We start from the raw sequence: 109,180 nt of genomic DNA on the forward strand, positions 1-109,180 counted from the left end.
TGCCGACCTCGACGTCGCCCACTAGATCTGCGAGTAGGCTGGGGTCATGAACGCGTACGTTGCCCTGCTGTCCGCCACGGCCTTCGTGACCGCGGACGTGCCCATCACCCGCGACAACGTCAAGCCCGGCTGGGTCGCGCTGGGCATCGTGTTCGCCATGGGCGTCGCGCTGGTCTTCCTGATGCGCTCGTTCGCCAAGCACGCCCGTTCGGCTCGCCAGCCGTGGGAGGGCGAGGACTCCTAGCGGCAGCGGGAGCCGAGCGGCCCTAGAGTCGCGGCATGGAGACCAACCCCGAACGTCCCGAGCCCGAGGTCGAGGAGGCGTTCGACCGGCTGGTCGACGAAGGCGTCGAGCGCCTCGAACGCCCGCTTCCGGCACTGATCTCCACCGGCCTGCTCGGCGGCATCGACGTCGGATTCGGCGTGCTGGCCTATTTCGTGGTCAAGGAGGCGACCGGCAGCACCGTGCTGGCCGGCATCGCGTTCTCGATCGGCTTCGTCGGGCTGCTGCTGGCGCACAGCGAGCTGTTCACCGAGAACTTCCTCGTGCCGGTGACCGCGGTCATCGCCCGCAGCGGCACGGTCTCGGCGCTGGTGCGGCTGTGGGTCGTCAGTCTCGCGAGCAACCTCGTCGGCGGTCTGCTGATCATGTGGATCATGCTGACGGCGCGTCCCGACCTGAAACCCACCGTGGTCGAGGTGGGCACCCACTACGCCGAGCTGGGTGCCACGCCGCGCAGCTTCGCGCTGGCCGTGCTGGCCGGCGCCGTGATCACGCTCATGACCCGCATGCAGCACGCCACCGACAACCTCGGCGTGCAGATCGTGCCGGCCATCTTGTTCGGCTCGCTGCTGGCCGGAGCCGAGCTGTTCCACTGCGTGCTCGACGCGCTGTTCATGATGGGCGCGATGATCGGTGGCGCCGACGTCGGACTGGGTGCGTTCGCCGGCGCGGTCGGGTGGGCCCTGCTCGGCAACATGGTCGGTGGCATCGGTCTGGTGACCGGCATCCGGCTGCTCCGCGTGCCGAAGAAGGTCGAGGAGTCCCGCGAGTCGCCGGCTACCTGACCTGGCGCGGACGCAGGACGAAGGCGGTCACCGCCGCGATCGCGGCCACGCCGAACAGGCCGGCGGCCACCAGCACGTCGGTGGTCGTCGAGAAGTCGGCGGACACCGAGCCGTCGTCCTTGTGGGTGGCGCTGACGATGCTGCCGGCTCCGACGACGGCGAAGTTGAGGGCGAAGGAGACGCCGAGGCTCCAACCGAGAACCTCACGCCACCGGCGCTTGAACACGTTGGCCGAGATCGCCGCACCCACCAGTCCGACCCCGACGGCGATGACGGCGATGCCGACCAGGAAGGCGACGTGCTCCGCGACGCCGACGGTGTCGCGGAAGCCGTACGCGAACAGGAACACGACGAAGTAGCCGACGAAGCCGACGCCGATCGCGAGGGCCGCGATCAACGTGGCGGCCTGCGCCATCGCGCGACGGACGGGGTTCATGGCGGTCAGCCTAGGCTGACCGCGTGACCAACCGCCTCGCCTCGGCCACCAGTCCGTACCTGCTGCAGCACGCGGACAACCCGGTCGACTGGTGGGAGTGGGGCCCGGAGGCGCTGGCGCTGGCGCAGGAGCTGGACCGGCCGATCCTGCTGAGCGTCGGGTACGCGGCGTGCCACTGGTGCCACGTGATGGCGCACGAGTCGTTCGAGGACCCGGCCACGGCGGCGTACATGAACGACCACTTCGTCAACATCAAGGTCGACCGCGAGGAGCGTCCCGACGTCGACGCCGTCTACATGTCGGCGACCACCGCCATGACCGGCCAGGGCGGGTGGCCGATGACGTGCGTGCTCACGCCGGCCGGCGAGCCGTTCTTCGCCGGCACCTACTTTCCGCCCGAGCCGCGCCAGGGTCAGCCTGCCTTCACGCAGGTGCTGCAGGCGCTGGTCGACGCGTGGACCACCAAGCGCGGCGACGTCGAGAAGGTCGGCCGAGAGGTTCTGCAGCACCTCGGTGAGTCGATCGACGTCGGGGGAGCGCCGCTGACACCGGCCGACCTCGACGCCGCTGCGGCCACGCTCGCGTCGACGTATGACCACGACGCCGGCGGTTTCGGCACGAGTCCCAAGTTCCCGCCGTCCATGGTGCTGGAGTTCCTGCTGCGGCAGGCAGATCGCACCGGTGGCTCGCTCGACCTCGTGGCGGGCACCTGCGAGGCGATGGCCCGCGGCGGCATGTACGACCAGCTGTCCGGCGGCTTCGCGCGCTACTCGGTCGACCGGTTCTGGCGGGTGCCGCACTTCGAGAAGATGCTCTACGACAACGCGCAGCTGCTGCGCGTGTACCTGCACTGGTGGCGTCAGAGCGGGTCCGCGCTGGCCGAGCGCGTCGCCCGCGAGACCGGCCGCTTCCTGCTCGACGAGCTGCGCACGCCCGAGGGCGGCTTCGCCTCGGCGCTCGACGCCGACAGCCCCGACCCCTCCGGCGCGGTGCACGAGGGGGCGTACTACGCCTGGAACCCCCACCAGCTCATGCAGGTGCTCGGCGTCGCGGACGGCGCCTGGGCCACGCAGCTGCTGGGCGTCACCGGGCCGGGCACCTTCGAGCGCGGGTTCTCCACCCTGCAGCTGCGCGAGGACCCCGACGACGCCGAGCGGTGGGCCGACGTCCGGTCACGACTGCTGGCGTCGCGGGCCGCACGCGCGCGGCCCGCCCGCGACGACAAGGTCGTGGCGTCGTGGAACGGGCTGGCGATCACGGCGCTCGCCGAGGCCGGCGTGCTGCTCGACGAACCCGACTTCCTGGCGGCGGCCGTCGAGGCTGCCGAGCTGCTGGTCCGAGTTCACGCCACCGACGGCCCGGGTTTCGCGCGCACGTCGCGTGACGGTGTGGCCGGGGCGAACTCCGCGGTGCTGGAGGACCACGGAGCGGTGGCCGAAGCCTTCGTCGCCGTGCTCGGCGTCACCGGCGACGCGGTCTGGCTGGACCGCGCTCGGGTGCTGCTGGATCGCGCGCTCGAGCAGTTCGCCGCGCCCGACGGTCGGTTCTTCGACACCGCCGCCGACGCCGAAGCCCTCATCGTGCGGCCTCGCGACGAGTCCGACAACGCCTACCCGTCCGGCACCTCCGCCGTCGTGCACGCCCTGATCGGGTTCGCCGCCGTCACCGGCGAGCACCGTTACCGCGAGGCGGCCGAGCAGGCCGTCCAGGCAGCGGCGACGCTCGCCACGGGTGTGCCACGGTTCGCCGGGTGGACCCTGGCGGCTGCCGAGGCGCTGGTCGCCGGCCCGCTGCAGGTGGCGGTGGTGGGCGACCGCGAGGACCGCCACGACCTGCACCGGGCCGCCCTCGGGCTCACGTCACCCGGCGCGGTGGTGGTCGCCGGCGACGTGGGACTGGACGTCCCGTTGTTCGCCGACCGCACACTGGTAGACGATCACGCCGCGGCCTACGTGTGCGAGGGCTTCGTGTGCCGTCTTCCCGTGACCGATCCGTCGAAGGTCAGCGCTGCTGGTAGGCCAGCAGGCTGACGCCGACGTAGTGCACGATGAACGCCGCGATGGTGAAGGCGTGGAAGACCTCGTGGAAGCCGAAGTACTTGGGTGACGGGTTGGGCCACTTGAAGCCGTAGACGAGGGCGCCCACCGTGTACAGCGCGCCGCCGACGATCAGCAGCACCAGCACGGCCGTGGACGCGTTCTCGGCGAACTCGGGGAAGTACAGCACCGCGGCCCAGCCGAGCAGCAGGTACAGCGGCACGTACAGCCACCGCGGGGCGCCGATCCAGAACATCTTGAACAGCACGCCGGCGATGGCGCCGCCCCACACCAGCGACAGCATGATGATGGCGTGCTCGGTGCTCAGCAGCAGGACGGTGAACGGCGTGTAGGAGCCGGCGATCAGCAAGAAGATGTTGGCGTGGTCGAAGCGTTTCCAGAACGCGCGCATGCGGATCGACCACGAACCCGTGTGGTACGTGGCCGACACGCCGAACAGCAGCATCGAGCTGCACCATGAACACCGCCACGGCGAACCGCACCTTGACGTCGTTGGCGATCACCATCATCACGAGGAACGCGAAGAACGCCAGGGGGAGCGTGGCCGCGTGCAGCCAGCCGCGCAGCTTGGGCTTGATCTCGTCGACGGTGCCGCGCACCCGCGCGCCGACCTCGTCGACGAGGGTGTCGGTACCGGGGTCGGCCATGCGTTTACATTAGCCCCATGGCAGTCAGCGACGTCCTGTACGGCGCGTACGAGCGCAGACTCGCTCGATCCCTCGACGCCGACCGTCTTCCGCGACACGTTGGCGCGATCGTCGACGGCAACCGCCGCTGGGCCAAGGACGCGCGGCGCGACCTGGAGTCCGGCTACCAGGCCGGGGCCGCGAAGGTCGACGAGTTCCTCGAGTGGTGCCACGAGCTCGGTGTCGGCACGGTCACCTTCTGGGTGCTCTCGACCGACAACCTGCAGCGCGATGCCGCCGAGGTCGCCAGCATCATGGCGGCGGTCGAGGACATGGTCGACCGGCTCGCCGCGGACGGACGCTGGCAGGTAAACCTGCTGGGCAGTCTCGACCTGCTGCCGGCCGATGGCGCGGGCCGACTGAAGGCCGCGGCCGACCGATCGGTCGAGCACGGCGCGGAGATGAAGGTCAACATCTGCGTCGGCTACGGCGGACGCCAGGAGCTCACCGACGCGATGCGGTCGCTGCTGCTGGAGCAGGCAGCCAGGGGACGCAGCCTCGAGGACGTCGCGGCCACGCTGGAGGTCGACGACATCGCCGAGCACCTCTACACCAAGGGCCAGCCCGATCCCGACCTGGTGATCCGCACGTCCGGCGAGCAGCGGCTCTCCGGCTTCCTGCTGTGGCAGAGCGTGCACTCGGAGTTCTACTTCTGCGACGCCCTGTGGCCCGCGTTCCGCCGCGTCGACCTGCTGCGTGCCATGCGCTCCTACGCCGCCCGCGACCGCCGGTTTGGGACCTGAGCGGCGCTCAGAGCCGCCCGGACGCGAGGCGCTGGTGAGGTCGGGGGCTTGGGCGAGCGCGCACGCGTGGCCCGCCTCGGTCGCTCGTTCCTCGCTCCCTCACGGTCGGCCGCTGGCGGCCTCCCTGGCGAGCGGCGCTCAGAGCCGCCCGGACGCGAGGCGCTGGTGAGGTCGGGGGCTGGGGCGAGCGCGCATGCGTGGCCCGCCTCGGCCTCCCTGGCGAGCGGGCGGTCCTACAACTTCGCGGGGCAGCCGCCGTCGGCGCCGCTGGCTCCGCCGGTCATGGGTCCGGTGTCGTAGGTGGCCCAGGCGCCCGACTCGTTCTCGATGCACAGGCGGAACTCGGTGGCGTTCGCGTCGTACAGATATCCGCCGATGCTGTTGCCCGGGGCCAGCGTGATGCCGGCAGCCTTCAGCGACGTCTGGGCCTCGGCGAGCGTCTGCGGGTACGGGGAGCCGCGGTAGAAGCTCTCCAGGCGGGGCGCCACCTCGTTGACCTCGCTGCGGACGATGCCGAGCGTGTCCCCGGCATCGCCGTCCGTGGTCTCGGCTGCTGTCGGTGCAGCCGTCGGGGCAGCCGCGGTCGGGGGAATGCTCGGGGCGTCGACGATCTGGCTCTCGCCGCTGGAGCACGCGGACAGGCAGACGGCAGCCACGGCAGCGACGACGGCGAAGCGCTTCATGGCCGCCAGCCTAGGGTCGCTCGCGCGATCGCACCCGGTGAGCCGCACGGACGCGTTGAGGGTCCACAGAGTTCATCTGGGCGTCACACGGGCTCGGGCGTGTCGCCGACGATCGGCGACGGGTCAGGCATACGTTTCAAGAGTGCTGATGCCGCCCCCTGACATCACCCGCCGGGTCCACTTCATCGAGTAGATGCGACCGGCGCAGGGAGCGCGTGCGGTTCGCTGAGGAGGCAGCTGTGGCTGCTCAGAAGCGCACGAGCCCCGAAGGCACCACTGTTCGTCGGACGTACGTCCTCGACACCAGCGTGCTGCTGGCCGACCCGAACGCGGTGCTGAGGTTCCACGAGCACGAGGTCGTCATCCCGGTGGTGGTCATCACCGAGCTGGAGGGCAAGCGCCACGATCCCGAGCTCGGCTACTTCGCTCGCAGCGCCCTGCGCTTCCTCGACGACCTGCGGGTCGTGCACGGCACCCTCGACGTCCCCCTGCCGATCGGTGACGAGGGCGGCACGGTCCGGGTCGAGCTCAACCACACCGATCCGTCCTCGCTGCCGTCCGGCTTCCGGCTGGGCGACAACGACACGCGCATCCTGTCGGTGGCCCGCAACCTCGCCAACGAGGGCCACGACGTCACGATCGTGTCCAAGGACCTGCCCATGCGGGTCAAGGCGTCGGCCGTCGGACTCGTGGCGCAGGAGTACCGGGCCGAGCTGGCGCAGGAGTCCGGCTGGACCGGCATGCACGAGCTGGAGATCGACAGCGCCGACCTCGACACCCTCTACGAGACCGGGACGCTCGACCTGCTGGAGCTGGACGTCCCGGGTGTGGGCGACCTGCCGTGCCACACCGGACTGGTGCTGGTGTCCGACAAGGGCAGCGGACTCGGCCGGGTCACGGCCGACAAGCAGATCCAGCTGATCCGCGGTGACCGCGAGGCCTTCGGCATCCATGGCCGCTCGGCCGAGCAGCGCGTCGCGCTCGACCTGCTGCTCGATCCCGACATCGGCATCGTCTCGCTCGGCGGTCGTGCCGGCACCGGCAAGTCCGCCATGGCGCTGTGCGCGGGCCTCGAGGCCACCATGGAGCGCGGTCAGCACAAGAAGGTGGTCATCTTCCGACCGCTGTACGCCGTCGGCGGGCAGGAGCTCGGCTACCTGCCGGGCAGCGAGTCCGAGAAGATGGGCCCGTGGGGCCAGGCGGTCTTCGACACGCTCGGCGCGGTGGCCTCGCCTGCGGTGGTGGAGGAGATCCTCGATCGCGGCATGCTCGAGGTGCTGCCGTTGACCCACATCCGCGGCCGCTCGCTGCACGACTCGTTCGTGATCGTCGACGAGGCGCAGTCCCTGGAGCGCAACGTCCTGCTGACGGTGCTGTCGCGCATCGGCGCGAACTCCAAGGTGGTGCTCACCCACGACGTCGCCCAGCGCGACAACCTGCGGGTCGGCCGCCACGACGGTGTGGTCGCCGTGGTGGAGAAGCTCAAGGGCCACCCGTTGTTCGCCCACGTCACCCTCACCCGGTCGGAGCGCTCCCCGGTCGCGGCGCTGGTCACCGAGATGTTGGAGGACGTCACGCTCTGACCGGCTGGCCATCGACGCGATGGCCGCCGGACGTGGCATGGTTTCCCCGTGGCGTTGATGGGCGGAGGGGGCGTGCGTGGCGCGCTGGCGTCTGCCCTGCTGCTCGCCGTGGCGGCGTGCGGTGCCGACGAGGCCCCCTCGGGCACGGTGGTCGACTGGTACACGGTGCCCGGCCGTGACGACCAAGGGGTCCTCGCCGACGCGTGTGCCGCCGCGAGCGGCGGCGCCTACACGGTGCGGCTGCACCTGTTGCCCGCCGGAGTCGACGACCGGCACACCGAGCTGGTCCGACGACTGTCCGGTGCCAACGACACCGTCGACGTCGTGAGCCTCGACACCGCGTTCGTCGCCGAGATGGCCGGAGCCGGATTCCTCGCGCCGTTGTCGTCGGCCCAGCGCCAGGCGTGGGGCACGGGTGTCGTGCCGGGGGCGCTGGAGGCCTCGTCGGTGGACGGCGTGCTGGTGGCTGCACCGTGGTGGTTCGATCCGCAGCTGCTGTGGTTCCGAGGCGTGACGGCCGAGCGCGCCGGACTCGACGTGACCAAGCCCATCGCGTGGGAGGACCTGATCGCCGGCGCCGACCGCCTCCGCGTCCCGGTGCAGATCGAGGACGCCGACGGCGCGGGCACCTCGGAGTGGGTGGCCGCGCTCGTCGCGGCGGGCGGCGGCACGCTCGTGAGCGGCGACGGTGACAGCACCTCGGTCGATCTCGACTCCGCGGCGGGACGTGGTGCCGCGTCGATCGTGGAGTTCTATCGCGAGTCCCAGGTCGGGCCCGGACCGAGCGCGGATGCGGTCGACCGGTTCGCCGGCGACGGCGGCGGATTCCTGCTGGCGCCCAGCTCGGCGATCTCGGCCGACTCGATGCAGCAGGTCGCCGGCGAGCTCGGGGTCGCGGCCTATCCCACGATCACCGGCCCCACGACGACGTCCGGGGTCGCTGCTCCCGCCCCCGCGCCCGGCGCCGGGATCTCGCTGGCGATCGCGCGCGACGCCGCCGATGCCTCCGCGGCGGCCGATCTCGTCACCTGCCTGCTCTCCCCGACGCAGCAGCGCAGGCTCGTGGTCGACACGGGTCATGGCGCCGCCCGCGCGGCCACGTACGACGACGCGACGCTGGCCGAGGCCTCGTCCACCGCGACCGCCGTGCAGCAGGCGCTGACGACGGCTCGCCCCGTGCCGTCCACGGCGTACTGGACCGCGATCCGTCGCGCGATCGACGCCACGTGGTCGCCGATCGCCGACGTCACGGCCGACCGCACCCCGCAGGAGTCGCAGCGGGCGGCCACGGCAGCGATCGACGGTGAGCTGCCGTGAAGCGCCCCGCGGTCAATCGTGCGACGCTCGCGGCGTGGAGCTGGGTCGTGCCGGCGTTGCTGGTGCTCGTCCTGGTCACCCTCGTCCCGATCGGTCGGGCGGTCTGGACCTCCCTGCACCGGTCCGGTCTCACCACGGGAAGCACGTCGGTCGGCTTCGAGGCCTACGCCAGCGTGGTGACCAGCCGCCAGTGGTGGTTGGCGGTCGCCACCACGCTCGTGGTCGTCGCGGCGGTGGTGCTGGTGCAGCTGCTGCTCGGTGTCGTCCTCGGTTCCGCTCTCGGCCGCTGGACCCAGGTCTGGCCGGTGGCGAGGGTCGTCGTGCTGCTGCCGCTGGCGGCTCTGTCCGTGGTCTCGGTGGTGGTGTGGCGTGACGCCGCGACCACCGGCTTCGTCGCACAGTGGTTCGGCAGAGCCGACAGCGCGACTGGCTCCCTGGCCGCCGTCAGCGTCGCGGAGGTGTGGCGCGGCACCGGACTGGTCGTGGTCGTGGTCGCCGTCGCCCTGTCGAGGGTGTCGCCGTCGTTGCTGGCCGCCGCCACGGCCGACGGCGCCTCGGCGCTGCAGCGCTGGCGTCGGGTGGTCCTGCCGTCGATCGGTCCGGCACTGGCCGCGATCACCGTCTTCCGGGTGCTCGACACGTTCCGGGTGCTCGACGGCCCGCTGCTGGTCGATCGCGACGACACCTCGCTGCAGCCGGTCAACGTGCTGCTGTGGAACACCCAGTTCACCGACTTCGAGCTGGGGCTGGGCGCCGCGATGTCGATCGTCCTGCTGCTCGTCGGTGTCGTCCTCACGATGCTGCTGGTGCCGCTCCTGCGGGTCCGGAGGTGGGCCCTGTGACGTCCCTCGTCGACACGCGCATCCCGTCGATCCGGTCCCGGCTCACGGCGTCGGCGTTCACCTTCCTGCTCGGCTTCGGCGCTGCCAACTACGGCGTCTTCAGCGTGCCGCGACCCGACGTGTGGTTCTGGGTCGGCGCCTCGGCGGTGCTGATGGCCACGGGGGTGTTCGGCGTCCTCGCGGCCGACTCGCGGCGATCGTTCTCGATCTGGGCCATCCTCGGTACCGAGCTGTTCGCCGTGTTCACCATCGTTCCGCTGCTGTGGCTGGTCAGCGTCGCCACCACGCCCCCTGACACGACCCGCTCCTCGTTGCTGCCGGCCGGTGTCTCGTGGTCGGCCTTCACCGACGCGTGGCGCTCCGACGAGCTGGTGGGAGCCGCCGGCACCACGGCGCTGGTGGCCGGGCTGGCCACCGTGATCGCGATGGCGCTGGCGGTCCCGGCGGCGATCGGACTGGTGCGGCACGTGGGGCGCGGACGCCGAGTCGTCTACGGCGCCTTCGTGGTCGCACTCGTGCTGCCCACGCTCGTGCTCGCCGCCCCCGCATCGGCCCAGCTCCTGACCTGGAACCTGTCGCAGTCGCGTCTGGCGATGGTCGTGCCGACACTCGCGGTGTCGCTGCCGCTGGCGGTCTGGCTCGGCGTGCGGCTGGTGCGGCGGGCGCCGTGGACGCTGCACACGGCGATGCGGGCCGACGGGGCCACCCGGCGACAGCGCGTGCGGCGCTTCGTCCTGCCCTACCTCGGCCTCGATGTGCTGCTGGTCACCGTCATCGTCTTCTACTGGACCGCCGGTGACGTCGCCCTCGGGCTCGGCATGGCCCCGACCGACGCCACCCGACCGCTGCCGGCCACGGTGCTGGTGCTCACCGGGCAGGGTCAGGTCTCCAGTCCCGTGGTGGCCGCCGTCGGCATCTGGTGGATCCTGCCGGCGGTGCTGGTGCTGCTGGTGTTCTCGCGACGTATCGTCGCCCTGATGGAGAGGCCCTGACATGGCGTCGATCGAACTGCGGGACGTCACGGTGCGTCGTGGTGGGCGAGCGCTGCTCGAGAACGTCAACCTCACGGTCCCCGACGGGTCGACCCTCGCAGTGGTGGGACCGCACGGTGCCGGCAAGTCGCTGCTGCTGGCCGTGCTGGTGGGCCTGCACGAACCGACCGAGGGTGACGTCCTCGTCGACGACGAGGTCGTGACCGCGGAGTCGCCACGCGCCCGCGACCTGTCCATGGTGTTCGACGACTTCGCCCTGCACCCGCGCCTCGACGTCTACGACAACCTCGCGTTCTCCTCCACGCTGCGCCGTGGTTACGACAAGGCAGGCCTGGCCGAGCGGCTCGAGGAGGTCGCGGAGTTCCTGGCCCTCGACCGCGTGCTGGACGAGCAGCCCGAGGACCTCGACCCCGCCCTGCGGCAGCGGGTCGCCACGGGCCGCGCGCTGGTGCGTGAGGCCCGGGCGTACCTGCTCGACGAGCCGTTCTCCGCCCAGTCCGATCGCATGCGCCCCCACGTGCGGTCGGTGGTGCTGCAGTTCCAGACCGACCGCCGTCGCACCACCGTGCTCACCACCTCGAACGTCGACGAAGCACTGTCGTCGGCCGACCGGGTCGCCGTGCTGCACCAGGGCTTCGTGCACCAGGTCGGCACCCCGCGCGAGCTGTACGAGAGGCCCGCGGACATGTTCGTCGCCGGCTACCTCGGCGCGCCGCCGATGAACCTGATCCCGGGGTTCCCGGGCGACTCGGGCATCGAGACGCCGGTCGGGACGTTCGCCGTGGACGGCGCGCTGCGCCAGCGGCTGTCAGGGCGTGACGTCGTGGTGGTGGGCGTGCGTCCGGAGCACCTGTTCGAGTCCGCGGACGTCCCGGACGGTGGATTCGGTCTCACGGCGACGGTCGACGACGTGGAGTGGCGCGGTCGAAGCCAGTTCGCGTACCTCGGCTACGACATCGACCCGGGCGTCGAGGAGGTGCTCAGCGAGGTCGAGGACCTGGTCGAGTTCGACCTGTTCCAGAGCTTCGTCGCCGCCGAGCTGTCTCCGGTGAACTCGATCGTCGCGGGTCGGCCGTTGTCGGTGGCCGCGCGCCACGAGCACGTGCACGTGTTCGACCCGGTCAGCGGCGAGAACCTCACCTGACCCGTGCGGACTCTCCTCACCGTCCTCATCAGCGCCCTGGCCGCGATCGGCTACGGCGCGGTCGCGCTCGTGCAGTTCGCCACGTTCGTCCCGGTGTCCTACGACAACGGCATCTTCCAGCAGGCGGTCAAGAGCTATGCGCGCCCGGGTGCACCGATCGTCGACATCAAGGGGCCGGGCGGCTACAACATCCTCGGCGACCACTTCTCGCCGATCGACGCGCTGATCGCCCCGGTCTACCGGGTGTTCCCGTCAGCGGAGACGATCCTGCTGGCCCAGGTGGTGCTGATCGCCGTGTCCGTCGCGGTCATCGCCCACCTGGCCATGCGCGTGCTGGGCACGGGGTGGGGCGCCGCGGTCGGCGTCATGTACGCCGTGTCGTTCGGTCTGCAGTCGGCCGTGGCGGCGAACTTCCACGAGGTCGCCTTCGCGGCTCCGCTGCTGGCGCTTGCCGGTGCGGCGTACGTGGATCGTCGGTGGCGGGCCGTCGTCGGCTGGTCGCTTCCGCTGCTGCTGGTCAAGGAGGACCTCGGGCTCACCGTGGCGGCCGTCGGTGTGGTGCTGTCCATGGAGGGACAACGACGGGTCGGGCGAGCGGTCGCGATCGGCGGTCTGGTCGCCACCGCGCTCACGGTGCTGGTCATCATCCCGGCCTTCGCCACCGACGGCTACGCCTACGCGTCGACGCTCGGCGGCGACCGCGGGATCATCCGCACCTTCACCGACCAGCCCGGACTCAAGGTCGGCACCGCGGTGCTCACCGTGGCGATCACGGGCTTCGCGGCGATGTTCTCGCCGTGGGCGCTGCTGGTGCTGCCGACGCTGGCGTGGCGGTTCGCCGGCGACAACGCGGCGTACTGGGGCACCGACTACCACTACTCGCTGGTGCTGATGCCGATCGTGTTCGTCGCGGCGATCGACGGGATCCGGCGCCACCGGCCCCTGATCTGGTTGGTCCCGGTCGGAGCGGTGGTCAGCGCGTTCACCCTCATCGGTTCGCCGCTGGCGGGCCTGCTCCAGCCCGCCACGTACGAGGCGGCGCCACGGGTCGCGACGGCTCGCGAGATCGTCGCCACGATCCCCGACGGCGACTCGGTGGAGTCCGACATCGGCCTGATCACGCACCTGGTCACTGATCACCAGGTCTACTGGCTCGGCTCCACGCGGGCCGGCCAGACACCGCCGGACTGGATCGCCTTCGACGTCGCCGGCGGCTTCGGCTCACCGGCCGACGTGCGTGCGTACGCGTTCGACAAGTACGGCGAGGTCTACGAGCCGGTTCTCGATCGCGACGGCTACGTGCTGGTGCGCAAGCCCGCCACGACCGGCTGACCGCTCAGGTGTCGCCGCCGGACTCCACGTACTCGTCGGGATCGCGGTCGGTCGCCTCGATGCCGGTGGCGTGCTGCGCCTCGTACACCAGGAACTTCACGGCGATGTCGTGCCGGGTCTGCAGGTCGGAGTGCTGGCGCACGTCGGCGAGGTCCTCGCGCTCCTCCTCGGCCATGTGATCGCTGTTGGCCAGGCGAGCATCGATGACCGCGGTCCACCATGCGTCGGTGCCCACCTCGGCCTCGTCGGCCCTACGGACCGCGTCGCGGATGTCGTTGTGGTCGCCGATGGCGTCCTCGGTCTCGTCAGCGGCGCTGTCGGCACCGCCCGCGCCGCGGCCGACCTTGAGCACCTCGGGGTAGAAGAATCGCTCCTCGGCCTCGGCGTGCACCTCGAGCAGGATCGCGAGCTGCTTCCACACGGCGGCCAGGGCGTCGGTGTCGTCGCGGTCGATCTCGTCGAGGACGGCGAACAGCCGCCTCTGCTGGTGGTGCTGGAACAAGATGACGTCGGTGATGTCCATCAGGCGGTCCTCCTCACGGGTGGGTCATGCTCATGACGTCGAGGGCGCTGTCGAGGTCGGCCTCGGAGATGTCACCGCGCTCCACGTAGCCCTCGTCGATGACGACCTGTCGGATGGTCTTGCGCTCCTTGACCGAGATCTTGGCGACCTTGGCGGCGTTCTCGTACCCGATGTGGCGGTTGAGCGGCGTGACCACCGACGGGCTGGACTCGGCCAGCTCGAGGCAGCGCTCGGTGTTGGCGGTGATGCCGTCGATGCACCGGTCGGCCAGGACGGTCGACGCATTGGCCAGCAGGCGCATCGACTCCAGGATGTTGCGGCCGATGACCGGCAGCATCACGTTGAGCTCGAAGACACCCGACGCACCTGCGGTGGCGATGGTCGCGTCGTTGCCGATGACCTGGGCGGCCACCATGAGCGTGGCCTCGGGCAGCACCGGGTTGACCTTGCCGGGCATGATGCTCGAGCCGGGCTGCAGGTCGGGCAGGTTGATCTCGCCGAGTCCCGTGCGGGGTCCGGAGCCCATCCAGCGCAGGTCGTTGCAGATCTTGGTGAGGCTGACCGCGATGGTGCGCAGCTGGCCACTCATCTCGACCAGCCCGTCGCGGGCGCTCTGCGCCTCGAAGTGGTCGACCGCCTCGGTGATCGGCAGACCGGTGCCCTCGGCGAGCAGCTCGATGACGCGCTGCGGGAAGCCGATGGGGGTGTTGATGCCGGTGCCGACGGCGGTGCCACCGAGTGGGACCTCGGCGGTGCGGGGGAGCGAGGCCTCGACGCGCTCGATGCCGCGGCGGATCTGGGCCGCGTAGCCGCCGAACTCCTGGCCGAGGGTCACCGGCGTGGCGTCCATCAGGTGGGTGCGGCCGGACTTCACCACGGTCTCGAACTCGGCCGACTTGGCCTCGAGGGACGTCGCCAGGTGGTCGAGGGCCGGGACCAGCTCGTTCATCGCCGAGGCGGTGGCGGCCACGTGGATCGAGGTCGGGAACACGTCGTTGGACGACTGGCTGGCGTTGACGTGGTCGTTGGGGTGCACGTCCTTGCCGAGGGACTTCGAGGCCAGCGTGGCGAGCACCTCGTTGGTGTTCATGTTGCTCGACGTTCCGGACCCGGTCTGGAACACGTCGATGGGGAACTGGTCGTCGTGGTTGCCGGCGGCGACCTCGGCCGCGGCCGCGACGATGGCGTCGGCGACGTCCTGGTCGAGGATGCCGAGCTCGGCGTTGGCGCGGGCGCAGGCCGACTTGATCTGCGCGAGCGCGCGGATCTGGGCGGACTCGATCGGGGTGCCGGAGATCGGGAAGTTCTCGACGGCGCGCTGCGTCTGGGCTCGCCAGAGGGCGGCGGCGGGCACCTTGACCTCGCCCATGGTGTCGTGCTCGATGCGGTACTCGGTGGTGTTGTCGGTCATGTGGCGACTGTATCGACGCTCTGGGGACCGGTGCCCGTGAGGACCCAGTAGTGCTCGTCGCGCGTCTGCAGGCGCACCGGCACGCGGCGGACCGACACCTGCTCGAAGGCGGTGCCGAGGGCGTCGCGCAGGGGCGCTGAGTCCGCCATCGACCAGACCGCCAGGTGACCGTGGGGGCGCAGCCGCGCGGCGCAGTCGGCGACGAAGCTCGACTGGTACAGGTCGGCGTTGTGCTCGTGCACCAGGAAGTCCGGCCCGTTGTCGACGTCGAGGCAGATCGCGTCGAGCGAGGCGAGCGGCTGGGTGCGCAGCACGTCGCGGACGTCGCCCACGACGACCTCGGCGCGCGGGTCGTCCAGCAGGTCTCTGCCCGGAATCGTGCCGTCGCACATCCACTGGAGGATCTCGGGGTGCAGCTCGGCCACCACCACGCGGCTGACGCGGTCGTGCGCGAGCAGCTCGCGCAGGGTGAAGCCGAGCCCGAGGCCGCCGACCAGCACCTCGGCCGCACCGAGGTCGGTGACGTGCCGCGCCAGCAGGCGTTCTGAGCTGGTCTCGCGATCGTCCATGACGAACACGCCGTTGACCCGCAGCTCGAGCGCCCCGTCGTCGCGGCGCCGCAGGTGCACCTCCGACATGGGGGCAGTCTAGGTGGGGTAGATCGCGACCTCGGAGGCCTTCACCACGAAGTGCACCGGCGTCCCGGGGGCGAGGTCCAGTGCGGCCACGGCGGTCGCGGTGACGTCGGCGTTGAGTCCGCCGGCCCGCACCCGCACCTGGGACCCGCGAGGCTCCAGCTGCTCGACCGTGGTGGCGAACGCGTTGCGGGGGCTGCCCTGTGGTGCGTCGAGGAACACCGCGACGGCGCTCGGGTCGAACACCGCGACGGCCGGCGCACCCTCGGCGATCAGGTCGTCGGCGACCCCGACGACCTGGGTCCCGTCGGCCGCCCGCACGGCCCCGTCGACGTGGGTGCCGCGCACCAGGTTGAGACCGGCCAGCTGCGCACCGAAGGCACTCCGCGGTCGCGCGAAGACCTCCCGCGTCGGCCCGGCCTCGACCACCCGCCCGGCCTCGACCACCACGACACGGTCGGCGAGCAGCAGCGCGTCGAGCGGGTCGTGGGTGACGATCACGGCGGTGCGGTCGGCCAGGACGCGCCGCAGCATCTGCCGCATCGCCGGCACCACTGTCACGTCGAGCGCCGCCATGGGCTCGTCGAGCATCAGCAGGCGCGGTCCGGCGGCCAGGGCACGTGCGACCGCGACTCGCTGGGCCTGGCCACCGGACAGCTGCGCAGGTCGGCGGTCGGCCAGGTCGTCGGCGTCGACCTCGGCCAACCATCGGCGGGCCGTCGCGCGCGCCGATGCCCGTGACGATCCGGTGCTCCGAGGCCCGAACGCCACGTTGTCGAGCGCCGTCAGGTGGGGAAACAGCAGCGGTTCCTGGGCGAGCAGGGCGGTGCGGCGCCGGTGCGGCGGCAACCAGTGGTCCGCGTCGAAGAGGGTCTCGTCATCGAGGGTCACGGCGCCGGCGTCAGGACGCAGCGTGCCGGCGATGGCAGCGAGCAGCGACGACTTGCCCGCGCCGTTGGGGCCGATGATCGCGACGGTCTCGCCGGCGGCCACCTCGAGGGTCAGGTCGAGGTCGCGGTCGGCGAACCGGGCGCTGGCGGTCAGGCTCATGGGCGTCGCACCAGTCCGATGACGAGCACGGCCACCACGACGAGCACCAGGGAGAGGGCGACGGCCGCATCGGGGTCGGTCTCGCGCTGCAGGTAGATCTCCAGCGGCAGCGTGCGGGTGGTGCCCTGCAGGCTGCCGGCGAACGTGATGGTCGCTCCGAACTCGCCGAGGGCGCGGGCGAACGACAAGATCGCGCCGGACAGCAGCCCGGGGAGCACCAGCGGCAGGGTCACCCGGCGCAGCACGGTGGTCGGGTTCGCTCCGAGCGTCGCAGCCACCACCTCGTACCGTTCGCCTGCGGTGCGCAGGCTGCCCTCGAGGCTCACGACCAGGAAGGGGAGGGCCACGAAGGTCTGAGCGATGACGACGGCGGTGGTCGAGAAGGCGATCTGCAGGCCGAGCACCTGCAGGGTCTCGCCCAGCAGGCCGCGACGACCGAACGTGTAGAGCAGGGCGATGCCGCCGACGACCGGCGGCAGCACGAGCGGCAGCAGCACCAGTGCCCGCAGCACGCCCTGGCCGCGAAAGCTCGTGCGCGCGAGCACGATGGCCATCGGCACACCGAGCAGGACGCAGAGCAGGGTCGACGCGGCAGACGTGCGCAGGCTCAGCAGCAGCGCCGCGCGCGACGACTCCGACGAGATCAGGCCGATGAAGTTGGCCCAGTCGACACGGGCGGCGATCGCCACCAGCGGCAGCAGCACGAACAGGGCGCCCACCGCCGCCGGCAGGTAGATCCAGCGGGGCAGCTGGCTCGTCACGGGGCCCCGAACCCGGCAGCGCGCAGCACCTTCTGGCCGGCGGCGCCGGTGACGAAGTCGATGAACTCCTGCGCCAGCCGGCGGTCGGTCAGCGGAGCGATCGGATAGGTGTTGACGACCCGAGCAGCTTCGGGAAACTCGATCCCGTTGACCTTGGAACCGGCGCTGGTCACGTCGGTCACGTAGACCAGCCCGGCGTCCGCCTCGCCGGTGATGACCTTGTTCAGGACGTCGGTCACCGACTGCTCCTCGCTGACCGGTGTGATGTCGATGCCGGCGGCCTTCTCGACGCCGACGGAGGCGTTGCCGCAGGGCACCTCGGGCGCGCAGAGCACGACCTTGACCTTCGGGTCGGCGAGATCGCCCAGCGACGTGATGCCGGCCGGGTTGTCCGGGGGCGTGACGATCTCGAGGACGTTCGTGGCGAAGTCGCGTGGTCCCGCGGTCGTGAGGTCGTCGGTCAGCTTGGTCATGTTCTGGGTGTCGGCGGAGGCGAACACGTCGGCCGGCGCACCCTGCTGGACCTGCGCCACGAGGTTGGACGATCCGTCGAAGTTGAAGCGGACCGTGACGCCGGGATTCGCGGCCTCGAACTGCTGGCCGATCTCGGTGAAGGTGTCCTTGAGCGATGCTGCGGCGTAGACGGTGAGGGTCTGCTGGGACCCGGGCTGGCTGCCGCAGGCCGCGACGAGCAGCAGCGCGAGGGCGACGGCGAGGCGCTTCACGAGGCCGCCTCGACGATCACGTTGGTGGACTTGATGACGGCTGCCGCGATCGACCCGGGCTCCAGTCCGAGCTCGTCGACGGCCTCGCTGCTCATCAGCGAGACCACGCGAAACGGGCCGCACTGCAGCTCGACCTGCGCCATCACCGTGTCGGCCGTGACCTTGGTGACCAGCCCGACGAACCGGTTGCGCGCCGAGCTGTGGCCGGGCGCGTCGGGGCTGTCGGCCTGGGCCTTGGCGAACTCGGCGAGCTCGCGCCCCTCGATGGCCATCCGGCCGCCGGGATCAGCGCTGGCGCTCAGGGCCCCCGCGCCGATCCAGCGCCGCACCGTGTCGTCGCTGACCCCCAGGAATCGGGCAGCATCAGAGATCCGTACCTGCGTCATGCAGAGAACACTAGAGCATCATCTGCGGAACTTCTGCGTGAATGGGCCCTCAGGTGCGGTAGCCAACGCCCTCGGTGCGGGCTCGCTCCATGTCGTCGGCCAGCGCTGGGTGCTCGTAGGGGCCGGGGGTGCGCAGGTGGTCGATGACGCTCTGCACCGACCGTGCGTCCTTGTCCTGGCTCATCTTGACCTTGAGCGTGAACCGGTCGACCGGGATGCGCAGGCCGACGGTGCCGCGGGCCACGGTGGCGCCGTACTCCTGGTCGAGCCACATCGGGTCGTCGACGTGGGTCTCGAAGTGCTCGACGAGCCGGGTCAGCACGCGCAGGTTCTCGTCCGCGTCCAGCACCTGCGGCACGCCGTGCAGGTGGGCTGCGGTGAAGTTCCAGGTGGGCGCCTGGCTGGACCCGGGCGCGTACCAGCTGGGGGAGACGTAGCCGTGATGCCCTTGGAGCACGACCAGCACCTCGCCGCCACCGCCGAAGCCGTGCAGCTTCTCGTCGGGGCGGCCCACGTGGGTGAGCAGGGCGAAGGGGTGGTCCGCGTCGAGCAGGACCGGGTAGTGGGAGGCGACCAGGTCGCCGTCGTGGTGGCTGATGATGGTGGCCCAGGGGTGCTCGGCCACCAGTCGGCGCACGAGGTCGGTGTCGTCGCTGGCGTGCCGGGGGTTGTGCCTCATGGGCTGGTGACGGCCCGGTCGATGGTCTCGGCGATGGCCTCGACGAACGTCGGGTACAGCTGCACCGGGATGTCGTGTCCCATGCCGGCGATCTCGAGCAGCTCGGCTCCGGGGACGGCCTCGGCGGTGGCGCGGCCGCCGGACTTGTTGACCAGCGGGTCCTCGAGTCCGTGGATCACGGTGGTGGGAACGTCGAGCCCGCGGAGGTCGTCGGTGCGATCGGGCTGGGTGAGCACCGCCAGCATGTGGCGGCCGACGCCGCTGGCGATCCAGCCGCGGTCGTAGGTCTCGGTGGCGCGTGCGACGGCGCGGTCGCGCTCGGTGGGGAAGGCGGGAGAGCCGATGGTGCGCATGGTCCTGAGCGTGCGGGCGATGTAGGCGTCGCGGGTGTGGCCGGCCGAGCCGAGCATGGCCGGGATGACCTTGGGGTTGAGCAGTCCGACGGTCCGCTTGCCGGTGGTGGACATGATCGACGTCATCGACAGCACCCGGTCCGGCTCGTCGATGGCGAGGGTCTGGGCGATCATGCCGCCCATCGAGACGCCGACGACGTGGAACATCGGCACTCCGAGATCGTCGAGCAGGCCGATGGCGTCGCCGGCCAGGTCGCCGATGGAGTAGGGCGCGTCGGATCCGATTCCGGCGAACGCGCGGAGGATGTCGAGCTTGCCGACGCGGTGCTGGCGCAGCTTGGTGGATCGTCCGGTGTCGCGGTTGTCGTAGCGGATCACGTGCAGGCCACGGGCGGCGAGCAACTCGCAGAAGTCGGTGGTCCACCACCCCATCGGGCCGCCGAGGCCCATGACGAGCAGGACGGTCGGGTCCTTGGGGTCACCGAAGGTCTCGTAGCAGATGTCGATCCCGGAGGGCAGGGACGCGAACTTCTCACCGGACTCGGGCATGCGGAGGATTCTATCGGCGCAGCGGGTGGTGCGCCGTCACGGACGCCAGCGGTGGTTGCGGCGCCAGACGGTGGTGCCGGGTGCGCGGAACTCCATGACCCCGTCGTCGCCTGCGCGGACGTTCCAGCCCTGGTGGTGGACGGTGCGGTGGTGGTGCGAGCAGAGAAGCACTCCGTCGGCCACGTCCGTGCGACCCCCGCCGGCCCACGGCTGTCGCCAGTGGTGGGCCTCGCACCATTGCGGCGGTCGGTCGCAGCCGGGGAAGGCGCATCCGTGGTCGCGGATGCCCATGGCGACCTTCTGGGCCCTGGTGAAGAGGCGCCGCTGGCGCCCGAGGTCGAGCGGGACGGAGGCGCCGCCCATGACGGCGGGGAGGATGTCGGCGCGGCAGGCGGTGAGGCGGGCTTCGTCGGCCGACATCCGGGTGCCGGTGGACAGTGTGCCGGCGGTGGCTGCTCCGGTGAGCGTGTCGTGATCGAGGTGGACGACCATCACGGGTGCGGCGTCGGTGATGTTCTCGGCCGTGAGGTGGCCGCACAGCTCGGCGAAGGCGCGGCCCATGCGATCCGGCGCGGTGCCGTGGTGCGTGCGGTGATCGGACAGGTGCTCGCGGCGCGGTGCGGCGACGGCCTCGACGGCAGCACGGAGCATGTCGGCCTGTGCCTCGGGAACGGTGAAGCGGCCCGAGTGGGTGCCGTCGCGGTTGTCCCACAGGGAGAACTCGGACCGAGCCCACGCGCGCTGCTCGCGGTCGCGCAGCTGCTCGCTCTCGTGGGCATCGACCTCCGGCTTGGGCTGGAAGGTGTCGGTGACCCGGAGCGCGCGGCGCTCGAGGTCCTTGGCGGTGAGCCTCTGCGCGTCGTCGACGAGGGTGCGTTGGCACTGCTCGCGCTGGGCCGGTGTGGTGTCGGGTGGGAGCGTCGAGGTGGCCTTGGCGATGGTCTGCGCCTGTCGCTCGCTGAGGCGGCCGTCGGCCTGGGCCCGGGCGACGACGCCGGCCTCGGCCAGATTCCTTCCGGCGCGCGCCATGCGGTCGCCCGCGGCGCGATCGCCGCCGAAGGAGGCAGCCAGCAGGGCGCCGGTGGACGACGCCCCGGACCGCTGCGCGAGCCCGGACTCGTCGAGCGCCCGCACCACCGCAGCCTGGTGGGCGGCGACGCGGGAGGCGACTCGCATGAGTCGCTCGGCGATTTGCTGCAGCTCGGTCTCCTCGAGCCCGTCCCACCCGTCGATGGACATGCCGGCCAGCGCGCTCTCGAGCCCCTGCACCCCGCGCAGCAGCGGGTGCGGAAAGGCGATGGCAGCGGCCGTCATGATCCCCCGATCACGTTCGAACTGATGTTCTAACGATATATCGGGTGGCGTGTCAATGCAAGAGATATGGAAGGTTTTTCTCTGATGTTGCAGCTCAAAATACAAGTCGCAGCGCAGGTGCCCCAACGTTACAGTCCGCTTCGGACAACGCCTCCAAAAGCTTCGACAGCGCGCATGAAGCAGGCCCTCGATTGCCGGTCTTGGGGTTCGGCGCAGGCAAGGCCCACGCGGCCGATGTATGCGAGCCTCAGTTGGTGATGGTGTGTGATGGTGCGATTCACTGAGATAAGGCACGAAAAATGTCACACAACGCGAGTAGAGTGAAATTGTGGATTTGAAAATGTTTGTGAACGACACAACTGGCCATCTCACAGAGATCACCGGCAACGACCCCGTTCGCGGACCGTGGAGCCACATGGCTTTCGTGCCGTTCCCGCTCCCCGAAGAATCTCCTGACTTGTCACCGGGGACCTATCGCGAAATCGCGAACGCGCGGGCGGCCCTGGCCGCTTTGGACAGCACCGCTCGTCAGTTGCCCAACCCTCAGCTCTTGCGACAGCCCGCTCTGCGGCGCGAGGCTCAGAGCACCTCGGCGCTTGAGGGAACGTACGAACCGCTGGATGCGGTCTTAGTCGCCGACGAGGACGACCCGGGCAACATCAACCTGCGCGAGATTCTCAACTACGTGCGCATCGCTGACCAAGCCTTCGCGGCGGTTGGGGAAGGAAGACCTCTCACGGCCACCATGATGTGTGAACTGCAGGGACGCCTCGTGGCGGGAACTCCATCGGACACCGATGGCGCCGGCGATGTGCGAGGCAAGCAAGTGGTCATCGGGCGTCGCGATGATGCGCTTCCCGAGTCATTTCCCGTCGAAGCTTCTCCGCTTCGTACCGAGCCCGCCAGGCGCCATGCTCCGAGCCGACCTCGGGACACTCCTCGATTGGATGGCTGCAGATCGCGCCGACCGTATTGACCCGGTGGTAGCAGCTGCGATGTCGCACTATCAGTTCGAAACCTTGCACCCATTCGAGGACGGAAATGGCCGTCTGGGGCGGCTTCTTGTGGTGGCTTTCCTCTACTCGGTCGGGACCATTAGCGAACCCACCTTGACGGTCTCTCCCTGGTTCGAGGCGCGCCGATTTGAGTACTACGACAAGTTGCTCGGTGTGAGCGCCGTCGGTGACTGGGACGGTTGGGTCGAGTTCTTCGCCCGAGGACTCAAGGAATCGGCGATCCTCACTCATCGTCAGATGCTCGCACTCGTTGCTGTTCAAGAGAGCCTAAAAGAGGTGGTGAGGGCCTCGCGGTTGCGGGCTGACACGGCGCTCATGCTGGTCGATCACGCGGTCGCCAACCCGTCATTCACGGTCAGAGGAGTGGAACGCGCCCTGTCGATCTCCTACGGACGTGCAAACACGTTGGTCGACCAGTTGGTGGACCTGGGTGTGCTAGTTCAGCGGCCCGGCAGTGCATACGGGCGCCGGTTCTACGCGCCGCAGGTCTTGCACGCCATCACCAGCACGTCAGGCTCGTGATGGGCAACATCCGGACAGGGTCTCTCAGTGTTCGTAGTCGACGCTGGAGTAGGCCTGCAGCTTGGCGAGCTGGTGCTCGCTGGTGATCTTGCGGATGGTGCCGGAGCGCGAGCGCATGACGATCGACTCGGTGGTGGCGGTGCCGCTGCGGTAGCGGACGCCCTGCATGAGCTCGCCGTCGGTGATGCCGGTGGCGACGAAGAAGCAGTCGTCGGCGGCCACGAGGTCGTCGGTGCCCAGGACTCGGTCGAGGTCGTGGCCCGCGTCGATGGCCCGCTGCTTCTCGTCGTCGTCGACGGGCCACAACCGACCCTGGATGACGCCGCCGATGGCCTTGATGGCGCACGCGGTGATGATGCCCTCGGGCGTGCCGCCCACGCCCACCAGCAGGTCCACGCCGGTGTCGGGGCGGGCTGCCGTGATGCCGCCGGCGACGTCACCGTCGATGATGAACTTGATGCGGGCGCCGGCCGCGCGGATCTCCTCGACCATCTGGTCGTGACGGGGGCGGTCGAGCACGCAGACCGTGATGTCACTGTTGGTGCGGCCCTTGGCCTTGGCGACGCGGGCGATGTTCTCGGCGATCGGCAGGCGGATGTCGACGGCGTCGGCTGCCTCCGGGCCGGCGATCAGCTTCTCCATGTAGAAGACCGCCGACGGGTCGTACATGGAGCCGCGGGGCGCCACCGCCATGACCGAGACCGCGTTGGGCAGGCTCTTGGCGGTCAGGGTGGTGCCGTCGATGGGGTCGACGGCGACGTCGCACTCCGGCCCGGTGCCGTCGCCCACCTGCTCGCCGTTGAACAGCATGGGCGCCTCGTCCTTCTCGCCCTCGCCGATCACGACGACACCGTTCATCTGCACGGTGTTGATGAGGGTGCGCATGGCGTTGACGGCCACGCCGTCGGCGCCGTTCTTGTCGCCGCGTCCGACCCACCGCCCGGCGGCCATGGCCCCGGCCTCGGTCACGCGCACCAGGTCGAGGGCGAGGTTGCGGTCGGGCGCCTGTGCTGCGGGCTGGAGGTGGTCCACGGGCGCCACTGTACCGACGACGTACGCTGGCGCCGTGGCCTCCACCCGTGGAAATCCCGACATCGGGGACATCTTGCGTTCGATGCTGGTGATCGGCGTGATCATCCTGGCGCTGTTCGGATTCGGCAAGATCTTCACGTCGACGCCCGAGCAGACCGTGTCGACGGTCGACTACCAACTGGTGCTCAAGCAGGCCCAGGCCGCCACCAACCTGAACTTGTTGGCCCCCGACACGTTGCCGCCCGGCTGGCGCGCCACGTCGGCGCGCTTCGAGCCCGGTGTGAACCGCGCCGGAGGCACCTGGCACCTCGGCGTGCTGACCGCGGACGACGACTACGTGGGCGTCGAGCAGACCCCGGTCTCCGTCGACCAGGCCGTCGAGAAGTGGGCGGCAGGCAGCGAGGACGCGGGCTCGGCCCAGGTGGCCGGCACGGTCTGGTCGGTGCGCACCGGCCCCGGCGACCGGATCGCGTACGTGCAGCGCGAAGGCGATCGCACGACGCTGGTCAACGGCACCGTGTCGCAGGCGCAGCTGGAGCGGTTCATCTCGTCGTTGTCGTGAGGTGACGGTCGTGGCTCGGGCGAGCCGGTCGGGTGTGGTCGCCTCGCTTCGCTCACGTCCCTCGCTGGCGCTCCGGACTGGCGACCGGGCGGGGTGACCGGCTAGTCCTCGTCGGGGGCGGCCTTCTCGAGGCGGGCGCGGGCGCCGTCGAGCCAGCGCTGGCAGACGGCGGCCAGCTCCTCGCCGCGCTCCCAGAGCTTGAGCGACTCCTCGAGCGTCGTGCCGCCGGTCTCGAGCTTCTGCACGACGGCGATCAGCTCGTCGCGGGCCTGCTCGTAGGACAGCTGGTCGTCAGTCATGGGCGAGATCCTCGATCGAGAGCGTGCGGACGGAGAGAGAGCCGTCGACGATGCGGACGGTCAGCTGGTCGTCGGGGGAGACCTGGTCGGTGCGGGTGACGACGGTGCCGTCCGGCAGCTGGGCCACGGCGTAGCCGCGCTCCAGCGTGGCCAACGGGGACAGTCCGCGCACACGGGCGAGGTGATGGCCGACCTCGTCGGCCGCACGGTCCAGCCGGTTGAGCACCGAACGGCGCGACCGGTCGCGCTGATCGGCCAGCACCGCCGTGGCCGTGTCGATCATCGACGTCGGCGTCGCCAGCACCGGGCGGGACCGGATCGACGCCAGTGCATGCGCCTCGTGCTCGATGCGACCGGCCACCGCGAGGAACGCCCGTTCGCGCATGGCGGCCAGCCCGGCCAGCTCCTCGGCGACCGCCGGCACCAGGTGCTTGGCCGCGTCCGTGGGCGTGGACGCCCGCAGGTCAGCCACGAGATCGAGGATCGGGACGTCAGGCTCGTGGCCGATGGCGCTGACCACGGGCGTCCGCGCCGCGGACACCGCGCGGATCAGACCCTCGTCGGAGAACGGGAGCAGGTTCTCCATGGAACCGCCGCCGCGGGTGATGACGATGACGTCGACGGTGGGGTCGGCGTCCAGGAAGCGCAGGGCGTCGATGACGTCGCGCGCCGAGCTCTCGCCCTGCATCAGGGCGTGCCGCACCACGAACCGCACGTCGGGCCAGCGTCGGCGGGTGTTCTCCAGGACGTCGCGCTCGGCGGCCGAGTCCTTGCCGGTGATCAGCCCGATGCCGTGAGGCAGCAGCGGCAACGGCTTCTTGTGGTGTGACGCGAACAGGCCCTCGGCCGCCAACAGCTGACGGCGCCGCTCCAGCTGGGCCAGCAGCTCACCCTCGCCCTGCAGGCGGATCTCGCGCAGCTCCAGCGTCAGCGAGCCGCGGGGAGCGTAGAAGGCCGGCCGCGCCTGCACCACCACGCGCGCCCCCTCGACCACCGGTGCGGGCGCGGCGTCGAGGATGCTCACGTGGCAGGTGGCGTCGATGGAGATCGAGGCCCGCAGGTCGCGCAGGGTCAGGAAGCACACGCCCTGACGGCGGGTCAGCTGTGCCACCTCGGCCTCGACCCACACCGCTCCGAGCCGATCGATCCAGCTGCCGAGCAGCGTGGAGATCTGGCGCAGGGGGGCGGGGGAGTCCGCCGACGTCTGCAGGGCCATGGGCTCACCCTAGAGGCCGTTACGATGGCGGCATGGCTTCTGAGGTCTCGTTGGGCATGCCCGCCGTCGGTGGCAGTGTGCTGCTGGCCGACCCCCGCGGCTACTGCGCCGGGGTCGACCGCGCCGTCATCACCGTGGAGAAGGCGCTCGACCTGTACGGCGCCCCCGTCTACGTGCGCAAGCAGATCGTGCACAACAAGCACGTCGTGCAGAACCTGGCTGCCCGCGGAGCGGTGTTCGTCGAGGAGCTCGACGAGGTGCCCGAGGGCGCCACGGTCGTCTTCAGCGCCCACGGTGTCTCGCCGATGGTGCACGCGGAGGCGGCCGAGCGCAGCCTCAAGACCATCGACGCCACGTGCCCGCTGGTCACGAAGGTGCACCACGAGGCCAAGCGCTTCGCCCGCGAGGGCAAGCACATCCTGCTGATCGGCCACGCCGGTCACGAGGAGGTCGAGGGCACGGCGGGCGAGGCCCCCGAGAGCATCACGCTGGTCGAGCACCCCGACGACGTCGAGCACCTGGAGTTCCCCGCCGATGCCCGGCTGTCGTGGTTGTCGCAGACCACGCTGAGCGTCGACGAGACCATGGAGACGGTGCGCCGCCTGCGCGAGAAGTTCCCGCAGCTGGAGGATCCGCCCAGCGACGACATCTGCTACGCCACCCAGAATCGCCAGGTCGCGGTCAAGGAGATCGCCAAGGACGCCGACCTGGTGATCGTGGTCGGCTCGGCCAACTCGTCGAACTCCGTGCGCCTCGTCGAGGTCGCGCTGGAGGCCGGTGCCAAGGCGTCGTACCGCATCGACGACATCTCCGAGATCGACGAGGCCTGGCTCGACGGCGTCGAGACGGTCGGCGTCACGTCCGGCGCCTCGGTGCCCGACGACCTCGTGCAGGACGTGCTGGGCTACCTCAGCGAGCACGGCCACCCCGACGCCGATGCCGTGCGCACGGCCGACGAGAGCCTGATCTTCGCGCTGCCGCCCGAGCTGCGCCGCGACATGAAGGCGGCCGGTCAGCCCACCTGACCGTCTCAGGCCATGAGGGCCGGTCGTCAGGCCATCAGGGCGAGGAAGGCCACGGACATCCCGGCGGCCATCAGCACGCCCACCGAGTCGTCCGCCACGGCCAGGGACTGCAGGGGCCGTCCCCGGCGCGACTCGCGGCCTATCGTCACGGCGTAGGCGATCGCCGCCGCGGCGAACACCAGGCCGCTGATCCAGCTCAGCGTCAGGCCCCACGACGTGGACCCGCGCATCGCCATGCCCGGCATGCTCATGTCGCTGCCGCTCATGGACCCACCGCTCATGGACCCACCGCTCATGGCGATCGCCATCCAGACCATCGCCAGCATCATCACGGCGTGGTAGCCGAGCGCGATCCGGCCACGGTGGTGGTGCGTGAGTCCGGTCGGAGGTTCGGAGCGGGTGGCGAGCGCGAGGTACCAGACGGTGGCGGCCCCGAAGACCGCGATCTGGGGTGCGACCGGCACGTCGAGGTACCAGGCCCACGGCATCGCCGCCATCGCCGCGCACATGAGCACGTGGGCTCCCGATCCCACTCGGTCTCGAGATCCGGGGCCGCCGACCAACCGCACGAGGTGGTAGGCGCCGCACGCGACGAAGGCGACCGTGAGGGCGATGGCCAGGGGGCCATCTGAGTGATCCATCGACACCGGGGGTGTTCCTTCCGCGCGGCGGGTTAGGCTGACGTTCTACATCGTGTCGCACACTCTACAAGATGTAGAAGATCAACGGTGCAGATGTCGGCACGGAACGCCGGGACGGAGGATCGTGGAGTCATCGCCGCTCTCGTGGTCACGCGTGATCACCTCGTGGCACCCGTCGTGGTGGTGGATCGCCGCCGGTGTCCTCGCGCTGGTCGTCTACGCGGTGGCGTGGCGCCGAGCCCGGGGGCGCGACGCTACGTCGGTGCCGCGCCGCTGGCTGGTCAGCTGGGTCGCGGCGGTGCTGGTGCTGTGGGTGGTCGTGCAGTCCGGCATCGATCGCTACGCGACGGCGCTGCTGTGGATGCACATGATCCAGCACCTCGCGCTGATCATGGTGGTGCCTGCGCTGCTGGTGCTGGGCCGTCCCCTGGCAGTCCTGACCGCGGCCGTGCCGGGCTTCACCTGGCACCGCTCGCGCGCGGCGTCCGTGGTGCTGCATCCGCTGGTGGGGTTCGTGGTCTACACCGTCGTCATCTTCTCGACCCACCTCACGTCGTTCCTGGACGTCTCCACCACCGATCCGGCCGTCCACGTGGCCGAGCAGACGTTGTACGTCGTGGCCGGCACGTGGATGTTCTGGCCGCTGCTCGGCGACGACCTCCCGCGCGCGCCCCACCTGCTGGTCCGGCTGGCGGTGCTGTTCATCGCGATGATGCCCGACGCGGTGGTCGGCATCGTCCTGCTGCAGAGCGAGACGGTCCTGGCGCCGGCCGTCGGAGAGCACCGCGTGGGCTGGGGGCCTGCGCCGCTCGCCGACCAGCAGGCTGCCGGCGGCATCATGTGGGTCTTCGGCGACTCGATCATGGTGCTGTTCGCCCTGCTGGTGGTCATCGCGCTGATCCGCGCCCGCGACGGTGAGGGCGCCGGGGCGGGTGCCTTCCTGGAGGGCGTGCGGCGGTCGACCTTCGAGGACACCATGCGACGCCACGGTGTCGACACGTCCGCCACCGCGCAGATGGACGACGACGACGCCGCGCTGGCCGCGTACAACGCGATGCTGCAACGGCTGCAGGAACGACCGTGACCGTCGAGCGGTCGCGCACCCTGGTCCGCGCGGCGCTGGTGGGCGGGGCCGTGCTGGCGCTGCTCGTCGTGCTGGTCGCCGGCGACTCCGGGCTGGTCGACCTGGTCGGCGACGCGGGGCGGTTCACGCGGTGGTCGTCACCGGTGGCCCGCTACGTCGCGATGGCGGCCGGCGCGATCACCCTGGGTGCCCTGGCCCTGGCCGCGGTGATGACGCGTCCCGCCCCCGCCCCGCATGCCGGAGACCTGGAGGCCGCCGCCGTGGTGCTGGGGCGCGTCGCCGTGCGCGCCGCCGGGTGGTGGGCGCTGGCCTCGTTCGTGCTGGTGTCCCTGAGCGCCTCCAGCGGGGCCGGCATGTCGTTGGACCAGGTCTCCGGGCCGGGACAGTGGTGGACCCTGGTCATCAACCAGCCCGAGCCGCGCGCCTGGCTGGTCTCGTTCGTGTGCGCTCTCGCCGTCTGGGTCGCGGGCCGCGTGGTGGTGCGCTGGGCGGCGCTGGTCGGGTTGGTCGCGGTGGCGTTCGTGGCGCTGTGCGCACCGCTGGCCACCGGGCACGCGTCGTCGGGTCGCGGCCACGACCTCTCGACCGCAGCCGTGCTGGTGCACGTGCCGGTCGCCGCCACCTGGCTGGGTGCTGCGGTGCTCATGGTCGTCGTGCGGGCCAAGCGGCTGCACCACCCCGACGTGCTGCGCCGCTACGCCGAGCTGACCGGCTGGTGCGCGGCGATCGTCGCGGCCACGGGTCTGGTGCTGGCCGGCTGGATGGTGCCCGGCCCTGGTGCCGCGACGTCGCCGTACCTGGCTGCCGTGGTGGTGAAGGTCGTCCTCACCGTGGCGCTGGCCGGGCTCGTGGTCGCGCGACTGCGCCACCGCGCGGCCCGATGGCTGCCGGTCACCGAGGCTCTCCTGCTGGTCCTGGCGCTGGTGGTGTCGACCGACCTGACCCAGTTCTTCCCGGCCGCGTTCCGCAGCCCGGTCAGCGACGACCAGATCCAGCTCGGCTACGACCTGACCGAGCCGCCCGGCTGGCGACAGGTCCTGCTGCACTGGCGGCCCGAGGTGCTGTTCGTCGTCCTGGTCGCGGTGATGGTCGTCTGGTACCTGGCCACGGCGCGCCGGGTGCCGGGATGGCCGCGTCGCCGGACCGCCTGGTGGCTGGCCGGCTGTGTGAGCCTGCTCGTCGCGTCCAGCTCGGGACTGGCCCGCTACGAGGCGGCCATGTTCTCGGCCCACATGGCCAGCCACGAGCTGGTCATGAGCTTCGCGCCGCTGCTGCTGGTGCAGGGTGCGCCCTTGACCCTGGCCGTGGCCGCTCAGCGCACCGGTGTCGCAGCACGGCCCGCCGACGTGGTGGAGTCGATCCTCGGCTCGCGCACCGGCCGCATCCTCACCCACCCGGTGGTGGCCGTGGGACTGTTCACCGCGTTGCCGTTCGTGCTGTACCTGACGCCGTTGTTCGACGCGGCCTCACGGTTCCACTGGGCGCACGTGCTGGTGGCCGTCGTGTCGTTCGTCATCGGCTACCTGTTCGCGTGGACCGTGGTGGGCCCCGACCCGCTGCCGCGGCCGATGCCGGAGGTGGTGCGGATGGGCATGCTGCTGGCGGCCGGCCCGATCGCCGTGGTGTTCCCGGTGGCGGTGATCCTGAGCGACCACGTGCTCGGCAACGGCTACTGGAGCGCCAACTTCTACTCCTCGCTGGACCTCCCGTGGCGACCCGACCTGATGCAGGACCAGCGGTACGGCGCCTACTGGGCACTCGCGCTCGGCGAGGGGTCGATGGTCGTGGCGGCGCTGATGCTCGCGGTGCGCTGGGGGCGGCCCGAGGCCGACACCGACGGGCTCACGGCCGCAGGCGCGCTGCGGACCGCTCGGTCCGAGCCCGCGGCCGGGTCACGCCTCGCCGACCTCGTCGACGTGTCGCAGGCGCAGGCTGTTGGTGACGACCAGCAGCGAGGACAACGCCATGGCGCCACCGGCGACGAGCGGACTGAGTCGACCCGCGGCGGCTAGCGGGATGGCCACCACGTTGTAGCCGAACGCCCACACCAGGTTCCAGCGGATGGTGCGCAGCGTCGCCGCGGCGAGCCGGATGCTGCGCGGCACGAGGGTGAGGTCGTCGCGCACCAGGACCACGTCGGAGGCGCCGATCGCGGCGTCCGTGCCGCGCGGCATCGCCAGCGCGAGGTCCGACGAGGCGAGGGCCGGGGCGTCGTTGACGCCGTCGCCGACCATGGCGACGGTGTGCCCCTCGCCGCGGAGCCGGGCGATCACGGCGGCCTTGTCCTCGGGCATCACCTGGGCGACGACCTCGTCGAGTCCGAGCTCGTCGGCCACCACGCGGGCAGCCGCCTCGGCGTCGCCGGTCAGCATCACGGTGCGCAGGCCCATGTCGCGCAGCTGCTGCACGGCAGCCACGGCGCTGACCTTGATGCGGTCGGTGACCGCGAATCCTGCCTCCGTCACACCGTCGACGCCCAGCGCGCTGACGGTGCGACCCAGGCGCTGCTGGTCCTCGACCCACTGGGCCCACCCAGGGTCCCGGCCCGGCCCCACGGCCCACTCGGACGAGCCGAGTCGGTGCTCCCGGTCGTCGACGCGGCCCTGCACGCCCCGTCCGGCCGTCTCGCGGATCATCGTGGCGGGCACCTCAGGCACGTCGTCGGTGCGCGCGACCAGTGCCGCGATCGCCGCGGACACCGGGTGGCGCGAGCCCCTGGCGAGCGCACCGGCGCGGGCCAGGGCGGTGACGTCGTCGGCGCCCGGGGGAAGCCACACCGCGGCCACCGACGTCCTGCCCTCCGTGAGGGTGCCGGTCTTGTCGAGCACCACGACGTCGATCGTGCGGGCCGTCTCCAGCGCCTGGTGGTCGCGGATGAAGATGCCCAGCTGGGCGCCGCGGCCCGACGACACCAGCATCGCCATCGGCGTGGCCAGCCCGAGCGCGCACGGGCACGCGATGACCAGCACGGCGAGCGCGGGGTTGATGGCGGCACGCCAAGTGCCGTCGGCGATCCACCACCCGGCGAGCGTCAGCACCGACAGCGCGATGACCGCCGGTACGAACACCGAGCTGATCTGGTCGACCAGGCGCTGGGTGGCGGCCTTGCTGGACTGCGCACGCGTGACCAGGGAGGTGAGGCGCGCGACCCGCGTGGCCGCTCCGACGCCGGTGGAGCGCACCTCGAGGCGGGCCTCGAGGTTGACCGTCCCGGCCCACACGACGTCGTCGGGTCCAGATGACCTGGGAGTGGGCTCGCCGGTCATCACGCTGGTGTCGATGGCCGACGTCCCGGCCACGACGACGCCGTCGACCGGCACCCGGTCGCCCGGCAGCACCACCACGACGTCGTCGACGCGCAGGTCGTCGATCGGCACGGTCCGTTCGCGGCCGTCCACCAGCACGATCACGTCGTCCGGCTGCACCGCGGCGAGCGTGCGGAGCGCGTCGCCGGCCCGCACCCTGGCCTGGGCCTCGAACAGGCGTCCGGCGAGCACGAACGCCGTCACGCCGCCCACGACGTCCAGATAGATCGCCCCCCACGGGTTCCACAGCTCGGCCCACCCGCGGGCCGTGGGTCCGTCGGTCAGGTACATCGAGTAGATCGACAGGATCGAGGCGGCGATCACGCCCAACGACACCAAGGTGTCCATCGTGGCGGCGCGGTGCCGGGCGGCGAAATAGGCGGCGCGGTGGAACGGCCAGGCGCACCAGGTGGCGATCGGCGCGGCGAGCGCCGTCAGGAGGAGGTCCCAGCCGGGGAACCGCAGGTCGGGGGCCACCGTGAGCGCGATGGACAGATCGCCCACCGGCACGCACAGCACCAGGGCCACCACGAGGCGACGGCGCAGGTCCGTGGTGCGGTGGCGCTCGGCGTCCGACTCGTCCTCGAAGGCCCGGTCGCACGGTTGCGCGTCGTAGCCGGCCGAGCGGACGACATCGACGAGGCGCTCGGGATCGATGGCGTGGTCGACGGCGACGGTCGCGAGCGAGGTGGCGTAGTTGACGTGGGCGGCCACCCCGTCGACCCGGTCGAGGGCCTTCTGGACGCGGCGGGCGCACGCCGAGCAGGTCATGCCGGAGACGGTCAGCAGCATCTCGCGCCCGGACGAGTCCGATCGGGTCTCAGCGGTGGTCGACATCGGGACCTCCGGGCTCGAGGGCCGTGCCGGCACGCGCCAGCCGCAGGCTGTTCAGCACCACCATCAGCGACGACGCGGCCATCGCCGCGCTGGCGAGCAGCGGGTTGAGGATCCCGGCGGCGGCCAGTGGCACGGCGGCCAGGTTGTAGCCGATCGCCCACACCAGGTTCTGCGCGATCGTGCGGCGGGTGGCACGCGACAGCTCGACCAGCGTGGGCACGAGGCGCAGATCGTTGCGCAGCAGCACCACGGACCCGGCCTGCCGCGCGGCGTCGGTGCCGTGCGTGACCGCCACGCCGACGTCGGCCGTGGCCAGGGCGGGCGCGTCGTTGACACCGTCGCCGAGCACCAGCACCCCCCGGCCGCGACGCTGCAGGTCGGTGACCAGGTCGGCCTTGACCGCGGGTGACGCGGCGGCTCGCCACTCGTCGACGCGCAGCCGCTCGGAGATCTCGGCGACGGCCGCGGCGTGGTCGCCGCTGGCCACCACCACCCGGTGGCCGAGCCGGTGCAGCTGGTCGACGGCGGCGGACGCACTGGGCTTCTCCAGGTCGAGCAGCGCGAAGCCGGACACGGTACGGCCGTCGACCGCCACGCAGGTGACCGTGCGGCCGCGTGCTCGCTGGTCGACACACCAGGTGTGCACGGAGTCGTCGACCTCGATCCCGATCTCGTCGAGCTGGTCGGGGGAGCCGGCGTGGACCGGCCGTCCGTCCACGGTGGCGGTCATGCCCCCGGCGGTCTCCTGCAGGTCCTCGACCAGGGGCCGTCCCGCCTCGGCCGCCGGCAGCAGCGACCCGGCGATCGCCCGGGCCACGGGATGACGCGACTCACGCAGCAGGGCGAGTGCCAGCCGGTCGTCGTCGACGGGCGAGGTCCAACGGTCCACGACGGACATCAGGCCGAGAGTGAGCGTGCCGGTCTTGTCCACGACCACCGTGTCGACGCGCGCGGCGAGCTCCAGCGCCGCAGGGTCCCGCACGAAGATCCCGAGCCGGGCGGCGCGACCGGACGCGACGGCGACGGCCGCCGGTGTCGCCAGGCCGAGGGCGCAGGGGCAGGCGACCACCAGCACGGCGAGCCCCGCCGACAAGGCCTGGGCGGACTGGCCGGCCACCGCCCAGCCGGCCGCGGTGAGCAGCGCCAGGGCGACCACGGACGGCACGAACACCGAGATGACGCGCTCGACCGCCTGGTGCAGCGGTGTGCGCCGGGACCGTGCCTGGTCGACCATCTCGACCAGCTGGGCCAGCACCGTGGAGGCACCAGCGTGGTCGGCGCGCACCACGAGGCGACCGGTGAGGTTGATCGTGCCGCAGCTGACCGGGTCGCCGACTCCAGCTGGGCGGGGTGCCGACTCTCCGCTGAGGACCTGGGTGTCGACGGTCGAGCTGCCGTCGAGCACCTCGCCGTCGACCGGGACCGCCTCGCCCGGGCCCACCACGACCCGGTCCCCGACGACGAGATCGCTCACCGAGACCGAAGTGACCTGCCCGGCGGCGTCCATCCGTCGGGCCGAGGTGGGAACCAGCGCCGCGACCTCGGCCAGCGACGCCGTGGCCCGCGAGCGCGCACGGTGGTCCAGAATGCGGCCCAGCAGCGTGAACGTCGTGATGCCGACCGCCACGTCGAGGTAGACCGGCCCTTGGGGGTGCAGCAGCACCGAGAGCCCCGAGCCCGTCGCGGTGGCGGCTCCGGGTGCCAGCAGGGCCCAGGTCGACAGCACGACGGCGGCGAGCACGCTGAGCGAGACGAGTGAGTCCATCGAGGACCCGCCGCGGCGCAGGAGGGTCAGCGCCGCTCGATGGAAGGGCCATGCGCACCAGCCGGCGACCACGGCCGAGAGGGCGAGCAGCACGAGGCGCCACCCGGCGAACAGGTGGTCGGGCGCGAAGGCGCCGGCCAGGCTGAGGTCGAGGACCGGGACGAACACGACGGCTGCGACGACCAGCCGCAGCACCAGACGGTCCGGGTCGTGCGGCCGCGACGACCCGCCCGCCACCACCGGTGGTGCGATCGTCGCGCGGTAGCCCGCCTGCTCGACGGCCTCGATCGCAAGCCGCGGATCGAGATCGGCCGGAATCGTCGCGTGGGCCCGACCTCCGAGCACGTCGACCGTGACGTCCGTGGCGCCGGAGGCCTCCAGCCGGCGGCGCACCCGCGTGCCGCAGGCGGCACAGGTCATGCCGCTGACGCTGAGGTCGAGGACGCGAGTCCCGCGATCGGAGATGCCCGGGCCGTCAGCCGTGACGACGGCTGACGAGAGGGTGGTGCCCGAGCGATTCGACATCCTGTAGAGGGTACACTCGGTGCATGAAGGGTCCCACCCGACGCGAGCCCGGTGCGCTCAAGCGAGAGATCGTCCGCATCCTGCGTGACTCGCCCGACGCGCTCACCGCCCGACAGGTGGCTGCGGCCGTCGGCAACGCCGGTGGCCCCACGCCGGCCCTGACCACGGTCCTGACCGTTCTCGACCGGTTGCGCGTGGCCGGCGAGGTCGACCGCGCGCACCGCCCCGGCCAGGAGTACCTGTTCTCGGCGGTGCTCGAGGACTCCCAGGCGGCTGCCGGCCAGATGCTCGAGGCGCTGCTCGGCTCGGGTGACCGTGGGGGTGCGCTCACCCGATTCTCGGGCTCGCTCAGCGACGCCGACGCCGACCTGCTGCGCCGCGCGCTCGACCGGCGTTCCACCGACTGATGACGCTCTGGATCGTCGGCCTGCTCGGCTACGCCAGCGCGTCGCTGCTGCTGACGCCGCTCCTGCTGGCCGGTCGGCCGTGGTCCGTGCGCAGGCCGCGCCTGGCCATCGGCGGCTGGCTGTTCGCGCTCGCCACCGGTGTCGCCACCGCCACCACCGGGGTCAGCCTGTGGATCGCGGACGGGATCGACGAGCCGCACGGGGTGACCGGCGCCGGGTCGGTCGCCCTGTACCTGAGCGCGTGGGTCGTGGTGGCCCTGGTCTCCGGGTGCGCCGCGATGGCCGTCGGACGGGCGGCTGCAGAGGTGCACGCCCATCGCGGCCGGTGCGTGCAGGCCCGGTCGGTCGTCGACGCCTGCGCAGGTCACTCCACGGCCGTCGACGGGCAGACGGTGCACGTGGTGCGGCACGACGCCACCTTCGCGGTGAGCCTCACCGGCCCCGACGCCCGCGTGATCGTGTCCTCCGGCCTGATCACCGCCCTCGACGCCCGTGAGCTCGAGGCCGTCGTGCAGCACGAGCTGGCCCACCTGAACCTGCACCACGACCTGCTCATGCGGCTGGCGCACCTGCACGAGGCGTGCGTGCCGGTGGGTCGGACCCCCATGCGGATGCGCGAGGCGATGAGCCTGCTGATCGAGCTGATCGCCGACGACCGTGCGGCGCGCCACTGCGGGAGTGCCCCGCTGGCCGAGGCGCTGCACAAGATCGGCACCCTGACCCGCGACGACTCGATGACCCTGCGGGCGCGACGCCTCGACGCGGCCCTGTCCACGCTCTGACCGCAGTCGGGGGACAATGAGCGGGTGGACATCGCCCTGACGGTCGTCACTCTCGCCGCGATCGCCGTCGCCTTCAGCACGTTGGCCGGACGGTTCGCGCTGTCGGCACCCCTGGTGCTCATCGTGGTCGGCATCGTGGTGTCGTACCTGCCGTTCCTGCCCGACGTCGAGCTGACGCCCGAGCTGGTGCTGATCGGGCTGCTGCCGCCCCTGTTGTACTCGGCGGCCATCCGCACCTCGTTGATCGACTTCCGCAGCAACAAGCGACCCATCGCGCTGCTCAGCGTCGGCCTGGTGATCTTCACGACGGTCGGTGTGGGCCTGCTGGTGTGGGCGATGCTCGACGTGCCGCTGGCCGTCGGGTTCGCGCTCGGCGCCGTGGTGGCTCCGCCGGACGCCGTGGCCGCCACGGCGATCGCCCGCCGCATCGGCATGCCGCGCCGCGTGGTCACGATCCTCGAGGGCGAGAGCCTGGTCAACGACGCCACCGCCATCGTGACGCTGCGCACCGCCATCGCGGCCATCGCTGGCACCGTGTCGGTGTGGCAGGTGGCGGCGTCGTTCGTGCTGTCCGCGGTGGGCGGTGTCCTGGTGGGTCTGGTGGTCGCGGTCGTGATCGTCAAGGTCCGCAAGCTCGTCGAGGACGAGACCGCCGACGTCGCGGTCTCGCTGATCACCCCGTTCCTGGCGTACCTGCTGGCCGAGGAGGTGCACGTACCCGGCGTCGACGGCCATCCCTCGGGCGTGCTGTCGGTGGTGGTGGCCGGGCTGATCCTGGGCCACAAGTCGCCGCTCATCCAGTCCGGCTCGTCGCGGCTGTTCGAGCGCACCAACTGGACCACCATCTCCTACGTGCTGGAGAACGCGGTCTTCCTGCTGATCGGCATGCAGATCCGCTCGATCCTCATCGACGTCGGTGACAGCGAGCTGTCGACCGGCCTGATCGCCGCCACGTGCGCCGCGGTGCTGGTCGCGGTCATGGTGCTGCGCATGGTCTGGGTCATCCCGGCCACCTACCTGCCTCGCCTGCTGCCGTTCATCCGCGACGGCGATCCGGCGCCGCCCTGGCAGGTGCCCGTCGTCATCGGCTGGGCCGGCATGCGCGGCGTGGTCACGCTGGCCGCGGTGTTCCTGCTGCCGCTGGACACGCCGCACCGCGAGGTGCTGGTGCTGATCGCCTTCGTCGTCACCGTCGGCACCCTGCTGATCCAGGGCTTCACGCTGCCGTGGTTGGTGCGCCGGCTCGGAGTGCCGGGGCCGGACCGGCACGAGGACCACCTGCAGGAGGCGAGCGTCTACCAGGCGGTGTCGGACGCGGGCCTGAAGTACCTCGACGAGCACGAGGACCGCGAGGTCTCCGCCGACGTCCGCAAGAGGCTGCGTGAGCGGTCGTTGGATCGTGCCAACAGCGTCTGGGAGCGGCTGGGTGGTCGTGAGACCCCCACGGCGCAATACTCGCGCACCCGTGCGGCGATGCTCGACGCCGAGCGGCAGGAGCTGCTGCGCATCCGTGCCACCGGCGGGGTCGACCAGTCGGTGCTGGCCCGGGTCATGAATGCCCTCGACGTCGAGGAGTCGATCCTCGACCGCGCCGCCGAGGACGAGACCACCGCCGAGCGCGAGACCGACCTGATCCCCACGCCCGGCGCCAACGGCGGCTGCGACCACCTGCGCGAGGCCACCCGGGTGCCCGACCCGCTGACGCCTCGCGGCTGCGGGGAGTGCCTCGAGCTGGGGGAGGACTGGGTGCACCTGCGCATGTGCCTGACCTGCGGCCACGTGGGCTGCTGCGACTCCTCGCCTCGCCGGCACGCCTCGGCGCACTTCCACGAGACCGCGCACCCGGTGATGCGCTCGTTCGAGCCGGGCGAGGCGTGGCGCTGGTGCTTCGTCGACGAGCTGACGGGATGACTTCATGACACTTCACCTCCACGACGTCGTGCTCGAGCCACGAGGCCCGGCCGCGGCGGTCATCCTCACCGACGAGCAGGTGGCGTCCCTCGGCGGCGGCAAGACCCCTCCGGTGCGCTTCACGGTCAACGGCGTCAGCGTTCCGGGCCGCATCGGCCGCATGGGTGGCGAGAACCTGATGGGGTTCAACAAGGCGGTGCGGGCGCAGCTGGGCGTCGAGGCAGGGGATGTCATCGACGTGGAGATCGTGCTGGACGACCAGCCGCGCGAGGTGGAGGTGCCGCCCGCGCTGGAGGCCGCGCTGGCGGCCGACCCGGTCGCCCGTGCGGCCTGGGATGCGCTCGCGCCCTCGCACCGCAAGGAGCACGCCCGCGCGATCAACGAGGCCAAGCAGGACGCCACGCGCGACCGGCGGGTCGACAAGACGATGCAGGCGTTGCGCGGCGACTGAGGACGTCAGCGAGCGAGGTACTCCTCGGCCAGCTTCTTCGGGGCGCGTGCCAACCAGGCGTCCTCGACGATCTCGCGGAGCCGTGGCTCGTCGACGCGGTCCATCCGCACGAGCACCGACGGGTGACCGTCGAAGTGCGACACGGTGAAGAACACGTCGGTGTCGGAGGCCAGCACGGCCTCCTTCTCGCCGAGGTCCTCGACCCGTGCGCCCGCAACGGGTCCGTCGGGGGCCGCGTCGCCGAGCTCGGTCAGCTCCTTGGCTCTCAGCGGCCGCTCCCACACGAACATCTGGCCCGCCACGCGGTAGGTGGGGTTGCCCCAGGCCGGCTTCTCGGTGGTCTCGGGCAGCTCGAGGGCGAGCCGGCGCAGGTCGTCGAACGAAGCCATCAGGTGTCGGCGAGGATGCGCCACACGATGACGCCGATGGCCAGTGCGTGACCGACCGCCAGCGTGAGGCCGTGGTCGATCACCGCTGCGAGGTAGCGGGTGAACAGCCCGGCGTCGGCTGCGAGTCCGTCGACCGCGATGGCCTGGGGGCGCAGCACGCACACGGCGAACAGCGTGCCCAGCAGCAGCAACGGTGGCAGGACTCCGGCGGGGAACAGCTCTCGCACGTCGATGGCCATCGGCAAGGTGACCACGATCAGCACGAAGCCGAGCGAGAACGCGAAACCGAGCGAGCCGTTGACCAGGTCGAGCGCGGTGACGGCGGCCATGGCGACGCAGCCGAGCACGATCGTGCCGCGCACCGTGAGGTCGTGCGACGCGAGTTGTTGCCCGGGCCCGAGGGCCGTGCGCTCCATGGGATCGACGGTAGCGTCCGAACGGCCCCGACGAGGTGCACGACGGCCGGTGTCGAGGCTGCGATTGCGGGGCTGGTGTGGAAGGGGGAAGGCATCCATGGCTCCACTGTCGCGCCGCCCACCGACACTTTTTGACGGGCAGCGAGCAGGTCAGCCGGCGGAGCCGCCGGCGATCTCGTAGTTCCAGACCTCGCTGTGGGTGGAGACCGGCTTCTTCGGCGCCTCACCGCCGGCGCGCTCGACCGCAGAGCGGTGGCCCTCGGCGAACGACGGGGAGTCGACCCATGCCTGGAAGGTCTCCTCGCTGGCCCAGCGGGTGATGACGAGCCACTGGTCACGGTCGTCGGTGGGCTTGAGCAGCTCGAAGCCCTCGAACCCCTCGGCCCCGTCGACGGCGCCCGCGCGGGCGGCGAATCGGTGGGCGAGCTCGTCCCCGGAACCGGCCGGGACGGTGATGGCGTTGATCTTGATGACGGTCATACGTCCAGTGTGCCTCGTGGTCTGACAGGCTCGTGACGTGCTGATCGAGACCGAGCGGCTGGTGCTGCGGCCCTACGTCGAGGGCGATGCTCCTCGCGTGCTGGAGATCCTGAGCCATCCCGACGTGTATCCGTGGCTGGACGACCCGCCCACCGAGCCGATGGCCGACCTCGAGGCCGCGCACCAGTGGGTGCGACGCGTCAACGAACGCGAGGCCGCCGACCGGTTCGACGCCCGTCGCGCGATCGAGGTGCGCGAGACCGGCACGGTGGCCGGCACCGTGCTGGTGGCGCCGCTGGTACGCAAGGACGGCACCGACCTCGGCGAGCACGAGCTCGGCTGGCACCTGCACCCGGACTCGTGGGGTCACGGCTACGCCACCGAGGCGGCCCGGGCGATGCTCGATGACGTCTTCGCCGCGGGGCTGCCCGACGTCTGGGTCGGGATGATGGTCGACAACCACCGGTCGCGCGCCGTGGCCGAGCGCCTGGGGCTTCCGTTCACGGGCATCCACCCGGACCCTTGGTACGAGGGCGACAGCCCGTTGTTCCACGTCACCGCAGAGGAGTGGTCGGCCAGATGATCAGCACGCGGCGGCTCGAGCTGCGGCCCTTCACCCTCGACGACGCCGACGACCTGTTCGACATCTTCCGGCGGCCCGAGGTGGCTCGATGGAGCGGCGTCGGTGTGCCGATGACGCATCGCGACGACGCGGTGGCGCGGATCGAGCGCATGCCCGAGCGTGCCGGTTCGCATCCCGCGGCGACGATCCGTGCGATCGTTCCGCACGACGAGCAGCGGGTGGTCGGCATGGCGGTGCTGGTGTCGATCCCCGCCAGCGCCGGAGTCGACCGCGACGACCTGGAGATCGGCTGGCACCTGCACCCCGACGTGTGGGGTCGCGGCTACGCCACCGAGGCAGCGACCGCGCTGGTCGAGCACGCCTGGGCGGCTGACGTGGACGAGGTGGTCGCCGTGACGCATCCGGACAATGCCGCCTCGCAGGCGGTGTGCGGACGGCTCGGCATGACCGACCTCGGCCTGCGCTCGGACTGGTACGACCAGGAGCTGCGAGCCTTCTCGATGACCAGGCCCTGAGGCGCACACCAGTCGTACGGTGGGTGACATGAAGCGTTTCGCGCCGGCCCTGGCCCTGCTCGTGGGTGCGATCGTGGTGGTCGCGTCCGGGATCAGGTCGGACAGCGCGGTCAGCACCACCGTCATCGCCGCGGTGCTGCTGACCGGTGCCGTCGTCCTGTCGCCGCTGCCCTTCCCGGGCGCCGCCGCGACCGTCGAGTGGCAACGCGCCGAGCGCGACGGCGAGATCGTCGTCCTGCACCGACCCGGCTGCCCGTACTGCCTGCGGCTGCGTGCCGCCGTCGGTGGACTGGCCGATCGTGCCACCTGGGCCGACATCTGGGTCGATGACGAGGCGGCCGCGCGCGTGCGGGAGGCCACCGGCGGCGACGAGACGGTGCCCACGGTGCTGGTCGGCGGCGTCGCTCACGTGAACCCGGATCCGGCGTGGGTGCGGTCGTTGCTGGCGGAGGCCCCGAGCACCTGACGGGCCCGGGGGCTCAGGCCGTAGGGTGGTTCCTCGTGGCTCTCAGCATCGGCATCGTGGGACTTCCCAACGCGGGCAAGTCGACCCTCTTCAACGCCCTGACCAAGAACGACGTCCTCGCGGCGAACTACCCGTTCGCGACGATCGAGCCGAACGTCGGCGTGGTCGGCGTCCCGGACTCGCGCCTCGCGCAGCTGGCCGAGATCTTCGGCTCGGAGAAGATCCTGCCCGCCACCGTGCAGTTCGTGGACATCGCCGGCATCGTGCGCGGCGCGTCCGAGGGTGAGGGCATGGGCAACAAGTTCCTGTCCCACATCCGTGAGTCCGACGCGATCTGCCAGGTCACCCGTGTGTTCCGCGACGAGGACGTCACCCACGTCGACGGCGACGTGAACCCGGGCAACGACATCGAGACGATCTCGATCGAGCTGGCGTTGGCCGACCTGCAGACCATCGACAACGCGTTGCCGCGCCTGGACAAGGACTCGCGCAAGGACAAGTCGCTCGTGCCGTTGTTCGAGGAGGCCAAGAAGGCCAAGGAGTCGCTCGAGGCCGGCACGGGCGTGCTGAAGGCCGGGCTCGACCTGGACCTGCTGCGCGAGCTGCACCTGATGACGGCCAAGCGATTCATCTACGTGTTCAACTGCGACGCCGAGGAGCTGAACGACGACGCCCTCAAGCAGCAGATGCGCGATCTCGTGGCGCCGTCGGAGGCGATCTTCCTCGACGCCAAGGGTGAGGCCGAGCTGGTCGAGCTGGGCGACGACGAGGAGGCCGAGCAGATGCGCGCCGAGATGCTCGCCGACATGGGCGTCACCGAGCCGGGCCTCGACGCGTTGGCTCGCGTCGGCTTCGACACCCTCGGCCTGCAGACCTACCTCACCGCCGGCCCCAAGGAGTCGCGCGCCTGGACCATCCCCCAGGGCGCCACCGCCCCGCAGGCCGCCGGCGTCATCCACACCGACTTCGAGCGCGGCTTCATCAAGGCCGAGATCGTCTCCTTCGACGACCTCGTCGACGCCGGCAGCATGAACGCCGCCAAGTCCGCCGGCAAGGTCCGCATGGAGGGCAAGGACTACGTCATGGCCGACGGCGACGTGGTGGAGTTCCGCTTCAACGTCTGAATCCCGGCGCGGTACGTTCAGCCGGATGACTCTGTCGATCCGCACTGTCGCGCACGCCGCGTTGTCCGACGGGGATCGCGCGGGGCTCCGGACCCTGTTCGACGCGGAGTACCTGGCCGAGTTCGGCCGATGGGATCCCGACCAGCCCTATGGCTATGCGCCCCACGACGTTCACCTGATCGCCCTTCGTGGCGACGTGGTGGTCGGTCACGTCGGGTGGGGGCGACGTTCGATCGGCGTGGGAGAGCGGGACGTGGTGGTGGCAGGCGTGGGTGGCGTGCTGGTGGCCAAGGCGGCTCGGGGCCTGCGACTCGGTGAGCGACTCATGCGCGCGGCAGTCCGTGAGATGGCGGACGGTGGGATCGACTTCGGCTTTCTCGGATGTCGCGAGGCGGTCGTGCCGTTCTACCGGTCCTGCGGGTGGACACGCGTGGTGGCAGCCGTGGAGTCGCTCGATCGTGCCGGGAGATCCACGACCGACCCGCCGGGTCGACCGCTGCTCGTCTTCCCCGTGGATTCGTCGTCGGCGTGGCCGAACGGGGAGATCGATCTCCGGGGGCGGACATGGTGATCCGCAGGTGCCTCCGTAGGACTGCCCTCGGTGGAGCTCTGACTCAACGGGTAGCCGCCACGAACCAGACGAGCGTCGCGACGTCGGCGACCACCGCGAGCCAGAAGATCGTCCGGCACGGTCAGCCGTGCGATCCCACGTTGACCACGCGGCCGGACGAGTCGCAATAGAAGAATCTGCGGACGCCCCAATCCTCGGTGGTGAGTGGGTAGACGATCCCCAGGCCGGCCGCGGTGGCGGCCGCATGCGCAGCGTCGACGTCGTCGACGAACACCGAGACGTCGGGGTTCACCGGTGCGGTGGCGTCGGCGGTGATCAGGCTGAGCTGGTGGCCGGCGTCGTCGGCCAGCGTCACGATCCAGCCGTGGTCCATCACGACCCGCAGCCCGAGGACGGCGGTGTGCTGGGCCACGGCAGCCGCGAGGTCGGCGACGGTGAGGTTGGGGACGACGCGCTCGACGGTCATGGTGCCTCAGTCTGCCGGGTCGACAGGCGTCTGCTGCGGATCGCAGACACCACTCGACTGGGAGCTCCTGCGTCGTCGGGGCGGTCAGGCGTGCGCGAACCCGACCGTGCTGCGCCTGACCCACAGCCTGCGGGCGCCCCAGGCGACGAGCGCGGCGCCGAGGAGCATGTCGTAGCGGCCGAGGAATCCGACCAGCACGTCCAGGAGCACGAAGAACGTCAGCAGGCCCACCACGACCCGCACGCCGTCGCTGCCGTACGGCCCGGTCACGGCCAGTCGCGGAATCACCACCAGGCCGATCGCGACGGGCAGCAGCGCGACGGCGACGCCGACCGGCCAGGGCAGGCCGGACTGCGGCACCGAGTAGGCGGCGATCCAGTGGGTCAGCGCGCAGCCGAAGGCGATCGGGCCCAGGAACCGACGAGGTGGAGCGGGGTCGACGCTCCTGCGGGACTCGGACGCGGGACGGCGCCTCCCGACTGCGAACGCGGCGACCACGACGGCGACCAGCAGCAGCGCGGCGGCCGCCAGCACCGGGGCCGGTGGCCGCTGGTCGAACTCACCGTAGATCAGCGGCGTCGAGGCCAGGACGACTCCTGCCACGACCAGACCTGGACGCCCGGCCCACGGCCGGTCCCGCGCCGCTGGCGCCAGCCACTCGACCACGAGGACCGACGAGCAGATGCTGATCGTCGTGTGGAAGACCGTGAGGTGCGAGGCCAGGAGCACGTTCGTGTGCTCCACGACGCTGTATGAACCGACCCCGGAGTCGGACCAGAACTGCGGGAAGAACCAGTACCGGTCGACCAGCGCCTCCTCCCACACGGCGTAGGCGACGCCGAGCACGACCAGTCCGGGGAAGCCGAGCCCGCAGCGGTGTGCCACGTCACGACACACCAGCGCGCCGCAGCCGTAGAGCGCCGCCATGAAGGCCAGGTTCCACGGCAGCAGGAGGTCCAGCGGCGGGGTGGACCCCGAGAGCCCTTCGCCGAAGAACGGCGCGACGAGCAGGATCAGCAGCGCTGGATGCTCGATGATCCAGCGCACTGGACCGCGGCGCGGGGCCTGGTCGGACACCGTCAGCGCCAGTCGAAGTACTCGCGATGGATCGCCGACGCCGAGACGCCCGCGGTGCGGAACCCGGAGGACAACGCCTGGACCATGGGCTCGGGTCCGCACATGAACACCGACACGGCCGCGGCGTCGCCCTGGCCCGAGAGGGCGAGTGCCTTCTCAGCCGTCAGGCGTCCGCTCGTGGTCGAGTCGATCACGTGGACGCGCACGTTGGGGTGGTCGGCGGTGATCGCGTGGATCTCGTCGAGGTACGGAGCTTCGCCCGCGACCGAGTAGAAGAAGTCGACGCTCTCGGAGGCGGGGAACTCCTCGAGCGACCTGATCCAGCTCAGGAACGGCGTGATGCCGACGCCACCGGCGACCCAGATCTGCTGCTGCTTGCCCTTGGCGTGGGTGAACCGGCCGTGCGGTCCGCTGAGCACCGCCGGCATGCCCGGCCGCACCGAATCCGACACCGTCGACGTGTAGTCACCGAGCGCCTTGATGGTGACCCGGACGTGGGGGTCGGCGGGACTGCTGGCCAGCGTGAACGGGTGGCGGTGCCAGCCGGACTTCGTCTCCAGGTGCAGCATCGCGAACTGGCCGGGCGCGTAGCGCAACGGCTTGCCCAGCGGTCGCAGCACGATCTCGGTGAGGCCGTCGCCGACCACCTGCACCTCGCTGACCTGGTAGTCCCGCAGTCCGTGACCGCGGCGTGCGAGCAGCTCGCGGTAGGCGTAGAAGACCAGCCCGACCCCTCCGACCACCACGTAGACCCACCGGAGGACCGGCGCACCGTCGAACGCCGTCGCATCGACCAGTCCGTGGGCGAACCCGATGGCCACGAACAGGCCGGTGGTGCGGTGCACGAAGCGCCAGATCTCGTAGTCGCCGACCAGGCGGGAGACCAGACGCATCGGCGGCCACTCGTGGATGGTCTCGATGATGCGACGCCCCGGTGCGGGGACGACGGTGCGCCACCGCGGGAGGATCGCCCACACGATGAGGGTCGCGAGGCCGACGGTGGACACGACGCCGGCCGGGTTGGCCCACGACGGTGCGCCGGGCTCACCACGGTGCGACATCAGGATGTGCGGCACCAGGAGCAGCACACCGACGATCGCGCACCTGCGGTGCCAGATGGCGGCACGGTCGATGCCGTCGAAGTACGACTCCACCCACGGCAGGGTGCTGATCAGCACCAGCGCGATGGACATCAGCAGGATCGACTCCACGCCGGCGAGCTGGCCGATCGAGCTGCCGGTGGCCAGGTCGGCGGGCTTGGCGACCTGCCACAGCACGGCCATCGCGACGACGGAGGCGACGATGCTGATCGGACCCGCCAGGCGCAGCGACTGTCGGGCGGCGAGACTCATCGGCACATCGTAGAGGCGCAGGGGACCGGCCGGTGGAGGATCCCCACTCTGAGCGCCCATGGGCTGACATGATGCGCAGGTGACCGAGCACCGGGTGGATCAGCAGAGCTCGGACGACCGCTTCGACGCCGTCCGGCACAACCGCGACGCGTGGGACCGGCTGGTCGCCGAGGGCAACGAGTGGACCCGTCCGGTCGGCCCCGAGGTGATCGAACGGGCGCGCGCCGGTGACTGGTCGATCGTGCTGGTCGGGCACGAGCCGGTTGATCGCGCGTGGTTCCCCTCGAGCGTGGCCGGCGTCGACGTGCTGTGCCTCGCCGGCGGGGGTGGTCAGCAGGGCCCGGTTCTCGCGGCCGCCGGGGCGACCGTCACGGTCTTCGACAACTCGCCGGCCCAGCTCGCCCAGGACGATCTCGTCGCGGCCCGGGACGGCCTCGAGATCACCACCGTGCTGGGGGACATGCGTGACCTGAGCGCGTTCGGCGACGGCGTGTTCGACCTGATCGTCCATCCGGCGTCGAACGTGTTCTGCCCCGACCTGGAGCCGGTGTGGCGGGAGTGCCACCGGGTGCTCCGCCCCGGTGGGCACCTGCTGGTCGGCTTCGTCAATCCAGACACCTACCTGTTCGACCACGTCGCCCTGGAGGAGCGAGGTGAGCTGATCGTCCGCCACCCGTTGCCCTACTCCGACGAGGCCACGTTCTCCGCCGCCGAGCGCGACGCGCTGTTCGGCGAGGGCGCCGCCGTGGAGTACAGCCACACCATGTCCGAGCAGATCGGCGGTCAGCTGGCCGCCGGGTTCGTGCTGACCGACTTCCGCGAGGCGAGGCACCAGTCGTCGGTGACCGCCGGGTTCCTGCCCGGCTACTTCGCGACGCGCGCGCTCAAGAGCTGAGTCAGGTCGGGAGGAGCCCGCGCAACCGGTCGATCAGCGAGTCCTTGACCGCCTGGGTCACGGCGGTCTGGATCTGGGTGTCGAGGTCACGCTGGTCGTCGAGGTTCGCGAGCACCTCGCGAACGTCGAGGCGCTCGATGGCACGGACCAGCACGTCGTCGGTCTTGACGGCCGCGTCGATGACCGAGTCCGGCACGAGGCGGATGACCCGCTCGAGCAGGCCGTTGAGGTTCGCGTTGGCCAGCGCCTCGTCGGCCAGGTCCGACGCCGGCGGCAACGAGCCGTCAGCCTTCATCTGACCCACCGCGCTGACCAGACCTGCGCGGAGCGCGTCGGCCTCTCGATCGGTCACCTGCTGCTGCTGGGCGATCTGCAGGGTCAGTGCCTCGCGGCTGACGCCGAGCGTGCACGCCGCGTCGTCGACGCCGATCAGCACGAGGCGCTCGGTGAGACCGTCGATGCCGGTGGCCCGCGACGTGACGGTGCGCTCTGCGCAGGGGTCGGCCGCCTTGAGCGGCTCGTAGGTGCCTCCGCCGTTGGCCACCTGCACGCCGACGACGGCGCCGACCGCGAGCAGCGCGGCGATCGGCAGACCGACCCACCGGGCGGGCCCACTCACGTCGTCCTCCGTCGGGGCAGCCTGACGACGGTGAGCAGCGCCGCGAGAGCGAAGGCCGCCCCGTACAGGAACGAGTCGCGGAACGCGTGGGTCGCGGCGCGCTCCAGCTGGTCGTCGAGGTCGCGCTCGAGCTGGTCCGCGGCAGGTCGCTCGGCGGGTGCGAGGTCGAGCCGTGCGAACGCACCGCCGAGGTCGGGCACCCGGCCCTGCTGGTCGGCCAGGGCGGTGCCGAGCTGCTGCGCGACCGCGATCTTGTCCTCGGGCTGCAGGGGTGCGTCGAGCACCAGTGACGTGATGGCGACCTCCGCGGGGGCCTGCGCGTCCTGCAGGTCGGCGGTGAACACCGGGGTGAGGATCGCGAGGCCGACGACGACGCCCACGTGCCTGGCGCTGATGGTCCATCCGGCGTGCCGCACCCGGGGGAGCCGCAGGTCCATGGCCTGTGACGTGAGTCGGTCGATGGTCAGCCCGAGCCCGAGCCCCACCAGCGCCTGCGGGGCGATCGTCCAGACCAGGTCGGACGACGGCGGGAGGGCCAGGCCCACCAGACCTCCTGCGACCAGGAAGCACCCGACCGCCACCTCGACGTCCGGCGGCGGGCGGAACAGGCGCACCAGGGGTCGAGCCGCCAGCGCGGCGACGGGCACCACGGACACGGTGAGTGCGGCCGTGGCCGGAGAGCGGCCCCAGCCCTCGACCAGCAACAGCACCAGCAGGAAGAGCGCTGCGGTGAGTGCTGCCGACATCAGTGCGAGCGTGAGATTGGCCCGGATCGCCGGGCGGTGGCGGTCCGCGACGGTGCTCGTCACCCCCCGCACGGACAGCGCCGCCGGCACCGCGAGCGCCGCGAACGGCACCTGGACCACGAAGATCGCCTGCCACGAGATCGCCTCGGTGAGCAGCCCGCCCAGAACAGGCCCGACCGCCGTGCCGACGACGCCCGCGGTCACCCACGTCGCCACGCCACGGCGGTCGCCGCGGCCGGCCGCCAGCAGCTCCAGACAGCCCACGAGGGCGAGAGCTTCGCCGATCGCCTGCACGCACCGTGCGGCGATCAGCACCTCGATCGTGCCGGCGAACGCACACCCGGCAGATGCCGCCGCGAACACCGCGATGCCGACCGCCGTGAACACGTGAGGTCGAGCCCGTGAGAAGACGGCCGCCGCGGGCACGGCAGCGACGCCGAGCACGAGGTTGTAGGCGATCAGCACCCACGCGACCTGCGCCACTGACGCGTCGAGATTGCGCAGGATGTCGGGCAGCGCCAACGTCACGATGGCCGAGTCGGCCAGCACCAGAGCCACGGTCACGGCGAGCAGGGGAGCCGTGACGCGACGCATCGCCCCATCCTCGCAGGCGAGACCGTCGGGCTAGTCTCGGCGCGTGGGCAAGCGTGCGATTCTCTCGACGGCGATTCTGTCGCTGGCGTCGGTCGGCCTCCTCGGCGGGTGCTCCGGCGCGGGCGAGAACACGTCGGCACCACCGACGACCAGCGCGCCCGCACCCGTGGCCTCGACACCCTCGGCCGAGCCAGGGGACCCCGTCGTCGTCGCCATCTCGATCGACGGGCTGAACCCCGACGCGATCACCACGCTCGGGCCGCAGGGCGTGCCGCACCTGACTCGCCTGATGGACGAGGGGGCCTCGACCCTCAACGCACGCACGGCCTTCGAGCGCACCATCACGCTGCCCAACCACACCGGCATGATCACCGGGCGCCCCGTGGGTGGCGCGAACGGCACGTCGGTCACCTTCAACGACGACAACGGGAGCACGCTCGCGAAGGTCCACGGGAGCTACGTGCCGAGCATGTTCGACGTCGCCCACGACCGCGGCGTGAAGACCGCGCTGTTCGCCGAGAAGGACAAGTTCCGCTTCCTCGTGCGCTCGTGGGACAAGAACCACGGGGCCGACGACGTCACCGGTGCCGACGACGGCCCCGACAAGATCGACCTCGCCGCCATCGAGCCGTCGACGACCCTGGTGCCCCGGGTGATCGACGCCGTCACCCGACAGGACGCCCAGCTGGTGTTCTGGCACATCACCGCGCCCGACGCCGCCGGTCACGCGAGCGGCTGGCTCTCGCCCACCTACCTCGCGGCGGTGCAGGACGCCGACGCGCAGGTGGGCCGCCTGCTGGCCGCGCTCGACGCCGATCCCGCGCTCGAGAGCCGCACCATGATCGTCCTGACGGCCGACCACGGCGGCGTCAAGGGAACTCGCGGGCACTCCGACGCCGGCGCGCTGGCCGACTACCGGATCCCGTTCATCACCTGGGGGCGCGGGGTGGCCGAGGGCGCCGACCTCTACGACGTGAACCCCGACCTCGCCGACCCGGGCACCAGCCGCCCCGACTACTCCGGTGCGCAGCCGGTGCGGAACTTCGACCTCGCCGACACCGCTCTGGAGTCACTGGGTCTGCCGGACGTGTCGAGCGTCAGCGTCGGCATCGCCACCCGCTGACCGATCGGCCTACCATCGGGCCATGGCCTGGTGGACCGAACGGATCGTCCCGCGCATCGTGGAGAGGGCGTGCTCGACCGGCGACGTCATGAAGCAGCGCCAACGCGTGTGCGGCTGGCTGCACGGACGGGTGCTCGAGATCGGCTTCGGGTCGGGCCTCAACGTCGTCAAGTACCCCGACGCGGTCGCGTCGGTGGCGGCCGTCGAGCCCGCCGACCTGGCGTGGGAGATGTCGGCCGAGCGGCGCGCCGCCTCGCCGGTGCCGATCACCCGGTCCGGCCTGGACGGGCAGGCGCTGGCCGAGCCCGATGCGGCGTTCGACAGCGTGCTGTCGACGTTCACCCTGTGCACGATTCCTGACGTGGAACAGGCGCTCCGGGAGGTGCGCCGAGTCCTGAGGCCCGGAGGCACGCTGGTGTTCCTCGAGCACGGGCTCGCGCCGGACGCGAGTGTGGTGCGGTGGCAGCGGCGCCTCGAGCCGGTGCAGAAGCGGGTGGCCGGCGGATGTCACCTCACCCGTGACGTGCCGGCGCTCGTGGCCGCCGCTGGGTTCGACGTGGTCGACCTCGACAGCCGCTACCTGCCGGGACCCGGGCTGGCCCGCCCGTGGACGTACGGCGTCGGGGGGCGGGCCGAGGCGATCTGAGCCGTCAGGCGAGGCACGCGGCGACGAGCGCCACGACCGCGCCTGCGGTCCGCACGCGGTCGACCCGCAGCAACGCACCGATCACGGTCGGGTCGTGGCCGATCCGTCCCAGCCGACCGTGCAACCCGGCGGCGAAGCCGGCCGTCACGCCCACAGCCACCGCGTTGCCGACGATCGCGACCGTGCTCCACCAGGTCACCGGCCCGGACACCAGCACCCACCCGCACACGCCGACCAGTGCCGGGTACAGCGGGACGACGATCGCCAGGATGCGACGGGAGTGCCGGTCGTGCGCAGGAGCCCAACGGTCGGGTGCGGTATCGGCGAGAGCGGGGTAGACGACCACCGACACGACCAGCTGAAAGCCGGCGTGAAAGGCCGAGACGGCCAGCAGAGCGCTCAGGGGATCCATGTGACCATCGTGGTCCCTACGCTGTCCTCGTGCGATCGATCCTGTGGCGCGGTCTGGGCCTCGCTGCCCTCGCCCGTCTCGGCGGCCGACTGACGACGCGGCAGGCCGGGTGGGTCGGCGGGGTGGGTCTGGCGCTCGGCAGTCTCGTGCCGCTGATCGGCGTGCTGCAGGGATCGCTCGGCGCTGGCGACGTGTTCGCGCTGTTCTGGCTGGAGAACCTGGTCGTGGGAGCGTTGACCGTCGTGCGGATCCGGACCGCGCGAGGCACCGAGTCCAGGTCGACGATGACGGTGCGCGGCGACGTGGACGTCACGTCGCCTCGATCGCTGAGTCGGTTCTTCGTGCTCCACTACGGCGTCTTCACCGGGGTGCACCTGATCTTCACCGTCGTCGTCGTGGCGCTGGCCGGCGGGCTGGTGGCCGGCTGGACGTACTGGCTGCTGGCGGTCCTCGCGATGGTGGTCGCGCACCTGTTCGCGCTCGGCGTCACCTGGTTCGGGGGGCAGGACGAGACCACGAGCCCGATCGATGCGATGGCGGCGCCCTACCCGCGCATGTTCGTGCTGCACGTGTCGCTCATCCTCGCGTTCGGCCTGCTGCTGCTCAGCGGCGCCGACCAGAGCGTGGCGGCCGTCGCGCTGCTGTGCGTCATCAAGGGCGGCATCGACGTGCTGCTGTCACGCGTGGGACCCATCCGGATGGAGCTGTCGTGAGGGATCGTCCACGGGCGATCTGCGCCCGCCCTAGGGTGTAGGCCATGCTTGGACGACAGAACTACCCACGCGAGTACATCGAGCGCGGGCAGGACCAGATCACCTCTCAGCTCGCCGAGATGCGCGACATGCCGCCGGTCCCGACCGTGTTCGCGCAACGCCTCGCCGCGCACCTGGTCATCGTGATGGACGCCTTCTTCGCCCAGCGCGTGCGGGTCGAGGGCCCCAGCGCCCTCAACGAGGTGCGGGTGCTGGCACAGTCGCTGATGCACGGCAGCACGGTGATGAAGGACTCGACGGTCCCGTGGGAGACCGACCAGCTGGTGCTCGGCCTCGACGTCGACGAGGAGATCGCGCTGTCGGTCAACGATGTCGACCGACTGCAGGAGGCGTTCTTCGCCGAGCTCCACGACAAGCACGCCGCCTGAGCCATGGGGCACCGCATCTTCACGATGAGCGTGGGGGCCGTCTACCCGGCCTACGTGAACAAGGCCGAGCGCAAGGGCCGCACGCAGGCCGAGGTGGACCAGATCTTCACCTGGCTCACCGGCTTCGACGCGGCCGAGCTGCAGCAGCACCTCGACGCCGGGACGACCTTCGAGGACTTCTTCGCCGCCGCCACCCTCAACCCGCTCGCCACGTCGATCACCGGGGTGGTGTGCGGGGTTCGCGTCGAGGACGTAGAAGACCCCCTCATGCGCAAGATCCGGTACCTGGACAAGCTGGTCGACGAGCTGGCCAAGGGCAAGTCCATGGACACGATCCTGCGCGCCGGCTGATCACTCCAACGTCTCGAGGTCGCGCAGGGCGTACCGCAGGTGCTCCCACTCCTCCTGGAGGATCGTGTGCAGGCACGTCAGCACCGTCTCCTCGTGCGCAGGACTCCACGGGTTGCGCCGCACCGCCGCCAAGGTGTCGGGCGTGACCTGCGCGAGGTGGTCCCGCACCATCGCCTGATGGTCCGCCCGGACGCGCAGGATCTCGTCCCAGGTCGGCGCCTCGGCCGAGAAGACGCTCATGTCGTTGCCGTCGGCCTCGTACTCCTCGTACGGCTGACCGATGGGGTGGAACGGCTGCTCGACCTCGAGGATGGCGCGACGAAGCCAGGTGTCGGTCGCCATCACCAGGTGGCGCAGGGTCTGGGCGAAGGACCACTCGCCCTCGACGGACCGGTCGACGCTGCCGATCGGCAGGGCCTCGGCTCGGTGCACGGCGGCTCGCCAGGCGGCCTCGACCGCGGCCCACGCCTCCTGCAGTCCGCCGGGGTCGGCGGCTCGACGCAACGACCGGCCGGGAAAGCGTCGATCCAGCTCCGCGTCGACGAAGGGGGCCACGTCGACCCCGTTGACCAGCAGCGACGCGTCGCCGTCCAGCAACCAGGGTGAGTCGATCTCGGCGTCACCGATGATCACGCCGCGCATGACGGCACCGGACAGATCAGTCCGGAGGAATCGCGCTCCACTCAGGTCGGTGTCCACGAACTCCTGCATCGGTGCTCTCCTCTCGGATCAGGCCGGCGCGGCCGTTCGCCGCCCCACGTAGCGCTCCGGCTCCTCCTCGCCCCGTGGCACCATCCACACCGCGATCAGGGTGGTGATCGGAACGGCGAGCACCAGGCCGATGGCCCCGACGAGGGTGCGCACCACCTCCTGGCCGATCTGCTCGGTGCTGGCCACCATGGCGAGGTTCTGCTGGTAGGCCGACACCAGGAGCAGGATGGTCATCGCGGACCCGGCGTAGGCGAACACCAGCGTGTAGACGCTGGACGCGATGTGGTCGCGGCCGATGCGCATGGCCGAGGCGAACACGCTGGAGCGGCGGGCGGTCGGCTGGAAGCTGCGCATCTCCCACACGGCGCTGGCCTGGGTGACCGTGACGTCGTTGAGCACGCCGAGTCCGGCGATCACCATCGTCGCGGCCGCCACGTGCGACAGGTCCAGGGTCGGCACCGTGCCGAGCAGCAGGCGGTCGTCCTCCGACCCCACCCCGGTGATGCTGGTGAGGTCGGTGGCGAGCACGCCGAGGGCGGCGGTCAGCGCGATGCCGAACAGGGTGCCGAACAGTGCCGACGTGGTGCGGACGGAGATCCCGTGCGCGAGGTAGAGCACCACGATCATGATGACCGTGGAGCCGATGATCGCGGTGAGCACCGGTGACCTGCCCGCCAGGATCGACGGCAGCACGTACTGGGTCAGCGCCAGCAGGGTGACGCCGATGCCGACGATGGCGAACAGGCCGCGCCACCGGGCGATGGCGACGACCACGACCCCGAAGATCGCGGCGAGTGCAGCCAGCGGCACTCCCCGCTGGAAGTCGAGGAACTCGTACGACGCCTCCTGCCCGTCGGGCTGGATCCGCAGCAGCGTGATCTTGTCGCCGACCGAGATCCCGGCCTGGAACTGCGTGGGATCGAGGGTCGCCTCCGCGGTCTGGCCGTCGTCGGTGGCGGCGGTGATCTGCCCGCACGCACCGGCGACGCTGGGCGTGTTGTCGGGCCCGGCGGTGCCGTCCGTGCCGCCGTTGCACCCCAGGCTCTGGACGTCCTTGACCACGGCGCCGATGCGGCTGACCCCCGGCCCGCCGTAGGGGTCCAGCCCCTTGGGCACCTCGTCGGACGACGGCCAGGTGAAGGCCATCGCGGCGACCGCACCTGCGGTGATGGCCAGCACGGCCACGATCAGCCCGGCCATCATGGGTGTGCTGCTGCGTCCGACGCGCAGGTCGGATCCGGAGTGCGAATGTGCCACGATGAAAGAGTGCCACGCGAGGAAATCGAACATCTCCCCGGAGCCGTCGGAGGAGCCACCCGTGTCGGCCGGACCGTACGTCGTCCGACCGGTCCGTGGACGCCCGCGGTGCACGAGCTGCTGCAGCATCTGCACGCCCACGACCTCCCGGGCGTGCCGCAGGTGCACGGGACCGACGACGACGGCCGCGAGGTGCTGTCGTACGTCGAGGGCCGAGGAGTGCCCATCGACGACGAGGTCGTGCTGGACTCGGTGCTGGTCGAGGCAGGGGAGTGGCTGCGCCGGTTCCACGACACGGTCGACGACTTCCGACCTGACGGGCCCCGGTACTGGCGCGGCACCGGCGAGGTCGAGCTCGCGGACGACCAGATCATCTGCCACCACGACCCGGGCGCCTACAACTGGATCATCCAGAGCGGCCACTTCGTGGCGATGATCGACTGGGACATGGCCGGGCCCGGGCGCCCCATCGAGGACCTCGCGTTCCTCGCCTGGACGGGCGTCCCGCTGTACCGCGAGACGCCGGTCGAGGACGTCGCGCGTCGCATCGGGCTGCTGGCCGAGGCCTACGGCGAGTGGGGTCCGTTCACGATCCTCAACGCCGCCGTCGACCGGATGACTGTGGCATCGGATCGGATCGAGGCCGGTATCGCGCGCGGCGACGAGGGCATCGCGAACCTGCAGAAGGTCGGCGAGCCCCAGCGCACCCGCGACCGGGTGGCGGCCTTCCGCGAGCGCATCCCCGCCATCGACGCGGTCCTGTGAGCGTGGCGTGAGGGAGGCGGAACGGCATCCCCTGGCGCAGTCCCTTGGGCTGGAGCCCCACCCCGAGGGCGGCTGGTACCGCCAGACCTGGGTCTCGCCGGTCACGGTCACGCTGCCCGACGGCCGGGTGCGGCCGGCCGCCACGCTGATCCACTTCCTGCTGCCGGCCGGCGAGCACTCGGCCTGGCATCGGGTGACCTCCGACGAGACCTGGCTGGCGCACACCGGTGTGGTGGCGCTGCAGGTCGGTGGCGACGGCCCGGTCCCGGTCGAGGGCTCCGTGGCGCGGCTGGGCACCGGCCTCGACTGTGGTCAACGCCCTCAGGTGCTGGTGCCGGCCGGCGTGTGGCAGCGCACGTTGGTCTCCGAGGCCGATGCGCTCGTCAGCTGCCTGGTCTCACCCGGCTTCGACTTCGACGACTTCGAGCTGGCCTGACGATCAGGCCGGGATCCGCCGTGGGAGCCCGAACACGGTGCGCACACCGTCGGAGTGCACGATCGAGTCCGGCTCGCGCCCGACGACGCCGGGAAGGCCCGCACCTGCGACCAGGTCGTCGTCCAGGTGCTCGATCCTCACGGCGCGCAGCGGCCACGGCTCGTGGTGGTTGGGGATCCACAGCGTGCGTCCCATCCACCGGGTGTGCAGGCCGAATCGCGCCGTGACGAACTGGTCGACCGGCGACGGCTCGACCACGTCGCCCACCCGGACGTGCATGGACCCGCCGGCGCCGCGCGGGCTCGGCCACCGCCGACGCGTGCGGTAGGCGATGCGATCGCCGTGGATCTCGATGCGCATGCGTGCCCAGGTGTACGGCACCCCGAACGCGCCCCGCGCGCCCAGCGACACCAGCAGTCGCGAGGCCTCCAGCGAGCGGAAGACCACTCCGTGGCGGCCGTCCTGGTCCACCGAGTACAGCCGCACGTTGGTCTCCGCGAAGGTGCCGAGGTAGGGCACCGCCGGGCCCCGCCCGAATCCTGCGTGGTGCATCTGGAACGGGATGAGGCCCACGTAGGTGGCGCCGTCGAGCACGTCGGGGCGGGTGCCGCGGGGCAGCAGGGGAGCGACCAGCTCCGGATCGACGGCCCAGTGCACGAAGGTGATGTGGTTCCAGTTCTGCGCCATGATGCGCGGCCCGAGCAGCGGCGCGGGCGCCGGGTCGAAGGTCACGGCTGGGACTCCCCGGCGGTCAGCCAGTGGTCGACGAGGTCGTTGCCGAACTTGCCGTGCGGGTCGAGGGTCTCGACGAGGCGGCGGAAGTCCGGGAGTCGGGGGTAGGCCGCGTGCAGACGGTCCGGCATGGTCTCGAACAGCTTGCCCCAGTGCGGCCGCGCCACGAACGGAGCGAGCGCCTCGTCGAGGTCGGGGAGCACCGCCGTCACGCCCGGCACGTCCTGGCGCCACGTGAAGTGCAGGGCGACGCAGTCGACGTCGTGGCTCGGGCTGAGCCACAGGGGGTCCGCGGCGACGGTGCGGATCTCGGACACCAGCAGCAGGGGTTGCACGGAGGGAGCGAGGTCGCGCACCGCGTCGATCGCGTCGAGCGCGTGCTCGCGGGGCACGAGGTACTCGGTCTGCAGCTCGTCGCCGTTGCTGGGGGTGAAGGCCAGCCTGAAGTGGGGGAGCCGGTCCCACCACGGACCCTCGACGCCGAGCTGCTCGGTGGTCGACGCGGGATCGATGCCGGGCAGGGGGTGCAGGGCGCTGCTGGCGCGAGAGGCGCCGAACAGGTCGGCGCGCGGGGCGGCATCCGCGCGCGACTTCATCCACACCGACGACGGGCCCACCTCGTTCCAGTCGGTGAACATGCTGACGCTGTACGCCGCCGAGGTGATCTCGTCGAAGTGGTCGGCGACGTCGGCCCACGGCAGGTGCTCGTACACGTCCTGACGGACCTCGAAGGTCGGCCGCACGTCCAACGACACCGCCGTCACGATGCCGACACAGCCCAGGGCGACGACGGAGCCGTCGAAGTCGGCGTCGCCACGACTGACCTCGCGCAGCTCGCCGTCCGGCCCCACGATCGTCAGCGCCGACACCGCGCTGGCCAGGCTGCCGTTGCGGTCGCCCGAGCCGTGGGTACCGGTGGCGATCGCTCCGGCGACCGAGATGTGCGGCAGCGAGGCCAGGTTGTGCAGCGCCCAGCCGGCGGCGTCCAGGCGTTCGACCAGCTCGCCGTAGCGCAGCCCCGCCGACACGGTGACCTCACGGGCGGACTCGTCGACGTCGACCCGGGCCGGCAGCCCCGCGACCGACACCTGGGCGTGCTCGGTGTCGGCGATGGCGTTGAACGAGTGGCGCGACCCGACCGCTCGGACGTGCGCGGATCCCGCGACGATCTCCTGCAGCTGCTCGACCGACGTCGGTTCGTGCACCGCGGACGCGGAGAAGGACAGGTTGCCCGCCCAGTTCGTGCTCACGTGCCCAGTGTGCTCCCTGGCTCGACGCGACGCGTCAGCGCGAGGTCGTCGAGGAACCGCTCGTCGTGGCTGACCACCAGCAGGGCGCCGCGATACGAGGCCAGGGCGTCGACCAGGTGACCGACGCTCTCGAGGTCGAGATGGTTCGTCGGCTCGTCGAGCACGAGCAGCTGCGGGGCCGGCTGCGCCAGCAGCACCGCGGCGAGCGTGGCTCTCAGCAGCTCGCCGCCGGACAGCGTCGCGACCTGCTGGTCGGCCCGTCGGGCGCGGAACAGGAACCGCGCCAGCTGGCCCCGCACGTCGGTCTCGGTCGAGTCAGGAGCCGCCAGCCGCACGTTCTGGACGATCGACAGCGCAGGGTCGAGCAGATCCATCCGTTGCGGCAGCAGGCGCGCGGGCACGTGCAGCCGCACCGCGCCCGACACCGGCGCCAGCTGCCCCAGAGCAGTGCGCAGCAGGGTAGTCTTGCCCGAGCCGTTGGGACCGACCACGGCGATCCGCTCCGGACCGGTCACGTGGAGGTCGACCACCGCGCCGGTGTGGGCGAGCGTGACGTCGTCCATCGAGAGCACGACGCGGCCGCTCGGCACGGCGGTGTCGGGGAGGTCCACGCGGATCTCCCGGTCGTCGCGCAGTCGCGACTCGGCGTCGTCGAGTCGCGCGCGTGCCTGCGCCACGTCCTCGTCGTGCCGGCCGCGGAGCTTTCCGGCGGACACCTCGGCGGAGTTCTTCTTCTTGTCCTGCAGGACCTTCGGCTGGCTGCCGGAACGGGATCGTTCGGTGCCCTGTCGTCGCCGCCGGGCGATGGCGGTCTGGGCGGCGTCACGGTCCCGGCGCTGGTGGCGCAGCTCGCCCTTGGCATCGCGCACGGCACGTTCAGCGGTCTCCTGCTCGGCTGCGATGGTCTCGGCGTAGTGGACGTCGCTGCCCCCGAACATCCGCAGCCCGCCCGCGCGCACCTCGGCGATGTCGTCCATGAGTCCGAGCAGCTCGCGGTCGTGGCTCGCGACGACCAGCACGCCGGTGAAGGACGTCACGACGTCGGCCAGTCGCTCCCGGGCACCGCGGTCGAGGTTGTTGGTGGGTTCGTCCAGCAGCAGGACGTCCGGCTCGGTCAGCAGCCGGGCGCCGAGTGCGAGCATGACCTGCTCGCCCCCCGACAGCGAGGCGACCTGACGGTCCAGCGAGAGGTGGTCGAGCCCGAGCCGTCCCAGGACTGCTTCGGTCCGCCCGACGATGTCCCAGTCGTCGCCGACGGCGTCGAAGTCGGCGACATCGGTGCTGCCGGCCTCGATGCGCAGCAGCGCTGCGAGTGCGGTGTCGACGCCGAGGGTGCGAGCCACGGTGGGCTCGGTCGCCGGGTCCTGTGACAGGTGGGCGAGACGTCCTTCCACCCGCACCGATCCGTGGGTGAGTTCGACGAGTCCGGCCAACAGGGCGATCAGCGTGGACTTGCCGGAGCCGTTCGCTCCGACGATGCCATGCCGCCCGGGTCCAAGATCGATCGTGATGCCGGCCAGGACGGTGTCTCCGTCGGGCCAGGTGAGGGTGAGGTCGTGCAGGGACAGCGAGGTCGCCATGGTGCTCCATGAGGTCGTGACGGAATGCCGGCACGGCCGGCATCGGGGATCAGGACCTCAGAAGCTTCAACGGACGGGCGACCTCGTTCTCGGGAGTGGAGCACGACAATTCTACGCCCTGCGGTTGTTCGCCGGGGAGGCGGAGCGACCGTGCCCTTCGCTTCGCTCACGCTTCGCTAGGGCCCGCCTCGCGAGGCGAACGACAGCTGGTCGCCTTGGGGTGGTCTCGCCTCGGTCGCTCGTTCCTCGCTCCCTCACAGTCGGCCGCGGGCGGCCTCCTTGGCGAGCAGGTTCTGTTCGCCTGGGAGCGGAGCGACCGTGCCCTTCGCTTCGCTCACGCTTCGCTAGGGCCCGCTTCGCGAGGCGAACGACAGGTGGTCGGCTTGCGGTGGTCTCGGTCGCTGGCGAGCAGGTTCCGTTCGCCGGGGAGCGGAGCGACCGTGAGGGCGGAGCCCGAGGCGAACCAAGCTGTCGGGCTTGCTGTTGCGTGGTCGCTTCTGGTCAGACGCCGAGGTGGGTCTTGAGGAACTCGACCTGGAGCAGCTTGAGGTTCTCGGCGACGGTCTCCTGGGGCGTCATGTGGGTGACTCCCGAGAGCGGCAGGACGGTGTGGGGACGCCCGGCGGCGAGCAGGGCCGACGAGAGCTGCAACGTGTGCGCGGCCACGACGTTGTCGTCGGCCAGGCCGTGGATGAGCATCAGCGGTCGTTGCAGTCCCGCGGCGAGCGGGATCAGGGAGTTCGCGTCGTAGACGTCGGGCTGGGTGTTCGGGTCGCCGAGGTACCGCTCGGTGTAGCAGGTGTCGTAGAGGCGCCACTCCGTGACGGGGGCGCCCGCGACTGCAGCGTGGAACACGTCCGGCCGTTTCAGCACGGCCAGCGCCGACAGGTAGCCGCCGTACGACCAGCCGGTGATGCCGACCCGGTCGGTGTCGACGTCGTGCGGAAACGCCTGGGCGACCACCTGCAGGGCCTCGACCTGGTCGTCGAGGGTCACCCCGGCGAAGTCGTCGCGCACGGCCTTCTCCCAGCCGGAACCACGCCCCGGCGTGCCGCGCCCGTCGGCCACGACGACGCAGAAGCCCTGGTCGGCCAGCCACTGCGCCTCGAGGAACGCCCGCGCAGACGACAGCACCCGCTGGGCGTGTGGGCCGCCGTACGGATCCATCAGCACGGGGAGCCGGCGCGAGCCGCGCTGGTGATCGCGCGGGAGCACCACGGCGATGCTGAGGTCGTGCTCGCCGCCTTGCAGCATCGTCACCTCGGGCTCGAAGGGGGCCGGCTCGGCCACCACGGTCAGCTGGGCGGGATCACGGCCCTCGGCGTGCACGGTGACGGTGGTGCGGGCGGCGTCGAGACCCGACCGGCTGATGACGGTGGTCGGCCCGCCGATCACCGCGCCGTGCACAGCAGCGCCTGAGGTGATCTCGTCGACCTTCCCGTCGAATCCGAACCGCACGACGTGCACCTCGCTGGGCTCGCCGGACGCGGTGGCGATGACGCAGTCGTCGAAGGCCTCGATGATCGAACGCACCTGCCACGCCTCGGACGACATCGGTGCGCCGTCGAGCATGACCCGGCGCCGTCCTGCATGGTCCTCGACGCTCACGAGCCGACCGCCGGAGATGAGGCGAGGTCCCGAGGACAGCTCGACCCAGTCGGGGTCGGTCAGCTCGCGTCGCACGGAGGTGGCGCCCGAGCGCGGGTCCACCGACAGGATCTGTGAGGTCCGCTGGTCACGGCTGAGCACCTGCACGAGCGGATCTCCGTGCTCGGTCCAGCTGACGCGGGCGAGGTACTCGAAGGCTGCGCCGTCGTACTGCACCTGCGTGCGGGTGCCGTCGAGGTCGACGAGCCACAGGGTCACCTCGGCGTTGGGGGTGCCGGCCGCCGGGTAGCGCTGCGCGACGGGCGTGCGCTCGGGGTGCTCGGGATCGGCGACGTGCCAGGTCTGCACCGGCGCCTCGTCGGTGCGCTGCACGAGCAGGCGCTCGCCGCCGGGCGACCACCAGAAGCCGCGGTACCGCTCCATCTCCTCGGCCGCGATGAAGTCGGCCTGTCCCCACGTCTGGGTGTCGAGCTCGGGCTCGGCGAGGGCGCGGTCGTTGCCGCCGTCGACGTCGACGACCCGCACCGCTCCGCCGGCGGCGTACGCGATGCGCCGGCCCGTGGGGTCGAGCCGTGGGTCGATGACACCGTCCGGAGTCGGCAGGGCAGCGACCGAGCGGGCCGCGAGATCCACCACCCACAGGCGGCCGGACAGGGCGAAGCAGGCCCGGGCCCCGGTGGCGTCGACGTCGTACGACACGATGCCGGCCGCGGACTCGCGCGAGCGCTCGCGCCGGGACCGCTCCTCGGCCGACAGCTCCTCGTCGCCGTCGATCAGGTCGGCCGGGTCGACCAGGAGGCGCTCGGTGCCGGTGGCGACGTCGTGCTCCCACAGCTGGCCGGTGCGGGTGACACCGTCAGGGGTGCGGACGAACCGCACGGTCGCGCCGTCGGGCGAGACCGTGATGGTGCGCGGAACCCCGAGGGTGAAGCGCAGGGTGCGAGCGGCCAGACGGGGGTACGAGACGGTCATGGTCCCGATCCTGTCATTGGCCGTCAGTCGGGCTCGGGGCGGACGTCGAGGCCGAGCGCCTCGGCGAACCAGACCGCCTGTGGGAGGTCGACCACGGCCCGCTCGAGGCGGGCCTCGAGCGGGTCGAGGCCGTCGAGGACGCTGCCGCGCAGGTCGGCCTCGGTGAGGTCGGTGTTGATGAAGGCGCTTCCGCCGAGGTCGCAGCGCGCCAGCGTCGCGCCCTTGCACGATGCCGCCGACAGGTCCGCCTCGCGCATGCGGACACCGGTGAGCTCGACCCCGGCCAAGGGGGCGCGCACGAGCGACACGAACGACCAGTCCCCACCCTCGACCGACAGCAGGTCGAAGGTGCAGTCCTCGAAGGTGCTGCCGAGCAGCTTGCAGCCGACGAACGTGGCGTCGAAGAACGAGCACGACCGGAAGTGGCAGCCGGTGAACGTGGAGCTGGTGTGGGTCGACGCGTTGAACCGCACGTTCCGGAAGGTGCAGCCGGTGAACGAGGCGCCCGTGGTGGTGGCCTCCACGAAGTCGGCGCCGTCGAACAGCTGGTCCTCGTGCTGGACGGCGCCGAGATCGTCGCCGCCGAAGTCTGAGCTGATCGTCAAGGGCATGCTCGGACCGTAATCGCTCGCCGCTTCGTCCGACATCCTCAGTACGCTGATTCCATGACGACCCCCGATCGCCGGATCCTGTTCGTGCACGCACATCCCGACGACGAGACGATCGGCAACGGCGCCACGATGGCCAAGTACGTCGCCGAAGGTGCCCGGGTCACCCTCGTCACCTGCACCCGCGGCGAGGAGGGCGAGGTCCTGGTGCCGGAGCTCGCGCACCTGGCCGCCGATCGAGACGACACGCTCGGCGAGCACCGCGTCGGCGAGCTCACCGCCGCCATGGCCGTCCTGGGCGTCACCGACTTCCGGTTCCTCGGCGGCGAGGGTCACTTCCGCGACTCCGGCATGAAGTGGGCCGAGAACGGCACCGCCACCGCCGCCGACGAGACCCGCGACGACACGTTCTGGGCCGCCGACCTCACCGTCGCCTCGGACCTGCTGGTCGAGATCATCCGCGAGGTCCGTCCGCAGGTGGTCGTCACGTACGACCAGTTCGGCAACTACGGGCACCCCGACCACGTGCAGGCCCACCGCGTGGCCACGTACGCCACGGCGCTGGCCGCCGTGCGCTCCTACCGCCCGGACCTCGGCGATCCCTGGCAGGTCAGCAAGTTCTACTGGTCGGCCATGGCCAAGTCGCAGATGGCCGAGGGCATTCGCCACCTGCGCGCGCAGGGCGACACCACCACGTTCGAGGGCTGGGATCCCGACAACATCCCCTGGGGCAGCCCCGACGAGGACCTCGACGCCGTGATCGACGGCAACGCCTTCGTCGACGCGAAGATGGAGGCCATGCGGGCGCACCCCACGCAGATCGCGCTCGACGGTCCGTTCTTCGCCCTGTCGAACAACCTCGGCAACCAGGTGTGGGGCGCCGAGCACTACCGTCTGGCCGCCGGCGAGCGCGGTCCGGTCGGCCCCGACGGGCTCGAGACCGACCTGTTCGCCGGACTGTGAGATCGGCGCGCGCGGCATCGTCTCCTAGGGTTGTGCCATGAACCACGCGGAAGGGAAGCCGACCTCGGGTGCCGTCGACCAGACGGCCTTCCGCAGTGCGCTGGGGCGATTCGGCAGCGGTGTGACCGTGGTGTCGACCACGCTCGACGGCGCCGACCACCTCATGACGGCCAGCGCGTTCACCTCGGTGTCGCTCGACCCCCCGATGGTGCTGGTGTGCTCGCACCGCACCAGTCGGTTCCACGACGCCGTGCTGGCGTCGGGCGTCTGGGGCGTCTCGATCCTGGCCGAAGGCGGCATGAAGGCGTCGGCCTGGTTCGCCCACCGCGGTCGCCCGCTCGACGAGCAGCTGGTCGGCGTCGCGCACCACCGCGGCCGGTCCGGCGTCGCCCTGCTCGACGAGGCCCTGGGCTGGCTGGAGTGCCGCACCCACGCGGTGCACGACGGGGGAGACCACTCGATCATCGTCGGTGAGGTCACCGCCGCCGACGTGATGGACGGCTCGGACGATCCGCTGCTGTACTACCGGTCGCACTACGGCACGATGGTGCGCTTGGACGAGTCCGAGAAGACGGTCATCACCGACACCCTGGGGGATCCGAAGCGATGAACGATCGACCCACCGATGACACGTCCGACGGCGAGGACGACGAGCTCTTCGCCGCGGTGGCAGCGGCGATCTCGCGTCCGTCCCGAGGCACGTCTGAACCCGAGCCGGAGCCGGAAACCGAGCCGGAAGCCGAACCCGAGCCGGAGCCAGAGCCAGAGACTGAGCCCGAGCCCGAGGTCACGGCGACGCGCGACACCCGGTACGACCACCTGTTCGCCCCGGCAGCGGCCGTCGAGCCCGAGGCCGGCGACGCAGGCGGGGGCGAGGGTGCTGACGCGGACGAGGACTTCTGGGGGTCCGACGAGCCGCCTCGCAGGACCCATCGGGTGCGCAACGCGCTGATCGGCGCCACGCTCCTCGTCGCCGCGGTCTACGTGGCCGGCTACTTCATGACCGGTGTCCGCCTTCCGGTCAACACCACCATCGCCGGCGTCGACGTCTCCAGCGCGACGCCCGCCTCGGCCGAGACCACGCTCGCCCGCGAGCTGACGCCCCGCACCGAGCAGGATCACCCTGGCCCACGAGGACCAGCAGTTCGAGATCGACCCCCAGGACGCCGGTCTGGCACTCGACATCCCGGCGTCGGTCGAGGCCGCTGGCGGCACCCGCAGCTGGGACCCACGGGACATGGTGGCGCTGGTGTTCGGCGACAACCCGCACGACGCCGTCGTCACCACCGACCCGGCCACGTTCGACGGAGTTCTCGGCAAGGTCGGCGAGGCCGTCGACACCCCGGTGGTCGAGGCGCAGATCACCTTCCCGAAGGCGAAGCCGACGGCGCGCAAGCCCCGAGCCGGCGAGGTCGTCGACCGCGTCGTCATGACCGACCGGATCAAGGACGCGTACGTCGGGGTGATCGACAGCCCCGTCGACGTGGTGATGAAGACGGTGCAGCCGGCGGTCGACCAGGCCGGCCTGGACGCGGTCATGAAGGGCGCCGCAGCCACGGCGGTCAGCGGGCCGGTGGCCATCAAGGTCGGTGATGAGTCGGTCGACCTGCCCGTCACCGCCTACGCTCCGGCGCTGGTGTTCCGGGTCGAGGACGCGGCGCTGGCGCCGTACATCGATCCCAAGAAGCTGGCCAAGCCCCTCACCAGCTCCACCACCGGCATCGGCAAGAAGGCGGTCGACGCCACGGTGGTCATCGAGGACGGCAAGCCCGTCGTCAAGCCGGGCAAGGAGGGCGTGGGGCTGCAGCCCGAGGAGATGTCCACCAAGCTGCTCCCGGCCATCGCCGCCACCGGCGCCGACCGCTCGGTCAGTGTCGAGGCGAAGGTCGTGCAGCCGGACTTCACCACAGCCGATGCCAAGGCACTCAAGATCACCGAGAAGGTCAGCGAGTTCGAGACCAGGTACGACAACGCCGCGTACCGCAACATCAATCAGGGTCGCGCGGCGGAGATCCTCGACGGCACCATCGTCAAGCCGGGGGAGACCTTCAGCTTCAACGACACCGTCGGCGAGCGGACCCGCGCCAACGGCTTCACGTCGGGCACGGTGATCAACGGTGGCGTCTTCCGCGAGGAACTGGGCGGCGGTGTCTCCCAGGTGGTCACCACCACGTACAACGCGGCGTTCTTCGCCGGCATGGACGACGTCGAGCACCACCCGCACGCGTTCTACATCAGCCGCTATCCGGTCGGCCGCGAGGCCACGGTCTACTTCGGCAACCTGGACCTGCGGTTCAAGAACTCCACCGACTACGGCGTGCTGATCCGTTCCTACATCGTGCCCAGCGCGCCGGGACGGGACGGTGTCATGCACGTCGAGATGTGGAGCACCAAGACGTGGGACAAGGTCACCGCGGGTGCGTCGGAGCGCCGCAACTTCCGCAAGCCCGGCGTCCGGTACGACGACACCGACCGCTGCGTCGCGCAGTCGCCGATCCAGGGCTTCGACATCGACATCTACCGGTCGTTCATCAAGGGCGGCAAGACGGTCAAGACCGAGACCGACACCGCTGTCTACCAGGCGGCCGACAAGGTGATCTGCGGCAAGAAGCCGGACGACTGAGTCGAGCGCGCTCTGCGCGCGAGCGCGAAGGAGCGCCAGCGCAGCGTGAGTCGTGCCGCGGCGGAGCCGCCTGGACGCGAGGCGTGGCGAGCGGGTGGTCTCACCCGGGCTGTTGCTGGGCTCCGTGGCGAGTGGTGGGTGGCGCCTGCAGGTAGCGGTACTCGTGGTGGTCGGCGAAGCCGAACGGCTCGTAGAGGGCGAGTGCCGCGGTGTTGTCGCGCATCGTCTGCAGGTACGCCTTGTCGGCGCCGCGCTGGGCGGCCCACGCCAAGGTCGTCGACACCAGGCTGGTCGCGAGGCCGCGTCGGCGGTGCTCGGGCAGCACCTCCACGGCGGCGAGGCCGGCCCACTCGCCGGTGACGACCACCCGAGCGATGGCCTCGACCGGGTCGCCGATGGTGGCGAATCCGACCGTCGGGGGGCCGGCGATCACGGCCCGGGCGGCCGCCGGGTGCTCGTCGACCCGCCCGTACAGCGCCAGCCAGTCGTCGTCAAGGACGGTGCTGATCCTGACCGCCGGGTCGGTCGCGTACTGGGGGTCCAGGTCGGCGACCTGGACGATGGCGCCGGGGCGGAACCCGTTGCCGCCAACCCAGCCCGCCTCGACCATGGCCTGTTCGTTCGAGGACCCCGTGACGACCTGTGCCATGGGGGGCAGTCCGCGCGACGAGTACCAGGTCTCGACGGCCGCGATCGCCTCGGCGGTCGGCAGCCGGGGTGACCCCGTCGCGGCCACCGAGTTGGCTCGTCCGGTGAAACCGCCCGCGGCGCGCAGCTCCCACTCGCCGAGAGCCTCGGACTCGACCGCGGGCCAGCCGCGAGAGGTGATGCGGGTGAGGGCGTCGGCGTCGATGTCAGCGGCACGGCGTCGTCTCAGCGGGCGGTCCGGGACCTGCTTCCAGGTGACGACGTCACCGGTCGCCACGTGCGTGGTCGTGCCGTCGCGACGCTCGATCTGCCAGGAGGACGAGCCGACCGCCAGCACCCGACCGACGGTGTCGGTCATGGCCGGTCCGCCGGTGGGGCCGGTGCCGCCGGTGCGCGATCGCACCACGATGCGAGTGCCGATGCGGGGGTCAGTGTCCACGGTCCCAGATTGTCACGCCGGTCAGTCGGACCTGAGCGTCGACCGCCAGGTGCCGGGCGCGATACTGGAGGCGAGCAACGAAGGAGACTCACCCGTGACGTACGTGATCGCCCAGCCGTGTGTCGACCTCAAGGACCTCGCCTGCGTGGACGAGTGCCCGGTCGACTGCATCTACGAGGGCAAGCGCATGCTCTACATCCACCCCGACGAGTGCGTGGACTGCGGAGCCTGCGAGCCGGTCTGCCCGGTGGAAGCGATCTTCTACGAGGACGACACCCCGCCGGAGTGGAAGGAGTACTACGACGCGAACGTGCACTTCTTCGACGAGATGGGTTCGCCCGGCGGTGCTGCCAAGCTCGGCATGATCGACAGCGACCACCCGATCATCGCCGCTCTGCCTCCGCAGGAGCAGAACTCATGACGTCTTTCCGGGGATGAACCGGTTCGGGTTCCCCGACTTCCCGTGGGACACCATCGCCGACGCCAAGGATCGTGCGGCCGCGCATCCTGACGGCATCGTCGACCTGTCGATCGGCAGTCCGGTCGACGCGTCACCCGATCTGGCCCAGCGTGCACTCGCCGCCGCCGCGAACGCGCCGGGGTATCCGACCGTGCTCGGGCCGGAGTCGTTGCGGCAGGCTGCCGCCGACTACCTCGGCCGCAGGTTCGGCGTCCGAGGGCTCGACGCCTCCGCGGTCCTGCCGACGATCGGCTCCAAGGAGCTGATCGCCAACCTGCCGATGCAGCTCGGGCTGGGTGCCGACGACGTCGTGGTGTTCCCGCGACTGGCCTACCCCACGTACGCGGTGGGTGCTGCCTACAGCGGGTCGCAGGCCGTCGCCGCCGACCACCCCGACGACTACGGCAGCGTCTCCCCGGCCGTCATCTACCTGAACTCACCGGCGAACCCGTCCGGCGAGGTGCGCTCGGCCGCATCGATGCGCGAGATCGTGCAGTGGGCGCGCGAGCACGGATCGCTGGTCGTGTCCGACGAGTGCTACCTGGAGTTCGGGTGGATCGCCGAGCCCATCTCGGCGCTGCACCCCGACGTCTGCGGTGATTCCCATGACGGCGTCATCGCGCTGCACTCGGCCTCCAAGCGCTCCAGCCTCGCCGGGTACCGCGACGCCCTGGTGGCGGGGGACCGTGCCGTCGTCAGCCGGCTGCTCGAGGTCCGCAAGCACCTGGGCTTCATGCAGCCCGCACCGGTCGCGGCGGCGATGGAGGCCGTGCTCGGCGACGACGCGCACGTGGACGCCCAGCGCGAGCTGTACCGCTCCCGCCGCGCCACCCTCCTGACGGCGCTCGAGGGTGCCGGCTTCCGCATCGAGCACTCCGAGGGCTCGCTGTACCTGTGGGCGACCCGGAACGAGAGCTGCCGCACCACCCTGGACTGGCTGGCCGAACGCGGCATCCTCGTCGCCCCGGGCGACTTCTACGGCGACGACGGCGCCGAGTTCGTCCGCATCGCCTTCATGGCCACCGACGAGCGCATCGCCGCCGCGGCCGACCGGCTGGCCTGACGACCGTCAGTTGGTGCTGAACCGGACGGTGTCGGTGTCCTCGCCGTCGACCGACCGCCAGCCCAGGTCGGAGTCGTCGGCGGTCCACTCCCGGCCGGCGAACGACACCCGGGTGATCCCGAGGGTCTTGGCCTGCGCCACGAGGTAGTGCGCAACACCCCAGCCGCGGGCCTCCACGTCCGCAGCCGGCCCGGTCAGCCGGTAGCTGGCGTCATCGGCGACGGCGCGCACGTCGATGTCTCCGAAGGCTGCCTTCAGGTCGTCGACCACGCGATTGGTGCTGCCGATCGTGTCGGGGTTGATCTGGCAGGTGAACGCCGCCGGGCTGTACCCGCGCAGGGCGGAGGCCAGCGCACGCGCATCGGCCTCGTGCTGTGCGTAGGCGCCGGGGAAGGCCGATCGCTGCACCCGCTGGGCGGCGTCGGTGATCTTCATGGTCTCGAATCCCTTGACCTTGACCAGGCCGTCGTAGAAGGCGCCGATCGAGTGCTGGGGGTCCATCACCTGGGCCGGCGTTCCCCAGCCCTGGGAGGGTCGCTGCTGGAACAACCCGAGCGAGTCGCGATCCCCGAAGTCGATGTTGTGGATCTTCGACTCCTGGAAGGCGGTCGCGATGGCGATGGTCGTCGCGCGTGGTGACAGGCCGCGCTGCTGGGCGATCGCTGCCATCAGCGACGCCCACCGCGCCTGCTCCAGGTCGACCTGGGCCCGCACCGTGCCGACCGTGGCGACGCAGAACTCACCGCGGTTCGGTGTGCGGTCGCGCACGCTCACGCTGACCAGGAGGCCGGCGACCACGAGGCCGACCCCCACGAACCATCGCAGGCGCATCCTCAGTTGGCGTGCAACGCGGTGTTGAGGTCGATGCCGGTGCGCTCGCCACGCGGTCGCGCCTCGATCGCGCCGGTCTGGCTGTTGGTCAGGAACAGCAGGCCGTCCTGGCCCGACAGGTCCTGCGCCTTGACGACCGAGCCGTCGGGGAGCGTCACCTTGCTGCCGGCTGTCACGTAGGTGCCGGCCGCCACGACGCAGTCGTCGCCCAGCGAGATGCCGATGCCGGCGTTGGCCCCGATCAGGCTGCGCTCCCCGACGCTGATGACCTGTGTGCCACCGCCGGACAGGGTGCCCATGATCGAGGCGCCGCCGCCGACGTCAGAGCCGTCGCCGACGACCACGCCGGCCGAGATGCGCCCCTCGACCATCGCGTGCCCGAGGGTGCCGGCGTTGAAGTTCACGAAGCCCTCGTGCATGACGGTCGTGCCCTCGGCGAGGTACGCGCCGAGTCGCACCCGGTCGGCGTCGCCGATACGCACGCCGGACGGGATGACGTAGTCGGTCATGCGCGGGAACTTGTCGATGCTGGTGACCGCGACGTGCAGACCGGCCGCCTGCGCGCGGGCGCGCGTGGCCTCGAAGCCGACGACCGCGCACGGCCCGATGGACGTCCACACCACGTTGGTGAGCAGTCCGAACTGGCCCTCGAGGTTGAGGCCGTGCGGTCGGACCTGACGGGTCGACAGCAGGTGCAGGCGCAGCCAGACGTCGTAGGCGTCGACCGGTGGCGCCTGCAGGTCGTCGATCGTGGTCAGCACCACCACGCGGCGCGCGTCGCGCACGTCGTCGGTTCCGGTCAGGGCGGTCAGCTCGGGCGGCTCGACCGCGCCCTCGAGTGCAGGTCCGAGACGAGGGTCCGGGAACCAGACGTCGAGCACGGTGCCGTCGGGAGTGAGGGTGGCCACGCCGTAGCCGTGCGCTCCGGGCGCGAGATCAGCAGTCATGACTCCAACCTACGGCCCCGCCACCGACAGCCGCCGCACCTCTATCCGGGCAGCCCGTCCTTGGTGCACAGGTCGCCGAGCCGGCCGGTCTGGTCGGACTTGATCAGGGCGAAGAACTTCAGCGCTCGCTCGCGGTCCCAGCGCACCGAGAAGTCCGCCAGTGGCACGGTGCAGTTCAGGCCGCCTCCGCCCATGACCGACGACAACGCCAGTGCGAACCGCGCCAGGGCGAGGGGGCCGACGTTCTCGCCGATGGTCAGCGAGCTCGACGCACCCTGCGCGACCGAGAAGTACCGCACCGGGTTGAGGACGGTCCACGGCGACCGCGCCTTCGCGCCGATGGCGCCGATGACCTCGCGCTGGTTCTGCACGCGCTGGATGTCCTGGGTGGCGAAGGTGTGGCGGTTGCGCGAGTACGCCAGGGCGGTCTTGCCGTCGACGGTCTGGCAGCCCTTCTTGATGTCGAGGCCGGAGTCCTTGTCCTTGAGGTTCTCGGTGGGGCAGATCTCGATGCCCCCGATGGAGTCGACCACGTTGACCAGGCCACCGAACCCGATCTCGACGTAGTCGTCGATGCGCACGCCGGTGGTCTGCTCCAGCGTCTCCACCAGCAGCTTCGGCCCGCCGGCAGCGTAGGCGGCATTGATCTTGGTGGTGCCGACCCCGGGGATCGGCACGATGGAGTCGCGGGGGATCGAGACCAGCGTGGAGGGGCCGGATCCCACGTGCAGCAGCAAGATGGTGTCGGTACGCGCGCCGCTGGCGTCGCCGGTGCTCAGCTCCTTGCGCTGCTCCTCGGTCAGGCCCTTGCGGCTGTCGGAGCCGACCAGCAGGTAGGTGGTGCCGGGCTGGTCGCCGGGGCGGTCGCCCGAGGGCTCGGCGTCGACCCGGTCGATGCGTCCCCACGCCCAGATCGGCACGGCCACGAGGAACACGATCCACGCCAGCAGCACGATGCCGATGGTGCGGCGCGCCGACCGGCCGCCGGACTGCCGAGGCGGACGACCGCCGCCCGCGGCCGTCGTGCGCTGACCGGGGGGCGGCAGGTTCGGAGGCGGCAGGTCGGGGGTGCCACTGCGGCGCGGCGTGCTCGACGAGGAGGGCTCACCGTAGAGCCAGTCGTACTGGTCGTCGGAGCGTGGATCGGACATGTCCTCGAAGGTACCCGAGCGCTTCACGGTTCCCGTGCTGCTCGGCGGCGTGAATTGGCGCGCGTCCCACGGCGCGCCCTCGACCTCAACTCGAGACTTTGTGGGAATACTGAGAATCGCCCGTGAGGGCATCCCCACTGACTCTTCCCCCTGTGAGGACACCATGTCTGACCTTCGATCGAGCGCGCTCGGCGGTTCCTACGAGCGACCCGCAGAGAGCTCGGCCCGCATCCAGTTCCGTCGTGGGCTCATCCTCACGGTCATGACGGTGTTCATGCCGGGGTCGGCCCAGCTGGTCTCGGGCAACCGCCGTGTCGGTCGCCTCGCGGTGCGCGTGTGGCTGTCCGTCCTCGCGCTGGCCGTGGTCCTGCTGCTGATCTCGATGACCTCGCGCCGCGGCCTGTTCTCGCTGGCCACCAACACCACGCTGCTGCACGTCGGCGCGTGGCTGCTGGTCGCCGGCGCAGCGGCGTGGGTGTTCCTCCTGGTCGACGCCTGGCGGCTGGCGCAGCCGCTGCACATGCAGCGCAACCACCGCCTCTGGATGACCGGCCTGAACACGGCCCTGTGCATGGTGACTGCCGGCACGATGCTGTTCGCCGCACACCTGGTCAACACGAGCAGCTCGGCGATCGGCACGGTGTTCGCCTCCAGCGACGCGACCGGACCCAGCGGCGGCCGGTACAACGTGCTGCTCCTGGGCGGTGACTCCGGGCCGGACCGCAGCGGTGTCCGTCCCGACTCGTTGACCGTCGCCAGCATCGACGCCGACACCGGTCGCACCGTCCTGATCGGACTTCCGCGCAACCTGCAGGAGGTCCCGTTCCCCAAGGGCACGCCGATGAAGAAGGCCTTCCCGGACACGTTCGACTGCGACGACGCGTGCTACCTCAACGGCGTCAACACCTGGGCCAACGACCACGCCGACCTGTTCCCACCGAGCTACGGCGACCAGCCGGGCATCCGCGCCACCATGGACGCCGTCGAGCAGATCACCGGACTGAAGCTCAACTACTACGCCATGGTCAACATGCACGGCTTCAGCAAGCTGATCGACGCCGTGGGCGGCGTCACGATGAACGTGCGCCAACGCACCGCGATCGGCGGCATCGGATCGCCGATCCGGGGCTACATCGAGGCGGGTGAGCAGAAGCTCACCGGTGACCAGGCCCTGTGGTACTCCCGCTCGCGCGTGCAGAACAACGACTTCTCACGCATGGGCCGACAGAAGTGCGTCATGGCCGCGATGGTCCAGCAGCTCAACCCCAAGACGGTGCTGCTGAACGCCGAGAAGATCGCCGAGTCCAGCAAGGCGCTGCTCACCACGGACATCCCCCGGCAGGACCTGGGCGTCTTCATGGACCTCGCGCTCAAGGCGCGCAGCCAGAAGATCTCGTCGGTCTCCCTCGTGCCGCCGGTGATCTACACCGGCAATCCTGACTACGCGAAGGTCCGCAGGCTCATCTCGACGGCCATCGACTCGTCCGAGGGTGCGGCCGCGGCCAAGCCGAAGGACGGTCTGCTGGCGGCCAGGCTGACGGTGCCGGACATGAACGACGACAAGGATCCGCTGAAGGCCAACCAGAGCGCGGACCTGTCCGCAGCCTGCTGAAGGTCCCGAATCTGGACGTTCGACTAGGTCGGTCGGGCTTCGTCGGTGATAATGAATCGGTTCCCCACGTGACGGCTCTGCACGAGTCGTCCTGATCTCACCCAGGACGTGCATGTCCCACCGCGCCAGCGTGCTGGCACGCGGCTACGAGGATGCCCACCTCGATCCGGCACGCGTGCGCTTCCGGCGCGCCCTGATGCTGGGTCTGATGACCTTGGTGATCCCCGGATCGGCCCAGGTGGTCGCCGGACGCAAGTGGGTCGGGTATGTCGCCATCACCGTGTGGGTCGCGCTGTTCGGCGGCCTCGGCTACCTCGCCTGGCGGTCGCGCAGCGACCGGGCGGGCGCCATCGACCTGCTGACCGATCCGGACACGTTGATGATCCTGCGTGTGGGGCTGATCACCCTGGCCGTGGGCTGGCTCGCGCTGTTCATCGACGCGTGGCGCATCGCCCGACCGCGGGGGCTTCCGTGGCCGCGGACGATCCTGGTCGCGGTGCTGAACGTCGCCATCATCGGCGGCGTCGCCAGCTCGGCCGCCTACGCCTCGCAGTTCCTCACCGAGACGCGCACGACCATCCAGACCGTCTTCTCCGAGAACGCGCCGGTGTCGACCCCGCTGAAGGGCCGGTACAACATCTTGTTGATCGGCTCGGACTCCGGGCCCGAGCGCACGGGCATCCGTCCCGACTCGTTGACCGTGGCGAGCATCGACACCAGCACCGGGCGCACCGTGCTCGTCTCGATGCCGCGCAACCTCGAGAAGGTGCCGTTCCCCGACGACTCACCGATGCACGCGGTGTACCCCTACGGCTTCAACTGCGGCAACGAGTGCCTGCTCAACGCTGTGCACACCGCGGCCCAGAACCGCACGGACCTGTACCCGGACAGCAAGGACCCGGGTCTGGACGCCACCATCGACGCGGTCGAGGGCGTCACGAACCTGAAGATCAACTACTACCTGATGGTCAACCTCAAGGGCTTTCGCACGCTGATCAACGCGATGGGCGGCGTCGAGATGGACGTCAAGACCCGTATCGCGATGTTCGGCCACGACGACGCGTACAAGCAGACCTACATCGAGCCGGGCCTGCAGAAGCTCGACGGCCAGCAGGCGCTCTGGTACGCCCGGAGCCGCGTGCAGTCCGACGACTACACGCGCATGGGACGACAGAAGTGCCTGATGGCCGCGATGCTGGAGCAGCTCGACCCGGGAACCGCGGTCACCAACGCCATCGGCATCGCCAAGTCCGGTAAGGACCTGCTCAGCGGCAACATGCCGCGCTCGGAGCTGGGCAAGTTCGCCGACCTCGCACTGCGGTCTCGCGGCGAGAAGATCATCACCGTCTCGATCGTGCCGCCGCAGGTGGACGTGACCAACCCGGACTTCCCGCGCATCCAGCGGGCCATCCAGAAGGCCATCAAGCGCTCGGAGAAGGGCAGCGCCACCGCCACGCCCACGCCGGGGTCCAGCGCGACCCCGACCACGCCCGGCGCGACCGCCACGCCCGATGTCGATCAGGTCACCCAGCGGGCGGCCAACAACGCCGACGACCTGCGCTCGGCCTGCTGAGGTCGGTTCGGAGCCGAGGAGCTGGCCTGGGAGTCGTCGTAGGCCGCGACGACCTCTTCGGCCGGCCCGTCCATGATCAGGTTGCCCTGGTCGATCCAGATGGCCCGGGTGCAGGTGTCGAGGATCGAGCGCATGGAGTGGCTGACCAGGAACACGGTGCCGGCGTTGTCGCGAATCTCGCGGATCCGCGCCTCGCTGCGGTCGCGGAAGTTGCGGTCGCCGACCGCGAGCGCCTCGTCGACGATGAGGATCTCGTGGGTGCGGGCCGTGGCGATGGCGAACTTCAGTCGAGCCGTCATGCCCGACGAGTAGGTGCGCATGGGCAGCTCGATGAAGTTGCGGATGCCGGAGAAGTCGACGATCTCGTCGTAGCGACGCTCGACCTCCTCCAGGCTCAGACCGAGCGCGAGCCCGCCGAGGATGACGTTGCGCTCGCCGGACAGGTCCCGGATGAGGGCGGCGCCCACCCCGAGCATGCTGGGTCGGGCGGCTGCGTAGATGGCGCCCTTCGCGGTGGGGGTCAGGCCGACGATCGCGCGCATCAGCGTCGACTTGCCGGATCCGTTGGTGCCGATGACGCCGATGCTGTCGTTCTCGTAGGCCGTGAACGACACCCCCTTGAGCGCGTGCACGGTGCGCGTCTTGCGCGAGCGCTGCAGCAGTCGCCGACCGGCATCGGCGCCGGTGGCCCGCTTGCCGGTGGCCAGCACCTTGTACTCCACGTGCACGTCGTCGACGATGACGACGGGCTTGCGGCCGTCAGTCGGTGCGTCCATACCGCTCCTCAGCAGCCCAGAAGAACAAGGTGCCCACGACCAGGATGCCGAACGACCACACCGTGGCGTAGATCCAGTACTCCTCGGGAATGGTGTACTCCGGGCCGGTCAGGAAGATGGCGCGGCCCAGGGTCAAGAACTCGTGGATGGGTTGGAAGTCGGCGATGGTCTGCACCACGGAGTCGGGGCTGAACCGCTGCCGCACGCTGAAGAAGATCCCCGACGTGTAGAAGAAGAAGCGGGCCGCGAACGGCAACAGCTGCGTCAGGTCGCGAAAGTGCACCGTCATGCGGGCCGTGACCAGCGTGAGTCCGGCGTTGAACACGGTGAACAGCAAGATCAGCGGGATCAGCAGCAGCCACTGCACCGTCGGGTAGCTGCCCGACAGCACGACGACCAGGCCCATGATCGCGACCATCGGGACGAACTGCATGAGCCGCTGGCCCACCAGGGCGAGGGGCAGGGACATGCGGGGGAAGCTCAGGCTCTGGACCAGTGCGGCGTTCGACGTGATCGACTTGGCGCCCGTCGTGAAGCAGGTGGAGAAGTACTCGAACATGAGCACGCCGATCACCAGGAACGGCAGGAAGTCCGCGACTCCGCGACGCGTCTGCAGCAGCACGCCGAACACCAGACCGTAGACGCCGGCGTTGAGCAGCGGCTTGAGGACGACCCAGCCCATGCCCAGGCGGTTGCGTCCGTTCTCGGCCTCCAGCCGGTACTTGGCCAGGGAGTAGATGAACTCCCGGCGACGCCACACCTCGGCAAGGTAGGAGCCGAGGGGAGGGCGACCACCGACGCGGTGGAGGCCCGCGCGCGCCGCATCGTCGGCGATCGTCATCCGTGTCCCTACTGTTCGGCCGACAACTCTGTGGCCTGCTCGGAGGGCGACCTCCGGCGGCAGGACGAGTGTAGTGGATGGCTCACGCGACGACGGCGCCCTCGTCGGTGGCGATGCGGGTCAGATCGTCGGGTGTGGCGGCCGTCACGACGACGAGCGAGCCGCCACCTGAGCAGGCCGCGACGATCAGGCGGGCGTCGCGCGCGAGGGGGCCGGGCTCGACGAGCAGTCGGCGGTCGTCGGGTCCGGCCGCTCCCCGCAGCTGGTCGTGCGTCAGCTGCTCGCCGGCGAGGTCCACGGCGATGGTGGACCCGTCCGGCGGGTCGAGCGCCATGAAGTGATCGGCCTGGCCGGGCACCTCGAGGGCGAGGTCCACGAAGCCATCCGGGGGAGTGGCGAACGGTCCCCCGAGCGGACGCAGCGAGGCGGCCAGCCGCACCGGTTCGTCGGCCAGGAGGTCGGGGCCGCTGACCCCGATGTCGGCGGCGTGGTCGGTCACGGTGGCGCCGACGTTCCAGGCCGACAGCAACCACACGAACGACAACCAGTGGGTCGGCAGTCCGAGGCGGACCCGGGTGCCCGGCGCCGCCTCCAGCTCGTCGACGAGCAGGTTCGACGTCTTGGCGACCCAGTTGGCCGTCGTGGTCCCGCTGAGCTCGACCCGCTCACCGGTTCGCAGGTCGTAGTACGTCAGCAGCGGAGCCGCCGGGTTCGCCGTCGAGGTGAGGAGCCGGTCGAGTGCAGTCATGCCGTCACCATGTCATGGGCCCTTGGCATTGCGGGCAACACGCCGCTGGTGTCAGCAATCCAAGCATTTCGCTTGACTTGTGTGACTGACAGGCGTGTAATTCTTGTCATGTCATTCGATTTGGGTCTGCCCCTGGAGTCCGACGAGGAGCTCATGTGGCAAGAGCGTGCGTTGTGCGCACAGACCGACCCTGAGGCGTTCTTCCCGGAGAAGGGCGGCTCGACGCGTGAGGCCAAGCGAGTCTGCACCACCTGTGACGTTCGCGGTGAGTGCCTCGAGTACGCCCTGGCACACGACGAGCGCTTCGGCATCTGGGGCGGACTCTCAGAGCGCGAGCGCCGCAAGCTCAAGAAGCGGGCCTGACGGCTCGTCGTTCGGCGACCTCGTCCCCGAGTAGGCTCGTCGGGTGAACGATTCCGCCCCGGTGAGCCACTGGCTCGATGACCCGCCCTCGGTCGGGGCGGTGCTGGTCAGCCACAACGGGGCCACGTGGCTGCCGAAGGTTCTGGCCTCCTTCTCGCGCATGTTCCATGCGCCCGATGCGTGGCGTGCGGTCGATGTCGCCTCGACCGACGGCAGCGCAGAGCTGGTCCGCGACTCCTTCGGCGCCGAGCGCGTCATCCGCGCTCCCAAGGGCTGTGGCTTCGGAGACGCCGTGCGTCTCGGCCTCGAGGCCATGCCGCGCACCGACTGGATCTGGCTGCTCCACGACGACAGCTCGGTGCTCCCGGGGACCCTCTCGGGCCTGCTCGACACCGCCACGTCGGCGCCCGACATCGGCATCGTCGGACCCAAGATCCGCGAGTGGCCGTCGCTGCGCCGCCTGCTCGAGGTCGGTCTGACCATCACGGGCACCGGGGTCAGGGTGACCGGCCTGGAGGCGGGCGAGCCGGATGCCGGCCAGCACGACCGGCCGCGCGACGTGCTGGCGGTCAACACCGCCGGCATGCTGATCCGCCGCGACGTCTGGGACGAGCTCGACGGACTCGACCCCGACCTGCCGCTGCACTTCGACGACATCGACTTCGGCTGGCGTGCGGCTCGCGCAGGCCACCGGACGATGGTGGCCCCGTCCGGTGTCATCTTCCACGCCGAGGCGTCCACCCACGGAGTCCGCCGCTCGGTCAGCGGTGACGTCCCGACGTGGGAGCTGAGGCGTGCCGGCCTGTTCGTGCAGCTGGCCAACGCCGGACTAGTGGCGTTCTGGCGCCAGTACGTGCGGTTGTTCTTCGGCTCGCTGCTGCGTGTCCTGGGGCTGCTGATCGCCAAGGACCCGGAGGGCGCCGGCGACGAGCTGCTGGCCGTGCGGTCGGTCTACGTCCACCCCCTGCGACTGCTGCGAGCACGTCAGCGGCGCGCGGTCACGGCACGCCGCAGCAACCGTGAGATCCGTGGGCTGTTCGCCCCGGTGTGGCTGCCGTACCAGCATGGCCTCGACGCGGCTCGTGAGGCGTTCGCCGCCGTGGTCAAGCCCGAGACCATCGAGACCGTCGGTCGGCGCTCCACGCTCGAGCAGGGCCCGCAGGAGGCCGAGGACCTCGACGACGGTCCGCCGTTGGTCCAGCGTCGTCCCTGGTTCGTGACGGTGCTGGTGCTGTCGGTGCTCTCGCTGGTGGCCTCGCGCACCCTGCTGGGCGGCCTCGTGGATGGTGGTCTGTCCGGCGGTGCGTTGCTGCGCGCACCCGACACCGCTGGCGGCTGGTGGTCGCTGCTGCTGGGCGCCGATCGCGGCGTCGGCTCGGCCACCGACGTCAGCGGCCCCCTGTTCGCCCTGCCCCTCGCCGTCGTCTCCACCCCCGTGTGGTTCCGCCCGGACCTGGTCATCACGGCGCTGCTGATCTTCGCCGTCCCGCTGGCCGGGCTGTCGGCCCACCGGCTCGGTCGCCGGTTGAGCTCGCACCGGGGGCATCGCATCGTGTGGGCCCTGTCCTACGCCGCCGTCGTCGCAGCGGTCGGCGCAGTCCCACAGGGCCGCTTCGGCACGGTGGTCGCGCTCCTGCTCGCGCCCGTCATCGTCAACGTCGCCTGGCAGCTGGCCGACCAGCCCGGCTGGCAGAAGGCCTTGACCCTCGGCATCTGGATCGCGCTCGCCTCGGCCTTCGCTCCGGTCGTGCTGGTGCTGTCGCTGCTCGGCCTGGCCCTGCTGTGGTACCTGGAGGGCCGGTGGGTCAGCCGCCAGCTCGTGGTGGCCGCCGTCACGCCGTTGGTGCTGCTCGGGCCCTGGCTCGTGGAGCGTGCGGCCGTGCCGTGGCGCTGGTGGTGGGAGGCCGGTCTGCCGCTCCCGGGGAGCCAGTCGTTGCTCGACGTCGTGACGGGCCGCGCCGGGGGGCTGCAGGCGCCGTGGTGGTTGAGCGTGCCGGTCCTGGCGCTCGGGCTGCTCGCGCTCCTGCCTCGCCGCACGCGCACGTCGGTCGCGATCGCGTGGGGTGTCGGACTGATCGGCCTGGCGGTCGCGCTGGTCGGCCACGTGACCTCCTTCGAGGCCACGAGCGGCCGCGCGGATCTGGCGCCGTGGGTGGCCGTGCCGAGCGTGCTGTGGCTGGCCGCGCTGGCCGTCGCCGCATTGCTCGCCGCCCCGGCGCTCGACGACGTCGCGCGCCCCATCGCGGTCGGCGCCGTCGTCGCCGCCGTCGTCATGCCCCTGGGGGTGGGCGGCTGGTGGTTGGCGCGCGGCGTCGACGGCTCGGTCGACAGCAGCCCCGATCTCGCTGTCCCGGCCTTCCTGGCGGACCGTCCCGGCCTGACCCTCGTCCTCACCGGCAGCACGGCCGACGGCATCACCTACCGCACGGTCGCCGGTCCGGGCCCCTACCTCGGGCAGGAGGCGTTCGAGCCGAGCGCCGCGGCGTCCCGTCCCGTCACCGAGGCCGTCCAGCACCTGCTGGGCCGCGGCACCGAGGCTGACGTCGAGGCGCTCAGCGCCGCAGGCATCGACGCCATCTATGCGCCGAGAGCCGAGCCCGAGCTGGCCCGCCGCATCGACTCGGCTCCGCTCATCGAGCAGTCGGGCAGCGACCGGCCCGGATCACGCGTGTGGACGCTGGCCACCGCACCTCGGCTGCAGCCCGTCGAGGTCCCGACGTGGCGTCGGGTCGTCGGAGGAGGTCAGGTGCTGGTGTGGGCCGTGGCCGTCCTGCTGGCCACCCCCGTGCGCCGGCGCCGAGACCAGACCCATCAGGAGCAGGTCGCCACCGAGGACGACGACGCGGCCGCAGCCGCGTTGCCCGAGGACTCCGAGGTGATGGCCTCGTGATCGCGATGTCGGCCCGCCGCTGGGCAGCCGCAGCCCTGCCGGTGGCCGCCGTCGCCATGGTCGCGGCCGCCTCGTTGGTGCCGGCCGACTCAGCCGAGTCCACCGAGGCGCCGAGCCCGGTCGACGTGGTCCAGACCTCCTACGCGTGCCCGGCGGGCTCGATCATCACGCTGGCCGCCGGCCAGCTGCGTGCTGCCCAGGAGCGCACCGTCCGCGTGTCGCCGAAGGGCTCGGCCGGTGACGACTTCGCCGATGCCGGTTCGTGGTCGACCGGCTCGATCAACGCGGCCGGAGTCATCGTCACCGAGACCGGACGTGATTCCGGACCGGGTGGTTGGTTCGCCGGACGGGCACCTGCGAGCGGCGGTGGCGGACTGGTGGTCGGCTCCTGCCCCGGGGTCATCGACGACGCGTGGTTCCTGGGCGCCGGCGCGGGCGACAAGCACTTCTCGACCCTGATCCTGTCCAACCTGTCGGCCGCCCCGGCGGTGGCCGACATCAAGCTGTGGGGACCGGAGGGTCCGATCGATGCGGTCGGCGCCAGTGGACTGACCCTCAAGCCGTACGAGGTGCGACGCATCCCGGTCGCGGACCTCGCGGCAGGAGAACCGATGCTCGGCATCGAGGTCCTGAGGACCCGCGGCTCCATGGCGGCAGTGGTCAACGATGGTTCCACCGCGACGTTCGCGGGCACCGAGCCGATCGGAGTCACCCGGGCGCCCACGCGCGACCAGTACGTCGGCGGCATCGTCGGTGGGGCCCGCGGCAAGACCCTGCTGCTGCTCAATCCGGGTGAGACCACGGCCCGCGTCGACGTCGAGGTCATCAACGACTCCGGCACCTTCGCCGGCGACGGACTCCAGGCGATCAAGGTCGACCCGGGCCAGTATCGCGAGATCGCGGTGCCCGACTCCGTCGGCAAGGGCCGCCAGGCGTTCCACGTGGTCAGCGACCAGCCGGTCGCCGCGTCGGTCCGCATCAGCCCCAACGTGCGTGACTACGCGCTGGCCGAGGCGACCCGGCCCATCGACGGCGCCGCGATCGTGCCGATCGACGCGGGACCGAAGGTCACGATCCCCGAGCTCGTCCTGACCGCTCCGGACAGGACCGCCTCGGTCGACATCGAGGCGTTCGACGCCGACATGACCTCGCTGGGATCGTCGACCATCGGCATCGACGGCGGCACGACGGTGGGCGTCGACGCCGTCGACCCCAAGGAGTCCTACGCCGCCGACGTCGCCTACGTGGTGGTGCGGACCACCGGGACCGTCGTGGGGGCAGCCCAGTACGTCAAGGGCGACGGGGTCAGCTCGCTGGCCCTGCGTCCCGCCCCCGTGGAGGTGTCGGCACCAGCCGTGCGACGCGGCGACGGCTGAGCCGTCACCGAGGGTCGAGGTCGTCCGGGCTGACCTGCCACACCGAGGCCAGCTGCTCCAGCAGCACGGCCCACGTCATCTCCTCGAGCTCCTGGGCGGATCCGCACCGCTGGACGATCGGCAGCCGGAAGACGACCACCCGGGTGGTGCCGTCGACCTGGGTGACCACGCTGGCGGGGACCTCGTCGGTCCACTCCGGCGGCAGCCTCGGGGCGTCCTCGACCACCACGTCGACCGGGTCCGGCTCGGCGCGGAAAGCCGCCTCGAGTCCGGCGACGACGGCACGCACGACGTCGTCGAACTGCTCGCGCGGGGTCGACTGGGCGGGCAGTCCCGCGGGAGACAGGGGCCCGGGCAGGGCCATGGGTCCGCGACGGCCTCGGCCGCGCCGATCGCGCATCCGACCCGGCCGGGGTCCGCTGACCAGCCCGTTCCAGCCCGTCGGTCCTACCTGCATGCGGTGAGCCTACTGCCGGCTCACAGGATGCTGGTCTACCCTCGCCACGTGGGTGAGGCGAGGCGATGCACGCGATCGGGGTGCTCCGGGCGAGCAGTGGCGACGTTGACGTACGTCTATGCGGACCAGACCGCAGTGCTCGGTCCGCTCGCAACCTACGCCGAGCCCCACACCTACGACCTGTGCGCCGACCACTCCCAACGCCTGTCCGCTCCGCAGGGGTGGGACGTGCTGCGCCTGGCGCCCGATCCTGCCGACGTCGAGCCCACCCACGACGACCTGCTGGCCTTGGCCGACGCGGTCCGCGAGGCCGGGCGTCAGCCGCAACCGCCGCCCGACGGCGCGCGTCCCGCCCTGCGGATCGTCCGAGAAGAAGGATGACCCACCACCCATGATCGATCCGCGCCTGGGCGCCATCGTCAAGGCCTACGACGTCCGCGGGCTCTCGCCCGAGCAGCTCGACCCCGTCGTCGCCCGCGCGCTCGGCGAGGCGTTCGCCGACGAGGTGGAGGTCTCCGGCACCGGATCGGTCGTCATCGGTCACGACATGCGGTCGACGTCGCCGGGTCTGGTCGAAGCCTTCGGTGACGGCATCCGTGCCCGCGGTGCCGACGTCATCGACATCGGCCTGGCCTCCACGGACCTGCTGTACTTCATGTCCGGCGACCTCGACGTGCCCGGCGTCATGATCACGGCGAGCCACAACCCGGCTGCGTACAACGGCATCAAGTTGTGCCGCGCCGGCGCCAGGCCCATCGGTCTCGACACGGGTCTGTCGGCCATCGCCGAGGCTGCATCCGTCCTGCTCGGGCGCGACACGCTCCCGCCCGTGCTCGGTGCGGTCGAGTCCCGCGACGGTCTGTCCCGGTACGCGGAGTACCTGCACGACCTCGTCCCGATGCCCGGCGGTCGGCGCCTCAAGGTCGTCGCCGACGCCGGCAACGGCATGGCCGGTCACACGGTCCCGTCGGTGTTCGCCGATCTCGACGTCGAGCTCGACGCGATGTACTTCGAGCTGGACGGCACCTTCCCGAACCACGACGCCAACCCGCTCGACCACAGCACGCTGGTCGACCTGCAGGCCCGCGTCCGCGAGACCGGTGCCGACATCGGGCTGGCCTTCGACGGCGACGCCGACCGGTGCTTCGTCGTCGACGAGCGCGGCGAGGTGGTCTCGCCGTCGGCGATCACGGCGCTGATCGCGTCGCGTGCGCTGCTGCAGCACCCCGGGGCGACCATCCTGCACAACGTGATCTGCTCCAAGGCCGTGCCCGAGATCATCACCGAGCGCGGCGGGACCGCCGTGCGCACACCGGTCGGCCACTCGCTGATCAAGGCCGAGATGGCCCGCACGGGTGCGGTGTTCGGGGGCGAGCACTCCGGGCACTTCTACTTCAAGGACTTCTTCCTCGCCGACTCCGGCATGATCGCCGCCCTCCACGTGATGGCCGCGCTCGCGGAGACCTCCGGCACCGTCAGCGAGCTGATGGCCGAGTACGAGCGGTACGCGTCGTCCGGCGAGATCAACAGCACGGTGCACGACGCCGTCGGCACCATGGCCACCATCGCCGAGCACTACCGCGAGTGGCCGCTGGACCGCCTCGACGGCCTGACCGTGACCGGTGACACCTGGTGGTTCAACGTGCGTGCCTCCAACACCGAGCCCCTGCTGCGCCTCAACGTCGAGGGCGACGACGCCACCACCATGCAGCGTGTGCGCGACGAGGTTCTCGCCCTGGTCCGACCGGCGTCGTAGCGCCCGGTACGAACGATCGGATCGACGACAACCTTGTCGTGGATCGGTGCATCTCCTGAGATGACGACCTCGTCCGGGTGTCGTCGACATCGCACCAAGGGGGACATCTCATGGGAATTGATCGTCGGGCGTTCACCGCCCTGCTGGCTGGACTGGTGGCCGTGATCTCGGCCCTCGTCCTGACCCAGACCACCGAGACCGCGTCAGCGGCCACGACCGCCACGACGGTGACGATCACCGGCACGGTCCAGAGCTCCCAGGGCTACCCGCTGGCCGGCGTGTCGGTCCAGCTGCAGAAGGCCGCGTCGGAACAGGTCGTCGCGCGACGGACGTCCGACGCGGTCGGCGGATTCCGGTTCCGCATCGACGCGGCGACGGCTGGGCGCTACCACCTCGCGGTGAAGCGTGGCCAGGTCGCGACCATCCACACGCAGCAGCTCTCGATCCGGTAGGTCCTACGATGGGTCGCATGAACCTCGACCCGGCCCTCCTGGAGATCCTCGTCTGTCCGCAGTGCCGGGCCACGCTGGCCGTCGACGATGACGCCTCCGAGCTCGTCTGCAGCGCGTGCGCACTGGCCTACCCGGTGCGCGGGGACATTCCCGTGATGCTGGTCGACGAGGCCCGCTCGCTCGGCTGAGCTCACACCCGTTCGATTCGTCGCGCCTCCGGGCCCACCGGTACAGTGGATTCCATGGATTTTCACGTCAAGGACCTGACCCTGGCCGAGTACGGCCGCAAGGAGATCGAGCTCGCTGAGCACGAGATGCCCGGCTTGATCGCGATGCGCGAGCGCTACGGCAAGGACAAGCCGCTGGCCGGTGCCCGCATCGCCGGTTCGCTGCACATGACGGTCCAGACCGCCGTGCTGATCGAGACCCTGGTCGACCTCGGCGCCGACGTGCGCTGGGCCACCTGCAACATCTTCTCCACCCAGGACCACGCGGCCGCTGCGGTCGTCGTGGGCCGCGACGGCACGCCCGAGGACCCCCAGGGCACGCCGGTCTTCGCGTGGAAGGGCGAGACGCTCGCCGAGTACTGGGACGAGGCCGAGAAGGTCTTCGACTTCGCCGAGGGCGGACCCAACGTCCTGCTCGACGACGGCGGCGACATCACCATGCTGCTGCACCTCGGTGTCGAGTACGAGAAGACCGGCATCGTGCCGCCGCAGGACAGCACCGACAACGAGGAGTTCAAGGAGGTGCTGCGTGTCCTCGCCCGTTCGGTGGCGGAGAAGCCGCAGCACTGGACGAACATCTCCAAGGACATCAAGGGCGTCTCGGAGGAGACCACCACCGGCGTCCTGCGCCTGTACGACCGCTTCCGTGAGGGCACGCTGCTGTTCCCGGCCATCAACGTCAACGACTCGGTCACCAAGAGCAAGTTCGACAACAAGTACGGCTGCCGTCACTCGCTGATCGACGGCATCAACCGAGCCACCGACGTCATGATCGGCGGCAAGGTCGCCGTCGTCTGCGGCTACGGCGACGTCGGCAAGGGCTCTGCGGAGTCGCTGCGCGGCCAGGGAGCCCGCGTCATCGTCACCGAGATCGACCCGATCTGCGCCCTGCAGGCCGCCATGGACGGCTACGAGGTCAAGCGCCTCGAGTCGGTCGTCGAGACCGCCGACATCTTCATCACCACCACCGGAAACTTCGACATCATCCGGGTCGAGCACTTCGAGAAGATGAAGCACCAGGCGATCGTCGGCAACATCGGTCACTTCGACAACGAGATCAACATGGCCGGTCTGGCCAAGATCCCCGGCATCGTCAAGGACGAGATCAAGCCGCAGGTCCACCAGTGGATCTTCCCGGCCGACGCCGACGGCTTCTCCAAGAAGATCATCGTGCTGTCCGAGGGGCGCCTGCTCAACCTCGGCAACGCCACCGGTCACCCGTCGTTCGTCATGTCCAACTCGTTCACCAACCAGGTGCTCGCGCAGATCGAGCTGTTCACGAAGGCCAGCCAGTACGAGCTGGGTGTGCACGTGCTGCCCAAGCACCTCGACGAAGAGGTCGCCCGACTGCACCTGGACGCCCTCGGTGTCGAGCTGACCGAGCTGTCCAAGCAGCAGGCCGAGTACCTCGGCGTCGACGTGGCTGGTCCCTACAAGTCGGACCTCTACCGCTACTAGCCACTCGAGCGGGCCACCATGAGCTATCGCAGCAAGCGCGACCGCGTCCTCGTCGTCGACGACGACGCCTCGCTCGCCGAGATGTTGACCATCGTCTTGGAGGGGGAGGGGCTCACCACGTCGGTGTGCCGCTCGGGTGACCGGGTCATGGGCGAGTTCACTTCGTTCCGGCCCGACGTCGTGCTGCTGGACCTGATGCTGCCCGGACTCGACGGCATGAGCGTGTGCCGTCAGATCCGGGCGGCGTCGGCGGTCCCGATCATCATGCTCACGGCGAAGGCCGACACCTACGACGTCGTCGCGGGGCTGGAGGCCGGCGCCGACGACTACATCACCAAGCCGTTCAAGAACACCGAGCTGGTCGCGCGGGTGCGGGCCCGCCTGCGCCGCACCGACACCCTCGCCGAGACCCTGGAGTTCGGCGAGATCGTCCTGGATCCTGCCGGCCACACGGTCACCCGCAAGGGCGAGGCCCTGGACCTGACGCCGCTGGAGTTCGACCTGCTGGCCTGCCTGCTCGGCGACCCCCAGCAGGTCTTCACCCGCGAGGTGCTGCTGCAGAAGGTGTGGGGCTACCACCACCCCGGTGACACCAAGCTGGTGAACGTGCACATGACCCGGCTGCGCTCCAAGATCGAGGACGACGCCGACGATCCGCAGATCATCCGCACCGTTCGCGGCGTGGGCTACCAGGCCATCGCGCCGCCCTCATGAGCCTGGTCTCGTGAGGGGCCTGTGGCGGCGGTCGCTGCAGGCCCGGGTCGTCACCAGCACGATCATCCTCAGCGCCCTGGCGATCACCTTCACCGGATGGGCGCTGCTGCGCGACGTCGCATCGGGTCTGGCGGAGAGCCGTCGCGAGGTGGCGGTCGCCGAGGCCCGATCGGGATTCACCTACGCCCAGGACCAGCTCGACGCGGCGGTCGACACCGAGGCGTCACCGCAGTCGCAGGCCCTGACCCAGATGGTCGACTCGCTGACCACGGCCCGCGGAACGGCTCGCACCTACGAGCTCGTCCTCAAGGGGCCGCTGTCAGGCGACGACTCGTCGGGCCCCGTGCGGTCGTCGTCGGCGGTCTCGACCAGCACGTTGCCGGCGTCGCTGGTGGGTCGCGTGCAGCGCAACGGCGGTACCTACTGGCAGTACTCGGACGTGTCGCTGACCGACGGTGCGGACCGCGAGCCGGTCGTCGTGGTGGGCCGTCAGCTCCGCGCCCCGGGCACGGGTGACACCTACGCGCTGTACTACCTGTTCTCGATGAAGGACCAGCAGGCGACCCTGACGCTGATGCGCAACGCGTTGCTGCTCGGCGGCCTCGCCATGGTGCTCATGGTCGGTGGGGTGGCCTGGATCGTCTCGCGTCAGGTGCTCGACCCGGTGCGCCGGGCTCGGCGCATCGCCGAGCGGTTCGCCGGCGGCAACCTCGAGGAGCGTCTGCTCGTGCGCGGAGAGGACGACATCGCTCGGCTGAGCACCTCGTTGAACCAGATGGCCGGCAGCCTGCAGACCCAGATCGGTCGGCTCGAGAACCTGTCGCGCCTGCAGCAGCGATTCGTGTCCGACGTGTCCCACGAGCTGCGCACCCCCCTCACCACGGTGCAGATGGCCAGCGAGGTCCTGTTCGACGCCCGCCCCGGATTCGACCCCCAGACCGCTCGGTCCGCCGAGCTGTTGAAGCGCGAGCTCGACCGCTTCGAGGCGCTGCTGTCCGACCTGCTCGACCTGAGTCGTTTCGACGCAGGCGCCGCTCAGCTGGAGCTGGAGACCGTCGACCTCGCAGCCGTGGCCCGTCGGTGCACCGACGACCCGGTCCTCGCCCGCGCCGGCATCGAGGTGACCGTCGACGACGGTGGTCAGTCGGCCGTGGTGCTGGCCGACCCGCGGCGGGTCGACCGCATCGTGCGCAACCTGCTGGCCAACGCAGCCAAGTACAGCAAGTCGTCCACGGTGTCGTTGACGGTGGCGCAGAACGACAGCAGCGCCTCGTTCTCGGTGCGCGACTTCGGCGTGGGCCTCGACGGTGACGAACGGCTGCGTGTCTTCGACCGCTTCTGGCGGGCCGACCCCGCGCGCGTCCAGGGCGGCACGGGCCTCGGCCTGTCGATCGCCCGCGAGGACGCCTCGCTGCACGGGGGAACCCTGCAGGCCTGGGGGCGTTCGGGACAGGGGACCGAGTTCATCCTCACGCTGCCCAAGAAGGCCGGGGACGACAGTGCCGAGCCGGCCATCGTCTCGGAGCTGGCGCGATGAGTCGACTGTCTGCGCTGGTGCTGGCGGCCTGCATCGCACTCGGCGGGTGCGCAGCCATCCCCACGTCCGGTCCGGTGACCGCGGTCGCCGACGACGACGGCTTCGGTCAGAGCACCGTGCGGTACTCGCCGGCGCTGCCCACCGACGGCGCGTCGCCGGGCGAGGTCGTGCGCGGCTTCCTCGACGCGATGCTGGCCTACCCCGCCTCCACGCGGACGGCCGCCGCCTTCCTGACGCCGGCCGCTGCCGACAGCTGGCAGCGCCAGGACGGGGTCACCATCTATCGGGACGCACAGGTCGGGACACCGCCGCAGGACGGGCGGACCCGACCCGACGCAGGCGCGTCGGCGGAGGTCGCGGTCGACGCGGCCGCGGTGGGGCAGCTCGACCCCCAGGGCGGATACACGCCCGGTGAGGGACGACGAGGGGTGACCTATCGCCTCGAGCGGGTCGACGGGCAGTGGCGGATCGCGAACCCCCAGCCGGGTCTGATGGTCACGGCGAAGTTCTTCAACGACTACTACCGCACGTTCGACCTGTACTACTTCGATCGCGCTGGACGCCGACTGGTGCCGCAGCCGGTGCACGTGCTGGTCGGCGACGGCCTGGCCGCCGGTCTGATCACGGCGCTGGCGCGCGGTGGCGGCACCGATCAGATGCGCACCTACGTGCCCGGGCTCGACGACCTGCGAGCGACGGTTCCGGTCGACAACGGTGTCGCCGACGTCGGCTTCACCGCGGGCTCGCGCGCATCGTCCGACGTCGAGCGGTTCTCGGCCCAGATCGTGTGGACGCTGCGCCAGGTCCCGGGTCTCACGGCGGTGCGCATCTCGGTCGGCGCTCGCCCGGTGAGTCCACGCAACCAGACCGAGCAGCCCGTCTCGTCGTTGGACGAGTACGGCGTCGGCGACGATCCCGGGACGACCCACGCGCTGGTCGACGACGCCGCCGTCACCATCGATCGCAGCGACGTCGAGCCGCTCGACGGACCGTGGGGCACATCCGTCGGTGGCGCGGCCGCGATCTCCGTGACCGATGACCGCGTCGCCCTCCTCGACGCGGGACGCACGTCGGTGCGAGTGGCGTCGGTGGAGGGCCGCATCCAGCGCACGCTCCGCGGCACGGCGTTCATCAACCCGGTCAGTGACGTCGACGGGCAGTTCTGGCTGGTGGACCGGCCCGACGGTGCCACGCGGGTGCGCGTGGTGGCGTCGGGCGTGGCCACGCTGGACGCGCCGGCGCTGCGCGGTCTGGACGTGCGCAGCCTCGACATCTCGCCCGACGGCGCCCGCTACGTCGTCACGGTGGGATCGGGGGCCGGCGCCTCGGTCCGCGTCGGTCTGGTGCTGCGTGACGCCAAGGGAACGATCACCGGTCTGGCCAGCCCGCGAGACCTGGACGTCGGAGACGTCAGCGCGCGGTCCGCCGTGTGGTCCGACGACGTGCGGGTCAGCTATCTGGCCGGCACGACGGCCGGTACGCGTGAGCAGACCGTCGTGATCGACGGCTCCTCGGTGGTGGACGGACCGGGGCGCAGCGGAGCACCGCTGCCGGACATCGAGACGTCTCGCCTCGTGGTCGGCTCCGGACCGAACGCGACGACCTATGCCGCTGACCCGGACGGCCGGTTGTGGTACCTCGGCGCCCGTGGCACCTGGACGCTCGTCGGCGTCGGTGCGGTCCGGAGCCTGGGCCACAGTCGCTGACCGTCCACAGCCTGTGTCGACCGATCGACGCCGTGGCGGCGCGGGCTCGATGATGGCCAGGTGCGCGATCACCTCGTGGCCGCTGCCGACCTGCTCGTCGGTGCGGCCTGTCCGGGCTGCGGTCGACCTGCGCTCGCGGTCTGCCGTCGGTGTGCCGAGCGGATCAGGCCGACGCCGTGCGTCGTCGCGACCCGACGGGCATCGGACCTGACGGTGATCTCCGGCGGACAGCATCGCGGTGTCCTGCGCCGCGTCGTCGTGGAGTGGAAGGAGCGAGGGCGCTTTCCGCTGACCGAGGTCCTGTCGCACCACCTCGCCGCCGCCGTCGCCGCGTCCGAGCCTGCCGCCGACGTCACGCTGGTGCCCGTGCCGACGTCGTGGTCGGCCCGGTGGCGCCGGGGCGACGACCTGGTGCAGGCGCTGGCCCGCGCGGCCGGTGCCCGGCTGACCGCCGCGGGGCTCGACGTGCGCGTCGAACCTGCCCTGGGACGGGCCCGCCACACGGCCGATCAGGTCGGCCTCGGTGTCGACGACCGCGCCCGCAACCTGAGCGGCGCCTTCATGGTCCGCCGCCGTCACGGGCTGCGGGCGGGATCGTCGGTCGTGATCGTCGACGACGTCGTGACCACGGGCTCGACGCTGGCCGAGGCGGCCCGTGCGCTTCGCGCAGCTGGTGTGCAGGTCGAGGCCGCAGCGACGGTCGCCGCCACGCCCTGAACGTCGGCGACGGGTCGTGCCTGTGAGTTCAGTGAGGATTGGCTGCCGAGCGACGAGACCTCTGGTGAATCGGCCACGGCAGGACTACGGTCGCACCATGGCATGACAGCAGGTGCAGCACGCGGACCCCGACCCCGAGGAGTTTCCATGGACATTGTCGTCAACGGTCGCAACAGCGAGATCTCCGAGCGGTTCCGCGAGCACGTCCAGGAAAAGCTGCAGCGCATCGACAAGTACGACGCCCGCCAGAAGATCCACCGGGTCGAGGTCGAGGTCACCCACGAGAAGAACCCGCGTCAGCACGAGACGGCCGCCCGCGTCGAGATGACGCTGCGATCCGCCGGTCCGGCCGTTCGCGCCGAGGCCGCCTCCACCGACCAGCACTCCGCGCTCGACGCGGCGATCGACAAGCTCGAGTCGCGCCTGCGGCGCAGCAACGACCGCCGCCGCATCTCCCACGGCAAGCACGCTCCGCAGTCGCTCGCCGACGCCACCGCGGACCTGGACGTCGCCTCGTTCGACGACACCGCACCGACGCAGGATCCGGCCCCGACCGGCCCCATCGAGTCAGAGGGCGACTGCCCGGTGGTGGTGCGCGAGAAGACGCACGAGGCCTCACCCATGACGCTCGACCAGGCGCTCTACGAGATGGAGCTGGTCGGCCACGACTTCTTCCTGTTCCTCGAGAAGGACTCGATGCGGCCGAGCGTCGTCTACCTGCGCAAGGGCTACGACTACGGCGTCATCCACCTCGACGTGACTCAGTGACGCGAACGGGGACACGAGCGGGCGCGGCGTCGGGTTCGTGGGCTCCGACCCGGAACTCTGGCATGATCTGACTGTGCCTCCAGTCCCCGGCAAGATCCGTGTTCTCCTCGTCGATGACCAGGAGCTGTTCCGTCGGGGCGTCAAGATGGTGCTCAGCGCCGACGACGACCTCGAGGTCGAGGAGTGCGACGACGGCGACACCGCCCTTGCGCTCGTGGCGGACAACCCGTACGACATCGTGCTGCTCGACGTCCGCATGCCGGGCCGCAGCGGTGTCGAGACGTGCGCGGCCATCAAGGAGACCGCCCCGACCACCGGCATCATCATGCTGACGGCCAGCGACGAGGAGTCCGACCTCTACGAGTCGATCCGCAGCGGGGCGTCGGGCTACCTGCTCAAGGACGGCTCCACCTACGACCAGGTCGCCGAAGCGGTCCGACTGGTTGCCTCGGGACAGTCGCTGATCAGCCCGAGCATGGCCACCAAGCTGCTCGACGAGTTCGTCACGATGTCCAAGAGCCCGGCGCCGGCGACCAACCTGACGCCGCGCGAGCTCGGGGTCCTGCGCCTGGTGGCGCGGGGGATGAGCAACCGCGAGATCGCCGAGGAGCTGTTCATCAGCGAGAACACGGTCAAGAACCACATCCGCAACATCCTCGAGAAGCTGCAGATGAAGTCGCGCATGGAGGCTGCCATGTTCGCCGTGCGCAGCAAGCTCGTCGACGACATCCCCTAGGACGACGGGCCCTCGCTGATGGGTGCGGAGCGCCTCACCGCGCTGCAGGCTCGGCGGATCACCCTGGCCGCCCAGGGATTCACCCGTCCTCGTCCCGGCGCCACCGGCGCGACGGTCACGGCAGCACACCTGAATCGCACGATCGCACGGCTGGGGTTCTTCCAGATCGACTCGGTCAACGTGCTGGTCCGGGCCCACTACATGCCGATGTTCTCCCGCATGGGTGCCTACGACCGCGACCTCCTCCATCGTGCGGCCGGTCGCGCACCGCGCCGCCTGTTCGAGTACTGGGCCCACGTCGCGGCGCTCGTCGACGTGCAGCTGTGGCCGGCGATGCAGCACCGCATGCGGTCCGGGCACGGGATGTGGGGCGGGATCGCGCGCGTCGGGCGCGAGCAGCCCGAGCTCGTCGAGCGCGTCTTCGCCGAGGTCGCCGAGCGCGGTCCGATCACGGCGCGCCAGATCGAGGACGACACGGAGCGCGACCGCAGCCACTGGGGCTGGAACTGGTCCGAGGTCAAGGTCGCGCTGGAGCACCTGTTCTACGTCGGACGGGTCACGGCGGCGCGCCGCAACAGCCAGTTCGAGCGGGTGTACGACCTGTCCGAGCGCGTCATCCCGCCCGGTGTGATGGCACGGCCTGCCCTCGACGACGCGGAGGCACACCTGGTGCTGGTCGAGCACGCTGCGCGAGCCCTGGGAGTCGGCACCCAGCAGTGCTTCGCCGACTACTTCCGGCTCGCCCCCGACCCGACGAAGGGCGCCATCGAGGAGCTCGTCGCTGCCGGCGTGCTGCAGCCGGTGCAGATCCAGGGGTGGAGACGCCCCGCGTATCGCCACCGCGACGCCGTCCTCCCGCGCCGGGTCCGAGCGCGCGCGTTGCTGAGCCCGTTCGACCCCCTCGTCTTCGAGCGGACTCGCACCGAGAAGCTGTTCGACTTCCGGTACCGCATCGAGATCTACGTTCCCGAGGCCAAGCGCGAGCACGGCTACTACGTGCTGCCGTTCCTGCTCGGCGACCGGCTGGTGGCCCGGGTCGACCTGAAGGCCGACCGTGCTGCTCGGCGGCTCGTGGTGCACGGTGCGTGGGCCGAGGACCATGCACCCGACGACACCGCCGAGCAGCTGGCCGACGAGCTGGAGCTGATGGCCCGGTGGCTCGACCTGGACACCGTGTCACCCCCGGCGAAGGGTGACTTGGCTGCTGACCTGACCCAGGTTCTGAGCCGTCGCTAGACTGGCGAGGCTCCATCCGAGAACGCCAGGATCGAATCGTCAGGAAGTGCATCGACGTGCCCAAGGTCATCGACAAGATCCTCCGCATGGGCGAAGGCAAGATCCTTCGTCAGCTGGAGGCCGTCGCCCAGCAGGTCAACTCCCTCGAGGACGACTACAAGCAGATGTCCGACGAGGAGCTGCGGGGGATGACCGCGGAGTTCCGGGACCGGCTGGAGGCTGGAGAGACCCCCGACGACCTGATGCCGGAGGCCTTCGCCACCGTGCGTGAGGCGGCGTGGCGCGTGCTGGGTCAGCGGCACTTCGACGTGCAGATCATGGGTGGCGCGGCCCTGCACCTGGGCAACATCGCCGAGATGAAGACCGGTGAGGGCAAGACGCTGGTCTCGACCCTGCCGGCCTACCTCAACGCGCTCAGCGGCAAGGGCGTCCACGTCGTCACGGTCAACGACTACCTCGCCAAGTACCACGCCGAGTGGATGGGCCGAGTGCACCAGTACCTGGGCCTCACCGTCGCCATGATCCTGCCGAGCATGACGCCGGCGGAGCGCCGCGAGGCGTACCTGGCGGACATCACCTACGCCACCAACAACGAGCTCGGCTTCGACTACCTGCGCGACAACATGGCCGACGACATCGCCGACTGCGTGCAGCGTGGCCACCACTACGCCGTGGTCGACGAGGTCGACTCCATCCTCATCGACGAGGCCCGCACCCCGCTGATCATCTCCGGTCCCACCGAGGACGAGGTCAAGTGGTACGGCGAGTTCGCCCGCATCGTGGGCCGCATGAAGATCGAGGAGCACTACGAGGTCGACGAGAAGAAGCGGACGATCGCGGTGACCGCCGAGGGCATCTCCGTGGTCGAGGACCAACTGGGCATCGACAACCTCTATGACACCGTCAACACCCCGCTGATCAGCTTCCTCAACAACGCCATCAAGGCGCGCGAGCTGTTCAAGAACGACAAGGACTACGTCGTCATCGACGGCGAGGTGCTCATCGTCGACGAGCACACCGGACGCATCCTGGACGGCCGCCGCTACAACGAGGGCCTGCACCAGGCCATCGAGGCCAAGGAGGGCGTCCGGATCCGCGAGGAGTACCAGACCCTGGCCACCATCACGCTGCAGAACTACTTCCGCCTCTACGACAAGCTCGGCGGCATGACCGGCACGGCGCTGACCGAGGCGTCGGAGTTCGACAAGATCTACAAGCTCGGTGTGGTGCCGATCCCGACCAACCGCCCCATCGCGCGCGCCGACGAGCCGGACCTCGTCTATCGCACCGAGGAGGCCAAGTTCAACGCCGTGGTCGACGACATCGCCGAGCGGCACGCCAACGGCCAGCCGATCCTCGTGGGCACCACCAGCGTCGAGAAGAGCGAGCGGCTGTCCAAGCTGCTCAAGAAGCGCGGCGTCCCGCACGAGGTCCTCAACGCCAAGCAGCACGACCGTGAGGCCGCCATCGTCGCGATGGCCGGCCACAAGGGCGCCGTCACCGTGGCCACCAACATGGCCGGTCGTGGTACCGACATCATGCTCGGTGGCAGCGTGGAGTTCCTCGCCGACGCCGAGCTGCGCAAGCAGGGCCTCGACCCGCTCGAGGACGCCGAGGAGTACCAGGCCGCGTGGAACGACACGCTGAAGAAGATGGCCGACCAGGTCGCCGCCGAGCACGACGAGGTCACCGCCGCCGGCGGCCTGGCCGTCATCGGCACCGAGCGCCACGAGTCGCGCCGCATCGACAACCAGCTGCGTGGTCGGTCGGGCCGCCAGGGTGACCCGGGCGTCTCCCGGTTCTACCTGTCGCTCGAGGACGACCTGATGCGCCTGTTCAAGGCCGACTGGGTCGACTGGGTCCTGCAGACCATGAAGATCCCCGACGACGTGCCGATCGAGAACAAGCGCGTCACCGGCGCCATCGCGTCGGCGCAGTCGCAGGTCGAGGCGCAGAACTTCGACACGCGCAAGAACATCCTCAAGTACGACGACGTCATGAGCCGTCAGCGCGAGGTCATCTACACCGAGCGTCGCGAGGTGCTCGAGGGCCGCGACCTGCGCGAGTGGGTCGAGGAGATGATCGGCGAGGTCATCGGCGCGTACGTGACCGGCGCCACCGAGGGATTCCCCGAGGAGTGGGACCTCGAACAGCTCTGGACCGCTCTGGGCACGCTGTACCCGGTCGGGCTGACCATCGAGACCGCCGAGTCGGACGCCGGCGGGCGTGAGGGCATGACCCGCCAGTCGCTGATCGAGGCACTGACCGCGGATGCGATCGCGAGCTACGACCGGCGCGAGAGCGACCTCGGCGCGTCGGTGATGCGTGAGCTGGAGCGCAAGGTCGTGCTCAGCGTCCTGGACCGCAAGTGGCGCGAGCACCTCTACGAGATGGACTACCTGCGTGAGGGCATCGGCCTGCGGGCCTACAGCCAGCGCGATCCGCTGGTGGAGTACCAGCGCGAGGGCTTCGAGCTGTTCACCGCCATGATGGAGGGCATCGCCGAGGAGTCGGTCGGGTTCTTGTTCAACGTGAACGTCGAGGTGACGCCGGCCTCGCCGACCGCCGAGCCGGGCGAGATCCCCGTGCAGCTGGCCAAGGGCATCGGTGCCGACGTCGCGAAGAAGAAGCAGCTGTCGTACTCGGGTCCCAGCGAGGACGGGGAGACCGAGGTGCACGGCGTCACGGCGGCCGACGGCGGCGACGAGGACTCCGCGGAGGCCGAGGCGCGCCGCCAGGCGAACGCCAAGAACAAGGCGCGTCAGAAGGCCAAGCAGCAGCGCAAGTCCCGCAAGAACAACCGGTAGTCACCGCGACGAAGCCGCTCTGCGGCTGAGCTCGCGGGGACGCCAGGCGGAGCCGTGAGTCGTTCGCGGCGAAGCCGCTCGGACGCGAGGCGTGGTGAGGTGAGGTGCTCGCCTGATTCGGGCACTGTGGTTCGCCTCGCTCCGCTCACGGTCGGCCGCGGGCGGCCTCCCTGGCGAACAGCGACTACGCCCACTCGAGAGCGGTGCACCGCCACACCATCTCGCCGCGGTGGGTGGGCTGGGGCTCGAGGCGGACGGCGATCGCGCGGGAGCGGTTGCGGTGCACCATGCGTGCGGCGACCTCGGCGACGTCGTCGTCGACCATCGCGACGTGCACGCTGACCAGGCGCGCCGCGCAGCGACCCGGCCGCCGTGCACCGATGTTCAGGCGGCGCTGGAGCTCGAGGTAGACGTCGGGCGCCATCCACGCCGCCATCTGGCGCGCCGGTCGTTCGCCGGACAGCACCTCGACGACGGCCTGCATGAAGCGTGCGCACCGATGGCGCAGCGGTCCGATGTCATCTCGTTCCACCGGCACCGGCAGCACCGGCGTCATGCCGGGGAACGGCAGCGGGACCTGTGTCTCCGGCGCGTCGGTGGCCTCCCACGCGGGTGCGAGACGGACGGTGGCGAGGGCGTGGGCGGTCTTCATGGCGAGTCCTGTTCGAGAGATGGAGGGACGAGCAGCTGATCGGGGAGGATGAGGTCGGGGTCGGGCCCGATGACGTCGCGGTTGGCCTCGTACCAGCGCGTCGTCGAGGCGGCGATGCGTGCAGCAGAGGCGTCGTCGGGCAGGTGGGCCGCGGCGATCGCCCAGAGCGTGTCCCCGGCGCGAACGGTCCAGCCCGACGGTCGCGGCGTCGGCGCCGCGGCTGCCGCCGGCTGGACGATCGTGGGGCGGTCAGGGAGACGCAGACCGTGCAGGTCGTGCGAGCCGTCGGCGTGGGCGGGCACGGCGGTGACGGTGACGATCGCCGTCGTGAACAGCGCGGCACGCACAGCTGGCGGCACGCCCGGAACGCAGACCCGTGCCCATCCGCCCAGCAGCACCACCAGCACCCACGTGGCGACCAGCAACCCGGCCAGGTGGGCGACGGCGAGGGCCGCGGCGGGGAAGTCGGCGCTCGTCACCTGGCGGGCGGCCGCGGGTGCTCCCGGCGCGGTGATCGCGCCCACGCCCAGGGCGCTGGCCAGGGCGAGCACTCCTGCTCGACTGAGTGTCATGCATCCCCCGATGCTTCATCACGTTTGATGACGTTTGAGACCATTTCATCACGTCGAATGACTGTCAAGACCGGGATGGAGGCCTGTGGGGTACCGTGCCTGCATGCGGTGGGACAGGCTGTTCTCCGACCTGGAGGCCGAGGCCGGCGCCATCGAGCGCGCCGAGGTCGAGGGACTCGCCGCCGACCTGCACGACGAGATCTGGGCGCAGACGTCGTGGCGCGACCTCCTGGGCGGCGAGGTGGTGCTCGACGTCCGCGGCGCCGGTCAGCTGGCGGGGGAGGCAGCGGCGGTCAACGAGCACCTGGTGCGGTTGCGGGCGGGCCTCGTGGACCATCTCGTGGCCTGCTCAGCCGTGACGTCGGTGCTGCGAGCACAGCGCCGCGCTGATCCGCCGGGACGGATCGATGCTGCGCTCGGCTGGTCGCGGGCGCTGCGCGTGCTGCGCGACGACGGCGAACCGGTGCGAGTCGTCCTGGTCGACGGACGGGCGCTCGAGGGCGTCGTCGAGGTCGTCGGCGCCGACTTCGTGCGGCTGTCGGCCGGCGACGTCGCAGCGCGGACCGTGGTGCTGTCGGCGATCGCCGTGGTCACGTCAGGTCGATGAGCTCGTGTCGTCGACGGGGGTGTCGGTCGAGCCCTCGGACACGCTGGCATCGGTGCGGGCGTACTGGCGCTCGATGTAGTCCTCGAGCTCGGAGTTCTCGATGCGCCACTGACCGCGACCGCCGATCTGGATGCCGCGCAGGTCTCCTGAGCGCACGAGCGCGTAGACCTGACGCACGGTCACGTTGAGGACCTCGGCCACGTCGGGGAGCGTGAGGAAGCGTGGTGTCGCCGACATGGCAGCAGTCTGGCACGCGCTGGTGTCACCCGATCCGGAGGCGGTCCGTGGCTGTGGACAATCGAGGGGGCCACTGGACGCCGCGGCCCGCCGACGGTAGAACCGTGCCATGAAGAACTGGCGGGGGGCCGGTGAATCCGGTGTTCGAGCAGACCGACTGCGGATCCGACCATGGACGGATCCGCGGTTGCTGGTCGGGTTGCTGCTGGTGCTCTGCGCCACCGTCCTCGGGGCACGTCTCGTGGCGATGCAGGACGACACGGTCGAGTACTGGTCGGTGGCCGACCCGGTGCGCGCCGGCGACGCCGTCGGAGCCGCTGACCTCGTGGCCACCCGGGTGCAGCTGGACGGTGCGAGTGCCGACCACTACCTGCAGGTGTCCGACGACCTGCCCGGAGCACTGGACGACCTCACGTGGACGCGCGACGTCGCCGCGGGCGCCCTGGTCGACGCGGCGGCGCTCTCGGTCCGCGACCGTGTCACCGTCAGCCAGCTGCCGGTCGTCGTCGCCGAGGGCGCTGCGCCCGACGACCTGCGCCGCGGGGACCGGGTCGAGGTCTGGGTGGGGCCGGGTGCCGACGACCCGCGGTCGGACGGCGCTGCCACGTCGGCGGCTGTGCGCGTCCTCGGGCCGGTCCGCGTCCTGCGCACCGGAGCCGACGCCGACTCGGTGGGCGGGAGCCTGGCACGCACCGTGCTGCTGGAGGTGCCGGCGGCCTCGCTCACCGGGGACGTGGTCAGCACGGTCGGGTCGGGGCGCGTGACCATCGTGCGGGTGCCGTAGTGGACGTCGTCCTCGCAGCCGGTGGGGCGCCGTGGGAGCCTCGGGTGCTGTCGCACCTGGAGCGATCGCGCGTCCTGCGGCTGACGCGCCGGTGCGTGGACCTGGCGGACCTGCTGGCGGTCGTGGGCGCCGACCTCGCCGGTGTGGCCCTGGTGTCGGCCGACCTGCCTGGACTCGACCTCGACGTCATCGATCGCCTCACCGGGGCCGGCATCCGCGTGGTCGCGGTCGAGGCCACGGCCGACCAGACGGCCCGTCTGGGACTCGGTCGGTCCTTCGGGGTCGAGGATCTCGACGCGGTGGCCGATCTCGATCCCGCGACGCCCGCGCCCGCAGCCCCCACAGCCCCACTCGTCGCCGTGTGGGGTCCGGCGGGAGCGCCGGGTCGCAGCTCGGTCGCCCTGGCGGTCGCCTCCGCCCTGGCCGCGCGCGGCACCGACACCGTCCTGGTGGACGCCGACGTCGACGGCGGAGCGCAGGCGCAGATGCTGGGAGTCCTGGGCAACGAGTGGGTGTGAAGGACAGGGGCTACCTGCGGGGCGGTGGTGGTGCCGTTCTGTCAGTGGCGGGTCCTAGCGTCGGGTACATGGACACCACCCAGCTGACCGACACCGAGAAGGCGATCCTCGACGTCGAACGGTCCTGGTGGCAGTACACCGGCACCAAGGAGCAGGTGGTGCGTGAGCGGTTCGACTTGTCGATGACGCATTTCTACCAGTTGGTGAACGCGCTGATCGAGCGTGAGGCGGCGTTGGCGTGGGATCCGTTGACGGTGAAGCGGTTGCGGCGGTTGCGTCAGGATCGGCAGTCGTCGAGGTCTGCGCGGCGGCTCGGGTTTGTCTGAGAGTTGCTGGGCATGACAGAAGGCCCCCGACCTGACCGGAGTCAGATCGGGGGCGGTGTGGCCGTGCCGGGGGAGGACCGGCGCGGTCAGTCAGTGCCGTCGAGTGCGGGAACGGGGCAGTCTCCTTCGTACCGCTCGAGCCCTCGCCCGCCGAGCGGGTTGCGGACACCAGAGTGGAGCTCGTTCGCCTGGGTCCGCCGCTGGATCTGGAAGTCGATCGGCAGGCCCGTGAGACTGGCGAGGTACTGACCGATGGCGAGCCCGAGGAACGCGAGCGAGACTCCGGTCGCGGCGAGCTGGTCGTACTGCTCGTCCTCGAGCATGAGGCGCACGTCGACGTCGCGGGGTGCCCGGTCGCCGCGAGGCTGCATCGTGGTCCCGACGAGATACGGCGCCTGGTCGAACGCCTCCGCCAGGGGCTTGCAGGCGAGGTCGAGCAGGAACATCTCGCGCGGGCTGAGCGTCGACATCAGTCGGTGCCGTCGGTGTAGATGGCGGCGTGGCGGGCGGCTTCAGCAGTGACGCCGTGTCGTCGGATGGCCTCGAGGATCACCTCGGCGACGCACTCGGCCTGACCGGCGACCCTGCGTGCCGCAGCGGCCACGAGACGGATCACGTGTCGCGGTTCTTCGGGGCGACGCCGACGAAGAACGCGACGGACAGTGCAAGACCGAGCGCCATGCGCCAGTCAGCGGCGTCCGGCACATCGCCCTGCGTGAGGGGGGCGACGATCGGGACGATGGCGCCGCCGAAGAACCCGGCGATCGCCTTCCAGTACCCGGCCAGGGTGTGCAGGTGCTTGTTCATGGTGGATCTCCTTCTGGTGGTGGACGGTGCGGGGGTCAGCGGCGGCCGGCGACGAGGCGCCGCAAGACGCGGTGGGGCCAGTGGTCGGCGATCACGGCACCGAAGTGCTGCTCGGCCTCGAGGACCTTCGCGCCGCGACCGACAGCGTCGACGTCGATCCGCTCGCCCAACGTCAGGCGGGCCTTCCACCCGTTCGTCGACCGGTACTGCAGGTCGATCGCCTTGTCGGCCAGCTTCTTCACGTCGCCCCAACGTGCGATCAGGGTGTTGACGAACGTCGCCGCGGCAGTGAAGTTCGCGTCACCGGTGGCCAGCTCGTTCGGCTCCGGCACGTCCCACTTCACGGCCGCCGCACGGGCAGCCTTCAGGACGTCGCGCATCTGCAGCGGCTGGAACGTCGAGCCCTCGTTCTCGTTGTGGAAGTTCGTGTCGACGGCCCTGAACCCGTTGACCTCCCACACGATCACGAGGAACTCCTTGGTGTCCTTGAGGAGCATGTGCTTCACGTTGAGCAGTTGTGCCTCGAGGATCGTGATGCCGGCGTCGCGCCGGTAGTAGGACTCGCGGCCCTTGCCGCCCTCGGGGACGCGCACGTACTCCGGGAGGGCCTTGTCGAGCTCGGGCCACATGTCGATGGCGCACTCCTGAAAGTGGAACCACAGGGGGCGCTTCGGGCCGAGGTAGTCCGGGATCGCGTGCTTGGCACGGTCGACGCGGTTGGCCTTCCCCTTGACGACGTCGTATCCGGCGAGGTTCGCGCTGATGGTCTCGGCGTCGTAGTGGTCGGCGGCCGGCTTCTTGGCTGGTGGGTCGGCGGCGATGTCGATGAAGGTCTGCGGTCCGGCGTAGCCGTCGGAGTTCCCACCGGGCGCGAGGTCCTCCGGCTTGTCGCCGTACCCGAGCTTCACCTGGACCGCTGACAGGCCCGCGACGTCCTTCGGGCCGAGCGTGGGGCCGGGGCCTTCGTCGTAGGGGTAGGGCAGGCCGAAGTACTCAGACCAGACAACGATGCGCTCGCCGAGCCGGGTCACGTCGTCGGAGACGCCACCGAGGACCCACGTCTTCGGCTTGCCCCACACCGGGGCGGGGATCGTCGGGGGGACGGGCTGCGGCTCCGGCGTCGGCCTCGTCGGCGCGGTCAGACGCAGCTCCTGGCCGACACGAATGATCGAGGGATCGGCGACATCGTTCCAGGCGACGAGGTCGTCGACGGTCACGCCGGCGACGCGGGCAATCGACGTCAGCGTGTCGCCAGGACGCACCGTGTAGGTTCCGCCCACGGGCGGCGGGGGAGTCTGCGGTGTGCCAGTCGCCGCGGCGAGGAGCTTGCCGATCGGGAACGCGCCCGGGTCGCCGTGGGCGTTCTCGGGGACGTGCTGGTGGCCGAGGATGCCGTAGGCGTTGCGCCACTCGGTGAACGACAGCCGGTACTTCGACGCACCGTAGGACGCTGGGTACGCGCCCCACCCGCGCGGCGCGGCGTCGGCGATCGGGAAGTCGGTCCACTCGGCGTGCAGCCAGCGCACGAAGTCGGCCAGGTCGGCGATGAACCAGTCCGGGGCGTCGGGCATGTAGATGAAGTCGCGGCCCGCGATGAGGCCCTGCTTCTCCCACTTCGCCTTCGTCGCAGGGTCGCAGGTCCCGACGAGCTCGATCTGGACCACGTTCAACGTGTTGGTCTCGACGCCGCCGAGCTTGTTGACGAGCGCGCGTGACGACTTGTTCAGCGCGAAGTGCTGACGCCAGTCGATGCGCTTCTTGATGAAGTCGGGCCGCGCGGTCAGGTGCGGTGCGACCGCGCCGCCGGAGTACGCCGGCCAGCCGGTGCCCTCGGTCGAGTGCAGGGCGAGCGCGTTGGGCGCCATCGTCGAGCCGGCGAACTTCGACCCCCAGTACTGCAGGGTCCGGTTCGCGGGTGGGTACTTCGTCGCTCGAGTCACGGGTGCCTCCTTGGGCATGGCGGAGTGGCCCGGCACCGGGTCGGTGCGGGCTGCAGCTGGTGGAGAGGTCTAGGGCAGCAGGGGCGTCCGGCACTGGCCGGCGTCCTCGGAGTCCCCGTCTGTGTAGGTCACGGTCCAGCGGCCGTTGTCCCCGCACTGGGCGGACTCGATGCCGCGCCCGTCGGTCCCAGCGGGGCCGGGAGGCCCGGGGACGCTGGAGTCGGCTCCATTGCGACCGGCAGGACCGGGGACGGTCGAGTCGGCGCCGTCCTGGCCGTCAGCACCAGCAGGGCCTCGGCAGTCGTCGTTCGCGCCGCAGTACGTCTCGATCGCTGCCAGGATCTGGGCGACTGTCGGCCCCGGACCGCGCGGACCGACGGGACCTTGCGCGCCAGTGTCGCCCTGTCGGCCCTGTGCACCCTCGATCGGCTTGACCGCCTGGCGCACTTCGGCCTTCGTGTCCGATGCGTCAGCGCACAGTCCAGCCTCGCGTAGCGCCTTCGCGGCGTCGGCGTTGTCGCCCTTGCAGACCTCGATGACGGAGTCGGCCTGCCCGGTCGCGATGCTGCCGACGCGCTGGGTGGTTGACTCCGCGGCGTCCTTCCCGGCCTCGGCGTTGTCGGCGCGGCCGACCTGGATGGTGTAGCCGCGCAACGCGATCGTCACGCCCACAAGCGCGAGAACCGCGACAGCGAGGAACGCCGCACGGATGGGGTTACTTCGCATCGGGGTCTCCTCCTAGTTCGATGACCTGCTCACGCAGCCGACTGATCTCCTTGTTGAGCGGTGCGACGGCGGCCGCGACCGCCTTCCCGCTGGTGACCCACGCGCCGATGAGGGCGATGATCACCGCGCCGGAGGTGGAGACGCACGATGAGATGACGATTGGGTCACCCACGACTGCTACCCCCGTCCGTGTTCGGTACGTCCTCTCGCGGCCACGATGAGCCCGATGTTGAAGACCGTGATCCCGACGAGCCCGACGGCCGAGTAGGCGTCGAATGGGGCGTCGCGTTGGTATGCCTTGATCTGGATGCTCGCGATGTAGATCAGGAGGATGAAACCGCCGGCGAGGGTGGCGCGGACGCCGCGGCCGCGGTGCTGCCAGCCGTGGCCAGCGAACCACCCGAACAGGTAGAGCGCGGCGAGGGCCTGCAGGAACAGGACGCCGCGGAGGCTGAGCTCGATCACAGTGTGGCTCCTCAGACGGGTGCGAGGGCGTGGGCGTAGGTCTGCGCGAGCCACGCCGACAGTGCGCCGGATGGTCGGGCGTGAACGTGGTCGACGGTTGAGAAGATCCCGAGCGGGTCGGTCGCGGTGGATGGGATGCGGGTCGAGTGGTCGATGAACCGGATCGTCGGGTCCGCATCGGCGACGGTCTTCATGGCGGTCACGTACTCCGACCACGGGGCGACCATCGCTCCACCGCCGACGGGGTCGAACAGGGCGGCGAGCAGGATCGGGCAGGTGATCGACCCGGCGCGCAGGACCGTGATGAAGTCGGTCAGCTGGGTCTGGAACGTGGCTGGGGTGATCGAGGCGAATGCGTCGTTGGCTCCGAGGTCGCCCAGGATCAGCAGGTCCAGGTTCAGGTTCGCGATCGCTGCACGCCACGAACCCGCGATGGCGTACCCGTCCTGCCACTGCAGGATCTTCTGCCCGGAGTGGCCGAGGTTGTGGACGTGGATGCCCTTGGACTCGTCGCCCGCGTACTCGGTGATGCCGTGGAAGATGAGGTACCCGGCCGCGTTCCAGCCAACCTCGATGCTCGTGGTCGCTGCCGATGCGACGTGGAGGACTTCGGATGTTCCGGTTGCGGCATTGGTGGAGAACGGGACCGCAGTACCGCCGTCGATCTTGTAGTAGCCGGTCGTCGCACCACCCGAGGGACCCTTGGTGTGGTGGATGTCGAACGACGTGACCGGGGCCGCCAACGACAGCACAACCTTGGTGCCGGTGGTGTTGGTGTACCAGCACATGTGCTTCGCGCCGAGATCGAACGCCGACGCCGCACCCGCAGACGGCGGGTCGAACAGGCCGCCCGTGAACGTCATCGGCCACATGCCCGGCGTGTACTGGGCCGACGTCGTCAGCTCCTTCGACGGGACACCGATGTAGCCGCGGCCGGACGGGTTGCCGGTGGTGGGGTACTGGTTCCGCAGGTAGGCGGCGAGGCGGGACGGTGGGGTGCGGTCGAACGAGGACACGAACGCGCCCTCGACTGAGGATGCGCCGAGCATCCCGATGTTCACCCGGTCGGCTTCACGGTTCGCCATCGCCGCGTAGAACGGCAGCAACGTGTCGTAGTCGCCTTGGGAGACGTTGCCGACGACTTGGGTGGCCACGGCCTCCCGCCTGGTCATCCCGGCGGTGTAGTCGGCGCCAGCGATGTCTTCGGCGTCCTGGTCGCGGCACTGCAGCCTGACCAGGGGGCCGGCGCCGTTGGTGAAGTCCAACCACACGACCTCGACCACAGGGTCGTCATCGATCCCGAACAGTGGGACGAAACCGTAGGAGTCGGTGACCAGCAGCCCGTCCGCGATCGGGTTCTCGTCACCATCGACCAGCACGGTGATCTGCGACGTGCGAGCCTCGTCAACCCAGACCGTGCCCGTGTCGCCGCCTACTGGCTTACCCGTGTTCGGGTCGAACACGAACGCGTCAGCTGTGCGACCAGCGAACCATCGGACCGTCATGACAGGACTCCCCAACTCGTAGACGACAGCATCAGAACGGCAGCACGATGATCGAACGGTTCGCCCACTCGCCGCCCGCAGACTGACCAGTGGTGTTGGTCGCCACCTGATACCGCTGCGACACCGTGATCTCACCGGGCGTACCGGAGATCACCTCGGCGTAAATCTGGTTGGCCGACCCGAAGAACGACGGCGCGAACGCGATCGACGAGCGGTCGAAGTCAGGCCCGATGGTCTGGACACCCGTCGTGGAATAGCCCAGCCGCATGTCTGCGTAACTCATCTGCACTGACGACGCGACGTTCAGCAGAATCCACTTCCCGGTGTGGGTGGTGAACGTGACGCTGAGTCCGCCACTCTGCCACGACGAGGTCGAGCCCGCTGATGCGCTGATCGTCTTCGCGGCGGTGGTGCTCGCGGCCACGGCACCTCCAGCGAGCGCGGCCAGCGGGATCCAGTTCGACCCAATCAGCTGCTCAAGCCCGTAGCCGCCATCCTCGAGCGGGCCCATGCGAACCTGGGGATCCTCTGACTCGTCGGTGACCACGACACGTCCACCGCCGGAGACGATGAAGTCGCCCGAGGTGACCCGCAACGGTGGACGGGTCATCGCACCCGTCAGCAGCCCTCGGACCTGCGCCCTGAGGTCGTCGAGCTCCTGCCCAAGGTCTCTGGGCTTCGCGGCGCGTGAACCCATCAGGAGGCCTCCTCGTCGTCAAAGATCAGCTCGACCCGTTCCACCTGTGTGCGGTCTGCCGCGGTGACACGGAAGCCGACCGGGCGGACCAGGCGGTTCGCTGTCGGGGTGTGCCACAGGTCGGACAGGCGGATCCTGACCGGGGTGCCCAGAAGGTTCGGCTGCCACGTCGTCCCGTCGACGTTCACGGTGTACGCGTTCGTCGTCTGCGCGCCGGCCTCACGTGCCCGCAGGCCCTCGGCGTAGTCCTCGAGGGTGTCCTGTTCGGTGACGTCGGGGTAGTCGTCGGTGCGATCCAGCAGGGGCCACCCGCGCGCGAGCAGGTCGTCGGCAGTGTGGGCGGTCGACATGCGGGGCTGTTGCGCGACCGAGGCGTCACCTTCAGGTGCTGCACCCCGAGTGCGAAACGACGTCCCCCCGTCAAGGGCGTCACCCGTTTCGCCCCATGCCTGGACCTTGGAGCCGGAGAACGTGACCGCGGGTGTCGCACCGGCTCCGAGGGGTGCACCGATCCTCAGCGTCTTGGTTCGTGCGCCGGTGTCGCTGTCGGCTTGGACGTCGATCGTCCACTCGGGGCCGCCGTCGACGTTCGACAGCTCGGTGAGGCGTTGGCCGTAGGAGGTGGCTTCGGAGTCCAGGTAGGTGCGGTCGCGCAGGGTTCCGGTGGGTTGGTCTTCGGCGATGATGCCGATGTCGCCGGATGGTTCGGCCTGCATGTGGCGGATCAGGTCGGCGACGATGACACCTTGGTCGACGCCGGTGTAGGTGATGTCGTCGCGGATTTCTCGGTGGAAGGGGTAGGACTCGAAGGTGGCTGCGCCGATGGTCATCTTGATGGTGCCGCGGGCGTCTCTGGTGACGGGGGAGGACCAGACGATTCCGCCCCACCAGAGGGCGCCGTTGCGGAAGGCGTACAGGGCGGCGCGGCCGGTGAACGCGCGGACCTTGCGTGCGAGGCTGATGGTCTGCGCGTCGGGGCAGGACAGTGTTGCTTCGAGGGATTCGGCGTACCCGATGCGGCGGCCGAACTTGACCCCCTGCAGCGGGAGTACTGCTTCACGGTGGTCGGTGAGCAGGTCACATAGCAGGTACGAGTACCTGGGTGCTGTCACGAGACATTCCACTTCCAGGCGATCGAGATGTAGGACACCGCGACCTCGGGGTATACCTGAAGCTGGCCGGGGGTGATGCCGAGAGACCCGGTGAGGTTGTTGCGGGACACCGAAGCGGGAGCGCTCGTGGCGGCCGCCCAGAGCTCGTCGACCTTGGTGGGGATGAACTGGGACGGCAGGACCAGGATGTTGACGCCGGTCGCTGCAGCGAAGTTGCCAGACGAGGGCTTCGCGAGGCCGCGCATCTTCACGTCGTCGCCGATGCGTCGGATCTCGCAGGCCGCGTTCGTGGAGTTCACCTGGGCGTAGGAACCGGAAAGGGTCAGCGGGAGCCAGCCGGTGTCGTCGGACGGCTTGTACGTCTTCCAGCCGTCGTTCGCGGCGTTGCGGACCTGCAGCTGGTCGGTCTGTGCGTTGTGGACCACGAGGCCGGGGTACAGCGTCGTCAGGGCGTCGCGCTCGGCGGTCGTCTTGACCGGCAGTACCCCACCGGTGCCGACGGATGAGAAGCGGCGGTCGGTCCCGATCGTCAGACCACCAGTGCCGGCCGAAGCGGTCGAGGTGACTCCCAACTCCCACAGGGCGACACACCCAGCCGGGACGGCCGGGACGAGGCCAGTGGTCGGGTCGCCCTTGATGACGACGATCCCCGCATCAGTGGAACCCGACCCGTCGAAGGTGTCATCGCGGACCCGGGCAACCACGAGGTCGATCCGGTTCCCCAACGGGTCACCCGGCAGGACCGTGTACTGCGTGGCGGCGTCGTCATGGACGAACACATACCCGCCCTGAGCGGTTGCCGTCCCCGGAACATCGGCAGAGAACCGCGTCAGGGTGATCTTCATCGACGACGGGACGACCGCCGCGACACCGCCACCATCGGGGCGGACGCCACCGCGCACCGCCAACGGGCCGGCAGGGGTCGCACGGTGGGTGTCGACCAGCCTGACCCGCTGGGCGGTGTCGACGTCGTTCAGGAGCCGGGTTGCGTAGTCGGTCATGATGGGTTCCTCACATTCGGGCGTCGTGCCAGGACAGGTCGGCGTACCCGGTGCCGGCGGCAACGAGGAGAGCTGCGGTCGAATCGCCGGGGGTGATGGCGAAGTCGTCGATCAGGTCGGAGATGTCGGTCAGCGTCTGGGAGCGGTCGGCGGCCTCGTTGAGCAGGACGGACCCGGTGCGGCCGTCGATCGTGAGGACTTCGCCTTCCACGAGGGTCAGGGCGAACGTGAACCGACGGTCGCCGAGGATGATGGTGGGGTCGGTGACCGGGCCATAGATCCGCGCGGTGACCGGGGTGTCGACGTTGCCTGCGTTGGGTGCGGCCGCGACACCAGCGACCACGGTTCCGTAGTTCAGGCCGGGGGTGTAGTCCAAGCCGGGGGCGTAGTGCAGGCCCCCGCTGGTTGATGGTGCGTTGAGGCGTGCGGTGCGGCCCGTGATGGAGTAGCGGCGCGGGTCGGCGCACTTGAACGTGATCGTGATCGGGACCGGCCCCTTGCGGAACACGACACCCTGCACGTAGTCCAGGTCGATCACCCGCGCCCATCGCCACGCCGGACCCGAACCGTCGTCGACGACCAGCTGGCGTTCGACCCCGTCGATCGGGGTGTGGACGTCCAGCGTGTTCAACGCGGCAGCCTTGGTCGCTTCGGTGCCGTGCAGGAGGCAGTCGTAGGTGACGATGACACCCTGCGCGTAGATCGTGCCGGGCCGTTCGCCGTGCGACGACGGCAACGGGGAGTCGGTGATGTCGATCGCGGGACGGGACCGCCACCCGATCAGGTTGACCCACCGCAACACGGTGGTCCCACCTGTCAGCA

Annotated in this window: 119 protein-coding genes (2 of these 119 running past the window's edge); 61 read left to right on the top strand and 58 right to left on the bottom strand. The window is 70.6% G+C overall.

From position 1 onward, the window contains the following. The 3 genes in view from AC0L5F_RS14325 to AC0L5F_RS14335 are tightly spaced (at most 35 nt apart) and all read left to right on the top strand, a layout consistent with a single transcriptional unit that may run on beyond the window. Positions 1-25 carry the 3' portion of a cation diffusion facilitator family transporter gene (locus AC0L5F_RS14325; RefSeq protein WP_473314081.1) on the top strand. Its footprint begins 905 nt before the window's first position, so the window shows 25 of its 930 coding nt (coding positions 906-930); its start codon lies beyond the left edge, outside the window; its stop codon occupies positions 23-25. A gap of 21 nt (positions 26-46) precedes the next feature. After that, positions 47-244 carry a hypothetical protein gene (locus AC0L5F_RS14330; RefSeq protein WP_473314082.1) on the top strand — a complete coding sequence of 66 codons (198 nt, stop codon included), beginning with the start codon at positions 47-49 and terminating at the stop codon, positions 242-244. 35 nt (positions 245-279) lie between these two features. After that, positions 280-1,068: a formate/nitrite transporter family protein gene (locus tag AC0L5F_RS14335; protein WP_473314083.1), complete on the top strand. Its 789-nt coding sequence runs from the start codon at positions 280-282 to the stop codon at positions 1,066-1,068. Here AC0L5F_RS14335 and AC0L5F_RS14340 read toward each other — a convergent pair. After that, complete coding sequence (locus AC0L5F_RS14340; protein WP_473314084.1) at positions 1,061-1,504, bottom strand: hypothetical protein; 444 nt, start codon at positions 1,502-1,504, stop codon at positions 1,061-1,063. The two genes, AC0L5F_RS14335 and AC0L5F_RS14340, sit on opposite strands and share 8 nt — an antisense overlap. Before the next feature lie 23 nt (positions 1,505-1,527). Here AC0L5F_RS14340 and AC0L5F_RS14345 point away from each other — a divergent pair, with 23 nt between their 5' ends. Then, positions 1,528-3,534: a thioredoxin domain-containing protein gene (locus tag AC0L5F_RS14345; RefSeq protein WP_473314086.1), complete on the top strand. Its 2,007-nt coding sequence runs from the start codon at positions 1,528-1,530 to the stop codon at positions 3,532-3,534. Here AC0L5F_RS14345 and trhA read toward each other — a convergent pair. After that, the gene (trhA, locus tag AC0L5F_RS14350; protein WP_473314087.1) at positions 3,506-4,006 is read right to left on the bottom strand and encodes a PAQR family membrane homeostasis protein TrhA; all 501 of its coding nucleotides are present in this window, start codon (positions 4,004-4,006) and stop codon (positions 3,506-3,508) included. The genes AC0L5F_RS14345 and trhA overlap by 29 nt on opposite strands. Before the next feature lie 219 nt (positions 4,007-4,225). Here trhA and AC0L5F_RS14355 point away from each other — a divergent pair, with 219 nt between their 5' ends. Then, entirely contained in the window at positions 4,226-4,990 is a 765-nt protein-coding gene (locus AC0L5F_RS14355) for an isoprenyl transferase (protein WP_473314088.1), read from the top strand. A 233-nt stretch (positions 4,991-5,223) separates the two neighbouring features. Here AC0L5F_RS14355 and AC0L5F_RS14360 read toward each other — a convergent pair whose 3' ends face one another. After that, positions 5,224-5,673, bottom strand: coding sequence for a hypothetical protein (locus AC0L5F_RS14360; RefSeq protein WP_473314089.1), 450 nt, complete (start codon positions 5,671-5,673; stop codon positions 5,224-5,226). A 239-nt stretch (positions 5,674-5,912) separates the two neighbouring features. Between AC0L5F_RS14360 and AC0L5F_RS14365 the strand changes: the two genes are divergently transcribed. The 6 genes from AC0L5F_RS14365 to AC0L5F_RS14390 are packed head-to-tail and all read left to right on the top strand — an operon-like array spanning position 5,913 to position 12,883. After that, the gene (locus AC0L5F_RS14365) at positions 5,913-7,256 is read left to right on the top strand and encodes a PhoH family protein (RefSeq protein ID WP_473314090.1); all 1,344 of its coding nucleotides are present in this window, start codon (positions 5,913-5,915) and stop codon (positions 7,254-7,256) included. A 57-nt stretch (positions 7,257-7,313) separates the two neighbouring features. Then, positions 7,314-8,573 (top strand): extracellular solute-binding protein, encoded by a 1,260-nt coding sequence (locus AC0L5F_RS14370; protein WP_473316200.1) that lies wholly within the window; start codon positions 7,314-7,316, stop codon positions 8,571-8,573. Next, positions 8,570-9,415 carry an ABC transporter permease subunit gene (locus AC0L5F_RS14375; protein WP_473314091.1) on the top strand — a complete coding sequence of 282 codons (846 nt, stop codon included), beginning with the start codon at positions 8,570-8,572 and terminating at the stop codon, positions 9,413-9,415. Before AC0L5F_RS14370 ends, AC0L5F_RS14375 begins: the two co-directional genes overlap by 4 nt. Then, on the top strand, positions 9,412-10,407 hold the full coding sequence (locus AC0L5F_RS14380; protein ID WP_473314092.1) for a carbohydrate ABC transporter permease: 996 nt from the start codon (positions 9,412-9,414) through the stop codon (positions 10,405-10,407). Before AC0L5F_RS14375 ends, AC0L5F_RS14380 begins: the two co-directional genes overlap by 4 nt. Position 10,408: 1 nt before the next feature. Then, positions 10,409-11,551: an ABC transporter ATP-binding protein gene (locus AC0L5F_RS14385; RefSeq protein WP_473314093.1), complete on the top strand. Its 1,143-nt coding sequence runs from the start codon at positions 10,409-10,411 to the stop codon at positions 11,549-11,551. Between the two features lie 3 nt (positions 11,552-11,554). After that, complete coding sequence (locus AC0L5F_RS14390) at positions 11,555-12,883, top strand: DUF2079 domain-containing protein (protein ID WP_473314094.1); 1,329 nt, start codon at positions 11,555-11,557, stop codon at positions 12,881-12,883. Positions 12,884-12,887: 4 nt separating this feature from the next. On the opposite strand, the gene AC0L5F_RS14395 is transcribed toward AC0L5F_RS14390, so the two are convergent. From AC0L5F_RS14395 to AC0L5F_RS14440, 10 genes are read right to left on the bottom strand one after another with little or no spacing between them, the layout of a single operon-like run. Beyond that, a complete protein-coding gene (locus tag AC0L5F_RS14395; RefSeq protein WP_473314096.1) occupies positions 12,888-13,406 on the bottom strand; it encodes a hemerythrin domain-containing protein in 519 nt (172 codons plus the stop codon). A 13-nt stretch (positions 13,407-13,419) separates the two neighbouring features. Beyond that, the gene (locus tag AC0L5F_RS14400; protein ID WP_473314097.1) at positions 13,420-14,817 is read right to left on the bottom strand and encodes a class II fumarate hydratase; all 1,398 of its coding nucleotides are present in this window, start codon (positions 14,815-14,817) and stop codon (positions 13,420-13,422) included. Continuing rightward, entirely contained in the window at positions 14,814-15,455 is a 642-nt protein-coding gene (locus AC0L5F_RS14405; RefSeq protein WP_473314098.1) for a spermidine synthase, read from the bottom strand. Before AC0L5F_RS14405 ends, AC0L5F_RS14400 begins: the two co-directional genes overlap by 4 nt. A gap of 9 nt (positions 15,456-15,464) precedes the next feature. After that, on the bottom strand, positions 15,465-16,502 hold the full coding sequence (locus tag AC0L5F_RS14410) for a sulfate/molybdate ABC transporter ATP-binding protein (RefSeq protein ID WP_473314099.1): 1,038 nt from the start codon (positions 16,500-16,502) through the stop codon (positions 15,465-15,467). Further along, on the bottom strand, positions 16,499-17,263 hold the full coding sequence (locus tag AC0L5F_RS14415) for an ABC transporter permease (RefSeq protein WP_473314101.1): 765 nt from the start codon (positions 17,261-17,263) through the stop codon (positions 16,499-16,501). The genes AC0L5F_RS14410 and AC0L5F_RS14415 overlap by 4 nt, the downstream gene beginning before the upstream one ends. Beyond that, entirely contained in the window at positions 17,260-17,988 is a 729-nt protein-coding gene (modA, locus tag AC0L5F_RS14420; RefSeq protein WP_473314102.1) for a molybdate ABC transporter substrate-binding protein, read from the bottom strand. Before modA ends, AC0L5F_RS14415 begins: the two co-directional genes overlap by 4 nt. Continuing rightward, on the bottom strand, positions 17,985-18,374 hold the full coding sequence (locus tag AC0L5F_RS14425; protein WP_473314103.1) for a TOBE domain-containing protein: 390 nt from the start codon (positions 18,372-18,374) through the stop codon (positions 17,985-17,987). Before AC0L5F_RS14425 ends, modA begins: the two co-directional genes overlap by 4 nt. Before the next feature lie 49 nt (positions 18,375-18,423). After that, entirely contained in the window at positions 18,424-19,053 is a 630-nt protein-coding gene (locus AC0L5F_RS14430; RefSeq protein WP_473314104.1) for an FMN-binding negative transcriptional regulator, read from the bottom strand. After that, positions 19,050-19,955, bottom strand: coding sequence for an alpha/beta fold hydrolase (locus AC0L5F_RS14435; RefSeq protein ID WP_473314105.1), 906 nt, complete (start codon positions 19,953-19,955; stop codon positions 19,050-19,052). Before AC0L5F_RS14435 ends, AC0L5F_RS14430 begins: the two co-directional genes overlap by 4 nt. A gap of 36 nt (positions 19,956-19,991) precedes the next feature. Next, a complete protein-coding gene (locus AC0L5F_RS14440; protein WP_473314106.1) occupies positions 19,992-21,269 on the bottom strand; it encodes an HNH endonuclease signature motif containing protein in 1,278 nt (425 codons plus the stop codon). Positions 21,270-21,597: 328 nt separating this feature from the next. On the opposite strand from AC0L5F_RS14440, the gene AC0L5F_RS14445 reads away from it, so the two are divergent. Both AC0L5F_RS14445 and AC0L5F_RS14450 read left to right on the top strand, forming a co-directional pair. Continuing rightward, positions 21,598-22,245: a Fic/DOC family N-terminal domain-containing protein gene (locus tag AC0L5F_RS14445; protein WP_473314107.1), complete on the top strand. Its 648-nt coding sequence runs from the start codon at positions 21,598-21,600 to the stop codon at positions 22,243-22,245. Continuing rightward, positions 22,181-22,807, top strand: coding sequence for a Fic family protein (locus tag AC0L5F_RS14450; RefSeq protein ID WP_473314109.1), 627 nt, complete (start codon positions 22,181-22,183; stop codon positions 22,805-22,807). Before AC0L5F_RS14445 ends, AC0L5F_RS14450 begins: the two co-directional genes overlap by 65 nt. A gap of 24 nt (positions 22,808-22,831) precedes the next feature. Here the strand turns inward: AC0L5F_RS14450 and glpX are convergent, their stop codons facing one another. Then, the gene (gene glpX, locus AC0L5F_RS14455) at positions 22,832-23,839 is read right to left on the bottom strand and encodes a class II fructose-bisphosphatase (RefSeq protein ID WP_473314110.1); all 1,008 of its coding nucleotides are present in this window, start codon (positions 23,837-23,839) and stop codon (positions 22,832-22,834) included. A gap of 34 nt (positions 23,840-23,873) precedes the next feature. Here glpX and AC0L5F_RS14460 point away from each other — a divergent pair, with 34 nt between their 5' ends. Further along, a complete protein-coding gene (locus AC0L5F_RS14460) occupies positions 23,874-24,401 on the top strand; it encodes a DUF4245 domain-containing protein (RefSeq protein WP_473314112.1) in 528 nt (175 codons plus the stop codon). Between the two features lie 101 nt (positions 24,402-24,502). On the opposite strand, the gene AC0L5F_RS14465 is transcribed toward AC0L5F_RS14460, so the two are convergent. Both AC0L5F_RS14465 and xseA read right to left on the bottom strand, forming a co-directional pair. Continuing rightward, complete coding sequence (locus AC0L5F_RS14465) at positions 24,503-24,700, bottom strand: exodeoxyribonuclease VII small subunit (protein ID WP_473314114.1); 198 nt, start codon at positions 24,698-24,700, stop codon at positions 24,503-24,505. Next, complete coding sequence (gene xseA, locus AC0L5F_RS14470) at positions 24,693-25,916, bottom strand: exodeoxyribonuclease VII large subunit (protein ID WP_473314115.1); 1,224 nt, start codon at positions 25,914-25,916, stop codon at positions 24,693-24,695. The genes AC0L5F_RS14465 and xseA overlap by 8 nt, the downstream gene beginning before the upstream one ends. Before the next feature lie 32 nt (positions 25,917-25,948). Between xseA and AC0L5F_RS14475 the strand changes: the two genes are divergently transcribed. Then, positions 25,949-26,941, top strand: a complete 993-nt coding sequence (locus AC0L5F_RS14475; protein ID WP_473314116.1) for a 4-hydroxy-3-methylbut-2-enyl diphosphate reductase — start codon at positions 25,949-25,951, stop codon at positions 26,939-26,941. Between the two features lie 26 nt (positions 26,942-26,967). On the opposite strand, the gene AC0L5F_RS14480 is transcribed toward AC0L5F_RS14475, so the two are convergent. Next, the gene (locus AC0L5F_RS14480) at positions 26,968-27,582 is read right to left on the bottom strand and encodes a DUF5134 domain-containing protein (RefSeq protein WP_473314117.1); all 615 of its coding nucleotides are present in this window, start codon (positions 27,580-27,582) and stop codon (positions 26,968-26,970) included. 154 nt (positions 27,583-27,736) lie between these two features. Here AC0L5F_RS14480 and AC0L5F_RS14485 point away from each other — a divergent pair, with 154 nt between their 5' ends. After that, positions 27,737-28,666 (top strand): cytochrome c oxidase assembly protein, encoded by a 930-nt coding sequence (locus AC0L5F_RS14485; protein ID WP_473314118.1) that lies wholly within the window; start codon positions 27,737-27,739, stop codon positions 28,664-28,666. Then, positions 28,663-30,678 carry a cytochrome c oxidase assembly protein gene (locus tag AC0L5F_RS14490; protein WP_473314120.1) on the top strand — a complete coding sequence of 672 codons (2,016 nt, stop codon included), beginning with the start codon at positions 28,663-28,665 and terminating at the stop codon, positions 30,676-30,678. The genes AC0L5F_RS14485 and AC0L5F_RS14490 overlap by 4 nt, the downstream gene beginning before the upstream one ends. Here the strand turns inward: AC0L5F_RS14490 and AC0L5F_RS14495 are convergent. Together AC0L5F_RS14495 and AC0L5F_RS14500 are read right to left on the bottom strand one after the other, a co-directional pair. Continuing rightward, positions 30,559-32,808, bottom strand: coding sequence for a heavy metal translocating P-type ATPase (locus tag AC0L5F_RS14495; protein ID WP_473314121.1), 2,250 nt, complete (start codon positions 32,806-32,808; stop codon positions 30,559-30,561). The two genes, AC0L5F_RS14490 and AC0L5F_RS14495, sit on opposite strands and share 120 nt — an antisense overlap. After that, positions 32,792-35,098: a heavy metal translocating P-type ATPase gene (locus AC0L5F_RS14500; RefSeq protein ID WP_473314122.1), complete on the bottom strand. Its 2,307-nt coding sequence runs from the start codon at positions 35,096-35,098 to the stop codon at positions 32,792-32,794. Before AC0L5F_RS14500 ends, AC0L5F_RS14495 begins: the two co-directional genes overlap by 17 nt. A 23-nt stretch (positions 35,099-35,121) precedes the next feature. On the opposite strand from AC0L5F_RS14500, the gene AC0L5F_RS14505 reads away from it, so the two are divergent. The 4 genes from AC0L5F_RS14505 to AC0L5F_RS14520 are packed head-to-tail and all read left to right on the top strand — an operon-like array spanning position 35,122 to position 38,649. Beyond that, complete coding sequence (locus tag AC0L5F_RS14505) at positions 35,122-35,505, top strand: BlaI/MecI/CopY family transcriptional regulator (RefSeq protein ID WP_473314123.1); 384 nt, start codon at positions 35,122-35,124, stop codon at positions 35,503-35,505. Then, the gene (locus tag AC0L5F_RS14510; protein ID WP_473314124.1) at positions 35,505-36,287 is read left to right on the top strand and encodes a M56 family metallopeptidase; all 783 of its coding nucleotides are present in this window, start codon (positions 35,505-35,507) and stop codon (positions 36,285-36,287) included. Before AC0L5F_RS14505 ends, AC0L5F_RS14510 begins: the two co-directional genes overlap by 1 nt. A 24-nt stretch (positions 36,288-36,311) precedes the next feature. After that, on the top strand, positions 36,312-38,198 hold the full coding sequence (locus tag AC0L5F_RS14515) for a Na+/H+ antiporter (RefSeq protein WP_473314126.1): 1,887 nt from the start codon (positions 36,312-36,314) through the stop codon (positions 38,196-38,198). Positions 38,199-38,202: 4 nt separating this feature from the next. Beyond that, complete coding sequence (locus AC0L5F_RS14520; RefSeq protein WP_473314127.1) at positions 38,203-38,649, top strand: YdeI/OmpD-associated family protein; 447 nt, start codon at positions 38,203-38,205, stop codon at positions 38,647-38,649. A gap of 5 nt (positions 38,650-38,654) precedes the next feature. On the opposite strand, the gene AC0L5F_RS14525 is transcribed toward AC0L5F_RS14520, so the two are convergent. The 3 genes from AC0L5F_RS14525 to AC0L5F_RS14535 all read right to left on the bottom strand — a co-directional run bounded on the left by AC0L5F_RS14525 (position 38,655) and on the right by AC0L5F_RS14535 (position 39,934). Then, the gene (locus AC0L5F_RS14525; protein WP_473314129.1) at positions 38,655-39,038 is read right to left on the bottom strand and encodes an MmcQ/YjbR family DNA-binding protein; all 384 of its coding nucleotides are present in this window, start codon (positions 39,036-39,038) and stop codon (positions 38,655-38,657) included. Continuing rightward, positions 39,038-39,454 carry a DUF6542 domain-containing protein gene (locus tag AC0L5F_RS14530; protein WP_473314130.1) on the bottom strand — a complete coding sequence of 139 codons (417 nt, stop codon included), beginning with the start codon at positions 39,452-39,454 and terminating at the stop codon, positions 39,038-39,040. The genes AC0L5F_RS14525 and AC0L5F_RS14530 overlap by 1 nt, the downstream gene beginning before the upstream one ends. A gap of 150 nt (positions 39,455-39,604) precedes the next feature. Further along, positions 39,605-39,934 carry an antibiotic biosynthesis monooxygenase family protein gene (locus AC0L5F_RS14535; RefSeq protein WP_473314131.1) on the bottom strand — a complete coding sequence of 110 codons (330 nt, stop codon included), beginning with the start codon at positions 39,932-39,934 and terminating at the stop codon, positions 39,605-39,607. A 37-nt stretch (positions 39,935-39,971) separates the two neighbouring features. On the opposite strand from AC0L5F_RS14535, the gene AC0L5F_RS14540 reads away from it, so the two are divergent. The 5 genes from AC0L5F_RS14540 to AC0L5F_RS14560 are packed head-to-tail and all read left to right on the top strand — an operon-like array spanning position 39,972 to position 43,193. Next, complete coding sequence (locus AC0L5F_RS14540) at positions 39,972-40,517, top strand: GNAT family N-acetyltransferase (protein ID WP_473314132.1); 546 nt, start codon at positions 39,972-39,974, stop codon at positions 40,515-40,517. After that, positions 40,514-41,032 (top strand): GNAT family N-acetyltransferase, encoded by a 519-nt coding sequence (locus AC0L5F_RS14545; protein ID WP_473314133.1) that lies wholly within the window; start codon positions 40,514-40,516, stop codon positions 41,030-41,032. Before AC0L5F_RS14540 ends, AC0L5F_RS14545 begins: the two co-directional genes overlap by 4 nt. A gap of 28 nt (positions 41,033-41,060) precedes the next feature. Next, positions 41,061-41,498 (top strand): glutaredoxin family protein, encoded by a 438-nt coding sequence (locus AC0L5F_RS14550; protein WP_473314134.1) that lies wholly within the window; start codon positions 41,061-41,063, stop codon positions 41,496-41,498. A gap of 35 nt (positions 41,499-41,533) precedes the next feature. Continuing rightward, entirely contained in the window at positions 41,534-42,622 is a 1,089-nt protein-coding gene (gene ychF, locus AC0L5F_RS14555; RefSeq protein ID WP_473314135.1) for a redox-regulated ATPase YchF, read from the top strand. Positions 42,623-42,647: 25 nt separating this feature from the next. Then, on the top strand, positions 42,648-43,193 hold the full coding sequence (locus AC0L5F_RS14560; protein WP_473314136.1) for a GNAT family N-acetyltransferase: 546 nt from the start codon (positions 42,648-42,650) through the stop codon (positions 43,191-43,193). Between the two features lie 121 nt (positions 43,194-43,314). Here AC0L5F_RS14560 and AC0L5F_RS14565 read toward each other — a convergent pair whose 3' ends face one another. The 3 genes from AC0L5F_RS14565 to AC0L5F_RS14575 all read right to left on the bottom strand — a co-directional run bounded on the left by AC0L5F_RS14565 (position 43,315) and on the right by AC0L5F_RS14575 (position 46,088). After that, complete coding sequence (locus AC0L5F_RS14565; protein WP_473314137.1) at positions 43,315-43,659, bottom strand: VOC family protein; 345 nt, start codon at positions 43,657-43,659, stop codon at positions 43,315-43,317. 84 nt (positions 43,660-43,743) lie between these two features. Beyond that, entirely contained in the window at positions 43,744-44,736 is a 993-nt protein-coding gene (locus AC0L5F_RS14570) for a hypothetical protein (protein ID WP_473314138.1), read from the bottom strand. Between the two features lie 2 nt (positions 44,737-44,738). After that, positions 44,739-46,088 carry a ferredoxin reductase family protein gene (locus AC0L5F_RS14575; protein WP_473314139.1) on the bottom strand — a complete coding sequence of 450 codons (1,350 nt, stop codon included), beginning with the start codon at positions 46,086-46,088 and terminating at the stop codon, positions 44,739-44,741. A gap of 79 nt (positions 46,089-46,167) precedes the next feature. Between AC0L5F_RS14575 and AC0L5F_RS14580 the strand changes: the two genes are divergently transcribed. Continuing rightward, positions 46,168-46,983 carry a class I SAM-dependent methyltransferase gene (locus tag AC0L5F_RS14580; protein ID WP_473314140.1) on the top strand — a complete coding sequence of 272 codons (816 nt, stop codon included), beginning with the start codon at positions 46,168-46,170 and terminating at the stop codon, positions 46,981-46,983. Between the two features lies 1 nt (position 46,984). On the opposite strand, the gene AC0L5F_RS14585 is transcribed toward AC0L5F_RS14580, so the two are convergent. Continuing rightward, on the bottom strand, positions 46,985-47,602 hold the full coding sequence (locus AC0L5F_RS14585) for a hypothetical protein (protein ID WP_473314141.1): 618 nt from the start codon (positions 47,600-47,602) through the stop codon (positions 46,985-46,987). After that, positions 47,599-48,942 carry an MFS transporter gene (locus AC0L5F_RS14590; RefSeq protein WP_473314142.1) on the bottom strand — a complete coding sequence of 448 codons (1,344 nt, stop codon included), beginning with the start codon at positions 48,940-48,942 and terminating at the stop codon, positions 47,599-47,601. The genes AC0L5F_RS14585 and AC0L5F_RS14590 overlap by 4 nt, the downstream gene beginning before the upstream one ends. Positions 48,943-48,985: 43 nt before the next feature. Here AC0L5F_RS14590 and AC0L5F_RS14595 point away from each other — a divergent pair, with 43 nt between their 5' ends. After that, positions 48,986-50,065 (top strand): alkaline phosphatase family protein, encoded by a 1,080-nt coding sequence (locus AC0L5F_RS14595; RefSeq protein WP_473314143.1) that lies wholly within the window; start codon positions 48,986-48,988, stop codon positions 50,063-50,065. 22 nt (positions 50,066-50,087) lie between these two features. Continuing rightward, positions 50,088-50,711 carry a class I SAM-dependent methyltransferase gene (locus AC0L5F_RS14600; protein WP_473314144.1) on the top strand — a complete coding sequence of 208 codons (624 nt, stop codon included), beginning with the start codon at positions 50,088-50,090 and terminating at the stop codon, positions 50,709-50,711. A 4-nt stretch (positions 50,712-50,715) separates the two neighbouring features. On the opposite strand, the gene AC0L5F_RS14605 is transcribed toward AC0L5F_RS14600, so the two are convergent. After that, positions 50,716-51,123, bottom strand: coding sequence for a hypothetical protein (locus tag AC0L5F_RS14605; RefSeq protein ID WP_473314145.1), 408 nt, complete (start codon positions 51,121-51,123; stop codon positions 50,716-50,718). Between the two features lie 29 nt (positions 51,124-51,152). Here AC0L5F_RS14605 and AC0L5F_RS14610 point away from each other — a divergent pair, with 29 nt between their 5' ends. From AC0L5F_RS14610 to AC0L5F_RS14620, 3 genes are read left to right on the top strand one after another with little or no spacing between them, the layout of a single operon-like run. Continuing rightward, positions 51,153-51,836 carry a DUF6498-containing protein gene (locus AC0L5F_RS14610; RefSeq protein ID WP_473314146.1) on the top strand — a complete coding sequence of 228 codons (684 nt, stop codon included), beginning with the start codon at positions 51,153-51,155 and terminating at the stop codon, positions 51,834-51,836. A 44-nt stretch (positions 51,837-51,880) separates the two neighbouring features. Further along, complete coding sequence (locus AC0L5F_RS14615) at positions 51,881-52,264, top strand: hypothetical protein (RefSeq protein ID WP_473314147.1); 384 nt, start codon at positions 51,881-51,883, stop codon at positions 52,262-52,264. Positions 52,265-52,288: 24 nt separating this feature from the next. Further along, a complete protein-coding gene (locus AC0L5F_RS14620) occupies positions 52,289-52,615 on the top strand; it encodes a DUF2200 domain-containing protein (protein ID WP_473314148.1) in 327 nt (108 codons plus the stop codon). Here the strand turns inward: AC0L5F_RS14620 and AC0L5F_RS14625 are convergent, their stop codons facing one another. Both AC0L5F_RS14625 and AC0L5F_RS14630 read right to left on the bottom strand, forming a co-directional pair. Continuing rightward, positions 52,616-53,326 carry a DinB family protein gene (locus tag AC0L5F_RS14625; RefSeq protein WP_473314149.1) on the bottom strand — a complete coding sequence of 237 codons (711 nt, stop codon included), beginning with the start codon at positions 53,324-53,326 and terminating at the stop codon, positions 52,616-52,618. Between the two features lie 18 nt (positions 53,327-53,344). Then, the gene (locus AC0L5F_RS14630) at positions 53,345-54,583 is read right to left on the bottom strand and encodes a YibE/F family protein (protein WP_473314150.1); all 1,239 of its coding nucleotides are present in this window, start codon (positions 54,581-54,583) and stop codon (positions 53,345-53,347) included. Between the two features lie 9 nt (positions 54,584-54,592). Here AC0L5F_RS14630 and AC0L5F_RS14635 point away from each other — a divergent pair, with 9 nt between their 5' ends. Next, entirely contained in the window at positions 54,593-55,348 is a 756-nt protein-coding gene (locus tag AC0L5F_RS14635) for an aminoglycoside phosphotransferase family protein (RefSeq protein ID WP_473314151.1), read from the top strand. A 7-nt stretch (positions 55,349-55,355) separates the two neighbouring features. Then, entirely contained in the window at positions 55,356-55,784 is a 429-nt protein-coding gene (locus AC0L5F_RS14640; RefSeq protein WP_473314152.1) for a cupin domain-containing protein, read from the top strand. Between the two features lie 3 nt (positions 55,785-55,787). Here AC0L5F_RS14640 and AC0L5F_RS14645 read toward each other — a convergent pair whose 3' ends face one another. The 5 genes from AC0L5F_RS14645 to AC0L5F_RS14665 form a co-directional block, all read right to left on the bottom strand. Further along, positions 55,788-56,516, bottom strand: coding sequence for a YqjF family protein (locus AC0L5F_RS14645; protein ID WP_473314153.1), 729 nt, complete (start codon positions 56,514-56,516; stop codon positions 55,788-55,790). Next, positions 56,513-57,766 (bottom strand): FAD-binding protein, encoded by a 1,254-nt coding sequence (locus AC0L5F_RS14650; RefSeq protein ID WP_473314154.1) that lies wholly within the window; start codon positions 57,764-57,766, stop codon positions 56,513-56,515. Before AC0L5F_RS14650 ends, AC0L5F_RS14645 begins: the two co-directional genes overlap by 4 nt. Continuing rightward, positions 57,763-59,346 carry an ABC-F family ATP-binding cassette domain-containing protein gene (locus AC0L5F_RS14655; RefSeq protein WP_473314155.1) on the bottom strand — a complete coding sequence of 528 codons (1,584 nt, stop codon included), beginning with the start codon at positions 59,344-59,346 and terminating at the stop codon, positions 57,763-57,765. Before AC0L5F_RS14655 ends, AC0L5F_RS14650 begins: the two co-directional genes overlap by 4 nt. A gap of 501 nt (positions 59,347-59,847) precedes the next feature. After that, positions 59,848-61,926: a S9 family peptidase gene (locus AC0L5F_RS14660; RefSeq protein WP_473314156.1), complete on the bottom strand. Its 2,079-nt coding sequence runs from the start codon at positions 61,924-61,926 to the stop codon at positions 59,848-59,850. A 23-nt stretch (positions 61,927-61,949) separates the two neighbouring features. Next, positions 61,950-62,537: a pentapeptide repeat-containing protein gene (locus AC0L5F_RS14665; protein ID WP_473314157.1), complete on the bottom strand. Its 588-nt coding sequence runs from the start codon at positions 62,535-62,537 to the stop codon at positions 61,950-61,952. Positions 62,538-62,591: 54 nt separating this feature from the next. On the opposite strand from AC0L5F_RS14665, the gene mshB reads away from it, so the two are divergent. From mshB to AC0L5F_RS14680, 3 genes are all read left to right on the top strand, one after another. Then, on the top strand, positions 62,592-63,497 hold the full coding sequence (gene mshB / locus AC0L5F_RS14670; RefSeq protein WP_473314158.1) for an N-acetyl-1-D-myo-inositol-2-amino-2-deoxy-alpha-D-glucopyranoside deacetylase: 906 nt from the start codon (positions 62,592-62,594) through the stop codon (positions 63,495-63,497). Positions 63,498-63,534: 37 nt separating this feature from the next. Next, positions 63,535-64,107, top strand: coding sequence for a flavin reductase family protein (locus tag AC0L5F_RS14675; protein WP_473314159.1), 573 nt, complete (start codon positions 63,535-63,537; stop codon positions 64,105-64,107). Positions 64,108-64,734: 627 nt separating this feature from the next. Continuing rightward, positions 64,735-66,120: a VanW family protein gene (locus tag AC0L5F_RS14680; RefSeq protein WP_473314160.1), complete on the top strand. Its 1,386-nt coding sequence runs from the start codon at positions 64,735-64,737 to the stop codon at positions 66,118-66,120. A 100-nt stretch (positions 66,121-66,220) separates the two neighbouring features. Here the strand turns inward: AC0L5F_RS14680 and AC0L5F_RS14685 are convergent, their stop codons facing one another. Then, positions 66,221-67,207, bottom strand: a complete 987-nt coding sequence (locus AC0L5F_RS14685) for a GNAT family N-acetyltransferase (protein WP_473314161.1) — start codon at positions 67,205-67,207, stop codon at positions 66,221-66,223. Positions 67,208-67,301: 94 nt separating this feature from the next. Here AC0L5F_RS14685 and fdxA point away from each other — a divergent pair, with 94 nt between their 5' ends. Together fdxA and dapC are read left to right on the top strand one after the other, a co-directional pair. After that, on the top strand, positions 67,302-67,628 hold the full coding sequence (gene fdxA / locus AC0L5F_RS14690) for a ferredoxin (protein WP_473314162.1): 327 nt from the start codon (positions 67,302-67,304) through the stop codon (positions 67,626-67,628). Positions 67,629-67,641: 13 nt separating this feature from the next. Next, a complete protein-coding gene (gene dapC, locus AC0L5F_RS14695; protein WP_473314163.1) occupies positions 67,642-68,730 on the top strand; it encodes a succinyldiaminopimelate transaminase in 1,089 nt (362 codons plus the stop codon). 6 nt (positions 68,731-68,736) lie between these two features. Here dapC and AC0L5F_RS14700 read toward each other — a convergent pair whose 3' ends face one another. The 3 genes from AC0L5F_RS14700 to AC0L5F_RS14710 are packed head-to-tail and all read right to left on the bottom strand — an operon-like array spanning position 68,737 to position 71,659. Continuing rightward, a complete protein-coding gene (locus AC0L5F_RS14700; RefSeq protein WP_473314164.1) occupies positions 68,737-69,561 on the bottom strand; it encodes a hypothetical protein in 825 nt (274 codons plus the stop codon). A gap of 2 nt (positions 69,562-69,563) precedes the next feature. Further along, a complete protein-coding gene (dapD, locus tag AC0L5F_RS14705; RefSeq protein WP_473314165.1) occupies positions 69,564-70,508 on the bottom strand; it encodes a 2,3,4,5-tetrahydropyridine-2,6-dicarboxylate N-succinyltransferase in 945 nt (314 codons plus the stop codon). A gap of 41 nt (positions 70,509-70,549) precedes the next feature. Further along, positions 70,550-71,659 carry an LCP family protein gene (locus AC0L5F_RS14710; protein WP_473314166.1) on the bottom strand — a complete coding sequence of 370 codons (1,110 nt, stop codon included), beginning with the start codon at positions 71,657-71,659 and terminating at the stop codon, positions 70,550-70,552. A gap of 163 nt (positions 71,660-71,822) precedes the next feature. Here AC0L5F_RS14710 and AC0L5F_RS14715 point away from each other — a divergent pair, with 163 nt between their 5' ends. Together AC0L5F_RS14715 and AC0L5F_RS14720 are read left to right on the top strand one after the other, a co-directional pair. Beyond that, the gene (locus tag AC0L5F_RS14715) at positions 71,823-73,271 is read left to right on the top strand and encodes an LCP family protein (protein ID WP_473314167.1); all 1,449 of its coding nucleotides are present in this window, start codon (positions 71,823-71,825) and stop codon (positions 73,269-73,271) included. 112 nt (positions 73,272-73,383) lie between these two features. Next, positions 73,384-74,844: an LCP family protein gene (locus tag AC0L5F_RS14720; protein ID WP_473314168.1), complete on the top strand. Its 1,461-nt coding sequence runs from the start codon at positions 73,384-73,386 to the stop codon at positions 74,842-74,844. Here AC0L5F_RS14720 and AC0L5F_RS14725 read toward each other — a convergent pair. The 3 genes from AC0L5F_RS14725 to AC0L5F_RS14735 form a co-directional block, all read right to left on the bottom strand. Then, on the bottom strand, positions 74,790-75,620 hold the full coding sequence (locus AC0L5F_RS14725; protein ID WP_473314169.1) for an ABC transporter ATP-binding protein: 831 nt from the start codon (positions 75,618-75,620) through the stop codon (positions 74,790-74,792). The genes AC0L5F_RS14720 and AC0L5F_RS14725 overlap by 55 nt on opposite strands. Beyond that, positions 75,604-76,461 (bottom strand): ABC transporter permease, encoded by an 858-nt coding sequence (locus tag AC0L5F_RS14730; protein WP_473314170.1) that lies wholly within the window; start codon positions 76,459-76,461, stop codon positions 75,604-75,606. The genes AC0L5F_RS14725 and AC0L5F_RS14730 overlap by 17 nt, the downstream gene beginning before the upstream one ends. Positions 76,462-76,543: 82 nt before the next feature. Then, the gene (locus tag AC0L5F_RS14735; RefSeq protein WP_473314171.1) at positions 76,544-77,209 is read right to left on the bottom strand and encodes a TIGR03089 family protein; all 666 of its coding nucleotides are present in this window, start codon (positions 77,207-77,209) and stop codon (positions 76,544-76,546) included. Positions 77,210-77,317: 108 nt separating this feature from the next. Here AC0L5F_RS14735 and AC0L5F_RS14740 point away from each other — a divergent pair, with 108 nt between their 5' ends. From AC0L5F_RS14740 to AC0L5F_RS14750, 3 genes are read left to right on the top strand one after another with little or no spacing between them, the layout of a single operon-like run. Continuing rightward, positions 77,318-77,572 carry a WhiB family transcriptional regulator gene (locus AC0L5F_RS14740; RefSeq protein ID WP_423844114.1) on the top strand — a complete coding sequence of 85 codons (255 nt, stop codon included), beginning with the start codon at positions 77,318-77,320 and terminating at the stop codon, positions 77,570-77,572. A gap of 43 nt (positions 77,573-77,615) precedes the next feature. Beyond that, positions 77,616-80,462 (top strand): glycosyltransferase, encoded by a 2,847-nt coding sequence (locus AC0L5F_RS14745; RefSeq protein ID WP_473314172.1) that lies wholly within the window; start codon positions 77,616-77,618, stop codon positions 80,460-80,462. Between the two features lie 5 nt (positions 80,463-80,467). Further along, positions 80,468-81,838 carry a DUF5719 family protein gene (locus AC0L5F_RS14750; RefSeq protein WP_473316201.1) on the top strand — a complete coding sequence of 457 codons (1,371 nt, stop codon included), beginning with the start codon at positions 80,468-80,470 and terminating at the stop codon, positions 81,836-81,838. 4 nt (positions 81,839-81,842) lie between these two features. Here the strand turns inward: AC0L5F_RS14750 and AC0L5F_RS14755 are convergent, their stop codons facing one another. Continuing rightward, positions 81,843-82,295 (bottom strand): metallopeptidase family protein, encoded by a 453-nt coding sequence (locus AC0L5F_RS14755; RefSeq protein ID WP_473314173.1) that lies wholly within the window; start codon positions 82,293-82,295, stop codon positions 81,843-81,845. 96 nt (positions 82,296-82,391) lie between these two features. Between AC0L5F_RS14755 and AC0L5F_RS14760 the strand changes: the two genes are divergently transcribed. The 13 genes from AC0L5F_RS14760 (at position 82,392) to secA (ending at position 96,409) form a co-directional block, all read left to right on the top strand. Then, positions 82,392-82,676: a DUF3499 domain-containing protein gene (locus AC0L5F_RS14760; protein ID WP_473314174.1), complete on the top strand. Its 285-nt coding sequence runs from the start codon at positions 82,392-82,394 to the stop codon at positions 82,674-82,676. A 10-nt stretch (positions 82,677-82,686) separates the two neighbouring features. After that, positions 82,687-84,051, top strand: a complete 1,365-nt coding sequence (locus AC0L5F_RS14765; protein WP_473314175.1) for a phosphomannomutase/phosphoglucomutase — start codon at positions 82,687-82,689, stop codon at positions 84,049-84,051. Positions 84,052-84,161: 110 nt separating this feature from the next. Then, positions 84,162-84,503: a carboxypeptidase regulatory-like domain-containing protein gene (locus AC0L5F_RS14770; RefSeq protein WP_473314176.1), complete on the top strand. Its 342-nt coding sequence runs from the start codon at positions 84,162-84,164 to the stop codon at positions 84,501-84,503. Positions 84,504-84,520: 17 nt separating this feature from the next. Continuing rightward, positions 84,521-84,691 carry a Trm112 family protein gene (locus AC0L5F_RS14775; protein WP_473314177.1) on the top strand — a complete coding sequence of 57 codons (171 nt, stop codon included), beginning with the start codon at positions 84,521-84,523 and terminating at the stop codon, positions 84,689-84,691. Between the two features lie 54 nt (positions 84,692-84,745). Beyond that, positions 84,746-86,188: an adenosylhomocysteinase gene (gene ahcY / locus AC0L5F_RS14780; RefSeq protein ID WP_473314178.1), complete on the top strand. Its 1,443-nt coding sequence runs from the start codon at positions 84,746-84,748 to the stop codon at positions 86,186-86,188. 18 nt (positions 86,189-86,206) lie between these two features. Further along, positions 86,207-86,902, top strand: coding sequence for an MtrAB system response regulator MtrA (gene mtrA, locus AC0L5F_RS14785; RefSeq protein ID WP_473314179.1), 696 nt, complete (start codon positions 86,207-86,209; stop codon positions 86,900-86,902). A 10-nt stretch (positions 86,903-86,912) separates the two neighbouring features. Further along, on the top strand, positions 86,913-88,439 hold the full coding sequence (mtrB, locus tag AC0L5F_RS14790) for an MtrAB system histidine kinase MtrB (protein WP_473314180.1): 1,527 nt from the start codon (positions 86,913-86,915) through the stop codon (positions 88,437-88,439). After that, positions 88,436-90,145 (top strand): LpqB family beta-propeller domain-containing protein, encoded by a 1,710-nt coding sequence (locus tag AC0L5F_RS14795; protein WP_473314181.1) that lies wholly within the window; start codon positions 88,436-88,438, stop codon positions 90,143-90,145. Before mtrB ends, AC0L5F_RS14795 begins: the two co-directional genes overlap by 4 nt. Positions 90,146-90,205: 60 nt before the next feature. After that, on the top strand, positions 90,206-90,862 hold the full coding sequence (locus AC0L5F_RS14800) for a ComF family protein (RefSeq protein ID WP_473314182.1): 657 nt from the start codon (positions 90,206-90,208) through the stop codon (positions 90,860-90,862). A 147-nt stretch (positions 90,863-91,009) separates the two neighbouring features. Further along, complete coding sequence (gene hpf, locus AC0L5F_RS14805; protein WP_473314183.1) at positions 91,010-91,630, top strand: ribosome hibernation-promoting factor, HPF/YfiA family; 621 nt, start codon at positions 91,010-91,012, stop codon at positions 91,628-91,630. A 73-nt stretch (positions 91,631-91,703) separates the two neighbouring features. Beyond that, the gene (locus tag AC0L5F_RS14810; protein ID WP_473314184.1) at positions 91,704-92,366 is read left to right on the top strand and encodes a response regulator; all 663 of its coding nucleotides are present in this window, start codon (positions 91,704-91,706) and stop codon (positions 92,364-92,366) included. A gap of 18 nt (positions 92,367-92,384) precedes the next feature. Next, positions 92,385-93,602 carry a winged helix-turn-helix domain-containing protein gene (locus AC0L5F_RS14815; RefSeq protein WP_473314185.1) on the top strand — a complete coding sequence of 406 codons (1,218 nt, stop codon included), beginning with the start codon at positions 92,385-92,387 and terminating at the stop codon, positions 93,600-93,602. A gap of 86 nt (positions 93,603-93,688) precedes the next feature. Then, entirely contained in the window at positions 93,689-96,409 is a 2,721-nt protein-coding gene (secA, locus tag AC0L5F_RS14820; protein ID WP_473316202.1) for a preprotein translocase subunit SecA, read from the top strand. Between the two features lie 184 nt (positions 96,410-96,593). Here secA and AC0L5F_RS14825 read toward each other — a convergent pair whose 3' ends face one another. Together AC0L5F_RS14825 and AC0L5F_RS14830 are read right to left on the bottom strand one after the other, a co-directional pair. Beyond that, positions 96,594-97,061, bottom strand: coding sequence for an Rv3235 family protein (locus tag AC0L5F_RS14825; RefSeq protein WP_473314186.1), 468 nt, complete (start codon positions 97,059-97,061; stop codon positions 96,594-96,596). Then, positions 97,058-97,633: a LysM peptidoglycan-binding domain-containing protein gene (locus tag AC0L5F_RS14830; protein ID WP_473314187.1), complete on the bottom strand. Its 576-nt coding sequence runs from the start codon at positions 97,631-97,633 to the stop codon at positions 97,058-97,060. Before AC0L5F_RS14830 ends, AC0L5F_RS14825 begins: the two co-directional genes overlap by 4 nt. 103 nt (positions 97,634-97,736) lie before the next feature. On the opposite strand from AC0L5F_RS14830, the gene AC0L5F_RS14835 reads away from it, so the two are divergent. Beyond that, positions 97,737-98,240 (top strand): hypothetical protein, encoded by a 504-nt coding sequence (locus AC0L5F_RS14835; protein ID WP_473314188.1) that lies wholly within the window; start codon positions 97,737-97,739, stop codon positions 98,238-98,240. On the opposite strand, the gene AC0L5F_RS14840 is transcribed toward AC0L5F_RS14835, so the two are convergent. After that, on the bottom strand, positions 98,229-98,477 hold the full coding sequence (locus AC0L5F_RS14840; protein ID WP_473314189.1) for a helix-turn-helix domain-containing protein: 249 nt from the start codon (positions 98,475-98,477) through the stop codon (positions 98,229-98,231). The genes AC0L5F_RS14835 and AC0L5F_RS14840 overlap by 12 nt on opposite strands. A 109-nt stretch (positions 98,478-98,586) precedes the next feature. On the opposite strand from AC0L5F_RS14840, the gene AC0L5F_RS14845 reads away from it, so the two are divergent. The 3 genes from AC0L5F_RS14845 to AC0L5F_RS14855 all read left to right on the top strand — a co-directional run bounded on the left by AC0L5F_RS14845 (position 98,587) and on the right by AC0L5F_RS14855 (position 100,105). Continuing rightward, positions 98,587-99,261 carry a hypothetical protein gene (locus AC0L5F_RS14845; RefSeq protein ID WP_473314190.1) on the top strand — a complete coding sequence of 225 codons (675 nt, stop codon included), beginning with the start codon at positions 98,587-98,589 and terminating at the stop codon, positions 99,259-99,261. A gap of 44 nt (positions 99,262-99,305) precedes the next feature. Beyond that, positions 99,306-99,779, top strand: a complete 474-nt coding sequence (locus tag AC0L5F_RS14850) for a hypothetical protein (protein ID WP_473314191.1) — start codon at positions 99,306-99,308, stop codon at positions 99,777-99,779. A 68-nt stretch (positions 99,780-99,847) separates the two neighbouring features. Beyond that, entirely contained in the window at positions 99,848-100,105 is a 258-nt protein-coding gene (locus tag AC0L5F_RS14855) for a DUF3263 domain-containing protein (protein ID WP_473314192.1), read from the top strand. Positions 100,106-100,191: 86 nt separating this feature from the next. Here the strand turns inward: AC0L5F_RS14855 and AC0L5F_RS14860 are convergent, their stop codons facing one another. The 12 genes from AC0L5F_RS14860 to AC0L5F_RS14915 all read right to left on the bottom strand — a co-directional run. Continuing rightward, positions 100,192-100,575 (bottom strand): hypothetical protein, encoded by a 384-nt coding sequence (locus AC0L5F_RS14860; protein ID WP_473314193.1) that lies wholly within the window; start codon positions 100,573-100,575, stop codon positions 100,192-100,194. Continuing rightward, the gene (locus tag AC0L5F_RS14865) at positions 100,575-100,721 is read right to left on the bottom strand and encodes a hypothetical protein (RefSeq protein WP_473314194.1); all 147 of its coding nucleotides are present in this window, start codon (positions 100,719-100,721) and stop codon (positions 100,575-100,577) included. Before AC0L5F_RS14865 ends, AC0L5F_RS14860 begins: the two co-directional genes overlap by 1 nt. Next, the gene (locus AC0L5F_RS14870) at positions 100,718-100,912 is read right to left on the bottom strand and encodes a hypothetical protein (protein ID WP_473314195.1); all 195 of its coding nucleotides are present in this window, start codon (positions 100,910-100,912) and stop codon (positions 100,718-100,720) included. Before AC0L5F_RS14870 ends, AC0L5F_RS14865 begins: the two co-directional genes overlap by 4 nt. 35 nt (positions 100,913-100,947) lie before the next feature. After that, positions 100,948-102,852 (bottom strand): LysM peptidoglycan-binding domain-containing protein, encoded by a 1,905-nt coding sequence (locus AC0L5F_RS14875; RefSeq protein WP_473314196.1) that lies wholly within the window; start codon positions 102,850-102,852, stop codon positions 100,948-100,950. Positions 102,853-102,921: 69 nt separating this feature from the next. Continuing rightward, positions 102,922-103,578 (bottom strand): hypothetical protein, encoded by a 657-nt coding sequence (locus tag AC0L5F_RS14880; RefSeq protein WP_473314197.1) that lies wholly within the window; start codon positions 103,576-103,578, stop codon positions 102,922-102,924. Continuing rightward, entirely contained in the window at positions 103,568-103,750 is a 183-nt protein-coding gene (locus tag AC0L5F_RS14885) for a hypothetical protein (RefSeq protein WP_473314198.1), read from the bottom strand. Before AC0L5F_RS14885 ends, AC0L5F_RS14880 begins: the two co-directional genes overlap by 11 nt. A 5-nt stretch (positions 103,751-103,755) precedes the next feature. Then, positions 103,756-104,043, bottom strand: a complete 288-nt coding sequence (locus tag AC0L5F_RS14890; protein WP_473314199.1) for a hypothetical protein — start codon at positions 104,041-104,043, stop codon at positions 103,756-103,758. A gap of 11 nt (positions 104,044-104,054) precedes the next feature. Next, the gene (locus tag AC0L5F_RS14895; protein WP_473314200.1) at positions 104,055-105,548 is read right to left on the bottom strand and encodes a hypothetical protein; all 1,494 of its coding nucleotides are present in this window, start codon (positions 105,546-105,548) and stop codon (positions 104,055-104,057) included. 31 nt (positions 105,549-105,579) lie between these two features. Next, the gene (locus AC0L5F_RS14900; protein WP_473314201.1) at positions 105,580-106,245 is read right to left on the bottom strand and encodes a hypothetical protein; all 666 of its coding nucleotides are present in this window, start codon (positions 106,243-106,245) and stop codon (positions 105,580-105,582) included. Then, positions 106,245-107,357: a hypothetical protein gene (locus AC0L5F_RS14905; RefSeq protein ID WP_473314202.1), complete on the bottom strand. Its 1,113-nt coding sequence runs from the start codon at positions 107,355-107,357 to the stop codon at positions 106,245-106,247. Before AC0L5F_RS14905 ends, AC0L5F_RS14900 begins: the two co-directional genes overlap by 1 nt. After that, entirely contained in the window at positions 107,354-108,358 is a 1,005-nt protein-coding gene (locus AC0L5F_RS14910; protein WP_473314203.1) for a hypothetical protein, read from the bottom strand. Before AC0L5F_RS14910 ends, AC0L5F_RS14905 begins: the two co-directional genes overlap by 4 nt. A gap of 10 nt (positions 108,359-108,368) precedes the next feature. Then, a protein-coding gene (locus AC0L5F_RS14915; RefSeq protein ID WP_473314204.1) for a phage tail family protein crosses the window boundary here: on the bottom strand, positions 108,369-109,180 show its 3' portion. It continues 115 nt past the right edge of the window; 812 of the gene's 927 nt are visible here — the last part of the coding sequence; its start codon lies beyond the right edge, outside the window; it ends in the stop codon at positions 108,369-108,371.

The organism is Aeromicrobium sp. 10G20-16 (assembly GCF_055809665.1).

Excerpts from the sequence above, each read along its gene's own strand:
- mshB (WP_473314158.1), top strand. The coding sequence starts at position 62,592 with ATGACGACCCCCGATCGCCGGATCCTGTTCGTGCACGCACATCCCGAC.
- AC0L5F_RS14395 (WP_473314096.1), bottom strand. The coding sequence starts at position 13,406 with ATGGACATCACCGACGTCATCTTGTTCCAGCACCACCAGCAGAGGCGG.
- dapC (WP_473314163.1), top strand. The coding sequence starts at position 67,642 with ATGAACCGGTTCGGGTTCCCCGACTTCCCGTGGGACACCATCGCCGAC.
- AC0L5F_RS14450 (WP_473314109.1), top strand. The coding sequence starts at position 22,181 with ATGCTCCGAGCCGACCTCGGGACACTCCTCGATTGGATGGCTGCAGAT.
- AC0L5F_RS14815 (WP_473314185.1), top strand. The coding sequence starts at position 92,385 with ATGGGTGCGGAGCGCCTCACCGCGCTGCAGGCTCGGCGGATCACCCTG.
- AC0L5F_RS14700 (WP_473314164.1), bottom strand. The coding sequence starts at position 69,561 with ATGCGCCTGCGATGGTTCGTGGGGGTCGGCCTCGTGGTCGCCGGCCTC.
- AC0L5F_RS14725 (WP_473314169.1), bottom strand. The coding sequence starts at position 75,620 with ATGGACGCACCGACTGACGGCCGCAAGCCCGTCGTCATCGTCGACGAC.
- AC0L5F_RS14475 (WP_473314116.1), top strand. The coding sequence starts at position 25,949 with ATGGCTTCTGAGGTCTCGTTGGGCATGCCCGCCGTCGGTGGCAGTGTG.
- AC0L5F_RS14480 (WP_473314117.1), bottom strand. The coding sequence starts at position 27,582 with ATGGATCACTCAGATGGCCCCCTGGCCATCGCCCTCACGGTCGCCTTC.
- AC0L5F_RS14615 (WP_473314147.1), top strand. The coding sequence starts at position 51,881 with ATGCTTGGACGACAGAACTACCCACGCGAGTACATCGAGCGCGGGCAG.
- AC0L5F_RS14525 (WP_473314129.1), bottom strand. The coding sequence starts at position 39,038 with ATGGCTTCGTTCGACGACCTGCGCCGGCTCGCCCTCGAGCTGCCCGAG.
- AC0L5F_RS14370 (WP_473316200.1), top strand. The coding sequence starts at position 7,314 with ATGGGCGGAGGGGGCGTGCGTGGCGCGCTGGCGTCTGCCCTGCTGCTC.
- AC0L5F_RS14575 (WP_473314139.1), bottom strand. The coding sequence starts at position 46,088 with ATGAGTCTCGCCGCCCGACAGTCGCTGCGCCTGGCGGGTCCGATCAGC.
- AC0L5F_RS14860 (WP_473314193.1), bottom strand. The coding sequence starts at position 100,575 with ATGTCGACGCTCAGCCCGCGCGAGATGTTCCTGCTCGACCTCGCCTGC.
- AC0L5F_RS14400 (WP_473314097.1), bottom strand. The coding sequence starts at position 14,817 with ATGACCGACAACACCACCGAGTACCGCATCGAGCACGACACCATGGGC.
- AC0L5F_RS14770 (WP_473314176.1), top strand. The coding sequence starts at position 84,162 with ATGGGAATTGATCGTCGGGCGTTCACCGCCCTGCTGGCTGGACTGGTG.
- AC0L5F_RS14795 (WP_473314181.1), top strand. The coding sequence starts at position 88,436 with ATGAGTCGACTGTCTGCGCTGGTGCTGGCGGCCTGCATCGCACTCGGC.
- AC0L5F_RS14505 (WP_473314123.1), top strand. The coding sequence starts at position 35,122 with ATGAAGGGTCCCACCCGACGCGAGCCCGGTGCGCTCAAGCGAGAGATC.
- AC0L5F_RS14500 (WP_473314122.1), bottom strand. The coding sequence starts at position 35,098 with ATGTCGAATCGCTCGGGCACCACCCTCTCGTCAGCCGTCGTCACGGCT.
- AC0L5F_RS14900 (WP_473314201.1), bottom strand. The coding sequence starts at position 106,245 with ATGGGTTCACGCGCCGCGAAGCCCAGAGACCTTGGGCAGGAGCTCGAC.
- AC0L5F_RS14530 (WP_473314130.1), bottom strand. The coding sequence starts at position 39,454 with ATGGAGCGCACGGCCCTCGGGCCCGGGCAACAACTCGCGTCGCACGAC.
- AC0L5F_RS14715 (WP_473314167.1), top strand. The coding sequence starts at position 71,823 with ATGTCTGACCTTCGATCGAGCGCGCTCGGCGGTTCCTACGAGCGACCC.
- AC0L5F_RS14425 (WP_473314103.1), bottom strand. The coding sequence starts at position 18,374 with ATGACGCAGGTACGGATCTCTGATGCTGCCCGATTCCTGGGGGTCAGC.
- AC0L5F_RS14855 (WP_473314192.1), top strand. The coding sequence starts at position 99,848 with ATGGACACCACCCAGCTGACCGACACCGAGAAGGCGATCCTCGACGTC.
- AC0L5F_RS14495 (WP_473314121.1), bottom strand. The coding sequence starts at position 32,808 with ATGTCGACCACCGCTGAGACCCGATCGGACTCGTCCGGGCGCGAGATG.
- AC0L5F_RS14590 (WP_473314142.1), bottom strand. The coding sequence starts at position 48,942 with ATGCGTCGCGTCACGGCTCCCCTGCTCGCCGTGACCGTGGCTCTGGTG.
- AC0L5F_RS14535 (WP_473314131.1), bottom strand. The coding sequence starts at position 39,934 with ATGACCGTCATCAAGATCAACGCCATCACCGTCCCGGCCGGTTCCGGG.
- AC0L5F_RS14335 (WP_473314083.1), top strand. The coding sequence starts at position 280 with ATGGAGACCAACCCCGAACGTCCCGAGCCCGAGGTCGAGGAGGCGTTC.
- AC0L5F_RS14360 (WP_473314089.1), bottom strand. The coding sequence starts at position 5,673 with ATGAAGCGCTTCGCCGTCGTCGCTGCCGTGGCTGCCGTCTGCCTGTCC.
- AC0L5F_RS14520 (WP_473314127.1), top strand. The coding sequence starts at position 38,203 with ATGACACTTCACCTCCACGACGTCGTGCTCGAGCCACGAGGCCCGGCC.
- secA (WP_473316202.1), top strand. The coding sequence starts at position 93,689 with ATGGGCGAAGGCAAGATCCTTCGTCAGCTGGAGGCCGTCGCCCAGCAG.
- AC0L5F_RS14620 (WP_473314148.1), top strand. The coding sequence starts at position 52,289 with ATGAGCGTGGGGGCCGTCTACCCGGCCTACGTGAACAAGGCCGAGCGC.
- AC0L5F_RS14895 (WP_473314200.1), bottom strand. The coding sequence starts at position 105,548 with ATGACGGTCCGATGGTTCGCTGGTCGCACAGCTGACGCGTTCGTGTTC.
- AC0L5F_RS14660 (WP_473314156.1), bottom strand. The coding sequence starts at position 61,926 with ATGACCGTCTCGTACCCCCGTCTGGCCGCTCGCACCCTGCGCTTCACC.
- AC0L5F_RS14600 (WP_473314144.1), top strand. The coding sequence starts at position 50,088 with ATGGCCTGGTGGACCGAACGGATCGTCCCGCGCATCGTGGAGAGGGCG.
- AC0L5F_RS14680 (WP_473314160.1), top strand. The coding sequence starts at position 64,735 with ATGGTGGCGCTGGTGTTCGGCGACAACCCGCACGACGCCGTCGTCACC.
- mtrA (WP_473314179.1), top strand. The coding sequence starts at position 86,207 with ATGAGCTATCGCAGCAAGCGCGACCGCGTCCTCGTCGTCGACGACGAC.
- AC0L5F_RS14835 (WP_473314188.1), top strand. The coding sequence starts at position 97,737 with ATGCGGTGGGACAGGCTGTTCTCCGACCTGGAGGCCGAGGCCGGCGCC.
- AC0L5F_RS14740 (WP_423844114.1), top strand. The coding sequence starts at position 77,318 with ATGTCATTCGATTTGGGTCTGCCCCTGGAGTCCGACGAGGAGCTCATG.
- AC0L5F_RS14435 (WP_473314105.1), bottom strand. The coding sequence starts at position 19,955 with ATGCCCGAGTCCGGTGAGAAGTTCGCGTCCCTGCCCTCCGGGATCGAC.
- AC0L5F_RS14730 (WP_473314170.1), bottom strand. The coding sequence starts at position 76,461 with ATGACGATCGCCGACGATGCGGCGCGCGCGGGCCTCCACCGCGTCGGT.
- hpf (WP_473314183.1), top strand. The coding sequence starts at position 91,010 with ATGGACATTGTCGTCAACGGTCGCAACAGCGAGATCTCCGAGCGGTTC.
- AC0L5F_RS14330 (WP_473314082.1), top strand. The coding sequence starts at position 47 with ATGAACGCGTACGTTGCCCTGCTGTCCGCCACGGCCTTCGTGACCGCG.
- trhA (WP_473314087.1), bottom strand. The coding sequence starts at position 4,006 with ATGCTGCTGTTCGGCGTGTCGGCCACGTACCACACGGGTTCGTGGTCG.
- AC0L5F_RS14410 (WP_473314099.1), bottom strand. The coding sequence starts at position 16,502 with ATGAGCCTGACCGCCAGCGCCCGGTTCGCCGACCGCGACCTCGACCTG.
- AC0L5F_RS14880 (WP_473314197.1), bottom strand. The coding sequence starts at position 103,578 with ATGCGAAGTAACCCCATCCGTGCGGCGTTCCTCGCTGTCGCGGTTCTC.
- AC0L5F_RS14385 (WP_473314093.1), top strand. The coding sequence starts at position 10,409 with ATGGCGTCGATCGAACTGCGGGACGTCACGGTGCGTCGTGGTGGGCGA.
- AC0L5F_RS14355 (WP_473314088.1), top strand. The coding sequence starts at position 4,226 with ATGGCAGTCAGCGACGTCCTGTACGGCGCGTACGAGCGCAGACTCGCT.
- AC0L5F_RS14735 (WP_473314171.1), bottom strand. The coding sequence starts at position 77,209 with ATGACTGCACTCGACCGGCTCCTCACCTCGACGGCGAACCCGGCGGCT.
- AC0L5F_RS14625 (WP_473314149.1), bottom strand. The coding sequence starts at position 53,326 with ATGCAGGAGTTCGTGGACACCGACCTGAGTGGAGCGCGATTCCTCCGG.
- AC0L5F_RS14755 (WP_473314173.1), bottom strand. The coding sequence starts at position 82,295 with ATGCAGGTAGGACCGACGGGCTGGAACGGGCTGGTCAGCGGACCCCGG.
- AC0L5F_RS14845 (WP_473314190.1), top strand. The coding sequence starts at position 98,587 with ATGAAGAACTGGCGGGGGGCCGGTGAATCCGGTGTTCGAGCAGACCGA.
- AC0L5F_RS14405 (WP_473314098.1), bottom strand. The coding sequence starts at position 15,455 with ATGTCGGAGGTGCACCTGCGGCGCCGCGACGACGGGGCGCTCGAGCTG.
- AC0L5F_RS14910 (WP_473314203.1), bottom strand. The coding sequence starts at position 108,358 with ATGACCGACTACGCAACCCGGCTCCTGAACGACGTCGACACCGCCCAG.
- AC0L5F_RS14675 (WP_473314159.1), top strand. The coding sequence starts at position 63,535 with ATGAACCACGCGGAAGGGAAGCCGACCTCGGGTGCCGTCGACCAGACG.
- AC0L5F_RS14775 (WP_473314177.1), top strand. The coding sequence starts at position 84,521 with ATGAACCTCGACCCGGCCCTCCTGGAGATCCTCGTCTGTCCGCAGTGC.
- AC0L5F_RS14750 (WP_473316201.1), top strand. The coding sequence starts at position 80,468 with ATGTCGGCCCGCCGCTGGGCAGCCGCAGCCCTGCCGGTGGCCGCCGTC.
- AC0L5F_RS14710 (WP_473314166.1), bottom strand. The coding sequence starts at position 71,659 with ATGTCCGATCCACGCTCCGACGACCAGTACGACTGGCTCTACGGTGAG.
- AC0L5F_RS14340 (WP_473314084.1), bottom strand. The coding sequence starts at position 1,504 with ATGAACCCCGTCCGTCGCGCGATGGCGCAGGCCGCCACGTTGATCGCG.
- AC0L5F_RS14560 (WP_473314136.1), top strand. The coding sequence starts at position 42,648 with ATGACTCTGTCGATCCGCACTGTCGCGCACGCCGCGTTGTCCGACGGG.
- AC0L5F_RS14825 (WP_473314186.1), bottom strand. The coding sequence starts at position 97,061 with ATGAAGACCGCCCACGCCCTCGCCACCGTCCGTCTCGCACCCGCGTGG.
- AC0L5F_RS14655 (WP_473314155.1), bottom strand. The coding sequence starts at position 59,346 with ATGGCGACCTCGCTGTCCCTGCACGACCTCACCCTCACCTGGCCCGAC.
- AC0L5F_RS14565 (WP_473314137.1), bottom strand. The coding sequence starts at position 43,659 with ATGACCGTCGAGCGCGTCGTCCCCAACCTCACCGTCGCCGACCTCGCG.
- dapD (WP_473314165.1), bottom strand. The coding sequence starts at position 70,508 with ATGACTGCTGATCTCGCGCCCGGAGCGCACGGCTACGGCGTGGCCACC.
- AC0L5F_RS14430 (WP_473314104.1), bottom strand. The coding sequence starts at position 19,053 with ATGAGGCACAACCCCCGGCACGCCAGCGACGACACCGACCTCGTGCGC.
- xseA (WP_473314115.1), bottom strand. The coding sequence starts at position 25,916 with ATGGCCCTGCAGACGTCGGCGGACTCCCCCGCCCCCCTGCGCCAGATC.
- AC0L5F_RS14545 (WP_473314133.1), top strand. The coding sequence starts at position 40,514 with ATGATCAGCACGCGGCGGCTCGAGCTGCGGCCCTTCACCCTCGACGAC.
- AC0L5F_RS14510 (WP_473314124.1), top strand. The coding sequence starts at position 35,505 with ATGACGCTCTGGATCGTCGGCCTGCTCGGCTACGCCAGCGCGTCGCTG.
- ahcY (WP_473314178.1), top strand. The coding sequence starts at position 84,746 with ATGGATTTTCACGTCAAGGACCTGACCCTGGCCGAGTACGGCCGCAAG.
- AC0L5F_RS14605 (WP_473314145.1), bottom strand. The coding sequence starts at position 51,123 with ATGGATCCCCTGAGCGCTCTGCTGGCCGTCTCGGCCTTTCACGCCGGC.
- AC0L5F_RS14830 (WP_473314187.1), bottom strand. The coding sequence starts at position 97,633 with ATGACACTCAGTCGAGCAGGAGTGCTCGCCCTGGCCAGCGCCCTGGGC.
- AC0L5F_RS14665 (WP_473314157.1), bottom strand. The coding sequence starts at position 62,537 with ATGCCCTTGACGATCAGCTCAGACTTCGGCGGCGACGATCTCGGCGCC.
- AC0L5F_RS14720 (WP_473314168.1), top strand. The coding sequence starts at position 73,384 with ATGTCCCACCGCGCCAGCGTGCTGGCACGCGGCTACGAGGATGCCCAC.
- AC0L5F_RS14550 (WP_473314134.1), top strand. The coding sequence starts at position 41,061 with ATGAAGCGTTTCGCGCCGGCCCTGGCCCTGCTCGTGGGTGCGATCGTG.
- AC0L5F_RS14465 (WP_473314114.1), bottom strand. The coding sequence starts at position 24,700 with ATGACTGACGACCAGCTGTCCTACGAGCAGGCCCGCGACGAGCTGATC.
- AC0L5F_RS14840 (WP_473314189.1), bottom strand. The coding sequence starts at position 98,477 with ATGTCGGCGACACCACGCTTCCTCACGCTCCCCGACGTGGCCGAGGTC.
- AC0L5F_RS14765 (WP_473314175.1), top strand. The coding sequence starts at position 82,687 with ATGATCGATCCGCGCCTGGGCGCCATCGTCAAGGCCTACGACGTCCGC.
- AC0L5F_RS14870 (WP_473314195.1), bottom strand. The coding sequence starts at position 100,912 with ATGAACAAGCACCTGCACACCCTGGCCGGGTACTGGAAGGCGATCGCC.
- AC0L5F_RS14440 (WP_473314106.1), bottom strand. The coding sequence starts at position 21,269 with ATGACGGCCGCTGCCATCGCCTTTCCGCACCCGCTGCTGCGCGGGGTG.